Raw genomic sequence first — 83,560 nt, forward strand, 5'->3', positions numbered from 1 at the left:
GAGCAGGGTTAAATGCTGTTCCTAAAGGACAAACTGAAGCGGGAATGTCTTCGGGCCTAACTTATGTACAGACTTTAGCAATTATCGTCTTTCCACAAGCATTTAAATCAATGCTTCCGGCTATTTTGAGTCAGCTGATTTCATTAATCAAAGACACATCATTAGCCGTGATCATCTCGTTACCAGAGTTGATGCACAATGCTAAAATCGTCTATGGTCAAAATACGAATTATGTCATTCCGATGTTTATTGCGATGACGGCTATGTACTTTATTGTTTGTTATCTATTGTCTGTTGTTTCTAATTTATTAGAAACTAGCAAATATAATTACTAAAAAAGAAGCGTCCAAGATGGGCGCTTCTTTTTCAGTCTTTTTCATCTTCAGTTTTTCGCTCAGTCTCTTTCATCGCAGGATCTTCATAGACTGCTCCAGCTTGAGTTTTACCTAATTTTTCTAATAATCCGGGTTCGTGATCTTCTTGAAGCGGCTCATTATTTTTTTCTGTTTCTTTTTCAGTTGCTTTTACTGCAGGATCTTGGTGACGATCTCCGGCAGAGGCCTTACCTAAATTCTCGGCGAGTTCTTTCTTATCCATCTTCATCCACCTTCCTTTTATTATTCTAAGTGTAGCATCCTTTTTGACTGCAACAAAAGGAAATGCTTCATTTAAATAAAGTTCTAGGGCTTGAAATATTCGCTCAAAAAGTGGAAAATAAGATAATACTTTGAAGGAGATAGGATGAGCGTTTTGTCAGATGAAAGACCAATTGGATTTATTGATTCTGGTGTAGGCGGTTTGACTGTGGTCAAAGAAGCTATGCGCCAATTACCGAATGAAGAAATTATTTATTTAGGGGATACTGCCCGTTGTCCGTATGGGCCACGGCCTGCAGAACAAGTTATTGAGTTCACATGGCAAATGACTCGTTTTTTATTGAATAAAAATATCAAAATGCTCGTCATCGCATGCAATACCGCGACCGCTGTGGCATTAGAAGAAATAAAAGAAACCGTTGATATTCCTGTTATTGGTGTAATCCAACCTGGTTCACGTGCTGCATTAAAAGCGAGTAAAAATGGCCGTGTTGGAATCATCGGAACTTTAGGGACAATTAAAAGTGATTCGTATAGATTAGAGATTCAAGAAAAGGCGCCTGAAACACAAGTTGTTAGTTTGGCATGTCCTAAATTTGTACCGATCGTTGAGAGTAATCAATTTGCAAGTTCTGTAGCTAAAAAAGTGGTCTCTCATACGTTGGCTGCGCTAAAAAATAAAAAATTAGATACATTGGTTTTAGGTTGCACTCACTATCCTTTATTACGCCCTATTATCCATAATGTCATGGGGCCAGAGGTTACTTTAATCGATTCGGGTGCAGAAACGGTTAGCGATGTCAGTGCGTTATTAGATTATTTTGATTTGAATAATTTAAATCGTTCTACTAAAAAGAATCACCAGTTTTTTACAACAGGTTCACCAAAAATGTTTAAAGATATTGCCAGTGAATGGTTGACGATTGATAATTTAAACGTTACTCACATTGAATTAGGAGGAAAATAATTTGCGACATGACGGAAGAACGGTCCGACAATTGAGACCAATAAAAATTGAAACCAATGTTTTTAAACATCCAGAAGGTTCTGTAGTGATTTCATTTGGCGATACCAAAGTAATTTGCTCTGCAACTCTGGAAGATTCTGTTCCACCATTTCTTCGAGGAAGCGAAACAGGATGGGTAACCGCAGAATACAGTATGCTGCCACGAGCGACTAATACTCGCAATCGACGAGAGAGCGCCAAAGGAAAGTTAACTGGACGTACGATGGAAATCCAACGTCTGATCGGTCGTTCTTTAAGAGCGGTCATTGATTTAGAAAAATTAGGTGAACGTAGTATTATTGTAGATTGTGATGTGATCCAGGCAGATGGCGGCACTAGAACTGCCAGTATCACTGGTGGATTCGTTGCCTTACGTTTGGCTGTCAATAAATTATTAGCAAGCGGTGAATTAAAAGAAGATCCAATCAAAGAACACCTTGCCGCTATTAGCGTAGGGATTTTGCCTGATGGAACAGTAGTAACTGATTTGGATTATAAAGAAGATTCTTCAGCAGCGGTGGACATGAATCTGGTTATGACGGAATCAGGCCGTTTTGTGGAAATCCAAGGAACAGGTGAAGAAGCAACTTTTGATGATACCGAATTAAATTCTTTGATTTTATATGGAAAAACAGCAGTCGAAGAACTAGTTGCTCATCAAAAAGAAGCATTATTCGATGAAGTTGAAACCGAAGAAAAAACGATTGTGATTGCAACAAGAAATCCAGGCAAAGCTAAAGAATTTGCTGCTCTATTTGGCAAGGAAGGCTATCGGACAAAGACACTTTTAGATTACCCTGAATTACCAGATGTGGAAGAGACGGGAACAACTTTTGAAGAAAATGCTCGTTTAAAAGCAGAAACAATTGCTCAAATTTTACAACAACCTGTTTTGGCAGATGATTCTGGTTTAGCCGTAGATGCGCTGAATGGAATGCCAGGAATTTTCTCAGCTCGTTTTGCTGGGGAACGTAAAAGCGATGCGGCAAATAATGCAAAATTATTACATGAGCTGACTGATGTTCCTGATGAAAAACGAACAGCTCATTTCCATTGCACCTTGGTTTTTGCTGCACCTCAAAAAGAAAGTCTAGTTGTTGAAGCTGATTGGAATGGTCGTATTGGTCGTATCCCACAAGGTGAAAATGGTTTTGGTTACGATCCATTGTTCATCGTATCTGACTCTAATAAGACATCGGCTGAATTAAACAATGACGAAAAAAATGCGATTAGTCATCGCGGGATGGCCGTTCAAAAATTAGAAAAAGTTTGGAAAAATTGGTTGGAGGATAACGCATGAAGTATTTAGTAGTTAGTGACAATCATGGAGACCGCAATATCTTAGTAGAAATCGTGAATCGCTATGTTGGAATGGTCGATCATATGTTTCATTGCGGTGATTCTGAATTGAAAGTAAATGATGAATTGTGGGAACATTTTACCGTTGTTACAGGAAACTGCGACTATGATCCTGAATACAAAAAAGAACAAATCGTAACGATAGGTAATGATGTGATCTATATGACACATGGACACCTATCAAATGTTCGATTTGGTTTAACCATGCTGTCTGTTCAAGCTCAAGAAGCAGGAGCAAATATCGCATTATTTGGGCATATCCATCAAGCAGTTGCTGAAATGGATAAACACATCTTATTTGTTAATCCTGGGAGTATCTCGCAGCCTCGTGGTCCAATTCAAATACCAAGTTATGCGATTATCGAAAGTGATGAAGAAGGTTATCAAGTAGCTTATTATAATCGTGCTCACCAACCAATCGAGGAATTAGTTGCGAGTTTTAAACGATAGTTGATAATTTTTATTAAATATTTGAATAATAAGCGTTTTCTATAAGCTATTAAGCTAAAATGAAAGGGTAGAAAGATAGATGGAGGCGTTATATGATTAGTCCGGCCCTTGAACAATTGATGAAAGAACATGAAGATACAATGGTCATTCCCGGGGAAAATGTTGCTACTGTAATGAAAGAACATCCATTGGAACATGCATTACTGCTTTTATCACAAGCTGGGTACTCAACGATTCCAGTTCTAGATAGAGAAGATCATTTTGTAGGTTTACTAAGTTTAAACGATATCGTAAAAAAAATGTTAGGTATAACAGGAATCGATACGGCTAACTTAGATCAATTGACCGTAGCAGATGTCATGAAAACGGATGTGGCAATTATGCGTCCAGATGCAGAGTTAGAAGATGTGTTACATCTATTAGTTGATTCAGCTTTTTTACCAGTCTTAGATGCTGATGGGAAATTCTGCGGGATCGTCACCAGAAGAGAAATTTTAAAAGCTGTCAATTATACTTTCCATGTGTTTGATCGTAAAAATCTGGAAAAGAAAGTAATTGTTCATGCAAATGCTAACACACCGAACTAAAAAGACCATTATTGGTCTTTTTTTCTAGTTTGATCTACTCAGTGACAGAATGTTTGACACTGAAAAGAAAGCGTGCTAATTTTAAAAAGTGTTAAATTGAAACGATTACGATTGAGCTCGGTTAGAAAACTAAACGAGGTGTAAGATGGCAAAAAAATCTAAAATTGTAAAAATGCAAAAGCAGCAAGAATTAATCGAACGTTACGCTGAACAGCGGTCAGAGTTAAAAGCAGCCGGTGATTTTGAAGGAGTGGCAAAACTTCCCCGTGATTCGAATCCTAATCGTCTGAAATATCGTGACCAAACTGACGGTCGTCCAAGAGGATATATGAGAAAATTTGGACTATCACGAATCAAGTTTCGCGAATTAGCTCACAAAGGTCAAATCCCTGGTGTGAAAAAAGCAAGCTGGTAAAAATAAAAAGAAACAGCAAACATTTAAGTGTTTGCTGTTTCTTTTTATTTACCGATCACAATCGGGTCATTAGGAATAGAATAGCCATTTTCGTTCAATGTTTTCACATAAGCAGCTAAAAACTCTTCTTGTAATTTATATTGTTTACCGTTAGTCACATACATGATCGTACGAATAGCATAATTGCTGTTTCCTAGATCAACCATTCCAAATAAATCAGGGCCATCGAAAATTTCTTCTTTGAATTCTTTTGCTAAACGTTGATTAGCATCTTCGATCAATTGACTTATTTTTTCGTATCCTTCATTTGGTTGAATGCGGATATCGACTTTTACTTGCATGTGTGCACGGGACAGGTTACTGATAGTAGTGATATTACGGTTAGGAATGAAGTGGACCGTTCCGTCAGCAGCTTTCATTTGAAGCATTCTGATTCCGACGGAGGTCACGGTACCTTCGATTTGTAGGTTGACTAAACGAATATAATCACCCACATCGATTTGTTGTTCCATAATAATGAAAAAACCGGTGATGATATCATTGGTCAATCCTTGAGCACCAAGACCGATTGCAATTCCAGCGATTCCAGCACCTGCTAATAAAGAACCAACTGGAATGCCTAAAGTATCTAAAATTGAATAGAGAAAAAAGAAAAAAACTGTATATGAAAAAATATTTAACGAAAGATCGTGGAGCGTTTCAATTCGAGTGGCATTATCAACCATTTTTTTCTTCTGGCGTTCAAATGATTGATTTAGTAAAAAGCCGCCGACCTTACGTACTAAATAAAATAGGACAAGAATTGCGATGATTGTTAGCCCTTTTTGTACCATAATAGAGAGGACTCGCTCCCAATCGATCGATTGCCAATATTTTTGCCAGGCAGAGATTTTTTGTGCTGTTTGATCTACTACATTGATCGTACTGGAATCGACAGTTTCAGCAGTTAATAAAAACATAAATGCCTCCTAATAAATTAATAGAAATAGTGTATCAATCTTTTGCTTTTCTGTCGATAAAAGCAGTAATAAAACAATTTACAGAAAATTGAAAAAAATCATGACTTTTATAGTAGAAAGTGATAGACTAACAAATAAATAAGAAGGAGATGATAGAATGGTGAATATAAAATGGGAAGAATTAGGATTTGAATATATTAAAACACCTTTCCGTTATATTTCTCATTGGAAGAATGGACAATGGGATGAAGGGCAATTAACAGAGGATAATATGATCACCATCAATGAAGGATCAACTAGTCTCCATTATGGACAAGAATGTTTTGAAGGATTAAAAGCTTACCGTCGAAAAGATGGAAAAATCAATTTGTTTCGACCAAATGAAAATGCTAAGCGTTTAAATAGAAGTGCACAGCGTTTACAAATGCCAGATGTTCCCGAAGAAATGTTTATTGATGCTGTGAAACAAGTAGTTGCTGCAAATGAAGAGTATGTACCACCTTATGGAACGGGAGCAACACTGTATTTACGTCCTTATTTAATCGGCGTAGGTCCGAACATTGGGGTAAATCCAGCACCAGAATATTTATTTAGTGTATTTTGCATGCCAGTAGGACCATACTTTAAAGGCGGATTGACACCAAGCAATTTTATTGTATCAGAATATGATCGTGCTGCGCCATTTGGTACTGGAGCTGCAAAAGTAGGCGGAAATTATGCTGCCAGTTTATTGCCAGGACAACATGCTCATGACCGTAATTTTTCTGATTGTATTTACTTAGATCCAGCAACACATACAAAGATTGAAGAAGTGGGTTCTGCTAATTTCTTTGGTATTACTCATGACAATCAATTTATCACACCTAAGTCGCCATCGATCCTGCCAAGTATCACTAAATATTCGTTGCTTTATTTAGCTCATGATCGATTTGGAATGGAAGCTATCGAAGGGGATGTACATCTAGCTGAATTGGATAAATTCGCTGAAGCTGGAGCTTGTGGAACGGCAGCCGTGATTTCACCAATTGCAGGCATCCAAAATGGTGATGATTTCCATGTCTTTTATAGTGAAACAGAGACTGGACCAGTAACCAGAAAATTGTATGAAGAATTAGTTGGTATTCAATTTGGTGATGTTGAAGCGCCCGAAGGTTGGGTTGTAGAAGTAGAGACTAAAGTTAAAAACTGATAAATTAGGCTATCAAAAAAACGTCGCAATAGCGGCGTTTTTTTTAAGCAGTGATTTCAATTTGATTATTTTCCGGTCCTAAAATACAACTTTCATAATACCCATCGCCTGTTGTTCGTGGACCGGAGATGATTTCGAATCCATCGTCAGCGAGACGCTGAGTTAGTTGGTCGACTGCTACTTTTGAGCCTAAAGAAAAAGCTAAGTGCGTGTAGCCAGTCAAAAATAGTACATCTTCTTTTTCAGTCATTTCAGGGCGAGACATTAGCTCTAATCTTGCACCATCTGAAAAAGTTAAGAAATATGTTCGTAATCCGGTTTTTAGATTATGGTAGGGTTGATTACTCGTAGCGTCAAAATAAGTTTCAAAAAAATGTTTATTCTTTTCTAAATCTTTCACGTATAATGCGACATGTTCGATTCTCATTAGCAACCTCCAAAAAAATAGTATGAATCCGGTATCATTTTAAGTTTAACACAAAAGAAAAAGGTGTGCGTTACTCAGCACACCTTTTAATAGTTAACTTAAATGCACACCTTTATCTACATAAATCACATCGCCAATAATCCCAGTTGCGAGCGGGCTCAATAGGAAGGCACAAGAATTTCCAACTTCTTCGATAGTAACAGAGACTTTATCCGGCGTTCTTTCTTCGGAAAGACTTAATAAAGATTGATAGTCTTTCACACCTGTGACAGCTAATGTTTTGATAGCTCCAGCAGAGATAGCATTTACACGAATGCCTTTTGGTGCTAACTCAGTTGCTAGGTAACGAACTTCAGCTTCTAATGCGGCTTTTGCGATTCCCATCATATTGTAGTTGGGAATTGAACGTTCAGACCCCATATAAGTCATTGTAACGATACTTCCGCCATCCTTCATTAAAGGTGCAGCATATTTCGAAACGGCTAATAATGAATACGCACTGATATCTTGTGCTAATTGGAAGCCGTCACGAGTAATCTCAGTAACGTTTCCAGATAATTCTTCTTTGTTGGCAAAGGCAATCGAATGAACCAATCCATCGACTGTTCCGAATTGTTCTTTGATCAAGCCAAAAGTTTCTTTGATTTTATCGTCACTTGCAACATCAAGTTCAAACATATGAGCATCTTCACCAACAAGTTTGACAAGGTTTTTTTTCATTCGTTCATTTTGATAAGTATAAATGATTTCGGCACCTTGAGCTGCAATCGCATTGGCACATCCCCAAGCAATACTTTTTTTATTCGCAACACCAGTTACGATAATTTTTTTTCCAGTTAAAATTGACATTAAATGACACGCTCCTAAACAATATATAAATAATATGCTATCATTATGTTGTAAAATGCTTTGATTGTCAAACTATTTTTTTCATACTTCTATTAACTCTTGATAATAGTCGTAGAATATGATAGTTTGATAATCAAATAAAATATTCATAGAGGTGTAAAATGGAAAAAATTATGAATGTCGAAGAAATTATGGCTGCGATTCCCAATCGTTTCCCCATTTACTATTTAGATGCAGTAACAGAATTCGAAGATGAAAAACACATCACCGCGATCAAAAATTTAACAATGAATGAAGACTTTTTCCAAGGTTATTTTCCAGGAGAACCAATCATGCCAGGAACATTGATCGTCGAAGCATTAGCGCAAGCAGGGTCATTATTGATTTTGAAATCCGCTGCTTTTGAAGGGAAAACGGCTTATATCGGCGGAATTAATAAAGCGAATTTCTTAGAATTCGTCCGTCCTGGTGATACATTATTTTTAAATTTTGATATTCAAAAAGTTAAAGGCCCCGTAGGAACAGCTAAAGCATGGGCGACAGTAGAGGATAAAACGGTAACAGAATGCGAATTTACTTTTATCGTTGGCGATAAAGAGCAGAAAAAATAAACATATATAAAAAGACAAACCTTGTCTTTACACAAGGTTTGTCTACAATTTGAAAACTTGCCGTGAGGCAAGTTTTTTTATTTAGGTTCTTGTAAGATTTTTATTTCAGTAACTTTGACAGGGTCGACTGGGGTAGATTTCTCACCAGAATCATTGGCCTTAACCTCGCCGCCAGCAATTTTATCAACTACGTCCATGCCTTCGATCACTTGACCAAATACAGTATAATCGCCATCTAGACTAGGCGCGCCGCCTTTTTTATAAGCATCGATGATTTTTTCAGGATAATATTGGATCGCTAGACCATCACTTACATCTTCATTATTAGTTACAATAAAGAATTGACTGCCATTGCTGTCGCGTGAACTTGCTCGTGCCATCGAAAGGGCACCGCGAATATTATAAAGTTGATTAGAAACCTCTGTTTTAAAGCCTTTTTTCCAGATACTTTCACCGCCAGTGCCATCGCCTTTAGGATCGCCACCTTGAATCATGAAGTCTTGGATTACACGATGGAAAGGGGTGTCTTTATAATAACCATCTTTCGCGTGTTTAACGAAATTTTCAACCGCTTTAGGAGCTTGCTTAGGGAAAAGTTTGATTTTTACGCTGCCTTCAGTAGTTACCATTTCTACTAGATATTCATCTTTTGAAACGTCTGTACTGAGCTGAGGTAAATCCAATTTATTTAAATCTACACTAGACTCCGTTGTTTTTGTACTGCTTTCTTTTGTGCTTGAAGTACTGTTGCTTGTGCCGCAAGCAGCTAGTAAGCCAACAGATAATGCCAAGCTTGCACCTATGATCAGTTTTTTGAATTGCATACATTTCTCCTTTAAAAAGTTTGTCATCTCTAATATAATAACAAACTTTTAAATGAGTTCCTATGAAAAAAGCATGACTTTTGCTTCAAAAAAAGGTAAATCAAAACAAAAAAGGAGACCTAAAAGATCTCCTTAAGATAATAAATTTTTTATAGGTTCGCAAATTTTTCTAACAAGCGAATCATTTGGCAAGTAAATCCATATTCGTTATCATACCAAGCTACTGTTTTAACTAATTGATAATCTCCGGCAGAAGTTACTTCTGTTTGAGTTGGATCGAAGATTGAACCTTGAGTCGTTCCGATCACGTCACCAGAAACGATTTCGCGATCATCATAACCAAATGACGGATTATCTACCGTATGTTTTTTGATTGCTTCATTGACTTGGTCGGCGGTTACTTTTGTTTTAAGAATTGAAACCAATTCAGTCAAAGAGCCGTCAACAACGGGAACACGTTGTGCATGTCCTTGTAATTTCCCTTGTAATTCTGGAATAACTAAGCCAATTGCTTTGGCAGCACCAGTTGAATGCGGAATCGTATTATCGGCAGCAGAACGAGCAGCACGTAGATTTCCACCTTTGACAGGTCCATCTAATAGCATTTGAGTTGAAGTATATGCATGGACGGTTGTCATAGTTCCAACTTCAATCCCAAATTCTTCATTTAAGAAATAGGCTAATGGCGCTAGGCAGTTTGTTGTACAAGAACCTGCAGAAATAATTTTATCATTTGAATCAAGAGTATCATCATTTACATTATAAACAATTGTTTTCATTTGTCCGGCAGGAGCAGAGATAACGACACGTTTAACACCTGCATCAATATGAGCTTGTGCTTTTTCTTCAGAAGTGTAAAAACCAGTACATTCTAAAACGATATCCACACCATTTTCTTTTACCCAAGGAATTTTACTTGCATCAGGTTCAGCGTAAACACGTGTGCTTTCACCATCAACAACGATTGAATCTTCTGTTGCAGTAACTGTACCAGGATAAGTACCGTGAGTTGAATCAAATTGTAATAATTGTGCCAACATTGTAGGGCTGGTCAAATCGTTGATTGCTACTACTTCGATGTCATCTGATACTTCTTTAATTCGACGGAAAGCTAAACGACCAATACGTCCGAATCCGTTAATACCTACTTTTACTGTCATAACCAAAAGTTCCTCCTTTTTTTATCAAGCAAAGAAATCTGCTTTACATTTTAATTGTGCAACGCTTCAATTTTTTTGTCAAAAGATATTACCTGATAAAATAAGGTGGTAAAAATAGTTTAAAAAAAGATAAGACTTCTATTTTTTTTCAGCTTCTATCTAATAAGAATGGACTTTTTCGACTATTCTAGCTACAATATATAAGACTTTGTTTAGTGTGGAGATTCATTAGTCATAATAATTATATATATAAGGAGGACACCAAGATGTCCATGTTTTTAGATCAAGTAACGATCGATGTCAAAGCCGGTAAAGGTGGAGACGGAATGGTTGCGTTTCGTCGTGAAAAGTATGTGCCAGACGGTGGGCCAGCTGGTGGAGATGGAGGCCATGGCGGTGATGTGATTTTAGTCGTTGATGAAGGTTTACGTACATTGATGGATTTCCGTTACAATCGCCATTTTAGAGCAACACCAGGTGAAAACGGAATGAGTAAAGGAATGCACGGTCGTGGGGCGGAAGATACTTATGTTAGTGTACCGCCAGGGACAACTGTTCGCGATTCAGATACAGGTGCGTTGATTGGCGATTTGATTGAAAATGGCCAAGAACTGGTCGTCGCTCATGGCGGACGTGGCGGACGTGGAAATACACGCTTTGCCTCACCAAGAAATCCAGCTCCAGAATTAGCTGAAAATGGTGAACCAGGTCAAGAACGTAATATTGAATTAGAATTGAAAGTATTAGCTGATGTCGGCTTAGTTGGATTTCCATCTGTAGGTAAATCAACGATTTTATCAGTGATTTCCTCAGCACGACCAAAAATCGGTGCTTATCACTTTACAACTTTAGTTCCTAATTTAGGAATGGTTGAGACAAGTGATGGCCGCAGTTTTGCAGCGGCCGATTTACCAGGATTGATCGAGGGAGCTTCACAAGGAGTAGGTCTTGGTACTCAATTCTTACGACATATCGAACGGACACGAGTTATTTTACATGTGATCGATATGAGTGGAATGGAAGGACGAGATCCTTACGAAGACTACCAAGCAATCAACAAAGAATTAGGTACACACAATTTGCGTTTATTAGAACGGCCACAAATTATCGTAGCTAATAAAATGGATATGCCGAATTCCGAAGAAAATCTAAAAGAATTCAAAGCGAAATTGAAAAAAGAAAAAACAGATGAATTCGCAGATGATATTCCGGTGTTTGCTATTTCAGCTTTTACAAAACAAGGATTAGACAACTTGTTGAACGCAACGGCCGATCTTTTAGAAGTGACACCAGAATTCTTGTTATACGATGAAGAAGTCGAAGAAGATACAGTAAATTACGGATTCCAATCAGATGAACCGGAATTTACAATTACTCGCGAACCAGATGCAACGTGGGTATTGACGGGTGATAAGCTTGAGAAAATCTTTAAGATGACCAATTTTGATCATGATGAAACAGTGATGCGTTTTGCTCGTCAATTACGTTCTATGGGCGTAGATGAAGCATTACGAGCACGAGGCGCTAAAGATGGCGACATCGTTCGAATCGATAAATTTGAATTTGAATTTGTAGATTAACTAAATTTTAATCGAGCTCCTAAGTTAGACTAAAAAGCTAGCTTACGGGGCTCTTTTTTATATTTAAAATGAGTCAGTGTTATTGGAAGGTTTAGTTTTAATTCTTTGAAGTGTAAATAATATTTTTTATGCAGCAATACATAAATCGAAGTTAAAAGCTAATAAACAAGAAAATGTTTTATTTACTTGGGAAAGAAATATTTGATTGAGACTTTCGTAAGAGAAATTTAAAAATAAAAAATTTTTTTATCAAGTGAGTCAGGCGTTATTTTTTAAAATATAAAAAAACTGGCATTTATGAAAATATTTAATGAAACAATGTGAAGAATCGTTTAAAATCTTAAAAAAAAATAATGATTAGCTAATTATAAAAGAAAAATCAAGGATAAAACTCATGTTTAACAATACAAATTAGATGAAAAGTGTTGGCTGGAATTAAAAAGCACTTTATTTATTTATGCACATATTTTATTAGTTGATTTAAGAAATAATTTAAAAATTTGTTGTTTTAAAATGATAATTAAACTATGTTATTAAACAAAAGGTTTTTTAACCCAAAAAATTTACTGATAATTCTAATTGTGATTACTAAAATATAAGCTTTTTTATAGCATATAGCGATTCGCAAGTGTAAAATTAAAAAGTAACAAGTGACAATTATATTATTAATTGATAAATATTCCAGAATGATTCAACTGGATTATTATTTTTGATAGAAAAAGGGGAATAATTTAATGCAAGTATTAATTTTAACACACAATATTTTAGTAGAACGACCATTGGTTGAAAAATTACAACGTTTAAACATTGAAGTATTGAGCTCGTCAAAAATATTATCAATGTTATTAGTACAACAGGTTCCATCAGAAGTAATGAGTTATTTTGATGTTCTGATTATTAGTGAAACTGTCTCAGATCAAGAACTTTCTATGATTTTAGAAATGGTTGGGAATAAGTTTACGATTATTCGCGAAACAGATAATTTTCCACAAAATGAAGAAAAGGCTGAGTGGGAATCATTTGGTGTAGATGAATGGCTACTTGAGGAAGAATCATTAAGTGGTCTTAGAGAAAAATTAGCAGAAAAAGCAAGTAAAGAATCGATTTATTCAGTGGGATTTGGTTTTAAACCGCAAGAAGAACGCAGCGATTATGAAAAACGTCCATTACCTTTATGGAACCTAACACGTTCTGAGCGTGAGATGTTAAGCACCTTGATTGCTACAAAAGATGCACCAATCAGCAGAAATGATTTAGCAATCAAAATTTGGGGTGACAGCGATTCAGCAAGTCATATGACACGGTTGTCTACGATTATTAAGCATCTACGCAACAAATTAAAAATTGATGGTGTTGAATATGATGTTATTCGAACAAATTGGGGTGAGGGCTATCAATTATCTAAAGTCTTCTTTGACCACTATGTGATCGATGATCGTATCATGGAAGAAATCAAAACAGCAAAATAAAAAACCACAGATTCGAGAAGCTGCTTCTCGAATCTTTTTTATTATCAACTAACCATAATGAATTTATTTCTCTAAAAAGCTCTTTCTATTTTTCAAATAAACGTTTTATTGCTACACTTAGTTTAAAGCATAAAAGGGGCGATAAAGATGGAAAAAAGAGTGATTATCATGAATTTTGATGTAGAATCAAAAGCTTATGAAGCGTTTTCGAAGGCTAAAAAATTACACATGAGCAGAGCGCTTAAAGGAGAACAAATGGCGGTCATCCATCATTCTAATGATGGAGAACACAAATTTCAAATTGAGGATTTCTTAGATTTCACTGGGAACAACAAGAGTTCAACGGGTGGTTTGATCGGTATGATGGTCGGGATCCTCGGCGGTCCTATCGGTGTTTTACTAGGCTGGTTTACAGGTGGAATGATTGGTGCCACTCGCGATGCAAAGGAAATCCGTGAAGCAAATAGCGTATTTGAATTCTTGATCGATAAGATTGGCGAAGGTGATACTGCACTGTTACTGATCGCAGAAGAGGAAGACAATCGTCCATTGAACCAATTGATCATGATGGAGCTTGGCGGTGAAATTACTCGTTTAGACTACGAAGAAGTCGAAGCCGATGTTAAAAATGCACAAGAAATGGCTAAAAATTCGGATTCTTCAAAAGAGGAATAAGAAAAATAAAAGTATAAATATTCTTAGAATTAGATTGCACTAACTGTGACTTTCTTCTAGAATGAAATTAATTTGATAGAAAGTCAGGGAAACTATGGAACTAGAATTTTTAGGAACTGGCGCAGGCGTTCCAGCAAAACATCGGAATGTCAGCAGCTTAGCATTAAAGTTATTGGATGAAAGAAATTCGATCTGGTTATTTGATTGTGGTGAAGGCACACAAATGCAGATTTTGAGAACAAATATCAAGCCTCGAAAAATCGAAAAAATTTTTATTACCCATTTACATGGAGATCATATATTTGGATTGCCAGGATTACTAAGTAGTCGTTCATTTCAAGGCGGGGAAGAACCGGTCGAGATCTATGGTCCTGCTGGTCTAGAAAATTATGTTCGGACTTCGCTTCAAGTAACAAAAACACATTTGACGTATCCACTAGAATTTATTGAACTTGAAGAAGGAGTTATTTTCAAAGATAAACAATTTACTGTTGAAGCGATGTTGTTCGATCACGGTATCGATAGTTTTGGTTTTCGCGTTACCGAGGCGGATCATGAAGGAACGTTGCAAGTTGAAAAATTAGCAGCATTGGATATTCCAGCCGGTCCAGTCTACGGAAAATTGAAACAAGGTCAGACAGTCACGCTTAAAGATGGTCGAGTGATCAACGGCAAAGATTTCGTTGGTGAAAATAAAAAAGGCCGCATCGTAACAATTTTTGGCGATACGCGTTTTACAACTAAATCAAGTACGTTTGCTAAAGACAGTGATGTAATCGTTCATGAAAGTACTTTTAATAAAAATGAAGCAAAACTTGCTAAGGCTTATTTCCATTCAACTACCCAACAAGCAGCAACCATTGCGAAGGAAGCCCAAGCAAAACAATTGTATCTAACCCATATTTCTGCTCGTTATTTGGCAAAAGAGGCCAAAGAATTAGAGTTAGAAGCACAAGAAGTCTTTGCTGACACGACAGTTGTTAAAGACTTTGATACCTTTGAAGTTCCTTTTCCATAAATAATCATGTTCAGAGAAAGAAGGGAAACTAATGGATTTAACCGATAAAGTAGTAGTGGTGACAGGCGGTTCCGCGGGACTGGGAGAACAGATCTGTTATGAGGCTGCCAAACAAGGAGCCATCGTTGTAACTTGTGCGCGTCGAATTAATTTGATTGGACAAGTCAAAGAAAAATGTCAGGCTTTAAGTGGTAAAGAGGCACATGCCTTTCAATTAGATATTTCTGATCCTGATAACGTGGAATCAGTCCTTGAAAAAATTTCAACTGAAGTCGGATCGATCGATGTATTGGTCAACAATGCTGGTTTTGGCCTGTTCGAAGATTTTGTTGACTTTGATTTAGATATTGCTAAAAAAATGTTTGACGTCAATGTGTTAGGAATGATGTACTTTACTCAAAAAGTAGCGATTTCGATGGTCGAAAAACAAAACGGGCATATTTTCAATGTTGCCTCAATGGCTGGTAAGATGGCGACACCAAAATCGACAGTCTACTCAGCAACTAAATTTGCAGTTTTAGGCTTTTCAAATGCTTTGCGTTTAGAATTGCGTCCGGAAAATGTTTATGTCACTACAATCAATCCGGGACCAATAGCGACAGAATTTTTTGATAAAGCCGATCCAAGTGGCAGTTATTTAGACAATTTAGGCAGTATTGTATTGGATCCTCAAAAACTTGCTAAAGTTATCGTCAATAAAATGGGTAAACCAACGCGTGAAATCAATCGTCCATTGATTATGGCAGGCGCTAGTCGTTTTTACGATATGTTTCCACATCTAGGTGATTTTTTAGCAGGTGGATTATTCAATAGGAAGTAGGAAAGCAAATGAGAAAACAATGGAAAGTTTTCCTAGGTTTTATTTTAGTATTATTGATCGTAATTTTTGCACTTTCGAATAGTCAGGAAATACCTGTCAACTTTTTAGTTAAAAAGATATACTTATCCTTAGTATTAGTGATTATTGGTTCAGCTTTGATCGGCGCAGTAGTTGTTCTCCTTACTTCTGGTACAACGCTCTTTCAACAAAGAAAAGAGATCAAAGAATTAAAGGCAACGCTTCAAGAATACGAAGTCAATAATGAACAAAAATTAGCCGATGAAAAAGCAAGATTCCAAAGAGAACAAGAAAACGAAATTGCTGTATTGAAAGCAAATTATGAGACCCTATTAAAAGAAAAAGATCAAGCACTTACAGCTAAATCAGGGGAATCAGCTGAAAATACTACAACGAATATAATGGATTATTATGATTAATAAAGAAAGACCTTGGTATAAAAACTAAGGTCTTCTTCTCTTTCTTGTAGGAATTATTTTTGCTATACTAATACGGTTGGGAAGTGATAGTGTGAAAAAATCGAACTTTGATTGGCAAGTAATCGAAACTGAAACAATCGATTCAGCCTTTAAAACAGAATTATTAAATCAAGGGTACAGTGAAACTTTTGTACGACTTTTATGGAATCGTAATATACATACATTAGAAGCTTTTTCTAATTTGATGAAAGCGGATATCGATGAGCTTCATGATCCGTTTTTGATGCATGATATGGATAAGGCAGTGGATCGTATTCAAACCGCTATTATGGAAGAACAAGAAATATTGGTCTACGGGGATTATGATGCGGATGGAATTACTAGTACTTCCATCATGTTGGAAACATTGGAAATGATCGGTGCGAATGTACATTATGTTTTACCGAATCGTTTTATTCATGGATATGGTCCCAACCAAGCGCTTTTTGCTGAAAAAATCAATGAGGGAATTCAGTTGATCATTACCGTTGATAATGGAGTGGCAGGTAATGAAGCCATTGATTATGCAAATGATCAAGGTATCGATGTGATTGTAACGGATCACCATGAAATGCCTCCCGTATTACCGAATGCTTATTGTATTATTCATCCTCGGCATCCAGAAGGAAATTATCCTTTTGGTGAGTTAGCAGGAGCAGGCGTCGCCTTTAAATTAGCTACAGCATTGTTAGAAGAAGTACCGCTAGAGATGTTGGATTTGGTTACGATCGGAACTGTGGCTGACTTGGTTTCAATGACGGGAGAAAATCGTAATTTAGTGAAGTTAGGATTGCAAGCAATCAAGCAAACACAACGCTTGGGCTTGTTAGAGTTATTGAAAGTAAGTGGAGTTGATCTTCAAAAAGTCGATGAGACTAGTATCGGTTTTAGTTTAGGTCCGCGTTTGAATGCGATCGGACGTTTAGGGGATCCAAATCCTGCAGTTGAATTGATGACTACTTTCGACCTAGAAACAGCTCATGAATTAGCAGAAAAATTGGATCAAATCAATAATGAACGAAAAGCCATCGTACAATCAACTACTGAAGAGGCTACAGCTTTAATTAATCCTGCGGACAGTGTTCATTTGATTGCTGGTAATGGATGGAATCCTGGCGTTTTAGGAATCGTAGCAGGAAATATTCTCAAACAGACGGGACATCCGACGATTGTATTATCCGTTAATGATCAAGGTGTAGCAAAAGGTTCTGGACGAAGCATTGAAGCATTAGATCTATATGCTATGTTGAATACGATGCGTTCCGAATTTACTCATTTTGGTGGTCATGCTGCCGCAGTAGGATTGACGCTGCCGGCAGAAAATTTAGCAACGTTACAAAAGTTGATGAATGAATATATTGAAGAAAAACAAATCGATCTAGATCAAGGTCCTAAATTATTGATCGATGAACACTTGATGCTTTCAGATATCCAATTAAAGTTTGTCGATGAGTTAAAAGCTTTAGCACCATTCGGTACAGATAATCCTACACCACACTTTTTAGTCAATGGAAATGTGAATTTTTGTAAACGAATCGGCGGAGATCAGCAACATGTTAAATTTTCATTGAAAGATGAATCGGGACAACTAGATGCGATAGGTTTTGGTTTTGGCGATGTTGCAGAAGAGTTGCAACAACCAGAAACACAATTTGTTGGTGATTTAGAAATCAATGAATGGAATGGGCAAAAGAAAGTCCAATTGCGTTTGATCGATTTTGCTTCAGCTGGACTACAGATTATTGATCGTCGCGCAAAATATACATGGCAACAAAAAATAGAAAATGGACGCACTTTGTACTTAGCGTTTAAAACGGCGAATCAGAAATTTTTTACAAAAGAATTACGAGAGACAATAACCTTATATGATGGAACGCTTGATTGGCAAGGATACGACCAATTGATCGTATTGGACTGTCCAGATCAAAAAGAATTATTAAAAGAAATAATTTCTAATGGTAATTTCGATCGTGTCTATCTTTATTTATACAGTTCAGATGAAGCATACTTGAACGGATTGCCTAGCCGAGAACAATTTACAAAGCTTTATCAATTTTTCCATAAGCAAACGAGTGTAGATATCCGTTATAAGTTAAAAATTGTTTCAAATTACTTAAGAATTCCAGAAAAATTATTAGTATTCATGATTCACGTGTTTTCTGAGCTAAAATTTGTTACAATAGACGACGGCGTTTTAAAAATGGTCGCATCCCCACAAGCTCGGGCTTTTGATGAGAGCGAAATTTATCAAAAACGTGTGATGCAAATAGATAGTGAAGAATTTTTGTTGATGAATGATATTCAAACTATTAGAAATTGGCTGAAAAGCTAGGAGGAAACAACCGAAATGAATTTGAAAGATTATATTGCCAGTATCCCAGATTATCCAAAAGAAGGGATCGTCTTCCGTGATATCTCACCGCTAATGGCAGATGGTGAAGCCTACCGTGAAGCGACAAGACAAATCGTAAATTATGCAAAAGAAAAACAAATCGATATGGTCGTTGGACCAGAAGCACGCGGATTTATCGTTGGCTGTCCAGTAGCATTTGAGTTAGGCTTAGGCTTTGCTCCAGTTCGTAAACCAGGAAAATTACCTCGCGAAGTAATTGAAGTCGAATACGAAAAAGAATATGGTACAGATACATTAACGATTCATCGCGATGCAATCAAACCAGGCCAACGCGTATTGATCACAGATGACTTATTAGCAACTGGTGGAACAATTAAAGCAACGATTGAACTTGTAGAACAACTTGGCGGTGTTGTTGTTGGTTGTGCCTTCTTGATTGAATTAGAAGAACTTCATGGCCGAGATAAAATCCAAGGATATGACATCTTGACTTTGATGGATTATTAATAAAAAAAAGAAGCCGATTTGGCTTCTTTTTTTTATTTTGCTTACATTTTTTATATCAAGCTGATTTATGGTATTGGTGGTCATAAGTGACGTAATAAAAATCCTCAGCAGGTTCTTTATAATACTGTTCATCTTCTTCAGTTTCCTCATATTGATGTTCTGCATAGTGTTGAGCATAAGTACGTTCATCCCACAACATAAACCATACCAGAAACAAACCAGAAAAAATGACGATCGTAGCCAAAGACCCCAACTTACCAATCAATAAACCAAGCAACAAAACTGCGATAACTAAACCAAATCTTCTTACTGTTTTCATCAATAATCACTCCTAATAAAATACGAACATGTGTTTGCATTTTTATTATACGAATGTTTGTTCGATTTGTAAAGTAAAAAAATTAATCGGAAGAGACTCCCGATTAATAAATATGGTTTCGATATAGACCAACAACTTTTCCTAGGATAGAAACATTATCCAAAATAATTGGACTCAATTCATCATTTTCCGGTTGTAGGCGAATATGATCTGCTTCGCGATAAAATCTTTTACAAGTTGCTTCATTTTCATCTGTCATAGCAATAACGATCTCACCATTTGTTGCGGCAGATTGTTTTCGTACAATGACATGGTCGCCATCATAAATACCAGCATTGATCATACTTTCTCCGCGAATCGTCAGCATGAATAAACTACCTTCTTCACTAGATAAATCTGGAGGAACTGGGAAAAAGTCAGAAGCTTCTTCAACTGCAAGAATAGGTTCGCCGGCAGTTACAACTCCAAGCATAGGAATAACTTGTGGTGCTGCACCAATTTTTTCTAAACCAGTAATAGTTAACTCAATGGCTCGTGGCTTTGTTGGGTCACGTAAAATCCAGCCTTTTTTTTCTAATCGTGAGAGATGTCCATGGACTGTAGAGGTAGAAGATAAATTTACAGCCTCTCCAATTTCTCTAACAGTGGGTGGGTACCCTTTATCTTCAACGCGTTCATGAATAAAACGCAAAACTTCTAATTGTTTTGTTTCCGTTCTTTTTGCCAATGCCCGCACCTTCTTTCGTTTTTTTTAGTGTAGCATACAAAAGCGAACAAATCAAACAAGCGTTCGCATTCATTTATACTTTTAAGTTGGCATTTTTTATGTATAATTAGTAAGGAGAAAGAGGTGTTCAAGATGATTAATGATGAAACGATTGCACGTATCAATGAATTAGCGAAAAAAAAGAAAGCTGAAGGTTTAACAGATGCTGAAGCGAAAGAACAAAAGGTCTTGCGTGAAGAATATATCGCGTCATTTCGAAGCGGCATGCGCCATCATATCGAAGGAATGAAAGTAGTTGACCCAGAAGGGAACGACGTCACTCCTGAGAAATTAAAAGAAATCCAAAAACAAAAAGGATTACATAATAGAAAATAAATCTTTTAGTATTTTGTGATTGTAATGTCAAAATAAATCGGTTACAATAAATCTGTATTTAAAGTATTTATGACCAAAAAGGGGGAACTATTTTGTTCGACAAAATCGATCAATTAGGTGTAAACACAATTAGAACATTAAGTATTGAAGCAATCCAAAAAGCAAATTCTGGCCATCCCGGCTTACCAATGGGAGCAGCACCGATGGCTTACGCTTTGTGGACAAAACATTTGAATGTGAATCCAGCGACTTCATTAAACTGGCCAAACCGTGATCGTTTTATTTTATCTGCAGGTCATGGATCAGCAATGCTTTACAGCTTATTACATCTTTCAGGTTACCAAGTAACGATTGATGATTTGAAAAATTTCCGTCAATGGGAAAGTAAAACACCAGGACATCCTGAGTACCATCATACAGATGGGGTCGAAGCAACTTCAGGTCCTTTAGGTCAAGGGATTTCAACATCTGTTGGGATGGCAATGGCTGAAGCTCATTTAGCTGCTACGTACAATCGTGATGATTTCAAAGTAATCGATCATTACACTTATGCACTATGTGGCGATGGCGATTTAATGGAAGGTGTCTCTGCCGAAGCAAGTTCAATGGCAGGACATATGAAACTTGGAAAATTAATCGTGTTATACGATTCAAATGATATTTCTTTAGATGGACCAACTTCAAAAGCATTCACTGAAAATGTCGGTGCTCGTTATGAAGCCTATGGTTGGCAACATATTCTAGTTAAAGATGGCAATGATTTAGAAGCAATTTCTAAAGCAATCGAAGAAGCAAAAGCTGAAACAGATAAACCAACATTGATCGAAGTAAAAACTGTAATTGGTTATGGTTCTCCTAAACAAGGAACCTCAGCTGTTCACGGCGCACCAATTGGAGCGGATGGTATTTCTGCAGCGAAAGCAATCTATGGCTGGGAATATCCGGATTTCACAGTTCCTGAAGAAGTGGCTGCTCGCTTTAAAGAAGCAATCAACGATAAAGGTGCTAAAGAAGAATTAAATTGGGATACGTTATTTGCTGAATATGAAAAAGCTTATCCTGAATTGGCAAAACAATTCAAACAAGCCTTTGCTGGCGAACTTCCAGAAAATTGGGAAGAATCATTGCCAGTTTATGAAGAAGGATCTTCACAAGCAAGTCGTGTATCAAGTAAAGATGCGATTCAAGCTTTATCAAAAGCAATTCCCAACATTTGGGGCGGATCAGCTGATTTATCAGGTTCAAACAACACAACAATGACGGATGATAAAGAATTCCAACCTGAATCATACGAAGGTCGTAACATCTGGTTTGGTGTACGTGAATTTGCGATGGCTAGTGCAATGAATGGAATTCATTTACATGGCGGAACACGTATTTATGGCGGAACATTCTTCGTATTTACGGACTATCTACGTCCTGCAGTTCGTATGTCAGCTATCCAAGGATTACCAGTTATCTATGTGTTGACACATGATTCTGTAGCAGTCGGAGAAGATGGACCAACTCATGAACCAATCGAACAATTAGCAAGTGTTCGCTGCATGCCTAATGTTCAAGTTATTCGTCCAGCTGATGGCAACGAAACTTCTGCTGCTTGGGCGCAAGCACTAAAAACAACAAACAAACCAACTATTTTGGTATTAAGTCGTCAAAACTTACCTGTGTTGCCAAATAGTAAAGATTTAGCTAAAGAAGGCGTAACTAAAGGTGGTTATGTTATCTCTAAAGCAGAATCTGACACACCAGAAGGTATTTTGATCGCTACTGGTTCTGAAGTTAATCTTGCAGTTCAAGCACAACAAGAATTGAAAGCCCAAGGAAAAGATGTTTCTGTAGTATCTATTCCAAGCTTTGATTTATTTGAATCTCAAGATGAAGCCTATAAAGAATCTGTTTTACCAAAAGCCATCAAAAAACGTGTAGCGATCGAAGCTGCTTCACCATTCGGTTGGGAACGTTATATTGGTACAGAAGGTAAAATGATTGGAATCGATCATTTTGGAGCATCAGCACCTGGTGATTACATTCTAGAACAATTTGGCTTTACTGTAGAAAATGTTGTGAATACATTTAACGAATTATAGACTGACAAAAAAAGACTGAGAAAAAATTTCTCAGTCTTTTTTTTATGCGCTTTTTCTATATAAACAATACCTCTATAGAAAAAATTAACATTTAGCAGTTAAAAAAATAGTTAAAATGGACTAATAAAAAATATAGTCTATTGATATCGTTGAATACAATAACTTTTTTACAATATTTTGTTTACATAAAAAAATTATCTATCACGAAATTAGATTCGCGCTTTCAATTTTTCCGTTTTCAAAATAAAACTTATCCTTTGTGAGCAAAATAATTTATACAGGTGATAAAATCTGTTACACTATCCTTGTGCAAAATATTGCAAACACAAATCATGATAAATGAAAGAGGGACGAAAATGAAAGTAGTAGTAGTAGGATGTACCCATGCCGGCACTGCAGCCGTTAAAAATATATTAGCAAACCACCCAGATGCAGAAGTGACGGTGTTTGAACGCAATGACAACATTTCTTTCTTATCTTGTGGAATCGCTTTATATGTAGGAGGAGTAGTTAAAGATCCTGCTGGATTATTCTATTCAAACCCCGAAGAATTAACTTCATTAGGCGCATCAGTGAACATGGAACATGATGTAACTAATATTGATACAGATAATAAAAAAGTAACGGCTAAGGATTTGAAGACCAATGAAGAAAAAGTGATCGATTATGATAAATTAGTCGTAACAACTGGCTCTTGGCCTATTATCCCGCCAATTAAAGGAATTCAATCAAAAAACGTTTTATTATGTAAAAACTACAACCAAGCCAACCAAATCATCGAAAAAGCAAAAGATGCTAAAAAAGTTGTCGTAGTTGGCGGCGGCTATATCGGAATCGAATTAGTCGAAGCGTTTGCTGAGAGTGGGAAAGAAGTAACATTGATTGATGGATTATCACGTATTTTGAATAAATACCTGGATCAACCATTTACAGACTTGTTAGAAAAAGAATTAGTTGATCGTGGTGTTACGCTGGCTTTAGGTGAAAACGTAAATGAGTTTGTGGCAGATGAAACTGGGACTGTTACAAAAGTTGTGACGCCAAGTAATGAGTTTGACGCAGACATGGTTATTCTATGTGTTGGTTTCCGTCCAAATACTGATTTGTTAAAAGATAAAGTTGAAATGTTACCAAGTGGTGCAATCAAAGTAAATGAATATATGCAATCGAGCGACCCAGATATCTTCTCAGCGGGTGATTCGACAGTCGTTCATTACAATCCAACTGGTCAACACCAATACATTCCATTAGCAACCAATGCTGTTCGCCAAGGAATGTTAGTCGGTAAAAACTTAGTGGAACAAAAAGTAAAATATCGTGGTACGCAAGGAACTTCTGGTCTGTATTTATTTGGTTGGACGATTGGTTCAACCGGTTTAACGAAAGAAAGTGCGGCATTGAACGGAATCGATGTCAATGTAACAGTCATTGAAGATAATTATCGTCCAGAATTTATGCCGACAACAGAAAAAGTACTGATGGAAATCGTTTCTGAAAAAGGGACAAATAAAATTTTAGGTGCGCAATTCCTATCTAAATATGATATTACTCAATCAGCGAATACATTATCTGTAGCGATCCAAAATAATATGACGTTAGAAGATTTAGCATTACAAGATTTCTTCTTCCAACCACATTTTGATCGTCCTTGGAACTACTTGAATATCTTAGCTCAAGCGGCTTTAGAAGAAGCTGAATAGAAAAAATGGGAAGCTAAGCTTCCCATTTTTTATTTTAGCAGCCGTTTTTCTAAGTGTTGGACTTCCTATTTTTTTAGTGTAAACTAAAAAAGTGAACGGAGGATTTTAAATGATTTCATTACAAGATTATTTAGCTGGAGGAGAAACAACGATTTCAAATCTGCTATTACAAAATTATACAGCTATCGGCCTGTCTACCAATGAGTTTATGTTGTGGTTGCAACTATATTCTGCTCATCAGGCTGGAGAGGATTTTCCTAATTTAACAGTGATAGCTCAGAATATGGGGCATTCGATAGAAAATATTTATAAAGGTCTGAACAGTTTAGTTGAAAAAGGGTTTATTCAATTACAAACGGCGCAAGACGAACAAGGCCGTCAAAGTGATCATTATGATTGTATGCCTGCCTTTGAAAAATTAGCTTTATTAAAAGAGCGACAACGCTTCCAAATAGAGGAAGAAAATGATCTAGCTGCTCAAAAACGAATGTTGCGCTCTTTTGAGCAAGAGTTTGGCCGGCCACTATCACCGATTGAGTATCAAAAAATCGGCTATTGGGTAGATGAGGATCATTATTCTCCAGAGTTGATTCAATTAGCGCTGCAAGAAGCCGTTTTAAACCAAGCCTATAATTTTAAATATATTGAAACAGTCTTACAAAGTTGGGAAAAGAAAAATATTCGGTCAAAAGCTCAAGTTGAAGAAGAACAACGCCGACGTAAAAAAGTGTTATTGCAAAAAGAAGAACAGCAACAAACCGAAGATTTGCCTAAGGTTTCTTTGTATAATTGGCTAGAAAGGAAAGATCCGGATGCTTAGCAAAGAAAAGACAATGGAAGCGATGGAGCGGATGTATCAAATGTTTCCTGATGCTGTTGGAGAACTACATTCAGAGTCGCCATTTCAATTATTGATCGCAGTGATTTTGAGTGCCCAAGCGACCGATGTTTCTGTCAATAAAGCAACTCCTGCATTATTCGCAGCGTATCCGACACCGGAAGCATTGGCACAGGCACCTATGGAAGATGTTATTGCTAAGATCAAAACTATTGGCTTGTATCGCAATAAAGCTAAAAACATTAAAGCTTGTGCACAAATGCTATTAGATGATTTTGGTGGAATCGTTCCTGAATCTCGCGAGGAGTTGATCAAGTTACCTGGCGTTGGACGTAAGACTGCAAATGTAGTGTTAGGTGATGCGTTTGGAGTACCGGCAATTGCTGTTGATACCCATGTGGAACGAGTAACAAAACGACTACGTATTTGTAAATTAAGTGCTTCTGTAACGGAAGTCGAGTCAACACTTATGCGAAAAATTCCAAAAGAACTGTGGGTGAAAAGTCATCACACATTAATTTTTTTTGGGAGGTATCATTGTACTGCACGTGCACCTAAATGCACTATTTGCCCGCTACTTGATATGTGCCAAGAAGGAAAAGACCGTTTAAAAGCCGTTCGAAAGTAATTTCGAACGGCTTTTTCTAATCGCTATTATTTGATTGACCTTGAGCTGGCGTCGGTGTCTCTTCAGCAGAAGAAGAAGGTGTTGAAGGCGTCGGTGTCTCTTCAGCAGAAGAAGAAGGTGTTGTGACTGCCGGTGTTTCTTCGACAGCAGAAGAGGAGCTAGGAACAACTTCGCTGCTACTTGAAGGAACTGTTTCTGATTCTGAAATACTTGGTGTAGTAATTTCTTGATCAGTTATTGAACTGCTAGATTGACTGTAAGAATTATAATTATTATAGTATGAGCTTTGACTAGAATAATTAGATTGGCTTGGAACTGATAAAGCCCCTTTAACATATAGCTCATTTCCGATTCTTAACACATCGCTAGGCATCGTCCAATCCGTATTAGAAACATTTTGCGAGACATAACTCATCAATTCACGATAAACATCACTAGCAATCATATTGGATTGTGAGGTGATTGGTTCCATCCGATCATCATATCCCGTCCAAACAGATAATGAATAATGAGGAGTATATCCGGTAAACATCACATCAGGCGATACAGAATCATATTGTTGGATTTTCGCCAACTCATCATCGGTATAGTTAGAAGTTCCGGTCTTTCCAGCTTGAAACAGATTAGCAATTTGTGCATTTGTTCCTGTACCTTTTGAAATCACATCTTTTAACACATCTGTGATCATGTACGCTGTATAAGGTTCCATTGCTTTGGTTCCTTTACTTTCAAATGTTTGTTCTGATCCATCTTGATATTTGATTTTATTGATATATAGAGGTTCGTTATAAGTACCGCCATTAGCAAATGCAGCATAAGCGGCCGCCATTTTTTCAGTAGAGATCCCGTATTTGGAACCATCTTGTGTTTCAGTGTTACTGGAAATGGCATTGGCTTGCTGGATATCTTTATATTCGATTCCTAATTTATTTAAAAATTTAGTTACATTATCGGCACCGACTTCATTGAATAATTTCACTGCAGGGACATTTCGTGAGTCATAAAGTGCTTGACGTAATGTAATATTTCCTTGGTAACTATTATCCCAGTTTTTAACAGGGGTTGATGTGCCTTCATAATTATAAGCACTATCACTGATTCGGGTACCCGTTGATTTTTGTAAGTATTCAAACGCGGGTCCATAGTCTGTGACTGGCTTAACGGTTGAACCGAAATCACGATTAGTCGTAACAGCACGGTTCAAACCTAAATAAACATCATCCGCAATATTTCTTCCGCCGATTTGCGCATTTACTTGCCCGGTTTCGCTATCAACTAGTGTTGCGGCAACTTGTAGATTTTCGTCAGGATATTGAACATACTCATCACTGTTCACAATTTTATATAATTGTTCTTGAGCACTCATATCTAGGTTCGTGTAAATATCTAAACCATCGGTATAAACATTTTTTCCAGTTTTTGATTCTACTTGCGCAATAACTTCTTTCACATAATTATCTGTGACTTTTCGTTCTTGGTTATCTGTTTCTAACGGCTGTAATCCTTCGTCAATTGGTTCTTTGATTGCTTGGTCATATTCTTCTTGGGAGATCTTTTTGTTCGTCAGCATAGTATAAAGTACAGTATCTCTGCGATCCTTTGCGGCTTTTGGATGTTGATAAGGATCGTATGAATTTGGTGCTTGAGGCATTCCGGCAAGTAGGGCAGTCTGAGCAATACTTAAATGTTGTAATTCTTTGCCAAAATACGTTTCAGCTGCCGTTTCCATTCCGTAAAGACCATTGGCCATATAGACTTTGTTGATATAATAAGTCAAAATCTCTTGTTTTGAGTATTTTTTTTCTAATTTAATTGCCAGCCAAGCTTCTTGTGCTTTTCGCTTGATAGTTTGGTCGGAAGACTTCGTTGAGAAAAAGGATAGTTTGACTAATTGTTGTGTAAGGGTACTTCCGCCTTGTAACCCACCTTTATTAGTAATGTTATGAACTAATGACCCAGCGATTCGTACCGGATCCACACCATTATGTTTAAAGAAGCGCCGGTCTTCAACAGAAACGATCGCATCATCTAATTCTTGAGGAATCTTATCTGATTCGACTTTTTCTCTTTTTTCAGCACCTAAGTCTTCAAAAATATTCCCATCTTTATCGTAAAGTTTAGAAGATTGAGTTGCTCCAAGTTTTGCTTCACTTAATTTAGGTGCATCTTTAGCATAGAGGAAGAAAAGTCCCATGCCGGCAATGAGGATGACACAGAGCAAACCAATGAAGCCAATGGCTATTTTCAGCCCTAAAGAGCCGCCTTTTTTATTTTTTGCTTTCATTTTTTTACCTGGAGTGGTTCGCCTATTTTTTTGCGAACGAGAGGTATTAGACATTTGTTTGACTCCTTTTTTCAAGATATTTTTCAACCGCGATCAAATAGGGGATACGCGGTGCAATTTGTGGAACGATTTCGATGGCTTCATTTTCAATGATGGATAAAGGAATCGATTTTCTACCACTTTCTTGTTCGTTCCAATAGTTTATCAGGTTTTCTGCTGAAAGGAAAAAGCAACGATTTAGACTTGAAAACCACAATAAAACAAAGCAAATCGCTTGTTGATTCACACATTTCTGCATATGGGTGATCTGGTGTTGATGGAAGTTCTTTAAAGGAAAAGAAGTTTTATTTTTAGTTTCCTTTGCTTCAAAATCTAAGTGATAGCCACAATAGACGCCGTTATAATCTGTTGTTGAAGGTTGTCTGAAATAGGCTTCCTTAACAACAGCCGCACTTCTCTTAGGATAATCAACCTTGACGATTTGAAGTGGTGTTGGCTTTTTATGAACAACTGCCTTATCATGAGTTAAGTAGTACTCGTTACTCTGATTGATCGCCTCTTCAAAGTGCATCCCACGATTAGCAAATGTGGTTTCTTTTTGGAGAGCACGTCGAGCTGAATTTTTTTGGGGAAATGATTGCCCATTAGGATAATGAAAGGCCATTTTTTATCACACTCCTATCCAATATTATATCAAATTTTGTCCAAGATATTTTATTTTTAAGCGAAAGTAAGGAAAAAACAATGAAAGAAATAATAAAACGTTTGTATGTTACAGGTTATCAAAGCTATGAATTAGGAATTTTTAGCGAAAATGATCCACGCGTTCAAGTAATTAAGAATATTTTAAAAAGAGAATTAATTAATTTAATTGAAAATGGGTTGGAGTGGGTTATGATCAGCGGGAATCTAGGAACAGAAATGTGGGCTGGTCAAATTATCAAAGAATTAAAAGTGGACTATCCAGAAATTTCATTGGCAGTCATTCTTCCGTTTAAAGAATTTGGTAGTAATTGGAAAGAACCAAATCAATTATTATTAAGCGAATTAGTTCAAATAGCTGATTTTGTTGATTCAGTCAGCCATCAAACGTATCAAAACCCGCTTCAATTTAAAAATCATATCAATTTTTTATTGCAGCACACTGATGGGGCGTTAGTAGTCTATGATTCAGAATACCCAGGCAAGAGTAAATTTTTTTTAGCAGATGTAGAACGTTTTCAAGCTAAAAATTCTTATGATTTGTTTACAATTACCATGGATGACTTAGAAAATTACTCAGACTTTGGTGATAGTGTTTGATTTCCTCAGGTATATCGGCTAGAATGTATAAGAAAGCAAATTAAGTTAAGAGCTAATGAGGTGGAAAAATGGCGAATTTAATCTATACTCCGAATGTTATCTTGGAGCAAGAGTTTAAAACAAAAATGCGCGGTTACGATCCAATCGAAGTCGATGAATTTTTGGATAACGTAATCAAAGATTATGAGGCCTATAACAAAGATTTATTAATGTTAAAAGAAGAAAATGATCGTTTGAAAGCAAAAGTTGAACAATTATCAAAAGCTCAACCAGCTCCTTTACGCGTGAAAGAAGCTGCGCCTAAGAGTTCTGCAGTGACAAACTTTGACATTTTAAAACGCCTTTCAAATCTTGAAAGAGAAGTATTTGGAAAGAAACTTGATCAACAAGCCAACAACCAAACAGCTTCAGCTGATTTAAGTCAAAATTATACACAAGACGAAAGTGATATTGAAAAAACTCGTCAATTTTAAAACAAAAAATGAATGATGCAATTTTTGGGTGATCGCGGTTTGTTTTACGCAAGCTGAGGAAAGTCCATGCTCGCACAGGCTGAGATGTCTGTAGTGTTCGTGCTTAGCGAAAAAATAAGCTAAGGTACTTCTTAGGAAGTAACGGCAGAAAAAAAGGCTAAGGAGTAATCTATGCCTGAGTATTCTTGAAAGTGCCACAGTGACGAAGCATTTCGAGAAATCGGAATGGTGGAACGCGGTAAACCCCTCGAGCGAGCAACCCAAACTATGGTAGGGGCGCTTTTTCTAAGGAAATGAACGATGAAAGAGACGACAGTAATGTCGGAGATAGATGATTACCACGACGGTCACACTTCCCTGAGTTGATCGTCGTACAAAACATGGCTTACAGAAAATTGCAGCAATTCAGGGTGTACCTTCCAACTTTGTTGTGAAGGTTTTTTTATTGAAATAAGGAAGATCGAGCTAATGTCGGATCTCTTTTTATAACCACTAGATGGAATAAGGAGCTAATATGGAAAAACAATATAATCTAATCGCAACTGCCGCAGCGGGAATCGAAGCGTTGGTAGGAAAAGAATTAAAAAATTTAGGTATTGATTGCCAAGTAGAAAATGGCCGGGCGCGCTTTAAAGGGGATCTAGAAACAATCGCTACTGCCAATTTATGGTTGAGAACAGCTGACCGTGTTAAAATCGTTGTCGATGAATTCGATGCCTTTTCTTTTGATGAGCTTTTTGAAAAAGTAAAAGCTATTCCTTGGGAAGAATTTCTGCCGATGGATGCGGAATTCCCAGTAGCAGGACGTTCAATTAAGTCAAAACTTTATAGTGTACCGGATTGTCAATCAATCACTAAAAAAGCGATTGTCGAACGGTTACGTGAAGTGTATCATCGTCCAGCGCGTGTGCCATTACCTGAAACGGGTGCTTTCTTCCAATTGGAAGTCGCACTTTTAAAGGACCACGTTGTTTTGACAATCGATACAACTGGACCAAGTCTTTTCAAACGCGGATACCGGTTAGAAAAAGGTGGAGCACCGCTAAAAGAAAATATGGCAGCCGCTTTAGTCATGTTAACAAATTGGCGAAAAGACCGACCATTCTATGATCCGGTTTGTGGTTCAGGTACATTATGTATTGAAGCCGCACTGATTGGACATAATATCGCCCCTGGTTTTAACCGTGAATTTGCTTGTGAAGCCTGGGATTGGTTTGATCCTAAAGTTTTTGAAAAAGTCCGGGCAGCTGCAGATGAAGCAGCTGATTATGATATCGAATTAGATATCGCTGGTTCTGATATTAATGGTCGAATGGTCGAAATTGCTCGCGCAAATGCTGAAGAAATTGGATTAGGAGATTCAATTTCTTTCACACAACGAGCAGTAAAAGATTTCAAAACAGAAAAAGATTATGGTGTGATCGTTGCCAATCCTCCTTACGGCGAACGATTGGGAGAAGAAGAACAAGTCCGTGTCTTATATCGTGAGATGGGGGATGTGTTCCGTCCATTAAAAACTTGGAGTAAATATATTTTAACTAGTGATTTAGCCTTTGAAGAATTCTATGGAGCAAAAGCTACAAAAAAACGTAAACTATATAATGGCGCTATCCGTACTGATTTATTCCAATACTGGGGAGAGAGACCACCAAGAAAGCCTCGGACAGATGGAGAATAATAAATTAGTTGCTGTCCGTCAATATGCTTATGAAAAATTAGGTCAAGATCGAAGTGGTCATGATTTTTATCATGTCGAGCGAGTGGCTAAGATTGCTAAAAAATTAGCGGCTGAAGAAAATATCATTGATACCACTCTTATTCAAACAGCAAGTTATCTTCATGATGTCATTGATGACAAAGTGATAGAAAATGTTGAGAGTGAAAAAAGAGATCTTAAAAAGTTTTTAAAAAAACTTGAATTTTCTCGTGGCGATATCCAGGAAATATTATTTATTATTGAAAATATCTCTTATTCTAAAGAACTTGAATATGGAAAAGCTGAACTTTCTAGAGCTGGTAAAATCGTGCAAGATGCAGATCGAATAGAGGCCTTAGGGGCCATTGGTATTTTACGTACAGCTTATTACGGTGGGCATACTGAAAGTCCATTGTATGATCCAACTATAAAACCGAAAGAATTTGAAACAAAAGCAGAATATCGTGAGAAAAGTACTGTGATCAATCATTTTTATGAAAAATTATTCAAATTACCATTATCAATGAATACAGCAGCTGGTTTGAAAGAAGCCAATAAACGTGTGGAATTTATGGAAGAGTTTTTAAAAAGATTTTATAAAGAGTGGGAAGTTTAAAGAAATGTTAAGTAATATGCTTGTGATTTGTCTTTTTAGGACATTTTATTTCCCGAGCAACTCCTTTTTTTCTATAATGTATTCAAGTTAGGAGGAGCTCTGAATGTTACATCGTGAAGTATTGAGTCCCGAAGAAGTTTTAGAAAAGATACCCGACTTAGATGAGGGTGTATTTGCCATTCGTTGTGAGATGCCATTAAAGACCTATCAAATTATTTTATATAAATATCAAGAAGATTTTTTCTCGATTGAAAATCCTGCATTGCTTAATAGTCTACTAAGTAAAAGTGAATATGATTTTGGTAGTTCTGACCAATTGCTAGATAAAATTGAACTATCTTTCGAGGATAATCATTACGAACCAACCACTAAAGATTGGGTAACATTAGACTTAAACACATTAAAGTGTAAAGATAATGTTGAAATACAATTTTTTGATTTAGAAGAATAACAGGGTCCCTGTTATTCTTTTTTTCTGAATTGACGGAATAAATAGTAAAAATTGATTACACTTAAAACTGCTCCTAATATAAGCGGTACGATCAAGCGACCTTGACTATAACCAAAGTTTTTAGTGAAACTATCTGTTGAAGTAATCTGTACGACTGATTGGCTATAGTTATAAACTTGATAGCTGAAGGTTGTTAAAAAAACCGCTACTAAAGTTAAGACAAAACGGCGATAGTCAGTTTTTTTGGCTCTTTTAGCAAAATAAAAAATCATATAAATAATCATCAATCCGGCGGGAACGCCGAAAGCAAAAAGTGGGTTGAGCATAGGTGGATCCTCCTTGTTAATTATCAATTTGCGATGCATTTATTTTACCACACTCTATTAAAAATCCAGCTTGTTTCGAAAAGTTGGTAAGTAGTTTAGTTAAAATGAGGGATTTTAGTTTATGAGTAGTTATGTATTTCCAATCAAAGCCGCGGTATTGAGCTTTCCATTTTTAGCTATGCTGATAACAGCACCATTTTTGATTTATTATTATCGTAAATATGGTCAACTTGGGAAATTACGCAGCTTGATTTTATATTCATTTGTTTTTTATTTACTATGTATTTATTACTTAGTAATTTTACCTTTGCCGAGCATTGATACAGTAGCACAAATGACTGGACCACGATATGAATTACATTTATTTCAATCCTGGTATAATTTTCTGAATCAAACGGTTCTGCAAGTAAGTAACCCAAGTACTTATTTACCGGCCATGAAACAAAGTGTTTTTTTAGAACCTATATTTAATATTGCGTTATTGTTTCCTTTAGGCGTCTATTGTCGGTACTATTTTAAAATGTCACTACTTAAAACGATAGTGATCAGTTTTTGTGTTTCTTTGTTTTTTGAATTAACACAGCTGAGTGGACTTTACTTTATTTATCCTAGACCGTATCGCCTTTTTGATGTCAATGACTTACTGCACAATACAATCGGTGGGACGATTGGTTTTTTATGTGCACCATTATTTACGTTCTTTTTACCAACACGAAATGAGCTGGATTCAGAGTCTTTGGCCAAAGGACAAAAAGTTTCTTTATTACGTCGTTTTGTCGCCTTTATGATTGATTGGTTCGTGATTGGACTTGCGACGTCATTATTGAGTTTTATCCCAAACCCATTGCCAAACAAGTTGATTACGTTACTAAATTATTCTTTTGTTTCCTTTGTTTTAGAAGTGATCATTTATTTTATGGTACTGATGTATTGCTGGAATGGCCAAACGATTGGTAAAAAAGTTGTCCGGATTCAAGTTGTAGAAGAGGGACGGGAACATATTCGATTTATTTGTTTGGTAAAACGTTATAGCGCCTTTTATATTTTATTAAATGGCTTATTACAAATTTTTCAGTATACAATGACCCACCTGCCGCTCAATAACCACACGGTTTTTATTGCTTATGTGACATTTGGTTTTATTAGTTTAGGAATTTTACTTTTATTTCTATTCAACTTATTGTATGCTCTCATAAGAAGTAAAACCCGCCTATTCCATGATAAAGCGAGTCAAACGTATACGATTAGTACGTTAAAGAAAGAGGTATAACATGCGAACTTTTGAATCATTCAATTTTCAACCATTTATTCTTGAGTCGATTAAGGATAAAGGTTTTAGTGAACCAACTGCGGTTCAAGAAAAATTAATTCCCTTAATTAAAAAAGGAAAAAACGTTATCGGACAATCACAAACAGGTTCCGGTAAAACACATACATTCTTATTACCATTGATGGACAAGATTGATCCTAAAAAAGATGAAGTCCAAGTTTTGATCACAGCGCCAAGTCGTGAATTAGCGACTCAGATCTATCAAGCGGCGGTTCAAATTGCACAATTTTCAGCTGAAGAAATCCGAGTGACTAATTTTGTTGGCGGAACAGATAAACAACGCCAAATCGATAAATTAGGTTCACGTCAACCTCACGTTGTTATTGGGACACCAGGACGTATTTTAGACATGATGAATGAACAAGCTTTAAAAGTTCATACAGCAAATTATTTTGTAGTTGATGAAGCGGATATGACATTGGATATGGGCTTCTTACATGAAGTCGATCAAATCGCTGGACGTTTGCCAAAACACTTACAAATGTTAGTTTTCTCAGCAACGATTCCAGAAAAATTACGTCCATTCTTATTAAAATATATGGAAAATCCTGTCATTGAAGAAATCAAATCAAAAGCGGTTATTTCAGATACAATTGAAAATTGGTTGATCCCAACTAAGGGGAAAGACAAGAATCGTTTGATTTACGAATTGTTGACAATTGGTCAACCCTATTTAGCGATTGTTTTTGCAAATACAAAACAAAATGTTGATGAAATCAGCGACTATTTAAAAGCTAAAGGCATGAAAGTTGCTAAAATCCATGGTGGAATCACACCGCGTGAACGTAAACGAGTGATGCGTCAAGTTCAAAACTTGGAATATCAATATGTTGTCGCAACTGACTTAGCTGCTCGTGGGATCGATATTGAAGGTGTTTCTCATGTAATTAATGCAGAGATTCCTCAAGATTTAGATTTCTTTATTCACCGCGTCGGTAGAACAGGACGTAATGGCATGTCTGGAACAGCCATCACATTGTATAGTCCAAGTGATGAAAACAGCGTAAGCATGATCGAAAATCTAGGGGTTACTTTCCAACCAAAAGAAATCAAAAATGGTGAGATTTTAGATACCTACGATCGTAATCGTCGTAAAAAACGTGAAAAATCAAAAGATGAACTAGATCCAACATTAATTGGTTTAGTGAAAAAATCGAAGAAAAAAATCAAACCTGGTTATAAGAAAAAAATTGACCGCGCAATTTCTGAATCAAATAAACAAAAACGTCGTCAATCACGTCGTCAAGAAGAACGTGGCGCACGTAAAAATAAAAAACGATCAAATTCATAAACCAAAAAAACCTTGTATCCTTATTATTTGGATACGAGGTCTTTTTTCATTTTTACACAAGGAATGCCATCTTCTTCGAAAACAGCTGATGCAACTGAATAACCATTTCTCTCGTAAAAAGCTCGTGCGGTGATCTCTGCTGATAGCTTTGAAGTTGTACAATTTTCATTTAAAGCTCGTGTTTCAATTTCTAATAATAAAGCTGTTCCTAATCCTAAATTGCGGTAATCAGGATGGACACAAAGACGATCTGGATTCAAACAATTTTGCTCGAACTTTTGGTAACGAACAGTAGCGACCGGGAGAGGGCCATCAAAAATAACCAAGTATTCTCGATCGTTAGCGTCCAGTGGATCAAATTCTAAGTTTGGCAAAATTGATTGCTCCAATACAAAGACGAGATAGCGCAAATAGAAGGCTGACGCTTGAGTGCTTGGACTAGCATCAAATATTTTCTCCATCTAATTCCTCATTTCTATTGGATAATGGTATAATTTTAACATATGAGTGTTGGAGGAGGCAGAAAACATATGAACTTATTAGAACAATTGGATTGGTCATATTGGAAACGATTGACGCCAAAAGAAAAACGTACCCTATTAAGCCAACTTTTGCTTCATTTTGTGAACCCCTTAATGAAGATCACCGATATTGAATTAAAAGATTTTGAATTGTTTGGAATAAAATGTCAAACCTTTCAATTAGTTATCGATGACGAAGAATTCGTATTTGTACCCGGAAATCAAAAAGCAATCTTAGGCTGGAATCTGGGGACTAAGGGATTATCTTTGTTAGAAACAGCACCAAATTCTCATGAAATCACGATCCCTAAAGAATTACGTGGTCAGTATAATTTCTTTGACGTTGATTCCTTAGGAGAATTGATCAACGAGAAGACATCTAATTTACGTAAAGTTCAAATCCCCCCAATGTTCGTTCAGCGTCGGGCACTGCCAGCGGGAACGAATTATTTAGGGGTTTATGATTCTGTGACTGGAGGATTTGAAGGTGAAGCGGATCAATTTTCAACGATCGAAAAAGAAATCAAAGATGTTTTATCGCCTAATCTGACACCAGCAGAAAGTTTGACTTGGTCTTTTCCTAAAAATGTTTTATCAGATGGACAGTGGTATATTGAAATGATTCCTAATTCAGATTGTTATGCGGTCTACAACCACGAACGCCATACTTACGCTAGTTTGCGAAAAAAAATTCGTCGTAAAAATTTTGATTTATTGACTGAAGATCAGTGGGAATATGTAAACGGAGCAGGCAGCCGTCGTTTATTTCGTTGGGGAAATGATCTAGCAGTCAACGATCCTTATCGGGGCAAAAAAATCCAAAAAACGATGACAAAATCAAATATGTTTGGGTTGTATTTCGATACTTCAATGACTCGTTTTGAACTAACCGAAGATCCTGGCGTTTTAAAATTAAAAAATCAGCAAAATAATACAGGAATTCCAATCGTCGACTTTTTGCCGTTATCTACTTATTACGTGAATGATATGACGATGCTAAAAGAAGATGAAATTTTGGCGCCGAGTGAATATCTATACCGCAAGGTAATTTTAATCAATATCTAGTTTGACTTTTGTCTTAGTTTTTTCTATACTCTAAAAAGGATATGGTTTATTCTTTAACGCTCCCACAGAAAGTACACGATTGCTGAAAGCTGTACGTTGCGAAAGATAGATTGCTCCCAAAAAAACTTTGATTGAAAAATCAACGCTGCTCAGCGTTAACGAGATGAAGAGGTAATGATCAAACTATCATTGCAATCAAGGTGGTACCGCGAGTTTTCGTCCTTGACTGCAGTGGTAGTTTTTATTTTTTTGAAAAGAGGAGAATACATGAAAAAATTATCAAGCGCTGAAGTGCGCCAAATGTTCTTAGATTTCTTTAAATCAAAACAACACATGATCGAACCTAGTGCATCGTTGGTTCCTGTAAACGATCCAACTTTACTATGGATCAATTCAGGTGTTGCTACAATGAAAAAATATTTTGATGGAAGTGTCGTACCGGAAAATCCACGGATTGCGAACGCTCAAAAATCAATTCGGACAAATGACATCGAAAACGTTGGGAAGACTGCTCGTCACCATACAATGTTTGAAATGTTAGGAAATTTTTCGATCGGTGATTATTTCAAAGTTGAAGCAATCGAATGGGCTTGGGAATTTTTGACTTCTCCAGAATGGATCGGATTTGATCCTGATAAATTATATGTGACTGTCTATCCAGAAGATAAAGAAGCAAAACGTATTTGGCTTGAAGAAGTTGGAATCCCTGCGGATCACGTCGTAGAGATCGAAGACAACTTCTGGGATCTAGGAGCTGGTCCAAGTGGTCCGGATTCAGAAATTTTCTATGATCGTGGCGAATCATTCAATGATTTAGCTGAAGATGATCCTGAAAATTACCCTGGTGGCGAAAACGAACGTTACTTGGAAATTTGGAATCTAGTATTCTCAGAATTCAACCATACACCACAAGATACGTATGAACCATTGCCGCATCAAAACATTGATACGGGGATGGGCTTAGAACGAATGGTTTCGATCATTCAAGATGCACCAACTAACTTCGAAACAGATTTATTTTTACCAATCATTGGTAAAGTAGAAGAATTAAGTGGTAAAAAATATAGTGTGGACAAACAATTAGATGTTTCATTTAAAGTTATTGCTGACCACATTCGTTCATTAGCTTTCGCAATCGGAGATGGCGCTCTTCCTTCAAATGAAGGACGCGGTTATGTTTTACGTCGTTTATTACGTCGTGCAGTTATGCATGGTAAAAAACTGGGTATCGATCAAGCATTCTTGTATAAATTAGTTCCTGTAGTAGGTAACATCATGGTGAGCTATTACCCAGAAGTCAATCAACAAGAAGCTTTTATTGAGAAGGTCGTTCGTACGGAAGAAGAACGTTTCCACGAAACAATCAATGATGGTCTAACAATGTTGAACAATGTGTTAGCAGAATTGAAAACAAAAAATGAAACAACTTTAGATGGTAAAGTCATCTTCAAATTATATGATACATTTGGCTTCCCAGTTGAATTAACTGAAGAAGTCGCAGAAGATGAAGGACTTAAAGTCGACCATCAAGGTTTCGAAGTAGAGATGCAAGCACAAAAAGAACGAGCACGCGCAGCACGCTCAACAGAAAAATCAATGGGAGTCCAAACAGCATTGCTGGGAGACATCAAAGTTGAAAGCAAGTTCGTTGGTTATGATCATTTAGAAAGCGAAAGTGAATTATTAGTGGTCTTACAAAACGATGAATTGGTTTCTGTTGTCAATGAAGGCGAAGCACGTCTGATTTTCGCTGAAACACCTTTTTATGCTGAAATGGGTGGACAAATTGCCGATAAAGGGATCATCGTCGACCAAGCTGGTAAAATCATTGCGAACGTCACAGATGTTCAAAAAGCACCGAATGGTCAAGCGATGCATACGGTTGAAGTTCTTTCAGCTTTAAATGAAGGCGAAAAATACTTCTTACAAGTGAATGCTGCATTCCGGAATAAAGTCATCAAAAACCATACAGCGACCCATGTCTTGCATAAAGCTTTAAAAGAAATTTTAGGCGACCATGCAAACCAAGCCGGTTCATTAGTGACCGATAAACATTTACGTTTCGACTTCACTCACTTTGGCCAAGTTACGGCGGATGAGTTGAAGGAAATGGAAAAAATCGTCAACCAAAAAATTTGGGAAGCTATTCCAGTTGTAACGATTGAAACAGACATCGATACTGCTAAAAATATGGGGGCTATGGCACTCTTTGGTGAAAAATACGGTCACGATGTTCGGGTCGTAAATATTGGTGATTGGTCAATCGAACTTTGTGGGGGTACTCATGTAGCCAATACTGAAGACATTGGTTTATTCAAAATCGTTTCTGAGTCAGGTATCGGAGCGGGCGTACGCCGGATTGAAGCTTTGACGGGAAAAGAAGCATATGAAGCATTCCGTGAAGAAGAAGAGCAATTAGTTCAAGTAGCTCAAATCGTGAAATCACCTCAAATCAAAGAAGTGGTAAGCAAAACAGAACAATTGCAACAACAATTGCGTGAATTACAAAAAGAAAATGAACAATTAGCAACGAAATTAGCAAATCAACAAGCTGGCGATGTCTTCAAAGATGTGAAAGAAATCAATGGAACGACTGTGATTACTGCTCAAGTCAATGTTAAAGATATGAACCAACTTCGTCAATTAGCAGATCAATGGAAACAAAAATCGTTATCTGATGTCCTTGTATTAGGAACTGTTCAAGGCGAAAAAGTAAATCTATTAGCTGCGATGAGTCCTGAAGCAAATCAAAAAGGCCTGAAAGCTGGCGATTTGATCAAAGCAATCGCACCTAAAGTAGGCGGTGGCGGTGGTGGCCGTCCAGATATGGCGCAAGCCGGAGGTAAAAATCCAGCTGGATTAGCCGAGGCATTAGCAGAAGTAACCAACTGGTTAGCGTAAATAAATTCAAAAGAGCAGCCGCAACGTGCGGCTGCCTTTTTCGTATGAAAAACTTCACATTTGTCATAGCATGTTTCTTTCAAAGCATAGAGAGATTCTGTATAATTCTAAGTGAAATCATTTTGAAAAGAGGAATTTATTTGGGAATTGTTGAGCAAATCATTTGGCTGATTTTTATTGTCAATGCCTTAAGTGCGATCGTAACCGTATTTCGTAAACCAAGAAATATCACCACGATCTGGGCCTGGCTGTTAACCTTGATTTTTTTACCAGTTGTAGGTTTTTTGATCTATGCTTTTTGTGGCCGGGGAATCGATGGCGAAACGATGTATCGTTTTGAGCAAGAGGACGAGAAACGGGTGAAAGAAATCAATGAGATCATCCAAAAAGACAACCGTCATGTCGATTACAATGCACCGGATCAACTTTATCCAGCAGCCAATGCCTTAGTAAAATTCTTTAAAAATCTTGATGAATCGCCTTTATCGATTCGAAATGAAGTAGCGTTCTTTTTAAATGGAACAGATAAATTTGAACGATTGTTCGTTGACTTAAGAGCAGCAAAAAGTACGATTCATGTAGAATACTATGCTTTTTTTGATGATAAGATTGGGAATCGTTTTATGCGAATCTTAGAGGAAAAGGCAGCTGAAGGTGTAGAAGTTCGAATGATCTATGATCCTTGGGGCGCACCCAAAACCGATAAGAAGTTTTTTGAAACATTGATCAAGAACGGCGGGAAGGTCACTGCCTTCATCACTTCAAGAAATATTTTAGCGAAAACACGTTTAAATTATCATTTACATCGTAAAATAGTTGTTGTTGATGGCCAAATTGGTTGGACTGGCGGGTTCAATGTTGGCGATCAATACTTAGGAGAGTCTAAGCGCTTTGGCAATTGGCGCGATACACATGGTCGGATTGAAGGAACAGCGAGTTTTACGTTGCAAGAAATTTTTATCCGTGACTGGAACGCTTCGGTAAAAGACAAATCGCAACGGATGAGTTACTTACCAGAGTATTTTGTTTTGCCGGAAAAAGCGATCACTAAAGGTGTTGGGATGCAAATCGTAGCTGACGGTCCTGATACAGGAACTCAAGTAATTAAAGACGGTTTTGTTCGCTTGATTATGTCAGCAGAAAAAAGCGTTTGGATTCAAACGCCTTACTTAGTTCCTGATGAAACAATGATTTCTGCGATTTTGATCGCTGTACGATCAGGGATCGATGTTCGAATCATGATTCCGAACATGCCGGATCATCCATTCATCTATCGGGCGACTCAGTATTATGCAAACTACTTACATCAACGTGGAGTGAAGATTTATCATTATGCCGATGGATTTATTCATTCGAAAACAATGGTCGTAGATGATGAACTTGCGACTTTTGGTTCAACCAACCAAGATATCCGCAGCTACGAATTGAATTTTGAAGTCAGTAGCTTTATTTATGATCCTGAAATCGCTCAACTGTTCAAAAAAATATTTGAAGACGATATGCAAGACTGTATCCTGTTAACAGATCAAATAATTGCGGACCAATCAAGATGGCTGACTTTCAAGCAACAGTTCTCACGTTTATTATCACCAGTTTTATAATTTTTTACGTAAACCTTGGCGGGCAAGATTGTCCGCCCCTTTATTTTTTGCCTCAGGGATCCATTGCAGTACTAGCAGAGGAAAATGTGGAGATAATTCATTAAACTCTGATAAATATGGCAAAAATTGCTTGTTTTTTGTTTGTCCTTGGTCTAGAATTTTTATTGCAGTTTTACTATCTGAATACAACAAAACAGACTGCTCATTTAAACGATGGTCAATCAAGTAATGTAAGGCATAAATGATTACAGCCAATTCTGCTTGATGATTATTGTCTTCTGGTAAGGGAAGAGAGAGCTGTTTTTGTTTGTCTGAAATAATCAAGATGCCGCCGCCGCTTCTTTGCGTATTGGTTGCAGCATCCGTATAAACTTTTAGCATAAGTATCATCCTTTAATTAGAGTAGGAGCAGGTAAATGAAAAAAAAGCGTTATTTTTGGCAACCCGAACTATCCATTAGTATTATTTACTGGTCATTAACATTCATCATTCTATTTTATGGTTTGATTTTAACGCTTGAGAAGACTCATCCCTATTTACAAGGGAATATCTTTATTGGAATCTTTGTCGTCTTCTTGATCATGGGTTTCCATCGGTATCTAACCTTAGATAAATCAGGAGTCAAAGTTCGTTATATGCGCATATGGAGACTAGAAACAATCTCTCATGAGCATATAGATTATTTGATCGTGTGTAAAGATGGAATCGTGATTCAAAGAAAAGGCCTTAGTGGGGCAACTTTTCATTTTGCAATGAAGAAAAAAACGAAGAATACCTTTGTTAAAACGTTTGTCGACTATTTTCCTGAAATCGAAGTCAAAGAAATAAACGAAAAGATCAGCCGCAACTGATCCTTTCGTTTATTTTTTTTTCACATGCGCCGCTTGCATTCCGCGTGCGCCTTCGACAATTACAAATTCAACTTCGTCACCAGGCTCTAGAGTTTTAAATCCATTTTCTTCAATAGCAGTAAAGTGAACAAAAACTTCTTGGGTTTCTTCATAGCCGATAAAGCCATAACCTTTTTTTTCATCAAACCATTTGACAACGCCATTATTCATTACAAACACTCCTTTGCAATTGCTGGTTTTATTATACGTGATGAAAACAAAAAATGCGAATCTATAAGTTTGCAATCTTGAGTAGTGTTTTTCTTTCAGCAATTCGTTATAATAAAGTGAACGAATAAAAAAGTATATTTTTCTGAGTAATGTTCGGGAAAGGGAGTTTTTATGAAAACTGATATTGAAATATCTCAAGCAACGAAATTAGCACCTATTACGGAGGTCGCTGAGAAAATTGATTTAACTTTTGATGATCTGGAATTACATGGCAAATACAAAGCAAAGATTGAATTTGCTGCATTGGATCGAATGAAAGAAAATCCAGAAGGAAAATTGATTCTTGTAACTTCAATCAATCCCACTCCGGCCGGCGAGGGTAAATCTACCGTTACAGTTGGTTTAGGCGATGCACTAAACAAAATTGGAAAAAAAGCAGTGATTGCATTACGTGAACCATCTTTAGGTCCTGTTATGGGAATTAAAGGTGGCGCTGCAGGAGGCGGTTATGCTCAAGTATTGCCAATGGAAGATATCAATCTTCACTTTACAGGCGATATGCATGCCATCACAACAGCAAACAATGCGCTATCTGCTTTATTAGACAACCATATCCACCAAGGAAATGAATTGAACATTGATGCTCGTCGAGTGATTTGGAAACGAGCAGTTGATTTAAATGATCGTGAATTACGTTTTATTACAGTTGGCTTAGGTGGTCCAATCAATGGTGTACCAAGAGAAGACGGTTTTGATATTACAGTAGCAAGTGAAATCATGGCGATTTTATGTTTAGCGACTGGAATCAAAGACTTAAAACGACGGTTATCAAATATCGTTGTCGCTTATACATTTGATCGTGAACCAGTTACAGTAGGTGATTTACGAGTTGAGGGCGCGTTAGCTTTAGTATTAAAAGATGCCATCAAACCTAATTTAGTTCAAACGATTTACCAAACACCTGCCTTTGTTCACGGAGGACCGTTTGCTAATATCGCTCATGGCTGTAATAGTATTTTAGCGACTCGAGCAGCGCTGCACAGCGGTGATTATGTAGTGACAGAAGCTGGATTCGGTGCGGATCTAGGCGCTGAGAAATTTTTAGATATCAAAGTCCCAAATCTAGGAAAAGCTCCAGATGCAATCGTGATCGTAGCAACCATTCGTGCCTTGAAAATGCATGGCGGCGTACCGAAAACAGAATTGAGCGCTGAAAATACAGCTGCATTAACAGCTGGTTTTAGTAATTTAGCCAAACATATCAGTAATATGCGTAAATATGGTGTCCCAGTAGTAGTAGCAATCAATGAATTTATCAGTGATACTGAAAAAGAAATTACGCTACTAAAAGAATTATGTGAAAAAGAAAATGTTAAAGTTGAGTTAGCAAGTGTTTGGGAAAAAGGTCCAGACGGTGGGATCGAATTAGCTCAAACAGTGGTGGAAACGATCGATACTGAAGAAAGCAAGTATCATTCGATCTTTACACATGAAGATGATGACTTAACTGAAAAAATCGAAACCATTGTTCAAGAAATTTATGGCGGAAACGATGTAATTTATACCAAAAAAGCGCAACAACAATTAGCGACCTTCAAAAAATATGGTTGGGATCGTTTACCGGTCTGCATGGCAAAATCGCAATATTCATTATCGGATGACCCAAGTAAGTTAGGCGCTCCAAGTGATTTTGATGTGACGATTCGCGAACTTGTTCCTAAATTGGGAGCCGGATTTATCGTGGCTTTGACGGGCGATGTAATGACGATGCCAGGATTACCAAAAAAACCAGCTGCCTTAAAAATGGATGTTGACGAACAAGGTAATGCGATCGGTTTATTTTAAAAAAATTTTTTTCAGAGGAATTGCTATAAAGAATCTTTTTTATCCTTAAGTAAAAGACGTTGGATCATTTGTCCATCGTCTTTTTTTGATGTTTCAGGCTTTCCATTGGTCTTTTTTTCACTTATACTGAAGCTATCGGACTGGTTAGTTATTTTTCCGATTTACAACAAGGAATCGCGTGGAATTACCAGCTTCAAAAAGAGCGATCATCGTATCTTTAAGACAAAGGAGTGCTAAGATGGGAGAACGTGCAGATACATTTTTAGGAGCATTCAATCGAATTGAAAAAGAACTTAAGCGCCAATTAGGAAATCCAATCAATATGAGCTTCAGCGAAGCCGTTCGACGTTTATCAAAACGCAAAGACAATTTAATCGGTGAGAATGAAAATGATCTATTACAATTGGCTCAATTACGTAATGCAATTGTTCATGATCAAATTTCAGAAGATTTTGTGATCGCTGAACCTAATGAATGGGCGGTTCGCCAAATTGAGAAAATCGAAAATAATTTATTGCGGCCTGAAAAAGTTTTGCCGCGTTTCGGAAAAAATGTGACTGGCTTCGAGCAGGATCTGCCTTTAGTTGAAATTATGAAAATCATCAATGAAAAACGATTTTCGCAATTTCCAGTCTATGATTCAGGGGAATTTATGGGTTTGATCACATTGCGAACGATTGGTTTTTATTTTGCCCAGGAAAGCTTGTCCGGCTCAGTTAGCCTAAAAGGGCGTGTTGCCAAAGATTTGATTTCAGCAAATGGCAAGCGGGTCAATTTTAAATTTGTCTCAGCCGATACCAACGTTTCTGAAGTCGAAAAAATGTTTCGGACCGAGGGTATTTTGGAAGCAATCTTAATCACTGAACACGGAAATTCTGACGGAAATCTTTTAGGGATCATTCGTCCGCGAGATATTTATAGTCAAGAAGGGGAGCAATAAGGTTGTTAATTATTTACTTGTTATTAAGTGCGGGAATCATCGCCCTTGATCAATGGTTCAAATGGTGGATCGTTAATCAATATAGTTTTGGTGAAAGTCAAACGATCATTCCAAATGTGTTATCATTGACACATATTCGTAATACAGGAGGCGCGTTTAGTCTATTTGAAGGGCAACAAGTCTTTTTTATTTTAATTACGGTTGTAGCGGTCGTTGCGGTAATGTATTATTTAGTCAAACACTTGAATGGCAGCAAGTGGCTGACATTAGGTTTAAGCTTTTTCTTAGCAGGAGCGATTGGAAATTTTATTGATCGTTTTCGGTTAGGATATGTGGTGGATATGTTCCGATTGGATTTTATTAATTTTCCAATTTTTAATATCGCAGACATGTCATTGGTTGTAGGAGTAATCATGATTTTTATTTATATTTTATTAGATGAGAGAGACAAAAAAAATGGATAATCAAATTGAAGTAATTATTAAAGACGAAAAAGGTCGAATCGATAAAGTGTTGAACGAACGTTTGGCAGATTTTTCACGTTCGCAGATCCAACAATGGATTAAAGAACAGCATGTATCGATCGATCATAAAGTAATCAAAGCAAATTATAAAGTTAGTGCTGGAGACAAAATCGTTATCGAGATTCCAGAACCAGAAGAATTAGATCTAGTCCCTGAAAATTTAAACCTAGCCATCGTTTATGAAGATGATGATGTGGTAGTAGTAAACAAGCCTCAAGGAATGGTGGTTCATCCATCAGCTGGACATCCTAATGGTACATTGGTCAATGGTTTATTATATCAAGTCAAAAATTTATCAACAATCAACGATGTCGTACGTCCAGGAATCGTTCATCGAATCGATAAAGATACTTCAGGGTTATTGATGGTCGCCAAAAATGATCATGCCCACGAATCGTTGGCGCAACAATTAAAAGATAAAACATCTTTACGTAAATATGTCGCATTAGTCCACGGAGAGATCCCTCACGAAAAAGGTCGTATCGAGGCCCCAATCGGACGTTCAAAAGTCAATCGTAAAATGCAGGCAGTTATTGAAGGTGGGAAACCCGCAGTCACTCATTTCGAAGTGTTGAAACGATTTGAAGGTTTTACTTTAATTGAATTGCAACTGGAAACAGGACGCACCCATCAAATCCGTGTTCATATGCAATATATTGGTTATCCAGTAGCAGGAGATCCTTTATACGGTCCTAAAAAAACGCTAAAAGGAAATGGACAATTCCTACATGCCAAATTATTAGGGTTTGAACATCCAACAACAGGCGATTCAATGGTTTTTGAAGCCCCATTGCCAGAAATTTTCGAAAAAACTTTGGCAACTTTACAAGAAAAAGATTGATTTCTGTTTTTGAGAATAGTATAGTGTCTGTAAGCAAGAAATAAATAACTGAATATGATCCTTTAAGAGTAGTCCCGTGAGGCTAAGAAGGAACCCGATAGATGTTTGGACTAGGTGCGCCTAGGTGAACACTATTCATTTGACGAAGTCGATAACATTCCTCCTACCTAACTACGGGTAGGAGTTTTTTTATTGCCAAAAACAAGGAGGAAACAGGATGTATAAAAAAGAAGTTGTAGATGAAGTAACGATGAAACGAGCGTTGACTCGGATTACTTATGAAATTATCGAACGCAATAAAGGGGTTCAAGATATCGTATTGATTGGAATCAAAACACGTGGAATTTTTATTGCTCAAAGAATCGCAGAACGATTAAAACAACTAGAACACATTGAAGTTCCTGTTGGAGAATTAGATATTACTTTGTATCGTGATGATAAAAAAGCAGAAGAAGATGAGCCTGAATTACATTCATCAGATATTCCATTTTCAATCGAAGGAAAAGAAGTGATCTTAGTTGATGATGTTTTGTTCACCGGCAGAACAATTCGTGCAGCACTTGATGCAGTCATTGACTTAGGAAGACCTAATCGAATCTCGCTAGCAGTCTTAGTCGATCGAGGACATCGTGAATTACCGATTCGTGCTGATTATGTCGGGAAAAATATTCCAACAGCTTTGACAGAAGAAATCATTGTTGAAGTGGAAGAAAATGACGGACAAGACCGCATCTTGATTCAAAAAGAAGACTAAAAATTGTTTAGTAACTGGAAAGAGGAAGTTGAATGGAAAAATTTCATAATGATGACGTTGTTTTAGATATCCACGATCGTCCAAGCACAGGACACTGGGTAGGTTTAAGTATCCAACATTTATTTACAATGTTTGGTGCAACGGTTTTAGTACCGATCTTAGTTGGGATCAATCCTAGTATCGCCTTAGTCAGTTCAGGACTAGGAACGTTGGTTTACTTAACTGTAACTAAAGGAAAAATCCCCGCATACTTAGGAAGCAGCTTCGCCTTTATCGCAGCCATGAAGTTATTGATGAAATCAGATGGTTATCCAGCAGTTGCTCAAGGGGCAGTAACTTGCGGACTAGTTTACTTGATCGTATCCTTCGTGATCCGCAAAATCGGATCGGGCTGGTTAGACAAAATTTTACCGCCGATCGTAGTTGGTCCAGTAGTAATGGTCATCGGATTAGGTTTAGCTGGAAATGCTGCTCAAAATGCGATGTACAACAATGGCGAATATAACTTTAAATATGTGTTGGTCGCCTTGATCACATTAGCATTAACGATTTTCTTCAATATGTTTTTAACCGGCTTCATGGGCTTGATCCCGATCTTATTAGGAATTGTTAGCGGATATATTACCGCGATGCTTTTTGGAATTATTGATTATCAACCAATTATAGAAGCGAAATGGTTAGCGATGCCGGCGTTCAGTGTGCCTTTTATCAACTATCAACCAAAACTTTATATTAGTGCAATCACAACAATGGCACCTATCGCCTTTGTAACGATGACAGAACATATCGGTCACTTGATGGTTTTAAACAAATTAACGAAACGTAACTTTTTCGACGATCCAGGTTTGGATCGCACATTAATGGGAGACGGACTAGCACAAATCGTCGCTGGTTTTGTTGGAGGACCTCCGGTAACAAGTTACGGAGAAAATATCGGTGTCCTTGCTATCACTAAAGTCCATAGTGTGTTCGTCATCGGTGGGGCCGCAGTATTGGCAGTTTGTTTAGGATTTGTCGGAAAACTAAGTGCTTTGATTTTAAGTATCCCAGGGCCAGTCATCTCAGGAATCAGCTTTGTCTTATTCGGAGTAATCGCAGCGAGCGGACTTAAAATCTTGATTGAAAACAAAATAGACTTTGACCGCAAAAAGAATTTATTGATTGCTTCTACGATCTTAGTAATCGGCATCGGCGGTTTGGTTTTTGAAGCAGGTACATTCACTTTATCATCAATGGCTTTAGCAACAGTACTAGGAATCATCTTAAACTTGGTTTTACCAGAACAAGCACGAAGCGAAAAATAAAACACAGCTAACTATGAATAGGAGGAAATTTCATGATCATCCAGTCTGAGGAAATTAGTCTGAAACATTTACTAACAGTTGAAGCTCTAAATGACCAAGAGGTGATGGGGTTGATTCGACGAGGCCAGCAATTTAAAAATGGTGCTCGTTGGACCCCACATAAAGATCAATATTTTGTTTCAAATCTTTTCTTTGAAAACAGTACTCGAACCCATAAAAGTTTTGAAGTTGCAGAAAAAAGACTTGGACTAGATGTGATTGATTTTGATGCCAAAACCAGCTCTGTACAAAAAGGCGAAACACTTTATGACACTGTCTTAACGATGTCTGCCTTAGGGGTAGATGTCGCAGTGATTCGACACGGCGATGAGTATTATTATGAAGAATTGATCCAAAGTAAAACCATCCAGTGTTCGATCGTCAACGGCGGCGATGGAAGTGGCCAACATCCGACTCAATGTCTACTAGATCTAATGACTATTTATCAAGAGTTTGGTCGCTTCAACGGACTGAAGGTAGCAATCGTCGGTGATATCACACACTCACGTGTCGCTAAGTCAAACATGCAAATGTTGAAACGCCTTGGTGCAACAGTATATTTTTCAGGTCCAGAAGAATGGTACGATAAGAGCTTTGATGTTTACGGAACTTATCGCACATTAGACGACTTAGTTCCCGAAGTAGATGTCATGATGCTTCTACGAGTACAACATGAGCGTCATGATGGGCAAGAAAGTTTTTCAAAAACCGAGTACCACAATAAATATGGTTTGACGATTGAGCGTGGAAAGCAATTAAAACCGCAAGCAATCATCATGCACCCAGCACCCGTCAATCGCGATGTCGAGATCGCAGACAGTTTAGTTGAAAGTCTGCAATCAAGGATCGTCTCGCAAATGACGAATGGTGTTTATATTCGCATGGCCATTTTGGAAGCAATATTAAGAGGAAAATCGTAAAGGGGCAAATAAAATGAAAACATTGATTAAAAATGGAAAAATCGTAACGAAAAATAATCAGACAACGACTTGTGATCTTTGGTTAGAAGATGGGATCATTGCCGGCATCGGAAAAGATTTTTCAACGATATCATTCGATCAAGAATACGATGCAAAAAATCAATTAATCACACCAGGCTTAGTTGATGTTCATGTTCATTTACGGGAACCAGGTTTTACTTACAAAGAGACCATCAAAGATGGAACGAAAGCTGCGGCACGCGGTGGCTACACAACAGTTTGTGCGATGCCAAATCTAAATCCAGTACCTGATACAGTTGAAAAATTCGAGCAGGTAAAAGCAATTATTGATCGTGAAGCTGTAGTCAAAGTTCTTCAATATGCACCTATCACAGAAGAACTTCGCAGTGAAAGTTTAACTGATCAAAAGAGTTTAAAAGCAGCCGGAGCTTTTGCGTTTACGAATGACGGTGTGGGTGTTCAAAGTGCAGGAACCATGTATCTGGCTATGAAAAAGGCTGCCGAGAACAAGATGGCCTTGGTTGCTCACACAGAAGATGAATCGCTGTTATTTGGTGGCGTCATGCATAAAGGTGAAATCAGTGAGAAGTTGCATCTTCCTGGGATTTTAAGCGCAACCGAATCGTCACAAATCGCTAGAGATTTGATTCTGGCTGAAGAAACGGGTGTACATTATCACGTGTGTCACGTTTCGACTAAAGAAAGTGTTCGGGTGATTCGTGAAGCAAAACAAGCCGGAGTTCATGTCACTGCTGAAGTCTCACCTCATCATTTGATTTTGATCGATGAAAATATCACAGAAGATCATGGCTACTGGAAAATGAATCCTCCGTTGAGAGCCAGTGAAGATCGCCAAGCGTTGATCGCCGGGTTACTAGACGGCACGATCGACTGTATCGCAACTGACCATGCACCTCACGGGTTTGAGGAAAAAAATCAAAGTTTTCTAAAATCACCCTTTGGGATCGTCGGAAGTGAGACGGCCTTCCAATTGATTTATACCCACTTTGTTGAAACAGGAGTATTCACATTAGAACAAGTAATTGATTGGATGGCTGTCAAACCAGCAGAAATATTCGGAATCAAAGCTGGAACATTGATGATTGGGCAACCGGCCGATATTACAATATTTGATTTAGAAAATGAAATAAAAATCGACGATAAAAAATTTGCTTCGTTAGGTGTGAATACCCCTTTCACGGGCTGGTCAGTCAAAGGTGAGACATTGATGACTTTCGTGGATGGTCAATTGGTTTATAACAAGGAGGACTAAGAGCTTGAAAAGACTTTTGATTTTAGAAGATGGAACAATATTTGAAGGTGAAGGATTTGGTGCGGAAACGAGTGTAGTGGGAGAAGTTGTTTTCACTACTAGTATGACCGGCTATCAAGAAACAATCACGGATCAAAGTTTTAATGGACAAATCATTACATTTACTTATCCGATGGTTGGAAATTACGGAATCAATCGAGATGATTACGAGTCGATTGCTCCAACATGTAAAGGAGTGATCGTCAAAGAACATGCACGCCTAGCAAGTAATTGGCGTAATCAAATGACTTTAGATGAATTTTTAAAACGTAAAGGAATTCCTGGAATCGCCGGAATCGACACTCGTGCCTTGACTAAAAAATTACGAAATGCTGGCACGATGAAGGGCAGTATCGTAGACCCTGCAGATCAACTTGAACATTCTTTTGACCAGTTAAAAGCAACTGTTCTGCCAACAAATCAAGTTGCGCAAGTTTCGACTGTTACACCTTATCCGAGCCCTGGAGTGGGAAGAAATGTGGTCGTGATCGATTTCGGATTAAAACATAGTATTTTACGTGAACTTTCTCGTCGGGAATGCAACTTGACGGTCATGCCTTATAACACTGATGCACAAACAATTTTAGATCTTTGTCCAGATGGGGTGATGTTGACGAATGGGCCTGGCGATCCTAAAGATGTGCCTGAAGCCATTGAGATGATCAAAAAAATTCAAGGAAAAGTACCGATCTTTGGTATTTGTTTAGGCCATCAATTGTTCGCCCTAGCGAATGGTGCAGACACTTATAAAATGAAATTCGGACATCGTGGATTGAATCATCCGGTAAGAGAAATCGCGACAGGAAAAATCGATTTTACTTCTCAAAACCATGGTTTTGCAGTAGATGAAAAAACAATTGATCCTCAAAAACTGATGATTACACATGTTGAAGTCAATGATGGAACGATCGAAGGCGTACGCCATCGAGATTTCCCGGCTTTTAGTGTACAGTATCATCCTGATGCTGCACCGGGACCTCATGATGGGGTTCATTTGTTTGATGATTTTATGGAAATGATGGATGCATGGAAGGAGCAAGCATAAATGCCAAAACGTACAGATATAAAGAAAATCCTAGTTATCGGATCAGGACCGATCGTGATCGGACAAGCAGCTGAGTTTGATTACGCCGGCACACAAGCTTGCTTAGCGTTAAAAGAAGAAGGTTATGAAGTTGTTTTAGTTAATTCGAATCCTGCAACGATTATGACGGATCAAGAAATCGCCGACACTGTTTATATCGAACCAATCACCTTAGAGTTTGTTTCAAGGATCTTACGTAAAGAATTACCGGATGCGATTTTACCAACTTTAGGCGGACAGACTGGTTTGAATATGGCGATGGAATTAGCCGATTCAGGCATTCTAACTGAATTGAACATTGAATTGCTCGGAACAAAATTATCCGCGATCGACCAAGCAGAAGATCGTGATCTATTCAAACAATTAATGGAGGAACTTCATCAGCCAATCCCAGAATCAGAAATCGTAACGACGGTAGAAGCAGCAGTGGAATTTGCGAATAAAATCGGTTATCCAATTATTGTAAGACCAGCTTTCACATTAGGCGGAACCGGTGGTGGTATGTGCGACAATGAAGAAGAATTACGCACGATTGCAGAGAATGGGTTGAAACTTTCTCCTGCCACTCAATGTTTGATTGAACGATCAATCGCCGGCTTTAAAGAAATTGAATATGAAGTGATGCGCGACTCTGCAGACAATGCTATCGTTGTCTGCAACATGGAAAATTTTGATCCAGTCGGAGTGCACACAGGTGATTCAATCGTATTTGCACCAAGTCAAACATTATCAGATTACGAATACCAAATGCTTAGAGATGCATCCTTATCGATTATTCGGGCACTAAAAATCGAAGGCGGTTGTAATGTCCAGCTTGCCTTAGATCCGCACAGCTTCAATTATTATGTGATCGAAGTAAATCCACGAGTATCCCGTTCGTCGGCACTAGCAAGTAAAGCGACAGGTTATCCAATCGCTAAACTAGCAGCAAAAATCGCGGTTGGACTAACATTAGATGAAATGAAAAATCCTGTTACTGAAACAACCTATGCTGAATTTGAGCCAGCTCTAGATTATGTAGTCGCTAAAATTCCACGTTGGCCGTTTGATAAATTTGAAAGTGGCGAACGGGTGCTAGGAACACAAATGAAAGCAACCGGGGAAGTAATGGCGATTGGCCGCAACATTGAAGAATCACTATTGAAAGCTGTTCGGTCATTAGAAATCGGGACCTATCATGCGGAACTTCCAGAATTAGCTGAAGTAACCGATGATGCGTTAACGGAAAAAATGGTTAAAGCTCAAGATGATCGATTATTCTATCTAACGGAAGCAATCCGACGCGGATATTCAATTGAAGAAATCAACGAACTGACAAAAGTTGATCTGTTTTTCTTAGATAAATTATTACACATCGTTGAATTAGAAACAGCGCTAGCAAAAAGTATCAACGATAGTGAGTTACTGAAACAAGCTAAGCAGAATGGCTTTTCCGATATCAAAATCGCTCAATTATGGAATCAAACGATTGACGAGATCCGAGAATTTAGAAAGCAAAATCGTATTCTTCCAGTATACAAAATGGTCGATACGTGTGCTGCTGAATTTGAATCACAAACACCGTACTTCTATAGTACCTACGAATTTGAAAATGAAAGTATTCGTAGTGAAAAAGAATCGGTGCTTGTTTTGGGATCCGGGCCAATCCGAATCGGTCAAGGAGTCGAATTCGATTATGCGACAGTCCACTCGGTCAAAGCGATCCAAGCAGCTGGCTATGAAGCAATCATCATGAATAGCAATCCGGAAACAGTCTCTACTGACTTTTCAGTATCTGATAAATTATACTTCGAACCGTTAACGCTTGAGGATGTCATGAATGTCATAGAATTGGAACAACCGATTGGAGTGATCGTTCAATTTGGCGGGCAGACAGCGATCAATTTGGCTGATCCATTAGTAAAAAATGGAGTCAAAATCTTAGGCACGACGATTGAAGATTTAGATCGAGCAGAAGATCGAGATCAATTTGAACAAGTATTAAAGAGTTTAGACATTCCTCAACCACCAGGTGATACTGCAACGAGTGCCAAAGAAGCAGTCAAAATTGCTGAAAGAATTGGTTATCCAGTCTTAGTTCGTCCAAGTTATGTTTTAGGTGGGCGCGCGATGGAAATTGTTGAAAATCAATCAGACTTAGAAGATTATATGGCTCATGCTGTCAAAGCTTCTCCAGAACACCCAGTCTTAGTCGATCGGTACTTGATCGGAAAAGAATGTGAAGTCGATGCCATCTGTGACGGCGAAACAGTGTTAATTCCTGGAATCATGGAACATATTGAACGTGCGGGAGTCCACTCAGGAGATTCAATGGCAGTATATCCGCCGCAAACTTTTTCTGAAGAGCTGAAAGCAACAATCGAAGATTATACTCGACGCCTAGCATTAGGAATGAACTGTATCGGTATGATGAACATCCAATTCGTCATTCATAATAATGAAGTTTTCGTAATTGAAGTTAATCCGCGAGCGAGTCGAACAGTACCATTCTTGAGTAAAATCACTAATATTCCGATGGCTCAAATCGCGACAAAAGCTATCTTGGGTCAAAGTTTAAAAGAACTAGGTTATCAAGATGGGCTGTATCCTGAAAGTGATTTAGTTCATGTCAAAGCGCCGGTCTTCAGTTTTACGAAATTACAAAAAGTCGATACTTATTTAGGACCAGAAATGAAATCAACTGGGGAAGTGATGGGAACAGATCGGAATTTAGCGAAAGCTTTATACAAAGTATTTGCCGCTGCTGGATTACATCTTCCAGACTTTGGTGCCGTCTTGTTGACTGTCGCTGACGAGACCAAAGAAGAAGCTTTAGCATTAGCAAAACGTTTTAAAGAAGTCGGTTATAGTCTGATTGCTACCGCTGGGACGGCCGAATTTTTAGCAGCTAACGGAGTGAATGCTAAACGAATCGCCAAAATTTCTGAATCAGATGAGGACAACGTAATTGATCTTATCCGCAGTGGAGAGGCTCAAGTTGTGATCAACACGATGGATAAAAATCGGCAAAATGCCTCAGAAGATGGTTTTATTATCCGACGGGAGGCGGTGGAACATGGTGTTCCACTATTTACATCGTTGGATACTGCAGACGCTATCTTACAGGTGATGGAATCACGAGCATTTTCAATTCAAGAAATTTAAATCAAACAGAGTGAAGATACCCTTCACTCTGTTGATCTATAGGGAGGCCGTTATGAAGCAAGAAATAATGACGATCGTTCGTCAAAAAGAATTAGCACCAAGAATATATGAAATGGTATTAACCGGCGATTTAGTAAAAGAAATGAAAATGCCAGGACAATTTTTGCATATTCGTGTCCCGAGAAATGATTTATTATTGCGGCGTCCAATCAGTATTAACCAATATGATCAAAAAGCCGGAACATGCACAATCATTTATCGTGTAGAGGGCGAGGGGACAAAAGTGTTCTCAGAACTTTCAGCGGGAGATTTATTGGATGTGATGGGTCCGTTAGGTCATGGTTTTGAAATCGGTGAATTGAACGCTGGCGATACGGCCTTTATCGTCGGCGGAGGCATTGGTGTGCCGCCCTTGTATCAACTGTCAAAAGAATTGAAGAAAAATGGTGTAAATGTGATCCATTTCTTAGGGTTTGGAACGAATGAAGTCGTTTATTATGCAGAGGAATTCGAAGCGTTAGCAGAAACGCGGTTTTCAACGGATGATGGAACGTTTGGACTACAAGGAAACGTCGGAAATCTATTGCTAGCCGAAAATAAACGACCAGATGCAGTTTTTGCTTGTGGAAATAACGGCTTATTAAAAACAGTTGAACAATTATATACTGAAGTCAATAATGTTCAACTGTCATTAGAATCACGAATGGCTTGTGGGATGGGCGCTTGCTATGCATGTGTTTGTCATGTACCTGAAGCTGAAAATCAAAGTGTCAAAGTATGTGAAGACGGTCCTGTTTTCCAAGCTGGGGAGGTTATCTTTTAGTGAGTATCGCAGTGAAATTACCAGGTTTAGATTTGAAAAATCCAATTATGCCCGCGAGTGGATGTTTTGGTTTTGGGAAAGAATATGCCGATTATTATGATTTAAATAAATTAGGCTCGATCATGATCAAAGCGACGACACCTAAAGAACGCTTTGGTAATCCTACACCGAGAATCGCTGAGACAACCAGCGGAATGCTGAATGCAATCGGTTTACAAAACCCAGGAATGAAGGTTGTGCTAGAAGATATTTTGCCTAGTTTAGAAAAATATTCAGAGTTGCCGATCATTGCCAATGTGGCGGGGGCTTGTGAAGAAGACTATGTTGAAGTATGCGCAAAAATTGGCGATGCGCCAAACGTAAAAGCCATTGAATTAAATATTTCTTGTCCGAATGTCAAACATGGCGGGATTGCTTTTGGAACGGATCCTGAAGTAGCTTATCGGTTAACTAAGGAAGTAAAAGCAGTTGCAAAAGTTCCAGTATATGTAAAATTGAGTCCAAACGTTACGGATATCGTACCAATTGCTAAAGCAATTGAAAGAGGCGGTGCCGATGGCTTTACCATGATTAATACCTTATTAGGTATGCGGATTGATTTGAAAACCAGACAGCCAATTTTAGCTAATCGTACGGGAGGATTATCTGGGCCGGCAATCAAACCAATCGCGATCCGTTTGATTAATCAAGTATCAGCAATCAGTGACTTGCCGATTATTGGAATGGGCGGCGTTCAAACAGTCGATGATGTTTTAGAAATGTTTATGGCAGGTGCAAGTGCGGTCGCAGTTGGAACAGCTAATTTTACTGATCCGTATATCTGCCCCAAATTAATCGACGAATTACCGATTCGAATGGCAGAGCTAGGAATTGAATCTTTAGAACAATTAAGAAAAGAAGTTCGGGAGGCGCGTTAATGGAATCACGACCTATCATTGCATTTGATTTTTCTACAAAAGAAGAAATCGAACAGTTTTTACAAAAATTTCCTACAGCAGAAAAATTATTTATCAAAATCGGCATGGAATTATTTTATCAAGAAGGGCCAATGATCGTTCATTTTCTGCGAGCTCAAGGGCATGATGTTTTTCTTGATTTAAAATTACATGATATTCCGAATACAGTGAAAAAAGCCATGCGTGGAATTGCAAAATTAGGTGTAGCGATCACTAATGTACACGCTGCCGGTGGTATAGAAATGATGGAAGCAGCTCAACAAGGATTAATAGAAGGAACAAATCAAAATCAAGTTGTTCCAAAATTGATTGCTGTGACACAACTCACTTCAACAAGTGAAAAACAGATGCACCAGGATCAATTGATCGATGTTAGCTTAAAAGAAAGTGTTTTGCATTATGCAAAATGTGCAGAAAAAGCTGGCTTGGAAGGTGTCGTTTGTTCTGCTCATGAAGCAGCAGATATTCATCAAGTGACCAAACCGGAATTTATTTGTCTGACTCCCGGGATTCGTCCTGAAGGTACTTCGGCAGGAGATCAAAAACGTGTGATGACACCTGCAAAAGCACGAGCAATTGGTTCGAACTATATCATAGTAGGCCGTCCGATCACTCAAGCGACTAATCCTTACCAAAGCTATTTAAAAATTAAAAAAGAATGGAACGGTGAAATATAAATGATCGCAGAACAAATCGCTAAAGACCTATTATCTATCAAAGCTGTTACTCTAAGTCCAAACGAACCATTTACTTGGGCAAGCGGCTTAAAATCACCTATTTATTGCGATAATCGAGTAACGATGAGTTATCCAAAAGTTCGCCGTGAAATCGCTCAAGGTTTAGCTGACAAAATAAAAACCACCTTTCCTGAAGTGGAAGTGATCGCAGGCACAGCAACAGCTGGGATTCCTCACGCTGCATGGGTGGCAGAGATTTTAGATTTACCAATGGTCTATATTCGCAGTAAAGCAAAAGATCATGGAAGAGGCAATCAGATCGAAGGTCGAATTTTAAATGAGCAAAAAATGGTTGTGATCGAAGATCTGATTTCGACTGGCGGTAGTGTTTTAGAAGCCGTTGCTGCTGCTAAACGTGAAGGCGCGGATGTCTTAGGTGTAGCTGCAATCTTTACTTATGAATTATCAAAAGGGAAAACGAATTTTGAAAATGCAGAACTTCCACTGATCACTTTAACTAATTATTCGACATTGATCGAAAGTGCATTAACAGAAAAATATATCGATCAGAATCAACTTGAATTATTGAAAAAATGGCGTCAAAATCCAGAAAACTGGTTAAATTAGTTGGAAAGCATCGCTTGATGCTTCTTTTATTCCTTTTTTTAGGTATACTAGAAACTGAAAAAATAAATTAATGTTATATATTTTTTTAGGAGTATATTGAAAAGAGGCTACGGAATGTACGAAAAGTTTGTAAGTAATTTACGATTACGAAGATTTACAGTATTAGTATTAATTATTTTCGTTTTATTTTTAGTGAAAGATTTTATGATCCCGATTTTACTGACATTCATTTTTACGTTGATTTCTGTAAAAATTGTCAGATTTGTTCAACGCTATATTAAAGCACCAACATTTATTATTGCTACGGTTTTATATTTGATTGAACTAGTGTTGCTTTATTTATTGATATCGAAATATTCTACTATTTTGATTGACCAAGTTCTTTCAACCTATAATTCGATCGTGCGTTTCTATCAACACAAAGATTTTAATTCTGATTTGGTCACCAATTTTATCTCTAATTATTTTAAAAATCATAATTGGCAAGATAAAGTTGAAAGTGGTGCTGGAATCATCTTAGAGCAGTTGCAAAATGTAGGACGATTGGCGATTGCCTTCATTATGTCGTTTATTTTGAGTTTTTTCTTTATGATCGAAAAAGAAAAAACGATTTTATTCTCGGAGAATTTTCTTCATAGCACGTACAAATGGTTCTTTCAAGATGTGTATTATTATGCCAAAGTATTTGTTGAAACTTTTGGTGTCGTAGTAGAAGTTCAATTATTGATTGCGCTAGTGAATACAGTCGTAACAACAATTGGATTAGGCTTGATCGGCTTTACCCAGTTGCCGACATTGGCGATCATGATTTTCTTTCTAAGTTTGATCCCAGTAGCCGGAGTGATCTTTTCTTGTATCCCGCTGACATTGATTGCTTACTCAACAGGTGGCATCCAAACAGTCGCTTATGTATTGATCTTGATTGTAGTCGTTCATTGCATCGAAGCCTATATTTTAAATCCCAAATTCATGTCGAGTCGGACGAAGTTGCCTATTTTTTATACTTTTGTCATTCTATTATTTAGTGAAAAATTCTTAGGGGTTTGGGGCTTGATCGTAGGAATTCCGATCTTTAATTTCTTCTTAGAAATCTTAGGCGTCAAGATCACGACAGCTAAAACAAAAAAAGCTAAAAAAACGGAACAGCCAGATTAGGCTGTTCCGTTTTTTCGTAATTGTTCAATAACGGCTTCTTCAGGTGTCACAAAAAGCGTTTTTTGATTTTCATAAATGACAAATCCTGGTTTGGCACCATTAGGTTTGTGAATATGTTTGACGGCCACGTAATCGACCGGTACTTGAGCAGATTGTCTAAATTTTGAAAAGTAGGCGGCTAATTCAGCTGCTTCTAACAAGGTTTCCTCGGTCGGCTGATCATTTTTGATGATCACATGAGAACCAGGAATATTTTTAGCATGTAGCCAAATATCTGATTTTCGAGCTTGTTTCAAAGTCAATTGATCATTCTGCAAATTATTTTTACCGACTAAGATTTCAGTGCCGTCACTTGCTATAAAGCGTTCTGGCTTAGAAGGTGCGTGCTTCCGATTTTTCTTAGCTCGTTTTTGTTTCAAATAGCCACTAGCAACGAGTTCTTCTTTGATTACTTCAATATCCATTGGTCCAGCAATTTCTAATTGGGCAAGAATTGATTCGAGATAGGCGATCTCATCTTTAGCTTCCGCAATTTGATCATAGATCAGTTTGATAGCATTTTTTAGTTTTTGATATTTTTGAAAATATTTCTGGGCATTTTGATTCGGTGTCAATGCTGGATTTAAAGTGATCGTGATCGGTGCATTTTCTTCATAATAATTTAGCAATTCAACACTGGTTGCACCTCGAGGCACTTGAGTCATAAAGGTCGTTAGTAACTCACCATCACGACGAAAATCTTCCGCGTTTTCAGAATCTTTTAGTGTTTTTTCACGCTTAGCTAGTTTAGTTTGGTTTCGCTTGATTTCATTATCTACTTTGCGAATCAGTTCATTTCCTAACTGTTTGACGCGATCTTTTTCGGCCTTTTCGCCATAAAAAGCATCCAATAACATACTTAGCGTTGCATATTTTTGTGATTGCTCAAAGGTTTCAAAAGCTAGTGGAGCAAAGAATTCTTTTTGATTTTTGAGCCCAAGAGTCGGGGTTATTTGCTCTTTCAAGCTGCTGAAAAAAGCAGACCAGACCGCTATTTTTTCATTTGGACGTTGCGTTAAACGAACGGCTAATTCTTCAGCAGTATCTCTGCCGAAACCTTGAAACTGTTGTTGAAGATAACGACCGTCTAATACATCTGCAGTTGACAGCAAAGTAAATAATTGTTCTTTTGATACTTTGAAAGGATCAAGTTGTGATTGTTTTGGCGGCTCGATATATTCACTGCTCGGTAAAATCGAACGATACGTATTTTGTGAATGCCCCACATGTTTGATCGCATCTAAAATTTTGCCAGTTTGCTGATTCAATAAAACAATCGTCGAATGACGTCCCATTAACTCAACGATCAAAACGATGTCTTGCAAATCACCTAATTCATCCCGTTTACTAAATGTGAAGTGAACTACACGGTCATTTTCTACTTGATGAATGTCTTCTAAAATGGCACCTTCTAAATGTTTTCGCAACATCATCACAAAATTCGGCGGATTATCAGGATTGGTATAAGCAATTTCTGTTAATTGGATCCGGGCATAACTTGGGTGAGCAGATAGTAATAAACGTTGGTTTTTCCCGCGAGCTCTAATGACTAAGACGATTTCATGGTCGTAAGGTTGGTGAATCTTAGATATTCTTCCGGTAACGAGTTGATCTTTTAGTTCTCGTACCATTGCATGGGTAAAAATTCCATCAAAGGACATTTTTTATCCCTCATTTCTATTCATAATAGTTCTATTATACCTAAAAAAAGACTAGCGACCAAGTGAGTCGCTAGTAAATAATCAGATATTCAAATTTTCTTTGTAATTATTCAACTGATCTGATACCCGGCCTTGGCTATTAGCAATCTTGGGCTTCGTTTAAGTTGACCGTTGATTTTTCGAAACCAGATAAGCTAAAGTCCACTATGATAATAAAAGGTTTTGCTAGGTGATTCTTTTTCTAGAAACACGTTCAGTACTGCTCATTTTCTCCACCCTAAAAGAATTATCTGTATTAAAATTGCATTAAAATGAAACGCTGACAATTGGATAAAAAAACAGTTGAATAATAATTATAAAAATAAAATAGAATATAGTCTATATAGATAGCGCTTCTAAAATAAAAATAATATAATGATAAGAAGGAGGGATGACAATGCAAAGATATATACAGATAATCAAAGAACAAATAATAGTTTTTTGGCAGAATCTTAGTGATATCTTGCTAGAAAATAAACAGCGTGCCATTGTCATCTTGAGCAGCTTCGTTTTTTTAGTTTTGCTTTTTTCTGCTTCGGTTGTCTTTGCACAAAAAACAATTCGGCAAGATCAATTGAATGAGTTGGTATTCGATTCAGTAAAATCAGACTATTTATTGCCATTGAATTATCAAGAACTTGATACAAAAATACAATCGACAAATGCAGTTTCGATCATGTTCAGTCAACCAATGGGGACTTCTTATGAAAAAGTTCTTTCACTGCTTGAAGATCCGAATCAAAAATCAATGTTGAATCGCAAATTTTATTTTTATCCGATCGTTTACGATGAAAAGCAGATTGAACAGGAATATAAAATTGATCCAAATAAAGTCACATTTATTTTTTTTCAGAAAGGTAAAGAAAAAAATCGATTTGTGGTAGAAAGTCTTGATGACGTCAACCATGAATTTATTCCGGAGTTGAATCGGCTGCCAATGTGGCAACTTAATAAATAATCTGAATAGTTAAAAAATAAATGAGCTTTCTGTAATAAAAAGTGTTGACACTTAATTTTTTTTCAGCTAAAATTACCTCAACATCAAAAAAGGAGTGACATTCATGAGACATTTGAACTTATCTATCAATCAATTGAATAGCTGGCAAAACTGGCGTAGATAAGTTGTATTTATGAATTCACTCATAGATACAACGTTTAGACAACTTCTAAATTTTGTATCTATGCTGGGTATATTTTTATGCTTATTCCCGCATAGAGACCATCTATGCGGTTTTTGTTTTTTTAGACAACTACCGTGGTACTTTAGGTAGTTGTCTTTTTGTATATAAAAAAACAAAAATTTGGGGGAAAATAAAATGAAAAACAAAGGAATTATTGGATCAATCATCGCTTTAGCAATTGTATTAATCGGAGTTTTTGCCTATCAAATGGGCACTCGTCAAACGACAGCATCATCTACGGACGATAAAAAAATAAAAACTGTCGGCATTTTACAATATGTCAGCCACTCATCATTGGATCAAATCAAAAAAGGTGTAATCGCTGGTTTGAAAGAAGAAGGCTATACAGAAGGCGACAATCTAAAAATTGAATTTTTAAATGGACAAGGTGATCAAAGCAAATTGAATAGTATGAGCCAACAATTATTAGATAAGAAGTCAGATGTGTTAGTCGGAATTGCAACGCCAGCTGCGAAAGCATTAGCGAATGCAACAACGGATACACCGATCATCATGGGAGCAATCAGTGATCCAGTTGGATCTGGGTTAGTCAAAGACTTAAAAAATCCCGGTGGAAATGTAACAGGTGTAAATAATTTGACACCAGTTGCTCAACAAATCGATATGGCAAAAGAATTGTTCCCGAACGCAAAAACAATGGGTATCGTTTATTCATCTTCAGAAGAAAATTCAAAATCACAAGTTGAAACGGCCGAACAAAATGCTAAAACAGTAGGATACGCAGTGAAAAAATTTGCCATTTCATCTAGTAATGATCTTTCAGCTGTGACTCAACAAGCTTGTCAAGAATCAGATTTCTTATATATCCCACAAGACAACACGATTGCAAGTGCCTTCCAAACGTTGATCAGCGAATCTGATAAAGCAAAAACACCCGTTTTTGTATCAGTTGATAACATGGTCAAAGAAGGCGGGATTGCCACGGTCGGACAAAACCAATACAAATTGGGTGTAGAAACAGGAAAAATGGCTGCAGACGTTTTAGATGGAAAAGCAAAACCAGCTGATACACCAGTGAATGTCATTGATTACGGAGATATGATCATCAATGAAGAAAAAGCCAAAGAATTAGGCATCACGATTCCAGACTCGATCAAAGAAAAAGCAGAAGTAGTTAAAGGAGAGTAATAACATGGTAATTTCAGCTATAGGACAAGGTTTTTTATGGGGAATCCTAGGTTTAGGGATCTTCATGACCTACCGGATTCTAAATTTTCCAGATATGACAACTGAAGGATCTTTTCCATTGGGAGGCGCCGTCTGCGTGACGGCGATCACGCATGGTGTTTCACCATTACTTGCCACACTTTTAGGAATTGTTGCTGGGATGTGCGCGGGATTCATTACTGGAATGCTCTACACTAAGGGTAAAATTCCTGTCATTTTAGCCGGGATTTTAGTTATGTCAGGTTTAAACTCAGTGATGCTGTTTATTATGCAGACACCAAACCTTTCGTTATTGAAGCAACCAAAGATTCAAGATTTTTTTACTAATTTAAATTTACCGGATTATTACGATGTTGTGCTATTAGGACTTTTAGCTGTTGTGATCATCATTGCATTACTGTTGTTCTTCTTCTTTACCGACTTCGGACAAGCGTATATCGCAACTGGCGATAATGAAAACATGGCTCGTTCAATTGGGATCAATACAGATCGAATGAAAGTCATCGGATTGACTTTATCAAATGGTGTGATTGCATTATCCGGAGCTTTGATTGCACAAAATGATGGGTATGCCGATGTTGGTAAGGGCGTCGGTGTGATCGTTATTGGTTTAGCTTCGATCATTATTGGTGAAGTCCTTTATGGTGAAGTTACTTTTGCTGAACGATTGGTTGCAATCGTCTTAGGAAGTATTATTTATCAATTATTGATTTTAGTCATCATTAAAGTTGGTTTAGATACAACTTACCTAAAAATCTTTTCATCGATCATTTTGGCCTTATGCTTAATGATTCCTCGCTTGAAAGAAGCGTTACATTTGAAAACGGGTTTAGAAAAGGAGTGATCATATGAATGCGTTAGAAGTAAAAAAAGCGAATAAGACAATTCGTAATGGAATCAATGATCAGAGAAAAATATTGAACAATGTTGATTTGACGATTGCTCCAGGAGAATTTGTCACTGTGCTTGGAGGAAACGGCGCTGGAAAAAGTACGCTTTTCAATAGTGTTTCTGGTAATCTCCAATTAGACAGCGGGACGGTAGCTGTGATGGGAAAAGACTTAACAAAGCTTTCAGAAGAACAACGGGCATCTTCGATTGCTCGTGTCTTTCAAGATCCGAAGATGGGGACAGCACCAAGATTGACAGTTGCTGAGAATCTTGGATTAGCTGAAAAAAGAGGTCAAAAGCGCCGCTTGAAACAACGTCAATTGAATCAAAAAAAAGACATGTATCGTGCGCTTTGTCAACAAGTTGGAAACGGCTTAGAAAATCACTTAGATACACCGACCGGTTTTTTATCTGGTGGACAGCGTCAAGCATTGAGTTTATTGATGGCGACGATCACCAAACCAGATCTATTATTATTAGATGAGCACACTGCAGCGTTAGATCCCAAAACAGCGAAACAATTGATGGAACTTACTGATCAGCGAATCAAAGAAGAAAACTTAACTTGTTTGATGGTTACACATAAAATGGAAGATGCGCTTCACTATGGCGACCGAGTAATCGTAATGGAAAAAGGCGAGATCATTCGAGACATTCGTGGAGAAGAAAAACGACGGATGACTCTGGCTGATTTATTCCTACTTTTTGAGACAAACGAGACTGCAGCTGAAGTAATATAAAATTTTTTTTCAGAAAAATTAAAAAAATAGATTGACTTATAAAATAAAGAGTCCTATACTAAGTTCAATCTTAAAACAGTTTGGAGCGATTTTTTATGAATATGAAAAATAATACGCACACACAACTGAATAATTATTACTTTAGCTATTTTAGATAGGTTTGTATTCATGATTCATGGATGCAGACGACACGCGTTTGTATCTATGATGGCTAAGGATTTTAAGTATGACTTAATGCCACATAGATGAAAATCTATAGTGGCTTTTTTCTTTGGTATTTTTGGAGAGATGAGGTTCATTGTAGGTTTTCTACAATGGACCTTTTTTCGTACCTAAAACAGCAACGAATATTTTACTTGAAGGAGTGAAACAAGATGGAGAATGAAATAACTGGAAAAACACGGTTAGCCGGACTTTATGCTTTGCCGGCACGACACAGCTTTTCACCAATGATGCATACCACATCATTTCAAGAAACTGGAGTCGACGCTGTGTATCTTAGCTTTGATGTTCCACCAGAAAAGTTAGGATCCAGTATTCAAGCAATTCGGGATTTGGAAATGTTAGGTGTTAATTTATCGATGCCTCACAAAATGGCAGCAGTGCAATATGTTGACGAACTGAGCCAAGCTGCACGACTTATCGGGGCGATCAATACGATCGTGAATCAAGATGGTAAGTTGATCGGTCATACTACCGATGGTGTTGGTTGTATGGAAAGTTTGAAACAAAATCAAATCGATGTTATCGGGAAGAAGATCACGATTATCGGAGCGGGCGGTGCAGCAACGGCTATCATCACTCAAGCGGCAATCGATGGTGTGGCAGCAATCGATGTCTTTAATATCAAAGATGAATTTTATCAAAAAGTCGAACCTAAACTAGCAGAAATTGCTAAAGAAACAGATTGTAAGATCGAACTGCATGATTTAGCTGATGAACAACAGCTAGCCAACTCATTAGCTGATAGTTGTCTCTTGATCAATGCAACGAGCATCGGAATGGCGCCGAATACCGATCGAATCCCTTTACCTGATAGTAAGTTGTTGCGAGAAGATCTAGCCGTTTTTGATGTGATTTATCATCCTGGTGAAACACAATTGCTCCGCGAAGCAAAAAAAGTCGGAGCTAAGGCTGTTAATGGTTTAGGCATGCTGTTATATCAAGGAGCTGCAGCTTTTGAATTATGGACAGGTAAAAAAATGCCGACTGAATTGATTCAACCCCTATTGGAAAAAGAAATTAAAAAATAAAAAACGAAGGAAGTTATTATTATGATCTTAATTATTAAAAAAGGCATCAAAGAAGCAGAATTGGCACCAATCTTAAGCCGTATCGAAGAAGAAGGATTGGGCGTACAAATTAATCATGGAAAAGATCGTTTGGTTTTAGGTTTGCTTGGAGATCCAGAAGTTATCCAAAATGTTCCGTTCCAGCGTTACAGTGTAGTCGAGCGTGCAGTACCGATTTCTAATACTTACAAATTAACTTCAAGAGAATTCCATCCACAAGATACAGTGGTTGATGTTGATGGCGTTAAAATCGGTGACGGCAGTTTCGTAACCATGGCTGGACCATGTTCAGTTGAAGGTGAAGAACAAATCATGGAAACAGCTCGAATGGCTAAAGCTGGTGGAGCAACTATTTTACGTGGCGGAGCATACAAACCTCGTACTTCACCTTACGCGTTCCAAGGACTAGGCGAAGAAGGATTGAAAATCATGCGTAAGGCAGCTGACACATACGGTTTGAAAGTAATCACTGAGGTAATGGATGAAGCACATATCGATGTTGTTTGTGAATACGCTGATATCATTCAAATCGGTGCGCGTAACATGCAAAATTTCCGCTTACTAGAAGCTGTCGGTAAAACAGGCAAACCAATTGGATTGAAACGTGGGATTTCAGGAACGATCCAAGAATGGTTAAATGCAGCAGAATACATTGCAGTTCAAGGAAACTCAAAAATCATCTTCATCGAACGTGGTATCCGAACATACGAAACTGCCACACGAAATACCTTCGATCTAAGTGCTGTGCCATTGATCAAAAAATTGAGTCATTTCCCAATTATTGTTGACCCAAGTCATGGTACTGGCGTTTGGGATCTAGTTGGACCGATGGCTAGAGCAGGTGTAGCTAGTGGTGCCGATGGTATGATCGTTGAGATCCATCCAGATCCATTGCATGCATGGTCTGATGGTGAACAATCATTAAATGAAAAGAACTACTTAAAAATGATGGAAGAAGTTAACATTCTTGTTGATGCGATGAAAAAAATTACCGCATTGTCTGAAGAACCATCACTTGCATAAAACGGGAGGCGGATTTCATGGAAATTGTTTTACCAGAAAAAAGTTATGAAATCATTGTAAAACGCCATGCATTAAATTCTGTTGGCGAATGGATCGCTTCACTTTGGCAAGATAAAAAAATTGCGATCATTAGCGATGACAATGTGTATCCGATTTATGGAGAAACTATCAAAAATCAATTAAGTCAGTATGAAGTTTGTCATTTTTCTGTTCCCGCTGGCGAAAAAAGTAAATCCCTAGATATGGCTAGTAAACTTTATGAGTTTCTAGCCGATCAAGGTTTCACTCGCAGCGATGCAGTCATTGCTTTAGGCGGTGGTGTCGTTGGAGATTTAGCTGGTTTCGTTGCTTCTACTTATATGCGTGGAATCGCATTTGTTCAAATCCCAACTTCTTTATTAGCCCAAGTTGATTCTAGTATCGGTGGTAAAACAGCTGTGAATTCAGCGAAAGCTAAAAATATGATTGGAACTTTCGCACAACCAGATGGTGTATTGATCGATCCAGAAACATTGAATTCTTTACCAGAAATACGTGTTCGTGAAGGTATTGCTGAAATCATTAAATGTGGAGCAATCGCTGATCAATCATTATGGCAAGATCTTGAGAAACTAACAGGAATCGAAGAACTGTTGGCTCATAGTGAAATGATCATCACAAAAGCATTAAATGTTAAAAAAGTCGTTGTAGAAGAAGATCAATTTGATAATGGCTCACGTTTATTATTAAATTTTGGTCATACGATTGGTCATGCAATTGAAAATACAGCCGGCTATGGAAAAATTAGCCATGGAGAAGCGGTTGCAATCGGAATGGTGAAAATTTCTCAAACAGCTGAAACCAAAGGTCTTTCACCAAAAGGTATTACTCAGCAGATCATTGCGATGAATCAGAAATATGGATTGCCGATAGAGTATACGCCTTGGACAGTTGAGACGTTTTACCGAGCAATCACGCATGATAAAAAAGCACGTGGTGGCTTACTGAATATCATTTTGTTGGAAGACATTGGCAATGCCAAAATTAAAAAAATTAAAATGACTGAAATACGAGATTATTTAATAGGAGGGGAATAAGTATGCGGTACTTAACAGCTGGAGAATCACATGGACCAGAATTAACAGCAATCATTGAAGGTGTTCCAGCAGGACTAGCACTTTCAATCGATGAGATCAATCAAGAATTAGCTCGGAGACAAGGCGGATACGGCCGTGGTGGACGAATGAAGATCGAAAAAGATCAAGTTCGTATCACATCAGGTGTTCGCCATGGGAAAACAATTGGTGCACCGATCACTATGATCGTTCAAAACCGTGATTGGAAAAATTGGCAAAAAGTGATGTCAGTTGAAGAAGGCCCTGAGAAAGATCAACAGTTGAGAAGAGTCTCAAAACCACGTCCTGGACATGCTGATTTAGTTGGAGGAATGAAGTACCACCATCGCGACTTACGAAATGTTTTAGAACGTTCATCAGCTAGAGAGACTACGATGCGTGTGGCTGTCGGAGCAGTTGCAAAACAAATTTTAGCAGCTATCGACATCGACATCGCAAGTCATGTGGCTATTCTCGGAGGAATCTCAGCGAACATTCCCGAACAATTGAGTGTTAAAGAAATTAAAACAAAAGTTCAGCAATCTGCAGTGAATATGGTCGATTTAGAGATTGAAGAATCAGTTAAAGAATTGATCGATCAAACTAAAAAAGCGGGTGACACGATTGGCGGCGTCGTAGAAGTTCGGACAGATAATGTTCCTGCCGGATTAGGAAGCTACGTTCAATGGGATCGCAAATTAGATGGAAAAATTGCTCAAATTATGATGAGTATCAACGCTTTCAAGGGCGTGGAATTTGGAATTGGTTTTGAAGCGGCCCGTCAGCCGGGATCAAAAGTGATGGATGAAATTGTTTGGGAAGACGGATACTCAAGAACGAGTAATCATCTTGGTGGATTTGAAGGTGGCATGACTAATGGGGAACAAGTCATTGTTCGAGGTGTAATGAAACCTATTCCGACGTTATACAAACCATTGATGAGTGTTGATATCGATACGAAAGAACCATACAAAGCAAGTGTAGAACGGTCCGATAGTACGGCAGTCCCAGCAGCTTCAGTCGTAGCTGAGCATGTCGTAGCAACAGTTCTAGCAGAAGAAATTTTAGATCAATTTCCAGCGGATACGATCGAAGATTTACAAAGAGCGGTTCAACAATACCGCGAGGACATCAAAAACTTTTAAAAAAAGGAGTGTGCGTCTATGAAGAAAAAAGTATTTATTTTAGGACTAGGTTTGATAGGCGCCTCCCTTTGTCGAGCGATCAAAAATCCGTCAATTGAGTTATTTGGTTGGGATCATTCAGCAGAAACAAGAGAAATTGCGCTGGAAGTTGGTTTAGTAGATCAAATTACTTCTATAGAAGAAGCAAAGCAAATGGATATTATTATTTTAGCGGTTCCTGTTTTGGCTAGTTTGAGTTATTTACAAGTATTAGCTGAGTTACCGTTAAAAGCTTCCGTAATTGTTACAGATACCGGAAGTACTAAAAATGAAGTAATGAAAATAGCAAAAGAGCTCCCCTTTACATTTATTGGTGGACATCCGATGGCAGGATCACATAAGTCTGGTGTAAAAGCAGGAAATCCTAATCTTTTTGAAGAGGCTTATTATATTTTGACTCCTTTTGAAGAAAGTGATGCTGTACCATTGATCGAATTACTTACCCCAACGAGAGCAAAGTTTGTTGTGATCGAACCAGAAGCCCATGATGAAATTGTAGGTGTCCTCAGTCATCTCCCACACATCGTAGCTGCTGGACTGGTAAGGATGAGCGATAATTTATCGGAGGAACATCCACGAGCCACACAATTAGCTGCAGGTGGATTTCGTGATATTACCCGGATCGCTTCATCAGATCCGCAAATGTGGACAGATATTTTATTGACTAATCGCCCAGCGCTTTTACATTTAATTGAAGAGTGGCAGAATCAAATGAATCAAATCAAAAGTAATTTGCTAGCGAAAGATCAATCTGCAATTTATGCTTTTTTCGATCAGGCCAAACAATCACGGGATCTGCTACCAGCTAAAGATCGTGGAGCAATTCCGGCGTTTTATGATTTGTATGTCGACATCCCAGATATTGTCGGAGCAGTTGCCAAGGTTATGACGATTTTAAGTGAAGCAGATATTTCGATCATTAATTTAAAAATTCAAGAAACGCGGGAAGATATTTTTGGCGTGTTAGAGTTGTCGTTCAAAAATCAAAACGATTTAGTAAAAGGTCAACAAATGATCGAACAAGCAGATTTTCATTGTCGGATAAGGAGTTGAGCAAATGGAATTATTGAAAACAAAGCAAGGTCTACAAGGAGAATTGACCGTCCCTGCAGATAAGTCGATTTCTCATCGGAGTATTATGTTTGGAGCAATCAGTCATGGAACAACGACTGTTCATAATTTTTTACGGGCAGAAGATTGTCTAAGTACCGTTGCCGTTTTTAAAGCATTAGGTGTGAAGATCAAAGACGATGGGGAGACGATTACGGTTGAAGGCAAAGGTTTTTCTGGCTTAAAAGCACCATCAGAGATGTTAAATGCCGGAAACTCTGGGACAACGATGCGTTTAGTATTAGGTATTTTAGCAGGACAATCATTTGACTCACAAATCGCAGGTGATGCCTCTTTAAATCGCCGTCCAATGGAACGCGTGATGGGACCTTTACGCGAGATGGGCGCGGAGTTACAAGGAACAAAAAATAGTGAATTTCCTCCTATTACTATTAAAGGTCATGAGCTTTCAGCAATTACTTATGAGATGCCGATCGCTAGTGCCCAAGTTAAATCTGCAATTATTTTTGCTGCGATGCAAGCTAAAGGCGAAACAACTATTATTGAAAAAGAAAAATCGCGCAATCATACAGAAGAAATGATCAAACAATTCGGTGGGAACATTACAGTTGCAGATAAAAAAATCACTCTTTCGGGCGATCAACATCTAGTGGGCCAAACGGTTACCGTTCCAGGAGATATTTCATCGGCAGCTTTCTATTTAGTTGCGGCATCGATTGTAAAAAATAGTCAGCTTCTACTAAAACATGTAGGCGTCAATCCAACACGCACTGGCATTCTAGATGTATTAGCAGAAATGGGCGCAGATATTAAAGAACAAGCACGAGATGAAAAAAATCAAGCGGCTGATTTATTAGTGCAAGCAGCTGATTTAACGGCTTGTGAGATTAGCGGGGAGATCATTCCACGATTGATCGATGAATTGCCAATCATTGCTTTAGCGGCAACCCAAGCGCAAGGAACAACTATTATCCGTGATGCGCAAGAATTGAAAGTTAAAGAAACTAATCGAATTGATGCTACTGCAGCTGAACTAAATAAATTAGGAGCAGCGATCGAAACGACAGAAGATGGATTGATTATTCATGGACCGACACCTTTACATGGCGGGGTGGTGGATAGTCACGGAGATCATCGCATTGGAATGATGCTTCAGATTGCTGCACTCTTAACTTCAGAATCAGTCGAATTAACCAATCCAGAAGCCATCAATATATCTTATCCTGAATTTTTCAATGATTTGAGTCAATTAATAAAGGAGAATGCCTAATGGAATCAATTGTGTTAATCGGATTTATGGGAGCAGGTAAAACGACTGTCAGCCAAGCATTAGCTGCTAGTACCCGTGCAGAGGTTATTGATATGGATGATGTATTAGTTAAACGTATCGGTCAGCCTATCAATGATTATTTTGAAGAACACGGTGAAGCTGCTTTTCGCGAGCATGAAACAGCTTTATTAAAAGAAGCGTTGACCAATGACTCAATCATTGCTACCGGTGGCGGTGTGATCTTACAACCAGAAAATCAAAAAGTCTTAGCAGATAAATTAGTTGTTTATCTAAAAGCAGATGTAAAGACATTGGTCCATCGTATTCGTGAAGATAAGGTGAATGTTCGTCCTTTAGCTATCAAAAATGATGATGGGGATTTAAAGCGTTTATTCTTTTCAAGAGAAAAACTATATGAAAAATTAGCCAAAATCACCGTTGATACTTCAGAAAAGTCACCGAACGAAATCGTAGAAGAAATCATGCAGCAGGTGGTCTCTTAATGAAAGTTGGTTATTTAGGCCCTAGAGGTTCTTTTACCTATGCTGCTGCCCATCAGTTTTTTTCTGCAGAAGTTCTAACACCTTATGAATCTTTAACAGCCTTGTTAGAAGCGCAACGCCGACGCGAAGTTGATTATTGTGTCGTTCCGATTGAAAATACGATTGAGGGGTCGGTTTTACCAACGCTTGACTTGATTTTTAAAACATTGCCGACGATTCAGGCAGAAATCGTTCTGCCAATCCAACAGCAGCTAATGGTCCATCCAGATCACCAGGAAGATTGGGAACAAACGACCTTGATCTGTAGTCACCAACAAGCTTTAGCTCAATCACAAAATTTTATTTTGGAACATTTTCCAACCGTTGATATTGAACAAATGGGTTCAACTGCTTTAGGTGCGCAAAAAGTCGCTGAACATCCAGAAAATAATTACGCAGCTATTGGATCGAGAGAAGCGGCTGCCCAATTTGGTCTAACAATCGTCCAAGAGAATATCCAATCGATCGAGACGAATGAAACCCGTTTTTGGGTTCTAGGTACTCAACCGATTCAGAGTGATTTAGTTTTCGAAAAACGTAAAGCAACGATTTTGTTTGATTTGGCACAGGATCATCCCGGAGCTTTGTATAAAGGTTTAGCTTTTTTTGCTGAAGAAAAAATCAATTTAACAAAGATCGAGTCACGGACCCGTAAAACAAAATTAGGGGAATATTTCTTTATTATTGATTTAGAAGTTCCAATAGGTAATAAATTAACTGCTGTATTACAACGGTTAAATCAAGAAAAATTCACTGTAAAACTAATTGGTAATTATCCAACATACCTTACAAAGAAATTAGAGAACCTTAGTAATTAAGGTTTTCTAATTTTTTTTGATAAAAATAAGACAAAAACAGCAGGATTTGCTATTTTTAATATACATAGAGATAAAGATAAAGAGGTGCATCATGAGTAGTCGGATGGACAAATACAAAAAGATTCATGAAGAAAGTCAAAAGGAAGAAAAACAACCTTTTGGCTTTCGGCGTGAAATAAAGAAGAAAGAACAAGCGGCCAATCCTCCAGTTAAAAATCAAGAAGAATTACTAGACCAGGAACCCGAATCAGCAGAGCATTTTTATTACGAAGATCAATCCTCCAATTCAAATAAAAAGAAACGTTTCAATTTGAATTTCCCTAGAGTTCATTCGCCATTTAAGCGCAAAGCAAAAAATCCTGACGAACAAAAATCGAAACGAAAAAGAAGCTGGAAGAAAATCCTCCTTACAATTTTAGTCGCTTTATTCGCGTATTCAATTGTTGCATTCGGAGTGGGAAATTTCGCGGCAAAACATGATTCTAGTATGCCGGCCATCGAGACGCAAGAATTTAGCGGTGCTGCTTCGGACGATGGGACAAAGAACATCTTACTTTTAGGGAGTGATACACGCGACAATGTCAGTGGTCGCTCTGACTCAATGATGGTTTTGCAAGTAGACGGAAAAGGCAAACCGAAATTGGTTTCCTTTATGCGCGACATGTATGTAGATATCCCAGGGGTCGGACAAAATAAATTAAATGCAGCCTATGCCTATGGCGGCGCAGACTTAGTTCGCCAAACATTGAAAGAAAATTTTGGAATTGATTGTCGGTATTATGCGATGGTTGATTTTCAGACTTTTGAAAAAGGGGTAGATGCACTTTTCCCGAATGGTGTAAAAATCGATGCTGAAAAAGATATGAGTTCTTATATCGATGAGCCGATTTCCAAAGGGGAACAGCGGATGAACGGTCATACATTATTAAACTATGCTCGCTTTAGAATGGATGAAGAAGGTGACTTCGGTCGGGTTCGTCGGCAACAGCAAGTCATGACATCTGTTTTTAGTCAATTAAAGAACCCATTAGTATTATTACGTGGACCTTATGCAGCTGGGAAAATATGGGGCTATTTATCTAGCGATATCCCAAATACCTTTATATTAGGTAATTTATTTAACTTTGCGAAAGCAGTCGGTGGCATCGAGCGTTTGACCTTGCCGATCGATGGGTCATGGTCATACATCGATACAGACAATGCCGGTAGTGCCTTAGCGGTCGATACGAGCCAAAATGCTCAAGCAGTTAAAGAGTTTTTAGCAAAGTAATTGAGTTTTCATTTCCATGAAACTTTTAATATGCTATATTATACTTATTGTAAATTTGATTGAAACGAGGAACTAATTATGAAATTAGCGATCGTGACAGATAGCACAGCTTATCTGAATGAACGCACACGTAACCACAAAGATTTGTTTGTGATTCCAATTCCAGTCATCATTGATGGCGAGCCTTTTGAAGAAGGGGTGGATATTAGTTACGAAGAGTTTTATCACAAGCTAAAAGATAGTAAAAATTTCCCTAAGACGTCTCAACCAGTTTTAGGTGAAGTCTATGAATTGTATCGCTCGATCAAAGAACAAGGATACGATACAGTGATCAGTATTCATTTGTCTGAAGGTATCTCTGGCTTTGTTCGTACATTAACGGCGATTAGAGAAGATATTCAAGGATTGAATGTAATTCCCTACGATTCAAAAATCACGAGTGTTCCGATGGGATATATGGTTGAAAAAGCCTTAGAGATGAGTGATCAAGGCGCAGCTTTAGCAGATGTATTAACAGCAATCGATAAAATTCGTGATACAACACATGCATACATCATCGTTGATGATTTAGACAACCTTGTTCGTGGAGGACGTTTAACCAACGGTGCAGCAATTATTGGTGGATTATTAAAAATCAAACCTATCTTAACGTTTGAAGATGGTAAAATTGTTTTATTTGAAAAGATTCGTTCATTAAAGAAAGCCTTGCAACGAACAGAAGATATTATTGAAGAACATCGTCAAGAAAGCGACGAGGAATTACGAATTTATGTGATACACGGAAATAATCCGGAGCTAGCACAACAAGAAGTCGAAAAATTAAGCAAAAAGTATCCGAATGCCACGATTGATGTTGGAACGTTTGGTCCAGTTATCGGGACACATTTAGGAGATAAGGCTATTGCTTTAGGTGTGGCGAAGTAATCATCAACTCACTAAGTTTCTTAGTGAGTTTTTGTTTGCAAAAAAACAAAGAATTTCGTATCCTTGCTTCATTAGTAGTTTAGTAAATTACTAAATTAGTAAAGGTGATCTATTAAATAAGTGAATACATGCTAAGGAGGAACTTATAATGAAGATTCCGACAAATTTAAAACATAAACCAGTATTTTTAGTGGAAGATTATGACAAAATCGATGGCCATCACGCTTGGAACAGTGATGCAAAAGGTTTGACCTTGGGTCTTGCCCAATGGAATGATCGAGGACAGGTGGATATATCAGGGAAAGTTTGGCGCCACACAGGAGAAAAGTGGTCGCGCCAATCAGAAGAATTACCAATCACGCGTATCCTTGATTTAGCGATTTTAGTTGCCCAATCGAGTATTTATCTCCAAGATGCTTACCGCTATGAAAAATTTTATGATCCAGAAAATCCGACTGTTGATATTATCGGTGTGCAAGGTGGCCGCATGACAGTAGAAGTAGATACAGAAAATCCTAAGATAGATGAAGATATTATTTTATTCAATGATACGATGAATAAAGACGGCGATCTGATTGCACAACGTTATCGCACATTGAAACGTCTGCTAGACGAGTTAGGATATTAGATAAAAGAGGTGACCGAGATGGAGAAACCTTTTGTAGTAACGAAAGGGCGCAGTTTTACTAGAGTAGAAGAGCAGATGATTTGGCAAAAGCCAACTAGCCATAAAACAAGCAAAGAGGAATTGCGAATTGCTGCTGAAATAAAAATGAATTGGCTAGATCCTGAAATGAAAGTAATGAATGTATTGTTGGAAGGCGATGCTGGATCTGGTAAAACACAATTAGCACGGGCGTTGTCAGCAGATTTGCAACTTCCGTATACAAAAGTCACTTGTTTTGCTGATATGGATAAAACGGATATTTTTGGAGCGTTGCTTCCGATCGTCAAAACAGATAATGAAGAAGATCATGAATTACTAGAAGCGATTTACCAAACCGATTCTTTACAGGCAGTTCTTGAAGTGATCGAAAGTCATTTTCAAATCGATGCCAATCAAGCCAAAGTTCGATTTCAACAATTGGTCGAACGGATTGATCAAGCAGATAACGTCACAACTGTAGAGTATAAGTTCTATCCTTCAGAAATCGTTCGTGCGATGCAAAAAGGCTATCTACTGGAAATCCAAGAGCCGACAGTTATTCGTGATGCGTCAGTCTTAGTGGCATTAAATTCAGCTTTGGAGCCAAACGGCTTGCTGAATATACCAACAGGGATCATTCGTCGCCATCCTGATTGTGTGGTTATTGTGACGACCAACCGAAATTATCAAGGGAATCGTCCCTTAAATGAATCTTTGCGTGATCGTATGCAACATGCAGAAAAAATGGATCTACCATCAATTGAAGTGATGATTGAACGAGCGATCGCTAAGACTAATTATGAAGATCATGATTATTTGGAGATTATGGCACAGATTATTCGCTTATTAGATGAAACAGCAAAGGCCAATGCAATTAAAGGTGTCGCTGGAATGCGTTCATATTTCTTTTGGGTTAATAGTTTAAAACAAGGCCAAGATCCACTAGAAACGATCTTCCCTAAAGTTTTATATAAACTAACTACAGACGAAAATGAATTAAAAATTTTACAAGACGCATTAGAAGAGAGCCGTTTATTAACGAAGCTGCAGCAAATAAAAAATCAGCAAAAAATACAACAAGGCCGAAAAATTAGCCAAGTAGAAGCTGATAAACGCAATATTTTTGAAGAATCTGAGCAAGCAACGTTAGTCAGTGAACTCGATCAAAATACAAGGGAACGAGCTTCAGAATTAGCTATTGAGGAACAAGTAGAGGAAACTGATAAAATCAAAAATATACCTCAAGCAGGTGCCAAGATCGATGAGGAAACAGAACGCGGCGAGGCTGAAGCTCAGAGTACATCTGCCTCGATAGATGAGCAAGAAAAAATAGGTTCAGCGATGTCGTTAGATGAAATGACTGAATTGGATAAAACCAAACGAAAAGAGTTGAATCGAGAAATTCGAGCGACCTTAAAAGAAACGATCCATGCAAAAGAAGGAACAATTTTGCATCGACCAAAAATCGATGCCTCAGCTATCGCAGAGGGGAAGAAATTAACACAGATCGTTCAACCTGAAGTAGCGGGGTTAAGTCGCGTCATCAATGATTTATTAGATAAAGAAGTCAGCACTGATTATGCTACTGGAAAATATTATGGTACGAAATTCAATCCAAGTCGTGTCGCCTATGGTGATTTAAGAAATTTTGATAAGAAAAATCCACCAAATGAACAACCTTCTTTAGCTCTAGCTGTCCGCGTCGATGAATCAGGTTCGATGTTGAAAGATGATCGGATTCAAAATGCAAAATTAGCGGCAGTAGCATTAAGTCTTTTTGCCGAACAAACAAACATTCCTTTAATGCTATATGGAGATTCAGCAGATCTTAGCCAGCGTGAGAAAACATCGATTTATTCATACAAAGAATTTGATGATGGGTATGATTTCATAGCCGCTAAAATAGCTACTATGAAACCACGGCAAAATAATCGAGATGGCGTACCATTAAAATTATTAGCTGAAAAATTAAGTCAACAAACTGCTGATACAAAAGTATTATTATCGATCAGCGATGGACAGCCAAAAGCATTGCCTGATTATACAGGAGTTAAGGCACAAAAAGATATTCAAGCGGTGCTTGATGACTACGAGCGCAAAGGAATTCTTTTTATTGCATGTGCGATCGGTGACGACAAAAATCAATTACGTTCTCTATATGGCGAAGGACACTTTGTGGACATTTCAGATATTTCAAAACTATCTGAGCAGTTATTACAATTAATTGCTCGTTTTGTTTAAATAAAATACAAAAAAAGCCAGGCTTTCAATAGCCTGGCTTTTTCTATCTAGTAGGTAGCACGAGGTCCGCCAATGTATTTAGGACGACTACGTAATGCAGTCACGTGTGCGGCTCCTAATTCTTTGATAGATGGACGAACAGGAACTTGCACGTATTTTACATGCATACCGATCGAAGTATCGCCAATATCGATTCCGGCTTGCGCAACGATATGTTCAACTTCAACAGGATCAGTAAATTGCTCAAAAGCGGCTACAGAACATGATCCGCCAGCATGAAGAGCCGGTTTGACTGCGACGATTTCCCAATCTTTTTTAGCAGCCAAATCACGTTCAACAACTACTGCACGATTGATGTGCTCACATCCTTGAACAGCTAAATATATTCCTCTAGGATCAAGAATTGATTTCAATGTGGCTATGACCCATTGACCGACTTCTTGACTAGAATTCTTGCCAATCGTTCCGCCAACGATTTCACTGGTTGTACAACCTAAGACAAACACATCTCCGCTTTTCAATTCAGCCGCTTTGAGCACATCTTCGACAATTGTCGTTAAGTTCTTTTGTAATACTTCTTTTTCCATTTTTATTACTTCTTTCTATGATTTATTTATATTGGGGATGACGAATAACTTTTTGTAATGCTTGAAATAGCGGGACAGTTACTGCGATTCCAAAAAGGTTTTGAATACAATTTCCTGGTAAGGAAGCCAGTCCGGCTGGCCAACCAAATAATAAAGCAGTTGCTAAGGCGTAGCCGATGATCATAAATAAACTTGCGCCGATAAAACCAATAGTGAGCCCCTTTTTATTTGGCATACGATTATACAAATAACCTAAAATGAAGCCTTGTAATCCATGGATCAGAATTGAAAAAATGGCCCATTCTGGATAACCAGAAATCAAGTCAATCAAACCGCCGCTCATAGCACCTACTAATAACCCGCCGCCAGGACCAAAAAGCAGGGCAGAAGTATATATACCAACCTCACACAATGTGACAAATCCTTTTGTTGCGGGGACAGGGATAATAAATAAAATCGATAAGCTAACAGTCAAAGCAACCATCATAGCTAGTTTGGTCATATCTTTTGTCTTCACGATGATTCCTCCATTCATACATTTTTACCGTACCACACATTGCCTTCGCCATTTTTTAATTCAATTCCATTTCGAATCGCTTGGTAAACAAATTCTTTACTTTTTTCAACGGAAAGTAGGAGTGAATCTCCTAGAACTAAATTAGATGCAATGGCTGAGGCAAAACTGCATCCAGCACCGTTGATTGTATTTGCAACTAATTTGGGCTTTGTAAAATATGTCATTTGATGACCGTCATAGAATAAATCTGTCGCAAGCTCACCAGAAAGGCGTTCGCCTCCTTTGATAGCGACAGCATTTGCTCCTAATTCAATTATTTTATGAGCCGCAAGTTCCATATCTTTTTTGTTGTGGATGGATTGTTGACTCAAAAGTTCAGCTTCTGTTAGATTTGGCGTAATGATCGTCGTAAAAGGAAACAGTTCAATTAATTTTTCTCGATAATCCTTACTATAAACGTTATTGGTCTCTTTAAAGGCCATGACAGGGTCTAAAACTGCTGGGCCATCAAACGACTTAATGAACGTTTCAACAAATGCTACCGATTCCAACTGATGGATTAAACCAATTTTTATTCCGTCTAGTGAAAGATTAGCTGAAATCGATTGAAGCTGATCATTAAATAAAGTGGGAGGAATATCATTGATTTCAAATTGATCATTTTTACATGTTGCAATACAGCTGATTGCAGTGACTCCAAATAATTGATGATTCTCAAAGGTTTTTAAATCAGATTGTAATCCACCACCAGCTAAAGTATCCGATCCAGCAATGGTCAAAATAGTTTTTGTCATAGCAAAACTCCTAATTATTTATCATAAAAAATAAATCTCTTACAACATAATGATAGTTACTATTATAATAGTCTTTTAAAAAAATCAAACAGCCAATTGGTTGTTTTTAAACTCATCCAATTAAAAGTAAAAAGATTTGTTTAAAGTGTAAAAATGGGTTAGCATATCATAAGAGAGGGGTTTTTAAGATGAAAATATTTATTGCCGGAGCAACTGGAAGAGTAGGCGAAGAATTGATTAAAGACCTGACAAAAAAGGGTCATTTCATTTACGCTGGTGCAAGAAGAGAGAATGAAATCACAGCAAATGAGCAGGTGATGCCAGTTCACTTAGATTTACATGCAACAGTAGATGAGATAGCAGAAAAATTATCTGATTCAGAAGTTGTGTATTTTGTTGCCGGATCTCGAGGCAAGGACCTGTTGCAAACAGACTTATATGGTGCTGTAAAATTAATGCAGGCTGCAGAAAAAAAAGGTATCAAACGCTATGTTCAATTAAGCTCATTGTTTGCTTTGCAACCAGAAAAATGGGGCGAATCATTAACTGAATATAATATTTCAAAATATTTTTCAGATAATTGGTTAGTGAATAATACAAAACTTGATTACACGATCTTACAACCGGGAAGTTTAAAAGAAACTCCTGGTAATGGAAAAGTAACGACTAATATAAAGAGACCATATGAAAACTCAATTGAAAACGTGGCATTAGTTTTAGCAGAAATAATAGAGCATGAGAACACGATTGGAAAAGTTATTCTAATGAGTGATGGGGACCAAACGGTTTCTGAAGCACTGAAAACAGTTTAATCAAACACGACTCAATTTTTAGTTGAGTCGTGTTTTTACCTTGATTCAGTAATCATGAAAAATATTAAATTATTTCTTAGTCTTTCGTTTCGCTTAATGATAAAATAGGAATGTCAAATAAGGTTTTCGTGATTAAGGAGTATGTCACATGCATTTTCAACTTGTCCATGATCTTAGAATCGTAGAGGGGGTTCAAATGATCAAAAAACGAAATATTGAAAAATATTATATAAAAGAGCGGCATTTTCTTAAAGAAGAAGCGCATAAAACAGCAGATAAAACATTCCCCGAATTTAAAGAAGCGCGGGATATTTATTTAGAACTCTTCGAGGAAACAAAACCAGCTTTCTCCGATCGTACAGAGCGTGAAAAAATACTAAAAGTGTATCAAGTATTTAGTGTGTTCGCCTTAGTTTGTTATATCATTTGGCTATTCAACCAGGGGTATTTACAAGGCTCTAGTGTCGCGAACAATTTCCTTTTGATTGCAGTGATCATTAATGTAGGTATATCTAGTTACTTCAATGAAAAAGTAACCGAGCAGATCCATAATAAAAAGACTCATGAGCTCTTTAAAAATAATCAACAATCTTTAGTTAAATTAGCAAGAGTGGAAGAAATCAAACGCAATATATTTCGAGCAGAACATAGAGGTATATCTCTGGTAGAAGAACGGCGTAAAGGTGAAAATAAAGAACCCGAAAAAAGTGTAAGGATACAATTTCAAGAATTGGCAAAAAAAATAAAGAATAGAAACAAAAAATAGCGGATATACTTGGATTTTTTTCAAGTAATCAGCTATTTTCTATTTAACGAACAAAAAGAATATTAATATCGCATTTAAAATATTTTTAAAAAAATAAAATTGTCTCTAGGAGGTACTCTCATTAATCATTTATTCGCATTACGAAAACTGAAGTCTACAGATCGTACATTTTTAAAAACTATTCTACAAAATAAACAATTAATGCTTTTAGGCTGGGGCAAAACCTATACCGACATTGAAGTCGCTCAATGGTTTCAACGAATTCAAGCAGAATATATCAGCAATGGTTATAGTTACTATATAGTTGAAAAAATAGATTCAAACCAGCTTATAGGCATTGCGAGACTATTGAAAACAACGATTAATAAGCAAGAATACACAGAAATCGCTTACATAGTGAAAGAAGAATTCCAAAAACATGGTTACGCAACATTGATCAGCAAACAACTTATTGAACTAGCATTTAACAAATTTCAATTAACTCAAGTAATTGCTCAAAGTAATGTAGAAAATTTTGCATCTCAAAAAGTTATAAAAAATATTGGTATGACTTATGATTTTTCATATTTACGGCTACAAAATAATCGAGCCTGTGAATACCAAGTGTATTCAATTAAGGCTAATTCAAAGATTGAATGAATTTTATTCAAAATTTATTAGCTAAAAACAATTAAGCCCAAGTAAAAAAAGTTAGATAAAAAAAACGATTTAATGCAAAAAAAGCTATTAAAGTAATCAATGTAGTGCTAAATAGGCAAAAATAGTTAAGAAGAACTGTAAAGTGAGCTAAGCTAAATATAGCTATTCATTGGTACTGGATTCCATTAATCTACTCTCGGATACCAGAATAAAGTGCAACATCCAGCAATTCTCTGTTGGGTGTTTTTGTTATGTACCAGGGGTTAACATTGACGAATAAGCTATTTTAAGCTAACATATAAATGTGCTTACACTAGCTTAAAAGGAGGCATGTTTATGATTCAAAAGAAACGGCTTGAGTTAATTTTAGAGGAATTGAAGACGCGCGGAACTCTTAGTTTGAAGGAAATTGTTACCTTAACAGGTTCTTCAAGAGATACAGC

At 37.5% G+C, this 83,560-nt stretch carries 84 protein-coding genes and 1 other RNA gene (1 of these 85 running past the window's edge); 67 read left to right on the forward strand and 18 right to left on the reverse strand.

Annotation, left to right across the window (positions count from 1 at the left end; genetic code table 11):
- Positions 1–335: the 3' portion of an amino acid ABC transporter permease gene (locus tag ACKTSC_RS04705; RefSeq protein WP_407856978.1), read on the forward strand. 322 nt of this gene lie to the left of the window's left edge; 335 of the gene's 657 nt are visible here — the last part of the coding sequence; the start codon falls outside the window, past its left edge; its stop codon occupies positions 333–335.
- Between the two features lie 31 nt (positions 336–366).
- Here the strand turns inward: ACKTSC_RS04705 and ACKTSC_RS04710 are convergent, their stop codons facing one another.
- Positions 367–597 carry a hypothetical protein gene (locus tag ACKTSC_RS04710; protein ID WP_407856979.1) on the reverse strand — a complete coding sequence of 77 codons (231 nt, stop codon included), beginning with the start codon at positions 595–597 and terminating at the stop codon, positions 367–369.
- A 144-nt stretch (positions 598–741) separates the two neighbouring features.
- On the opposite strand from ACKTSC_RS04710, the gene racE reads away from it, so the two are divergent.
- From racE to rpsN, 5 genes are all read left to right on the forward strand, one after another.
- Positions 742–1,563 carry a glutamate racemase gene (gene racE / locus ACKTSC_RS04715; protein WP_332580499.1) on the forward strand — a complete coding sequence of 274 codons (822 nt, stop codon included), beginning with the start codon at positions 742–744 and terminating at the stop codon, positions 1,561–1,563.
- 1 nt (position 1,564) lies between these two features.
- On the forward strand, positions 1,565–2,902 hold the full coding sequence (gene rph, locus ACKTSC_RS04720) for a ribonuclease PH (protein ID WP_407856980.1): 1,338 nt from the start codon (positions 1,565–1,567) through the stop codon (positions 2,900–2,902).
- Entirely contained in the window at positions 2,899–3,411 is a 513-nt protein-coding gene (locus ACKTSC_RS04725) for a metallophosphoesterase (RefSeq protein WP_332580497.1), read from the forward strand. Before rph ends, ACKTSC_RS04725 begins: the two co-directional genes overlap by 4 nt.
- Positions 3,412–3,503: 92 nt before the next feature.
- A complete protein-coding gene (gene cbpB, locus ACKTSC_RS04730; RefSeq protein WP_407856981.1) occupies positions 3,504–3,998 on the forward strand; it encodes a cyclic-di-AMP-binding protein CbpB in 495 nt (164 codons plus the stop codon).
- A gap of 145 nt (positions 3,999–4,143) precedes the next feature.
- Positions 4,144–4,413, forward strand: coding sequence for a 30S ribosomal protein S14 (rpsN, locus tag ACKTSC_RS04735; RefSeq protein WP_407856982.1), 270 nt, complete (start codon positions 4,144–4,146; stop codon positions 4,411–4,413).
- A gap of 44 nt (positions 4,414–4,457) precedes the next feature.
- Here rpsN and ACKTSC_RS04740 read toward each other — a convergent pair whose 3' ends face one another.
- Positions 4,458–5,372, reverse strand: a complete 915-nt coding sequence (locus tag ACKTSC_RS04740; RefSeq protein WP_407856983.1) for a mechanosensitive ion channel family protein — start codon at positions 5,370–5,372, stop codon at positions 4,458–4,460.
- Between the two features lie 157 nt (positions 5,373–5,529).
- Here ACKTSC_RS04740 and ACKTSC_RS04745 point away from each other — a divergent pair, with 157 nt between their 5' ends.
- On the forward strand, positions 5,530–6,561 hold the full coding sequence (locus tag ACKTSC_RS04745) for a branched-chain amino acid aminotransferase (protein ID WP_332580493.1): 1,032 nt from the start codon (positions 5,530–5,532) through the stop codon (positions 6,559–6,561).
- A 43-nt stretch (positions 6,562–6,604) separates the two neighbouring features.
- Here the strand turns inward: ACKTSC_RS04745 and ACKTSC_RS04750 are convergent, their stop codons facing one another.
- Complete coding sequence (locus tag ACKTSC_RS04750) at positions 6,605–6,988, reverse strand: VOC family protein (protein WP_332580492.1); 384 nt, start codon at positions 6,986–6,988, stop codon at positions 6,605–6,607.
- Positions 6,989–7,081: 93 nt separating this feature from the next.
- Positions 7,082–7,837 (reverse strand): enoyl-ACP reductase FabI, encoded by a 756-nt coding sequence (fabI, locus tag ACKTSC_RS04755; protein WP_407856984.1) that lies wholly within the window; start codon positions 7,835–7,837, stop codon positions 7,082–7,084.
- A gap of 161 nt (positions 7,838–7,998) precedes the next feature.
- Between fabI and fabZ the strand changes: the two genes are divergently transcribed.
- A complete protein-coding gene (fabZ, locus tag ACKTSC_RS04760; RefSeq protein WP_332580490.1) occupies positions 7,999–8,448 on the forward strand; it encodes a 3-hydroxyacyl-ACP dehydratase FabZ in 450 nt (149 codons plus the stop codon).
- A gap of 77 nt (positions 8,449–8,525) precedes the next feature.
- Here fabZ and ACKTSC_RS04765 read toward each other — a convergent pair whose 3' ends face one another.
- Both ACKTSC_RS04765 and gap read right to left on the reverse strand, forming a co-directional pair.
- A complete protein-coding gene (locus tag ACKTSC_RS04765) occupies positions 8,526–9,272 on the reverse strand; it encodes a peptidylprolyl isomerase (RefSeq protein ID WP_407856985.1) in 747 nt (248 codons plus the stop codon).
- Between the two features lie 149 nt (positions 9,273–9,421).
- Positions 9,422–10,432, reverse strand: a complete 1,011-nt coding sequence (gene gap / locus ACKTSC_RS04770) for a type I glyceraldehyde-3-phosphate dehydrogenase (protein ID WP_071856962.1) — start codon at positions 10,430–10,432, stop codon at positions 9,422–9,424.
- 266 nt (positions 10,433–10,698) lie between these two features.
- On the opposite strand from gap, the gene obgE reads away from it, so the two are divergent.
- The 8 genes from obgE to ACKTSC_RS04810 all read left to right on the forward strand — a co-directional run bounded on the left by obgE (position 10,699) and on the right by ACKTSC_RS04810 (position 19,330).
- Positions 10,699–12,012 (forward strand): GTPase ObgE, encoded by a 1,314-nt coding sequence (obgE, locus tag ACKTSC_RS04775; protein ID WP_332580487.1) that lies wholly within the window; start codon positions 10,699–10,701, stop codon positions 12,010–12,012.
- Between the two features lie 734 nt (positions 12,013–12,746).
- On the forward strand, positions 12,747–13,481 hold the full coding sequence (locus ACKTSC_RS04780) for a winged helix-turn-helix domain-containing protein (protein WP_407856986.1): 735 nt from the start codon (positions 12,747–12,749) through the stop codon (positions 13,479–13,481).
- A gap of 147 nt (positions 13,482–13,628) precedes the next feature.
- Positions 13,629–14,156: a DUF1269 domain-containing protein gene (locus ACKTSC_RS04785; protein ID WP_332653328.1), complete on the forward strand. Its 528-nt coding sequence runs from the start codon at positions 13,629–13,631 to the stop codon at positions 14,154–14,156.
- A 94-nt stretch (positions 14,157–14,250) separates the two neighbouring features.
- A complete protein-coding gene (gene rnz, locus ACKTSC_RS04790) occupies positions 14,251–15,174 on the forward strand; it encodes a ribonuclease Z (RefSeq protein WP_407856987.1) in 924 nt (307 codons plus the stop codon).
- A gap of 31 nt (positions 15,175–15,205) precedes the next feature.
- Positions 15,206–15,994 (forward strand): SDR family NAD(P)-dependent oxidoreductase, encoded by a 789-nt coding sequence (locus ACKTSC_RS04795; RefSeq protein ID WP_407855793.1) that lies wholly within the window; start codon positions 15,206–15,208, stop codon positions 15,992–15,994.
- Between the two features lie 8 nt (positions 15,995–16,002).
- On the forward strand, positions 16,003–16,431 hold the full coding sequence (locus ACKTSC_RS04800) for a LapA family protein (protein WP_332580482.1): 429 nt from the start codon (positions 16,003–16,005) through the stop codon (positions 16,429–16,431).
- 91 nt (positions 16,432–16,522) lie between these two features.
- Positions 16,523–18,802 carry a single-stranded-DNA-specific exonuclease RecJ gene (recJ, locus tag ACKTSC_RS04805; RefSeq protein WP_407856988.1) on the forward strand — a complete coding sequence of 760 codons (2,280 nt, stop codon included), beginning with the start codon at positions 16,523–16,525 and terminating at the stop codon, positions 18,800–18,802.
- Positions 18,803–18,817: 15 nt separating this feature from the next.
- Entirely contained in the window at positions 18,818–19,330 is a 513-nt protein-coding gene (locus ACKTSC_RS04810; RefSeq protein ID WP_332580480.1) for an adenine phosphoribosyltransferase, read from the forward strand.
- A 55-nt stretch (positions 19,331–19,385) separates the two neighbouring features.
- Here the strand turns inward: ACKTSC_RS04810 and ACKTSC_RS04815 are convergent, their stop codons facing one another.
- Together ACKTSC_RS04815 and lexA are read right to left on the reverse strand one after the other, a co-directional pair.
- Entirely contained in the window at positions 19,386–19,649 is a 264-nt protein-coding gene (locus ACKTSC_RS04815; protein ID WP_332580479.1) for a hypothetical protein, read from the reverse strand.
- 103 nt (positions 19,650–19,752) lie between these two features.
- Entirely contained in the window at positions 19,753–20,376 is a 624-nt protein-coding gene (gene lexA, locus ACKTSC_RS04820) for a transcriptional repressor LexA (protein ID WP_332580478.1), read from the reverse strand.
- A 132-nt stretch (positions 20,377–20,508) separates the two neighbouring features.
- On the opposite strand from lexA, the gene ACKTSC_RS04825 reads away from it, so the two are divergent.
- From ACKTSC_RS04825 to nth, 5 genes are all read left to right on the forward strand, one after another.
- Positions 20,509–20,751 (forward strand): DUF896 family protein, encoded by a 243-nt coding sequence (locus ACKTSC_RS04825; protein ID WP_332580477.1) that lies wholly within the window; start codon positions 20,509–20,511, stop codon positions 20,749–20,751.
- A 92-nt stretch (positions 20,752–20,843) separates the two neighbouring features.
- Positions 20,844–22,838: a transketolase gene (gene tkt, locus ACKTSC_RS04830; RefSeq protein ID WP_332653324.1), complete on the forward strand. Its 1,995-nt coding sequence runs from the start codon at positions 20,844–20,846 to the stop codon at positions 22,836–22,838.
- A gap of 356 nt (positions 22,839–23,194) precedes the next feature.
- A complete protein-coding gene (locus ACKTSC_RS04835; RefSeq protein ID WP_407856989.1) occupies positions 23,195–24,538 on the forward strand; it encodes an FAD-dependent oxidoreductase in 1,344 nt (447 codons plus the stop codon).
- A 109-nt stretch (positions 24,539–24,647) separates the two neighbouring features.
- The gene (locus ACKTSC_RS04840) at positions 24,648–25,358 is read left to right on the forward strand and encodes a DnaD domain protein (RefSeq protein ID WP_407856990.1); all 711 of its coding nucleotides are present in this window, start codon (positions 24,648–24,650) and stop codon (positions 25,356–25,358) included.
- Complete coding sequence (nth, locus tag ACKTSC_RS04845; protein WP_407855789.1) at positions 25,351–26,004, forward strand: endonuclease III; 654 nt, start codon at positions 25,351–25,353, stop codon at positions 26,002–26,004. Before ACKTSC_RS04840 ends, nth begins: the two co-directional genes overlap by 8 nt.
- Before the next feature lie 16 nt (positions 26,005–26,020).
- On the opposite strand, the gene ACKTSC_RS04850 is transcribed toward nth, so the two are convergent.
- Positions 26,021–28,342: a PBP1A family penicillin-binding protein gene (locus ACKTSC_RS04850; RefSeq protein WP_407856991.1), complete on the reverse strand. Its 2,322-nt coding sequence runs from the start codon at positions 28,340–28,342 to the stop codon at positions 26,021–26,023.
- Positions 28,335–28,952, reverse strand: a complete 618-nt coding sequence (gene recU / locus ACKTSC_RS04855; RefSeq protein ID WP_407856992.1) for a Holliday junction resolvase RecU — start codon at positions 28,950–28,952, stop codon at positions 28,335–28,337. The genes ACKTSC_RS04850 and recU overlap by 8 nt, the downstream gene beginning before the upstream one ends.
- 80 nt (positions 28,953–29,032) lie before the next feature.
- Between recU and ACKTSC_RS04860 the strand changes: the two genes are divergently transcribed.
- The 6 genes from ACKTSC_RS04860 to ACKTSC_RS04885 all read left to right on the forward strand — a co-directional run bounded on the left by ACKTSC_RS04860 (position 29,033) and on the right by ACKTSC_RS04885 (position 32,826).
- A complete protein-coding gene (locus ACKTSC_RS04860) occupies positions 29,033–29,590 on the forward strand; it encodes an SLOG family protein (RefSeq protein ID WP_332580470.1) in 558 nt (185 codons plus the stop codon).
- A 68-nt stretch (positions 29,591–29,658) separates the two neighbouring features.
- Positions 29,659–30,063, forward strand: coding sequence for a cell division regulator GpsB (gene gpsB / locus ACKTSC_RS04865; protein ID WP_407856993.1), 405 nt, complete (start codon positions 29,659–29,661; stop codon positions 30,061–30,063).
- Between the two features lie 20 nt (positions 30,064–30,083).
- An RNA gene (rnpB, locus tag ACKTSC_RS04870) (RNase P RNA component class B) lies at positions 30,084–30,456 on the forward strand.
- A gap of 121 nt (positions 30,457–30,577) precedes the next feature.
- Positions 30,578–31,741, forward strand: a complete 1,164-nt coding sequence (locus ACKTSC_RS04875; protein ID WP_407856994.1) for a THUMP domain-containing class I SAM-dependent RNA methyltransferase — start codon at positions 30,578–30,580, stop codon at positions 31,739–31,741.
- The gene (locus ACKTSC_RS04880) at positions 31,731–32,375 is read left to right on the forward strand and encodes an HD domain-containing protein (protein ID WP_407856995.1); all 645 of its coding nucleotides are present in this window, start codon (positions 31,731–31,733) and stop codon (positions 32,373–32,375) included. The genes ACKTSC_RS04875 and ACKTSC_RS04880 overlap by 11 nt, the downstream gene beginning before the upstream one ends.
- 103 nt (positions 32,376–32,478) lie before the next feature.
- Positions 32,479–32,826: a hypothetical protein gene (locus ACKTSC_RS04885; protein WP_407856996.1), complete on the forward strand. Its 348-nt coding sequence runs from the start codon at positions 32,479–32,481 to the stop codon at positions 32,824–32,826.
- An 11-nt stretch (positions 32,827–32,837) separates the two neighbouring features.
- Here the strand turns inward: ACKTSC_RS04885 and ACKTSC_RS04890 are convergent, their stop codons facing one another.
- Positions 32,838–33,152 carry a hypothetical protein gene (locus tag ACKTSC_RS04890; protein ID WP_332580465.1) on the reverse strand — a complete coding sequence of 105 codons (315 nt, stop codon included), beginning with the start codon at positions 33,150–33,152 and terminating at the stop codon, positions 32,838–32,840.
- A 121-nt stretch (positions 33,153–33,273) separates the two neighbouring features.
- Between ACKTSC_RS04890 and ACKTSC_RS04895 the strand changes: the two genes are divergently transcribed.
- Complete coding sequence (locus tag ACKTSC_RS04895; RefSeq protein ID WP_407856997.1) at positions 33,274–34,422, forward strand: VanZ family protein; 1,149 nt, start codon at positions 33,274–33,276, stop codon at positions 34,420–34,422.
- Between the two features lies 1 nt (position 34,423).
- Positions 34,424–35,773: a DEAD/DEAH box helicase gene (locus ACKTSC_RS04900; protein WP_407856998.1), complete on the forward strand. Its 1,350-nt coding sequence runs from the start codon at positions 34,424–34,426 to the stop codon at positions 35,771–35,773.
- 23 nt (positions 35,774–35,796) lie between these two features.
- Here ACKTSC_RS04900 and ACKTSC_RS04905 read toward each other — a convergent pair whose 3' ends face one another.
- Positions 35,797–36,234, reverse strand: coding sequence for a GNAT family N-acetyltransferase (locus ACKTSC_RS04905; protein ID WP_407856999.1), 438 nt, complete (start codon positions 36,232–36,234; stop codon positions 35,797–35,799).
- A gap of 69 nt (positions 36,235–36,303) precedes the next feature.
- Between ACKTSC_RS04905 and ACKTSC_RS04910 the strand changes: the two genes are divergently transcribed.
- The 3 genes from ACKTSC_RS04910 to cls all read left to right on the forward strand — a co-directional run bounded on the left by ACKTSC_RS04910 (position 36,304) and on the right by cls (position 41,861).
- Positions 36,304–37,359 (forward strand): DUF7278 family profilin-like fold-containing protein, encoded by a 1,056-nt coding sequence (locus tag ACKTSC_RS04910; RefSeq protein WP_407857000.1) that lies wholly within the window; start codon positions 36,304–36,306, stop codon positions 37,357–37,359.
- Between the two features lie 267 nt (positions 37,360–37,626).
- Entirely contained in the window at positions 37,627–40,260 is a 2,634-nt protein-coding gene (alaS, locus tag ACKTSC_RS04915) for an alanine--tRNA ligase (RefSeq protein WP_407857001.1), read from the forward strand.
- A gap of 140 nt (positions 40,261–40,400) precedes the next feature.
- Positions 40,401–41,861, forward strand: a complete 1,461-nt coding sequence (gene cls, locus ACKTSC_RS04920) for a cardiolipin synthase (protein ID WP_407857002.1) — start codon at positions 40,401–40,403, stop codon at positions 41,859–41,861.
- Here cls and ACKTSC_RS04925 read toward each other — a convergent pair.
- Positions 41,856–42,242, reverse strand: coding sequence for a ribonuclease HI family protein (locus ACKTSC_RS04925; protein WP_332580613.1), 387 nt, complete (start codon positions 42,240–42,242; stop codon positions 41,856–41,858). The two genes, cls and ACKTSC_RS04925, sit on opposite strands and share 6 nt — an antisense overlap.
- A 35-nt stretch (positions 42,243–42,277) precedes the next feature.
- On the opposite strand from ACKTSC_RS04925, the gene ACKTSC_RS04930 reads away from it, so the two are divergent.
- Positions 42,278–42,712, forward strand: a complete 435-nt coding sequence (locus ACKTSC_RS04930; protein WP_407857003.1) for an EbsA family protein — start codon at positions 42,278–42,280, stop codon at positions 42,710–42,712.
- A 9-nt stretch (positions 42,713–42,721) separates the two neighbouring features.
- Here ACKTSC_RS04930 and ACKTSC_RS04935 read toward each other — a convergent pair whose 3' ends face one another.
- Positions 42,722–42,922: a cold shock domain-containing protein gene (locus tag ACKTSC_RS04935; protein WP_332580615.1), complete on the reverse strand. Its 201-nt coding sequence runs from the start codon at positions 42,920–42,922 to the stop codon at positions 42,722–42,724.
- A gap of 171 nt (positions 42,923–43,093) precedes the next feature.
- Here ACKTSC_RS04935 and ACKTSC_RS04940 point away from each other — a divergent pair, with 171 nt between their 5' ends.
- From ACKTSC_RS04940 to ACKTSC_RS05010, 15 genes are all read left to right on the forward strand, one after another.
- Positions 43,094–44,767, forward strand: coding sequence for a formate--tetrahydrofolate ligase (locus tag ACKTSC_RS04940; RefSeq protein WP_407857004.1), 1,674 nt, complete (start codon positions 43,094–43,096; stop codon positions 44,765–44,767).
- Positions 44,768–45,005: 238 nt separating this feature from the next.
- Positions 45,006–45,707: a CBS domain-containing protein gene (locus tag ACKTSC_RS04945; RefSeq protein ID WP_407855776.1), complete on the forward strand. Its 702-nt coding sequence runs from the start codon at positions 45,006–45,008 to the stop codon at positions 45,705–45,707.
- 2 nt (positions 45,708–45,709) lie between these two features.
- Complete coding sequence (gene lspA / locus ACKTSC_RS04950; RefSeq protein ID WP_407855775.1) at positions 45,710–46,171, forward strand: signal peptidase II; 462 nt, start codon at positions 45,710–45,712, stop codon at positions 46,169–46,171.
- Positions 46,164–47,072: an RluA family pseudouridine synthase gene (locus ACKTSC_RS04955; RefSeq protein WP_332580619.1), complete on the forward strand. Its 909-nt coding sequence runs from the start codon at positions 46,164–46,166 to the stop codon at positions 47,070–47,072. Before lspA ends, ACKTSC_RS04955 begins: the two co-directional genes overlap by 8 nt.
- 217 nt (positions 47,073–47,289) lie before the next feature.
- Entirely contained in the window at positions 47,290–47,826 is a 537-nt protein-coding gene (gene pyrR, locus ACKTSC_RS04960; RefSeq protein ID WP_332580620.1) for a bifunctional pyr operon transcriptional regulator/uracil phosphoribosyltransferase PyrR, read from the forward strand.
- A gap of 32 nt (positions 47,827–47,858) precedes the next feature.
- Positions 47,859–49,130: a solute carrier family 23 protein gene (locus ACKTSC_RS04965; RefSeq protein ID WP_407857005.1), complete on the forward strand. Its 1,272-nt coding sequence runs from the start codon at positions 47,859–47,861 to the stop codon at positions 49,128–49,130.
- A 32-nt stretch (positions 49,131–49,162) separates the two neighbouring features.
- The gene (locus ACKTSC_RS04970; protein WP_407857006.1) at positions 49,163–50,089 is read left to right on the forward strand and encodes an aspartate carbamoyltransferase catalytic subunit; all 927 of its coding nucleotides are present in this window, start codon (positions 49,163–49,165) and stop codon (positions 50,087–50,089) included.
- A 13-nt stretch (positions 50,090–50,102) separates the two neighbouring features.
- On the forward strand, positions 50,103–51,383 hold the full coding sequence (locus tag ACKTSC_RS04975) for a dihydroorotase (RefSeq protein WP_407855772.1): 1,281 nt from the start codon (positions 50,103–50,105) through the stop codon (positions 51,381–51,383).
- 4 nt (positions 51,384–51,387) lie between these two features.
- Complete coding sequence (locus ACKTSC_RS04980) at positions 51,388–52,467, forward strand: carbamoyl phosphate synthase small subunit (RefSeq protein ID WP_407857007.1); 1,080 nt, start codon at positions 51,388–51,390, stop codon at positions 52,465–52,467.
- Positions 52,468–55,650 carry a carbamoyl-phosphate synthase large subunit gene (gene carB, locus ACKTSC_RS04985; protein ID WP_407857008.1) on the forward strand — a complete coding sequence of 1,061 codons (3,183 nt, stop codon included), beginning with the start codon at positions 52,468–52,470 and terminating at the stop codon, positions 55,648–55,650.
- A gap of 34 nt (positions 55,651–55,684) precedes the next feature.
- Positions 55,685–56,473, forward strand: coding sequence for a dihydroorotate dehydrogenase electron transfer subunit (locus ACKTSC_RS04990; protein WP_407855803.1), 789 nt, complete (start codon positions 55,685–55,687; stop codon positions 56,471–56,473).
- Positions 56,473–57,390 (forward strand): dihydroorotate dehydrogenase, encoded by a 918-nt coding sequence (locus ACKTSC_RS04995; RefSeq protein WP_407857009.1) that lies wholly within the window; start codon positions 56,473–56,475, stop codon positions 57,388–57,390. The genes ACKTSC_RS04990 and ACKTSC_RS04995 overlap by 1 nt, the downstream gene beginning before the upstream one ends.
- On the forward strand, positions 57,390–58,106 hold the full coding sequence (pyrF, locus tag ACKTSC_RS05000) for an orotidine-5'-phosphate decarboxylase (RefSeq protein ID WP_407857010.1): 717 nt from the start codon (positions 57,390–57,392) through the stop codon (positions 58,104–58,106). Before ACKTSC_RS04995 ends, pyrF begins: the two co-directional genes overlap by 1 nt.
- Entirely contained in the window at positions 58,107–58,733 is a 627-nt protein-coding gene (pyrE, locus tag ACKTSC_RS05005; protein ID WP_332580629.1) for an orotate phosphoribosyltransferase, read from the forward strand. It begins immediately after the preceding gene.
- Positions 58,734–58,847: 114 nt separating this feature from the next.
- On the forward strand, positions 58,848–59,888 hold the full coding sequence (locus ACKTSC_RS05010; RefSeq protein ID WP_407857011.1) for an AI-2E family transporter: 1,041 nt from the start codon (positions 58,848–58,850) through the stop codon (positions 59,886–59,888).
- Here the strand turns inward: ACKTSC_RS05010 and efbA are convergent.
- A complete protein-coding gene (efbA, locus tag ACKTSC_RS05015; protein ID WP_407857012.1) occupies positions 59,885–61,588 on the reverse strand; it encodes a fibronectin-binding protein EfbA in 1,704 nt (567 codons plus the stop codon). The two genes, ACKTSC_RS05010 and efbA, sit on opposite strands and share 4 nt — an antisense overlap.
- Positions 61,589–62,024: 436 nt before the next feature.
- Here efbA and ACKTSC_RS05020 point away from each other — a divergent pair, with 436 nt between their 5' ends.
- The 16 genes from ACKTSC_RS05020 (at position 62,025) to ACKTSC_RS05095 (ending at position 79,002) form a co-directional block, all read left to right on the forward strand.
- Positions 62,025–62,585, forward strand: coding sequence for a hypothetical protein (locus tag ACKTSC_RS05020; RefSeq protein WP_407857013.1), 561 nt, complete (start codon positions 62,025–62,027; stop codon positions 62,583–62,585).
- Positions 62,586–62,943: 358 nt separating this feature from the next.
- A complete protein-coding gene (gene trpX, locus ACKTSC_RS05025; protein ID WP_332580633.1) occupies positions 62,944–63,957 on the forward strand; it encodes a tryptophan ABC transporter substrate-binding protein in 1,014 nt (337 codons plus the stop codon).
- 4 nt (positions 63,958–63,961) lie between these two features.
- Entirely contained in the window at positions 63,962–64,840 is an 879-nt protein-coding gene (locus tag ACKTSC_RS05030) for an ABC transporter permease (RefSeq protein ID WP_332580634.1), read from the forward strand.
- A 4-nt stretch (positions 64,841–64,844) separates the two neighbouring features.
- Positions 64,845–65,627 (forward strand): ABC transporter ATP-binding protein, encoded by a 783-nt coding sequence (locus tag ACKTSC_RS05035; RefSeq protein ID WP_332580635.1) that lies wholly within the window; start codon positions 64,845–64,847, stop codon positions 65,625–65,627.
- 374 nt (positions 65,628–66,001) lie between these two features.
- Positions 66,002–66,880 (forward strand): shikimate dehydrogenase, encoded by an 879-nt coding sequence (locus ACKTSC_RS05040; protein WP_332580636.1) that lies wholly within the window; start codon positions 66,002–66,004, stop codon positions 66,878–66,880.
- 21 nt (positions 66,881–66,901) lie between these two features.
- Entirely contained in the window at positions 66,902–67,942 is a 1,041-nt protein-coding gene (aroF, locus tag ACKTSC_RS05045; RefSeq protein ID WP_407857014.1) for a 3-deoxy-7-phosphoheptulonate synthase, read from the forward strand.
- A 17-nt stretch (positions 67,943–67,959) separates the two neighbouring features.
- Positions 67,960–69,018 carry a 3-dehydroquinate synthase gene (gene aroB, locus ACKTSC_RS05050; RefSeq protein ID WP_332580638.1) on the forward strand — a complete coding sequence of 353 codons (1,059 nt, stop codon included), beginning with the start codon at positions 67,960–67,962 and terminating at the stop codon, positions 69,016–69,018.
- Positions 69,019–69,020: 2 nt separating this feature from the next.
- Positions 69,021–70,181, forward strand: a complete 1,161-nt coding sequence (gene aroC / locus ACKTSC_RS05055) for a chorismate synthase (RefSeq protein ID WP_407857015.1) — start codon at positions 69,021–69,023, stop codon at positions 70,179–70,181.
- Positions 70,182–70,199: 18 nt separating this feature from the next.
- Entirely contained in the window at positions 70,200–71,273 is a 1,074-nt protein-coding gene (locus ACKTSC_RS05060) for a prephenate dehydrogenase (RefSeq protein WP_407857016.1), read from the forward strand.
- A 4-nt stretch (positions 71,274–71,277) separates the two neighbouring features.
- Positions 71,278–72,561, forward strand: a complete 1,284-nt coding sequence (aroA, locus tag ACKTSC_RS05065; RefSeq protein WP_407857017.1) for a 3-phosphoshikimate 1-carboxyvinyltransferase — start codon at positions 71,278–71,280, stop codon at positions 72,559–72,561.
- Entirely contained in the window at positions 72,561–73,064 is a 504-nt protein-coding gene (locus ACKTSC_RS05070; protein WP_407857018.1) for a shikimate kinase, read from the forward strand. Before aroA ends, ACKTSC_RS05070 begins: the two co-directional genes overlap by 1 nt.
- Entirely contained in the window at positions 73,064–73,921 is an 858-nt protein-coding gene (gene pheA, locus ACKTSC_RS05075; protein ID WP_332580643.1) for a prephenate dehydratase, read from the forward strand. Before ACKTSC_RS05070 ends, pheA begins: the two co-directional genes overlap by 1 nt.
- A 91-nt stretch (positions 73,922–74,012) precedes the next feature.
- Positions 74,013–75,191 carry an LCP family protein gene (locus ACKTSC_RS05080; protein WP_407857019.1) on the forward strand — a complete coding sequence of 393 codons (1,179 nt, stop codon included), beginning with the start codon at positions 74,013–74,015 and terminating at the stop codon, positions 75,189–75,191.
- A gap of 78 nt (positions 75,192–75,269) precedes the next feature.
- Positions 75,270–76,115 carry a DegV family protein gene (locus tag ACKTSC_RS05085; protein WP_407857020.1) on the forward strand — a complete coding sequence of 282 codons (846 nt, stop codon included), beginning with the start codon at positions 75,270–75,272 and terminating at the stop codon, positions 76,113–76,115.
- A 148-nt stretch (positions 76,116–76,263) separates the two neighbouring features.
- Positions 76,264–76,743, forward strand: a complete 480-nt coding sequence (locus tag ACKTSC_RS05090) for a DUF6530 family protein (RefSeq protein ID WP_332580647.1) — start codon at positions 76,264–76,266, stop codon at positions 76,741–76,743.
- Between the two features lie 18 nt (positions 76,744–76,761).
- Positions 76,762–79,002: an AAA family ATPase gene (locus ACKTSC_RS05095; RefSeq protein ID WP_407857021.1), complete on the forward strand. Its 2,241-nt coding sequence runs from the start codon at positions 76,762–76,764 to the stop codon at positions 79,000–79,002.
- A 47-nt stretch (positions 79,003–79,049) separates the two neighbouring features.
- On the opposite strand, the gene ACKTSC_RS05100 is transcribed toward ACKTSC_RS05095, so the two are convergent.
- Genes ACKTSC_RS05100 through ACKTSC_RS05110 form a run of 3 tightly spaced genes read right to left on the reverse strand, consistent with a single transcriptional unit; the run spans position 79,050 to position 80,900 of the window.
- Entirely contained in the window at positions 79,050–79,589 is a 540-nt protein-coding gene (locus ACKTSC_RS05100; protein WP_407857022.1) for a TIGR01440 family protein, read from the reverse strand.
- A 22-nt stretch (positions 79,590–79,611) separates the two neighbouring features.
- Positions 79,612–80,106 carry an ECF transporter S component gene (locus tag ACKTSC_RS05105; RefSeq protein ID WP_407857023.1) on the reverse strand — a complete coding sequence of 165 codons (495 nt, stop codon included), beginning with the start codon at positions 80,104–80,106 and terminating at the stop codon, positions 79,612–79,614.
- A gap of 14 nt (positions 80,107–80,120) precedes the next feature.
- Complete coding sequence (locus tag ACKTSC_RS05110; RefSeq protein ID WP_407857024.1) at positions 80,121–80,900, reverse strand: bifunctional hydroxymethylpyrimidine kinase/phosphomethylpyrimidine kinase; 780 nt, start codon at positions 80,898–80,900, stop codon at positions 80,121–80,123.
- 188 nt (positions 80,901–81,088) lie between these two features.
- Between ACKTSC_RS05110 and ACKTSC_RS05115 the strand changes: the two genes are divergently transcribed.
- From ACKTSC_RS05115 to ACKTSC_RS05125, 3 genes are all read left to right on the forward strand, one after another.
- Complete coding sequence (locus ACKTSC_RS05115) at positions 81,089–81,712, forward strand: NAD(P)H-binding protein (RefSeq protein WP_407857025.1); 624 nt, start codon at positions 81,089–81,091, stop codon at positions 81,710–81,712.
- Positions 81,713–81,860: 148 nt separating this feature from the next.
- Positions 81,861–82,478: a hypothetical protein gene (locus ACKTSC_RS05120; RefSeq protein WP_407855750.1), complete on the forward strand. Its 618-nt coding sequence runs from the start codon at positions 81,861–81,863 to the stop codon at positions 82,476–82,478.
- A 99-nt stretch (positions 82,479–82,577) separates the two neighbouring features.
- Entirely contained in the window at positions 82,578–83,117 is a 540-nt protein-coding gene (locus ACKTSC_RS05125) for a GNAT family N-acetyltransferase (RefSeq protein WP_407857026.1), read from the forward strand.
- Positions 83,118–83,560: the final 443 nt, after the last annotated feature.

It is taken from the genome of Enterococcus hailinensis (assembly GCF_045862035.1).
Taxonomy (GTDB): domain Bacteria; phylum Bacillota; class Bacilli; order Lactobacillales; family Enterococcaceae; genus Enterococcus_A; species Enterococcus_A hailinensis.

Excerpts from the sequence above, each read along its gene's own strand:
- ACKTSC_RS04810 (WP_332580480.1), top strand. The coding sequence starts at position 18,818 with ATGAATTTGAAAGATTATATTGCCAGTATCCCAGATTATCCAAAAGAA.
- ACKTSC_RS04725 (WP_332580497.1), top strand. The coding sequence starts at position 2,899 with ATGAAGTATTTAGTAGTTAGTGACAATCATGGAGACCGCAATATCTTA.
- ACKTSC_RS05060 (WP_407857016.1), top strand. The coding sequence starts at position 70,200 with ATGAAGAAAAAAGTATTTATTTTAGGACTAGGTTTGATAGGCGCCTCC.
- rnz (WP_407856987.1), top strand. The coding sequence starts at position 14,251 with ATGGAACTAGAATTTTTAGGAACTGGCGCAGGCGTTCCAGCAAAACAT.
- aroA (WP_407857017.1), top strand. The coding sequence starts at position 71,278 with ATGGAATTATTGAAAACAAAGCAAGGTCTACAAGGAGAATTGACCGTC.
- racE (WP_332580499.1), top strand. The coding sequence starts at position 742 with ATGAGCGTTTTGTCAGATGAAAGACCAATTGGATTTATTGATTCTGGT.
- ACKTSC_RS04945 (WP_407855776.1), top strand. The coding sequence starts at position 45,006 with ATGGGAGAACGTGCAGATACATTTTTAGGAGCATTCAATCGAATTGAA.
- ACKTSC_RS04825 (WP_332580477.1), top strand. The coding sequence starts at position 20,509 with ATGATTAATGATGAAACGATTGCACGTATCAATGAATTAGCGAAAAAA.
- pyrR (WP_332580620.1), top strand. The coding sequence starts at position 47,290 with ATGTATAAAAAAGAAGTTGTAGATGAAGTAACGATGAAACGAGCGTTG.
- ACKTSC_RS05040 (WP_332580636.1), top strand. The coding sequence starts at position 66,002 with ATGGAGAATGAAATAACTGGAAAAACACGGTTAGCCGGACTTTATGCT.
- pyrE (WP_332580629.1), top strand. The coding sequence starts at position 58,107 with ATGATCGCAGAACAAATCGCTAAAGACCTATTATCTATCAAAGCTGTT.
- ACKTSC_RS04800 (WP_332580482.1), top strand. The coding sequence starts at position 16,003 with ATGAGAAAACAATGGAAAGTTTTCCTAGGTTTTATTTTAGTATTATTG.
- ACKTSC_RS04935 (WP_332580615.1), bottom strand. The coding sequence starts at position 42,922 with ATGAATAATGGCGTTGTCAAATGGTTTGATGAAAAAAAAGGTTATGGC.
- ACKTSC_RS04860 (WP_332580470.1), top strand. The coding sequence starts at position 29,033 with ATGAAAGAAATAATAAAACGTTTGTATGTTACAGGTTATCAAAGCTAT.
- ACKTSC_RS04780 (WP_407856986.1), top strand. The coding sequence starts at position 12,747 with ATGCAAGTATTAATTTTAACACACAATATTTTAGTAGAACGACCATTG.
- ACKTSC_RS04875 (WP_407856994.1), top strand. The coding sequence starts at position 30,578 with ATGGAAAAACAATATAATCTAATCGCAACTGCCGCAGCGGGAATCGAA.
- ACKTSC_RS04940 (WP_407857004.1), top strand. The coding sequence starts at position 43,094 with ATGAAAACTGATATTGAAATATCTCAAGCAACGAAATTAGCACCTATT.
- fabI (WP_407856984.1), bottom strand. The coding sequence starts at position 7,837 with ATGTCAATTTTAACTGGAAAAAAAATTATCGTAACTGGTGTTGCGAAT.
- ACKTSC_RS04880 (WP_407856995.1), top strand. The coding sequence starts at position 31,731 with ATGGAGAATAATAAATTAGTTGCTGTCCGTCAATATGCTTATGAAAAA.
- ACKTSC_RS04815 (WP_332580479.1), bottom strand. The coding sequence starts at position 19,649 with ATGAAAACAGTAAGAAGATTTGGTTTAGTTATCGCAGTTTTGTTGCTT.
- ACKTSC_RS05110 (WP_407857024.1), bottom strand. The coding sequence starts at position 80,900 with ATGACAAAAACTATTTTGACCATTGCTGGATCGGATACTTTAGCTGGT.
- gap (WP_071856962.1), bottom strand. The coding sequence starts at position 10,432 with ATGACAGTAAAAGTAGGTATTAACGGATTCGGACGTATTGGTCGTTTA.
- ACKTSC_RS05010 (WP_407857011.1), top strand. The coding sequence starts at position 58,848 with ATGTACGAAAAGTTTGTAAGTAATTTACGATTACGAAGATTTACAGTA.
- trpX (WP_332580633.1), top strand. The coding sequence starts at position 62,944 with ATGAAAAACAAAGGAATTATTGGATCAATCATCGCTTTAGCAATTGTA.
- ACKTSC_RS04750 (WP_332580492.1), bottom strand. The coding sequence starts at position 6,988 with ATGAGAATCGAACATGTCGCATTATACGTGAAAGATTTAGAAAAGAAT.
- ACKTSC_RS04890 (WP_332580465.1), bottom strand. The coding sequence starts at position 33,152 with ATGCTCAACCCACTTTTTGCTTTCGGCGTTCCCGCCGGATTGATGATT.
- ACKTSC_RS04740 (WP_407856983.1), bottom strand. The coding sequence starts at position 5,372 with ATGTTTTTATTAACTGCTGAAACTGTCGATTCCAGTACGATCAATGTA.
- ACKTSC_RS04765 (WP_407856985.1), bottom strand. The coding sequence starts at position 9,272 with ATGCAATTCAAAAAACTGATCATAGGTGCAAGCTTGGCATTATCTGTT.
- pheA (WP_332580643.1), top strand. The coding sequence starts at position 73,064 with ATGAAAGTTGGTTATTTAGGCCCTAGAGGTTCTTTTACCTATGCTGCT.
- ACKTSC_RS04955 (WP_332580619.1), top strand. The coding sequence starts at position 46,164 with ATGGATAATCAAATTGAAGTAATTATTAAAGACGAAAAAGGTCGAATC.
- recU (WP_407856992.1), bottom strand. The coding sequence starts at position 28,952 with ATGGCCTTTCATTATCCTAATGGGCAATCATTTCCCCAAAAAAATTCA.
- fabZ (WP_332580490.1), top strand. The coding sequence starts at position 7,999 with ATGGAAAAAATTATGAATGTCGAAGAAATTATGGCTGCGATTCCCAAT.
- ACKTSC_RS04840 (WP_407856990.1), top strand. The coding sequence starts at position 24,648 with ATGATTTCATTACAAGATTATTTAGCTGGAGGAGAAACAACGATTTCA.
- ACKTSC_RS04745 (WP_332580493.1), top strand. The coding sequence starts at position 5,530 with ATGGTGAATATAAAATGGGAAGAATTAGGATTTGAATATATTAAAACA.
- nth (WP_407855789.1), top strand. The coding sequence starts at position 25,351 with ATGCTTAGCAAAGAAAAGACAATGGAAGCGATGGAGCGGATGTATCAA.
- alaS (WP_407857001.1), top strand. The coding sequence starts at position 37,627 with ATGAAAAAATTATCAAGCGCTGAAGTGCGCCAAATGTTCTTAGATTTC.
- ACKTSC_RS04850 (WP_407856991.1), bottom strand. The coding sequence starts at position 28,342 with ATGTCTAATACCTCTCGTTCGCAAAAAAATAGGCGAACCACTCCAGGT.
- ACKTSC_RS05120 (WP_407855750.1), top strand. The coding sequence starts at position 81,861 with ATGCATTTTCAACTTGTCCATGATCTTAGAATCGTAGAGGGGGTTCAA.
- ACKTSC_RS04975 (WP_407855772.1), top strand. The coding sequence starts at position 50,103 with ATGAAAACATTGATTAAAAATGGAAAAATCGTAACGAAAAATAATCAG.
- ACKTSC_RS05070 (WP_407857018.1), top strand. The coding sequence starts at position 72,561 with ATGGAATCAATTGTGTTAATCGGATTTATGGGAGCAGGTAAAACGACT.
- ACKTSC_RS05100 (WP_407857022.1), bottom strand. The coding sequence starts at position 79,589 with ATGGAAAAAGAAGTATTACAAAAGAACTTAACGACAATTGTCGAAGAT.
- pyrF (WP_407857010.1), top strand. The coding sequence starts at position 57,390 with ATGGAATCACGACCTATCATTGCATTTGATTTTTCTACAAAAGAAGAA.
- ACKTSC_RS04835 (WP_407856989.1), top strand. The coding sequence starts at position 23,195 with ATGAAAGTAGTAGTAGTAGGATGTACCCATGCCGGCACTGCAGCCGTT.
- ACKTSC_RS04910 (WP_407857000.1), top strand. The coding sequence starts at position 36,304 with ATGAACTTATTAGAACAATTGGATTGGTCATATTGGAAACGATTGACG.
- ACKTSC_RS04930 (WP_407857003.1), top strand. The coding sequence starts at position 42,278 with ATGAAAAAAAAGCGTTATTTTTGGCAACCCGAACTATCCATTAGTATT.
- rpsN (WP_407856982.1), top strand. The coding sequence starts at position 4,144 with ATGGCAAAAAAATCTAAAATTGTAAAAATGCAAAAGCAGCAAGAATTA.
- ACKTSC_RS04970 (WP_407857006.1), top strand. The coding sequence starts at position 49,163 with ATGATCATCCAGTCTGAGGAAATTAGTCTGAAACATTTACTAACAGTT.
- ACKTSC_RS04895 (WP_407856997.1), top strand. The coding sequence starts at position 33,274 with ATGAGTAGTTATGTATTTCCAATCAAAGCCGCGGTATTGAGCTTTCCA.
- ACKTSC_RS04925 (WP_332580613.1), bottom strand. The coding sequence starts at position 42,242 with ATGCTAAAAGTTTATACGGATGCTGCAACCAATACGCAAAGAAGCGGC.
- gpsB (WP_407856993.1), top strand. The coding sequence starts at position 29,659 with ATGGCGAATTTAATCTATACTCCGAATGTTATCTTGGAGCAAGAGTTT.
- ACKTSC_RS04965 (WP_407857005.1), top strand. The coding sequence starts at position 47,859 with ATGGAAAAATTTCATAATGATGACGTTGTTTTAGATATCCACGATCGT.
- carB (WP_407857008.1), top strand. The coding sequence starts at position 52,468 with ATGCCAAAACGTACAGATATAAAGAAAATCCTAGTTATCGGATCAGGA.
- ACKTSC_RS04885 (WP_407856996.1), top strand. The coding sequence starts at position 32,479 with ATGTTACATCGTGAAGTATTGAGTCCCGAAGAAGTTTTAGAAAAGATA.
- ACKTSC_RS04905 (WP_407856999.1), bottom strand. The coding sequence starts at position 36,234 with ATGGAGAAAATATTTGATGCTAGTCCAAGCACTCAAGCGTCAGCCTTC.
- aroF (WP_407857014.1), top strand. The coding sequence starts at position 66,902 with ATGATCTTAATTATTAAAAAAGGCATCAAAGAAGCAGAATTGGCACCA.
- cbpB (WP_407856981.1), top strand. The coding sequence starts at position 3,504 with ATGATTAGTCCGGCCCTTGAACAATTGATGAAAGAACATGAAGATACA.
- ACKTSC_RS05085 (WP_407857020.1), top strand. The coding sequence starts at position 75,270 with ATGAAATTAGCGATCGTGACAGATAGCACAGCTTATCTGAATGAACGC.
- aroB (WP_332580638.1), top strand. The coding sequence starts at position 67,960 with ATGGAAATTGTTTTACCAGAAAAAAGTTATGAAATCATTGTAAAACGC.
- ACKTSC_RS05115 (WP_407857025.1), top strand. The coding sequence starts at position 81,089 with ATGAAAATATTTATTGCCGGAGCAACTGGAAGAGTAGGCGAAGAATTG.
- ACKTSC_RS04795 (WP_407855793.1), top strand. The coding sequence starts at position 15,206 with ATGGATTTAACCGATAAAGTAGTAGTGGTGACAGGCGGTTCCGCGGGA.
- ACKTSC_RS05030 (WP_332580634.1), top strand. The coding sequence starts at position 63,962 with ATGGTAATTTCAGCTATAGGACAAGGTTTTTTATGGGGAATCCTAGGT.
- ACKTSC_RS05035 (WP_332580635.1), top strand. The coding sequence starts at position 64,845 with ATGAATGCGTTAGAAGTAAAAAAAGCGAATAAGACAATTCGTAATGGA.
- ACKTSC_RS05080 (WP_407857019.1), top strand. The coding sequence starts at position 74,013 with ATGAGTAGTCGGATGGACAAATACAAAAAGATTCATGAAGAAAGTCAA.
- ACKTSC_RS04900 (WP_407856998.1), top strand. The coding sequence starts at position 34,424 with ATGCGAACTTTTGAATCATTCAATTTTCAACCATTTATTCTTGAGTCG.
- aroC (WP_407857015.1), top strand. The coding sequence starts at position 69,021 with ATGCGGTACTTAACAGCTGGAGAATCACATGGACCAGAATTAACAGCA.
- ACKTSC_RS04710 (WP_407856979.1), bottom strand. The coding sequence starts at position 597 with ATGGATAAGAAAGAACTCGCCGAGAATTTAGGTAAGGCCTCTGCCGGA.
- ACKTSC_RS05020 (WP_407857013.1), top strand. The coding sequence starts at position 62,025 with ATGCAAAGATATATACAGATAATCAAAGAACAAATAATAGTTTTTTGG.
- efbA (WP_407857012.1), bottom strand. The coding sequence starts at position 61,588 with ATGTCCTTTGATGGAATTTTTACCCATGCAATGGTACGAGAACTAAAA.
- ACKTSC_RS04785 (WP_332653328.1), top strand. The coding sequence starts at position 13,629 with ATGGAAAAAAGAGTGATTATCATGAATTTTGATGTAGAATCAAAAGCT.
- ACKTSC_RS05095 (WP_407857021.1), top strand. The coding sequence starts at position 76,762 with ATGGAGAAACCTTTTGTAGTAACGAAAGGGCGCAGTTTTACTAGAGTA.
- ACKTSC_RS05090 (WP_332580647.1), top strand. The coding sequence starts at position 76,264 with ATGAAGATTCCGACAAATTTAAAACATAAACCAGTATTTTTAGTGGAA.
- obgE (WP_332580487.1), top strand. The coding sequence starts at position 10,699 with ATGTCCATGTTTTTAGATCAAGTAACGATCGATGTCAAAGCCGGTAAA.